The 114,343-nt window shown below is 68.4% G+C and carries 106 protein-coding genes, 3 tRNA genes and 1 other RNA gene (2 of these 110 only partly in view); 70 read left to right on the top strand and 40 right to left on the bottom strand.

The features are described from left to right. Positions 1–429 carry the 3' portion of a nucleoside/nucleotide kinase family protein gene (locus tag E3O44_RS04170; protein ID WP_134532739.1) on the top strand. It extends 237 nt beyond the left edge of the window, so the window shows 429 of its 666 coding nt (coding positions 238–666); its start codon lies off the left edge, out of view; the stop codon is at positions 427–429. Positions 430–562: 133 nt separating this feature from the next. Here E3O44_RS04170 and E3O44_RS04165 read toward each other — a convergent pair whose 3' ends face one another. Beyond that, a complete protein-coding gene (locus E3O44_RS04165) occupies positions 563–1,570 on the bottom strand; it encodes a ketopantoate reductase family protein (protein ID WP_134532737.1) in 1,008 nt (335 codons plus the stop codon). 94 nt (positions 1,571–1,664) lie between these two features. Then, on the bottom strand, positions 1,665–3,089 hold the full coding sequence (locus E3O44_RS04160; protein ID WP_241976009.1) for an MFS transporter: 1,425 nt from the start codon (positions 3,087–3,089) through the stop codon (positions 1,665–1,667). A gap of 94 nt (positions 3,090–3,183) precedes the next feature. Between E3O44_RS04160 and E3O44_RS04155 the strand changes: the two genes are divergently transcribed. Genes E3O44_RS04155 through E3O44_RS04135 form a run of 5 tightly spaced genes read left to right on the top strand, consistent with a single transcriptional unit; the run spans position 3,184 to position 6,664 of the window. Next, positions 3,184–3,834 (top strand): TetR/AcrR family transcriptional regulator, encoded by a 651-nt coding sequence (locus E3O44_RS04155; RefSeq protein WP_241976007.1) that lies wholly within the window; start codon positions 3,184–3,186, stop codon positions 3,832–3,834. Further along, positions 3,831–4,835 (top strand): tRNA pseudouridine(55) synthase TruB, encoded by a 1,005-nt coding sequence (truB, locus tag E3O44_RS04150; protein WP_134532734.1) that lies wholly within the window; start codon positions 3,831–3,833, stop codon positions 4,833–4,835. Before E3O44_RS04155 ends, truB begins: the two co-directional genes overlap by 4 nt. Beyond that, positions 4,832–5,200 (top strand): hypothetical protein, encoded by a 369-nt coding sequence (locus E3O44_RS04145; protein WP_134532732.1) that lies wholly within the window; start codon positions 4,832–4,834, stop codon positions 5,198–5,200. The genes truB and E3O44_RS04145 overlap by 4 nt, the downstream gene beginning before the upstream one ends. 37 nt (positions 5,201–5,237) lie before the next feature. Beyond that, positions 5,238–5,690: a hypothetical protein gene (locus E3O44_RS04140; RefSeq protein ID WP_134532730.1), complete on the top strand. Its 453-nt coding sequence runs from the start codon at positions 5,238–5,240 to the stop codon at positions 5,688–5,690. After that, positions 5,687–6,664, top strand: coding sequence for a bifunctional riboflavin kinase/FAD synthetase (locus E3O44_RS04135; protein WP_134532728.1), 978 nt, complete (start codon positions 5,687–5,689; stop codon positions 6,662–6,664). The genes E3O44_RS04140 and E3O44_RS04135 overlap by 4 nt, the downstream gene beginning before the upstream one ends. Here the strand turns inward: E3O44_RS04135 and E3O44_RS04130 are convergent. Further along, positions 6,661–7,356, bottom strand: a complete 696-nt coding sequence (locus E3O44_RS04130; RefSeq protein WP_166792528.1) for a maleylpyruvate isomerase family mycothiol-dependent enzyme — start codon at positions 7,354–7,356, stop codon at positions 6,661–6,663. The genes E3O44_RS04135 and E3O44_RS04130 overlap by 4 nt on opposite strands. 40 nt (positions 7,357–7,396) lie before the next feature. Between E3O44_RS04130 and E3O44_RS04125 the strand changes: the two genes are divergently transcribed. The 5 genes from E3O44_RS04125 to E3O44_RS04105 all read left to right on the top strand — a co-directional run bounded on the left by E3O44_RS04125 (position 7,397) and on the right by E3O44_RS04105 (position 13,283). After that, positions 7,397–8,620, top strand: a complete 1,224-nt coding sequence (locus E3O44_RS04125; protein WP_134532725.1) for an MFS transporter — start codon at positions 7,397–7,399, stop codon at positions 8,618–8,620. A gap of 260 nt (positions 8,621–8,880) precedes the next feature. Next, complete coding sequence (locus E3O44_RS04120) at positions 8,881–9,831, top strand: sugar-binding transcriptional regulator (protein ID WP_134532723.1); 951 nt, start codon at positions 8,881–8,883, stop codon at positions 9,829–9,831. Between the two features lie 31 nt (positions 9,832–9,862). Then, a complete protein-coding gene (deoC, locus tag E3O44_RS04115) occupies positions 9,863–10,882 on the top strand; it encodes a deoxyribose-phosphate aldolase (protein ID WP_134532721.1) in 1,020 nt (339 codons plus the stop codon). A gap of 11 nt (positions 10,883–10,893) precedes the next feature. Next, complete coding sequence (locus E3O44_RS04110; protein ID WP_134532719.1) at positions 10,894–12,423, top strand: aldehyde dehydrogenase family protein; 1,530 nt, start codon at positions 10,894–10,896, stop codon at positions 12,421–12,423. Beyond that, complete coding sequence (locus E3O44_RS04105; RefSeq protein ID WP_134532718.1) at positions 12,420–13,283, top strand: aldehyde dehydrogenase family protein; 864 nt, start codon at positions 12,420–12,422, stop codon at positions 13,281–13,283. Before E3O44_RS04110 ends, E3O44_RS04105 begins: the two co-directional genes overlap by 4 nt. Positions 13,284–13,295: 12 nt before the next feature. On the opposite strand, the gene E3O44_RS04100 is transcribed toward E3O44_RS04105, so the two are convergent. Further along, a complete protein-coding gene (locus E3O44_RS04100; protein ID WP_420897906.1) occupies positions 13,296–14,669 on the bottom strand; it encodes a zinc-dependent metalloprotease in 1,374 nt (457 codons plus the stop codon). A 129-nt stretch (positions 14,670–14,798) separates the two neighbouring features. Between E3O44_RS04100 and E3O44_RS04095 the strand changes: the two genes are divergently transcribed. The 8 genes from E3O44_RS04095 to E3O44_RS04060 all read left to right on the top strand — a co-directional run bounded on the left by E3O44_RS04095 (position 14,799) and on the right by E3O44_RS04060 (position 23,340). Further along, the gene (locus E3O44_RS04095; protein WP_134532716.1) at positions 14,799–15,932 is read left to right on the top strand and encodes a YlbL family protein; all 1,134 of its coding nucleotides are present in this window, start codon (positions 14,799–14,801) and stop codon (positions 15,930–15,932) included. A 125-nt stretch (positions 15,933–16,057) separates the two neighbouring features. After that, positions 16,058–18,958, top strand: coding sequence for a UPF0182 family membrane protein (locus tag E3O44_RS04090; RefSeq protein WP_174775021.1), 2,901 nt, complete (start codon positions 16,058–16,060; stop codon positions 18,956–18,958). A gap of 178 nt (positions 18,959–19,136) precedes the next feature. Continuing rightward, positions 19,137–19,210: transfer RNA gene (locus E3O44_RS04085), tRNA-Met, on the top strand. A gap of 252 nt (positions 19,211–19,462) precedes the next feature. After that, the gene (locus E3O44_RS04080; protein WP_338144722.1) at positions 19,463–20,119 is read left to right on the top strand and encodes a PadR family transcriptional regulator; all 657 of its coding nucleotides are present in this window, start codon (positions 19,463–19,465) and stop codon (positions 20,117–20,119) included. Then, entirely contained in the window at positions 20,116–20,844 is a 729-nt protein-coding gene (locus E3O44_RS04075; RefSeq protein ID WP_134532714.1) for an ABC transporter ATP-binding protein, read from the top strand. Before E3O44_RS04080 ends, E3O44_RS04075 begins: the two co-directional genes overlap by 4 nt. Positions 20,845–20,875: 31 nt before the next feature. Then, entirely contained in the window at positions 20,876–21,058 is a 183-nt protein-coding gene (locus E3O44_RS04070; RefSeq protein WP_134532712.1) for a hypothetical protein, read from the top strand. A gap of 362 nt (positions 21,059–21,420) precedes the next feature. Further along, entirely contained in the window at positions 21,421–22,734 is a 1,314-nt protein-coding gene (locus E3O44_RS04065; protein WP_134532710.1) for an LCP family protein, read from the top strand. An 87-nt stretch (positions 22,735–22,821) separates the two neighbouring features. Next, positions 22,822–23,340 (top strand): GNAT family N-acetyltransferase, encoded by a 519-nt coding sequence (locus E3O44_RS04060; protein ID WP_134532708.1) that lies wholly within the window; start codon positions 22,822–22,824, stop codon positions 23,338–23,340. A gap of 420 nt (positions 23,341–23,760) precedes the next feature. Here the strand turns inward: E3O44_RS04060 and E3O44_RS04055 are convergent, their stop codons facing one another. Continuing rightward, a complete protein-coding gene (locus E3O44_RS04055; RefSeq protein ID WP_134532706.1) occupies positions 23,761–24,594 on the bottom strand; it encodes a hypothetical protein in 834 nt (277 codons plus the stop codon). 399 nt (positions 24,595–24,993) lie between these two features. Beyond that, positions 24,994–25,617, bottom strand: coding sequence for a LysE family transporter (locus tag E3O44_RS04050; protein WP_134532704.1), 624 nt, complete (start codon positions 25,615–25,617; stop codon positions 24,994–24,996). Between the two features lie 97 nt (positions 25,618–25,714). Between E3O44_RS04050 and E3O44_RS04045 the strand changes: the two genes are divergently transcribed. Together E3O44_RS04045 and E3O44_RS04040 are read left to right on the top strand one after the other, a co-directional pair. After that, positions 25,715–27,214 (top strand): CoA-acylating methylmalonate-semialdehyde dehydrogenase, encoded by a 1,500-nt coding sequence (locus E3O44_RS04045; RefSeq protein WP_241976005.1) that lies wholly within the window; start codon positions 25,715–25,717, stop codon positions 27,212–27,214. Between the two features lie 111 nt (positions 27,215–27,325). Continuing rightward, positions 27,326–27,739, top strand: coding sequence for a tautomerase family protein (locus tag E3O44_RS04040; RefSeq protein ID WP_134532700.1), 414 nt, complete (start codon positions 27,326–27,328; stop codon positions 27,737–27,739). Positions 27,740–27,858: 119 nt separating this feature from the next. Here E3O44_RS04040 and adhE read toward each other — a convergent pair whose 3' ends face one another. The 10 genes from adhE to E3O44_RS03990 all read right to left on the bottom strand — a co-directional run bounded on the left by adhE (position 27,859) and on the right by E3O44_RS03990 (position 41,348). After that, positions 27,859–30,588, bottom strand: coding sequence for a bifunctional acetaldehyde-CoA/alcohol dehydrogenase (gene adhE / locus E3O44_RS04035; protein ID WP_134532698.1), 2,730 nt, complete (start codon positions 30,586–30,588; stop codon positions 27,859–27,861). Between the two features lie 216 nt (positions 30,589–30,804). Beyond that, complete coding sequence (locus E3O44_RS04030) at positions 30,805–31,950, bottom strand: cysteine desulfurase family protein (RefSeq protein WP_134532696.1); 1,146 nt, start codon at positions 31,948–31,950, stop codon at positions 30,805–30,807. Between the two features lie 35 nt (positions 31,951–31,985). Further along, entirely contained in the window at positions 31,986–32,870 is an 885-nt protein-coding gene (gene nadC, locus E3O44_RS04025; protein WP_134532695.1) for a carboxylating nicotinate-nucleotide diphosphorylase, read from the bottom strand. Further along, positions 32,864–34,573: an L-aspartate oxidase gene (nadB, locus tag E3O44_RS04020; protein ID WP_134532694.1), complete on the bottom strand. Its 1,710-nt coding sequence runs from the start codon at positions 34,571–34,573 to the stop codon at positions 32,864–32,866. The genes nadC and nadB overlap by 7 nt, the downstream gene beginning before the upstream one ends. Then, a complete protein-coding gene (nadA, locus tag E3O44_RS04015) occupies positions 34,570–35,922 on the bottom strand; it encodes a quinolinate synthase NadA (RefSeq protein WP_134532692.1) in 1,353 nt (450 codons plus the stop codon). Before nadA ends, nadB begins: the two co-directional genes overlap by 4 nt. A 44-nt stretch (positions 35,923–35,966) precedes the next feature. Beyond that, the gene (locus E3O44_RS04010; RefSeq protein ID WP_134532690.1) at positions 35,967–36,695 is read right to left on the bottom strand and encodes an NUDIX hydrolase; all 729 of its coding nucleotides are present in this window, start codon (positions 36,693–36,695) and stop codon (positions 35,967–35,969) included. A 208-nt stretch (positions 36,696–36,903) separates the two neighbouring features. Further along, positions 36,904–37,641 (bottom strand): polyprenol monophosphomannose synthase, encoded by a 738-nt coding sequence (locus tag E3O44_RS04005; protein WP_134532688.1) that lies wholly within the window; start codon positions 37,639–37,641, stop codon positions 36,904–36,906. Between the two features lie 5 nt (positions 37,642–37,646). Beyond that, positions 37,647–39,185, bottom strand: a complete 1,539-nt coding sequence (locus tag E3O44_RS04000) for a glycosyltransferase family 39 protein (protein ID WP_166792527.1) — start codon at positions 39,183–39,185, stop codon at positions 37,647–37,649. 83 nt (positions 39,186–39,268) lie between these two features. After that, the gene (locus E3O44_RS03995) at positions 39,269–40,657 is read right to left on the bottom strand and encodes a sensor histidine kinase (RefSeq protein WP_166792526.1); all 1,389 of its coding nucleotides are present in this window, start codon (positions 40,655–40,657) and stop codon (positions 39,269–39,271) included. A gap of 13 nt (positions 40,658–40,670) precedes the next feature. After that, positions 40,671–41,348 (bottom strand): response regulator transcription factor, encoded by a 678-nt coding sequence (locus tag E3O44_RS03990; protein ID WP_134445835.1) that lies wholly within the window; start codon positions 41,346–41,348, stop codon positions 40,671–40,673. A gap of 119 nt (positions 41,349–41,467) precedes the next feature. Here E3O44_RS03990 and E3O44_RS03985 point away from each other — a divergent pair, with 119 nt between their 5' ends. Continuing rightward, a complete protein-coding gene (locus tag E3O44_RS03985) occupies positions 41,468–42,325 on the top strand; it encodes a carbon-nitrogen hydrolase family protein (RefSeq protein WP_134532682.1) in 858 nt (285 codons plus the stop codon). A 90-nt stretch (positions 42,326–42,415) separates the two neighbouring features. Here E3O44_RS03985 and E3O44_RS03980 read toward each other — a convergent pair whose 3' ends face one another. Together E3O44_RS03980 and E3O44_RS03975 are read right to left on the bottom strand one after the other, a co-directional pair. Beyond that, positions 42,416–42,802, bottom strand: a complete 387-nt coding sequence (locus tag E3O44_RS03980; RefSeq protein WP_134532680.1) for a DUF7882 family protein — start codon at positions 42,800–42,802, stop codon at positions 42,416–42,418. A 116-nt stretch (positions 42,803–42,918) separates the two neighbouring features. After that, on the bottom strand, positions 42,919–43,641 hold the full coding sequence (locus E3O44_RS03975; protein ID WP_166792525.1) for a TetR/AcrR family transcriptional regulator: 723 nt from the start codon (positions 43,639–43,641) through the stop codon (positions 42,919–42,921). A 126-nt stretch (positions 43,642–43,767) separates the two neighbouring features. On the opposite strand from E3O44_RS03975, the gene E3O44_RS03970 reads away from it, so the two are divergent. After that, positions 43,768–44,529: a glucose 1-dehydrogenase gene (locus E3O44_RS03970; RefSeq protein ID WP_241976003.1), complete on the top strand. Its 762-nt coding sequence runs from the start codon at positions 43,768–43,770 to the stop codon at positions 44,527–44,529. Between the two features lie 52 nt (positions 44,530–44,581). On the opposite strand, the gene E3O44_RS03965 is transcribed toward E3O44_RS03970, so the two are convergent. Further along, positions 44,582–45,727 (bottom strand): alpha/beta fold hydrolase, encoded by a 1,146-nt coding sequence (locus E3O44_RS03965; protein WP_134532676.1) that lies wholly within the window; start codon positions 45,725–45,727, stop codon positions 44,582–44,584. Between the two features lie 243 nt (positions 45,728–45,970). On the opposite strand from E3O44_RS03965, the gene E3O44_RS03960 reads away from it, so the two are divergent. Beyond that, entirely contained in the window at positions 45,971–47,056 is a 1,086-nt protein-coding gene (locus E3O44_RS03960; RefSeq protein ID WP_134532674.1) for an alkene reductase, read from the top strand. Between the two features lie 137 nt (positions 47,057–47,193). Here the strand turns inward: E3O44_RS03960 and E3O44_RS03955 are convergent, their stop codons facing one another. Beyond that, entirely contained in the window at positions 47,194–48,429 is a 1,236-nt protein-coding gene (locus tag E3O44_RS03955; RefSeq protein WP_134532672.1) for an aminotransferase class I/II-fold pyridoxal phosphate-dependent enzyme, read from the bottom strand. A gap of 204 nt (positions 48,430–48,633) precedes the next feature. Between E3O44_RS03955 and E3O44_RS03950 the strand changes: the two genes are divergently transcribed. From E3O44_RS03950 to E3O44_RS03930, 5 genes are all read left to right on the top strand, one after another. Further along, positions 48,634–50,349, top strand: coding sequence for a S1C family serine protease (locus E3O44_RS03950; RefSeq protein WP_134532670.1), 1,716 nt, complete (start codon positions 48,634–48,636; stop codon positions 50,347–50,349). A 198-nt stretch (positions 50,350–50,547) separates the two neighbouring features. Next, complete coding sequence (locus tag E3O44_RS03945; protein ID WP_134532668.1) at positions 50,548–51,534, top strand: glycosyltransferase family 2 protein; 987 nt, start codon at positions 50,548–50,550, stop codon at positions 51,532–51,534. Next, positions 51,531–52,358, top strand: coding sequence for a CDP-alcohol phosphatidyltransferase family protein (locus tag E3O44_RS03940; RefSeq protein ID WP_134532666.1), 828 nt, complete (start codon positions 51,531–51,533; stop codon positions 52,356–52,358). The genes E3O44_RS03945 and E3O44_RS03940 overlap by 4 nt, the downstream gene beginning before the upstream one ends. Before the next feature lie 3 nt (positions 52,359–52,361). Beyond that, positions 52,362–53,240 carry a glycosyltransferase family 2 protein gene (locus E3O44_RS03935; protein WP_134532664.1) on the top strand — a complete coding sequence of 293 codons (879 nt, stop codon included), beginning with the start codon at positions 52,362–52,364 and terminating at the stop codon, positions 53,238–53,240. Between the two features lie 26 nt (positions 53,241–53,266). Further along, positions 53,267–54,493: a hypothetical protein gene (locus tag E3O44_RS03930; RefSeq protein ID WP_134532662.1), complete on the top strand. Its 1,227-nt coding sequence runs from the start codon at positions 53,267–53,269 to the stop codon at positions 54,491–54,493. An 8-nt stretch (positions 54,494–54,501) separates the two neighbouring features. Here E3O44_RS03930 and E3O44_RS19510 read toward each other — a convergent pair whose 3' ends face one another. Then, positions 54,502–55,566: a hypothetical protein gene (locus tag E3O44_RS19510; protein WP_241976001.1), complete on the bottom strand. Its 1,065-nt coding sequence runs from the start codon at positions 55,564–55,566 to the stop codon at positions 54,502–54,504. A 117-nt stretch (positions 55,567–55,683) separates the two neighbouring features. Between E3O44_RS19510 and E3O44_RS03920 the strand changes: the two genes are divergently transcribed. Next, positions 55,684–55,959 (top strand): helix-turn-helix domain-containing protein, encoded by a 276-nt coding sequence (locus E3O44_RS03920; protein WP_134532660.1) that lies wholly within the window; start codon positions 55,684–55,686, stop codon positions 55,957–55,959. A gap of 6 nt (positions 55,960–55,965) precedes the next feature. On the opposite strand, the gene E3O44_RS03915 is transcribed toward E3O44_RS03920, so the two are convergent. From E3O44_RS03915 to E3O44_RS03905, 3 genes are read right to left on the bottom strand one after another with little or no spacing between them, the layout of a single operon-like run. Continuing rightward, positions 55,966–56,748, bottom strand: a complete 783-nt coding sequence (locus E3O44_RS03915; protein WP_134532658.1) for an ABC transporter ATP-binding protein — start codon at positions 56,746–56,748, stop codon at positions 55,966–55,968. Further along, the gene (locus E3O44_RS03910; RefSeq protein ID WP_241976000.1) at positions 56,748–57,548 is read right to left on the bottom strand and encodes an ABC transporter permease; all 801 of its coding nucleotides are present in this window, start codon (positions 57,546–57,548) and stop codon (positions 56,748–56,750) included. Before E3O44_RS03910 ends, E3O44_RS03915 begins: the two co-directional genes overlap by 1 nt. A gap of 42 nt (positions 57,549–57,590) precedes the next feature. Beyond that, complete coding sequence (locus tag E3O44_RS03905; RefSeq protein WP_134532656.1) at positions 57,591–58,283, bottom strand: phosphocholine cytidylyltransferase family protein; 693 nt, start codon at positions 58,281–58,283, stop codon at positions 57,591–57,593. A 258-nt stretch (positions 58,284–58,541) separates the two neighbouring features. On the opposite strand from E3O44_RS03905, the gene E3O44_RS19505 reads away from it, so the two are divergent. From E3O44_RS19505 to E3O44_RS03885, 4 genes are read left to right on the top strand one after another with little or no spacing between them, the layout of a single operon-like run. Next, positions 58,542–60,719, top strand: coding sequence for an ABC transporter ATP-binding protein (locus E3O44_RS19505; RefSeq protein WP_241975999.1), 2,178 nt, complete (start codon positions 58,542–58,544; stop codon positions 60,717–60,719). Further along, the gene (locus E3O44_RS03895) at positions 60,695–62,272 is read left to right on the top strand and encodes a hypothetical protein (RefSeq protein ID WP_134532654.1); all 1,578 of its coding nucleotides are present in this window, start codon (positions 60,695–60,697) and stop codon (positions 62,270–62,272) included. The genes E3O44_RS19505 and E3O44_RS03895 overlap by 25 nt, the downstream gene beginning before the upstream one ends. 7 nt (positions 62,273–62,279) lie before the next feature. Continuing rightward, a complete protein-coding gene (locus E3O44_RS03890) occupies positions 62,280–62,762 on the top strand; it encodes a DNA alkylation repair protein (protein ID WP_134532652.1) in 483 nt (160 codons plus the stop codon). A 20-nt stretch (positions 62,763–62,782) separates the two neighbouring features. After that, on the top strand, positions 62,783–63,076 hold the full coding sequence (locus tag E3O44_RS03885) for a DUF3039 domain-containing protein (protein ID WP_134532650.1): 294 nt from the start codon (positions 62,783–62,785) through the stop codon (positions 63,074–63,076). Between the two features lie 34 nt (positions 63,077–63,110). Here E3O44_RS03885 and E3O44_RS03880 read toward each other — a convergent pair whose 3' ends face one another. After that, complete coding sequence (locus E3O44_RS03880) at positions 63,111–64,439, bottom strand: nicotinate phosphoribosyltransferase (protein ID WP_134532648.1); 1,329 nt, start codon at positions 64,437–64,439, stop codon at positions 63,111–63,113. A gap of 97 nt (positions 64,440–64,536) precedes the next feature. Continuing rightward, positions 64,537–65,769, bottom strand: a complete 1,233-nt coding sequence (locus E3O44_RS03875; protein ID WP_198415862.1) for a beta-ketoacyl-[acyl-carrier-protein] synthase family protein — start codon at positions 65,767–65,769, stop codon at positions 64,537–64,539. Positions 65,770–65,936: 167 nt separating this feature from the next. Here E3O44_RS03875 and murI point away from each other — a divergent pair, with 167 nt between their 5' ends. The 4 genes from murI (at position 65,937) to E3O44_RS03855 (ending at position 69,265) form a co-directional block, all read left to right on the top strand. Beyond that, complete coding sequence (gene murI / locus E3O44_RS03870) at positions 65,937–66,851, top strand: glutamate racemase (RefSeq protein ID WP_134532644.1); 915 nt, start codon at positions 65,937–65,939, stop codon at positions 66,849–66,851. After that, complete coding sequence (gene rph / locus E3O44_RS03865) at positions 66,848–67,582, top strand: ribonuclease PH (protein ID WP_134532641.1); 735 nt, start codon at positions 66,848–66,850, stop codon at positions 67,580–67,582. The genes murI and rph overlap by 4 nt, the downstream gene beginning before the upstream one ends. A gap of 3 nt (positions 67,583–67,585) precedes the next feature. Beyond that, the gene (rdgB, locus tag E3O44_RS03860) at positions 67,586–68,188 is read left to right on the top strand and encodes an RdgB/HAM1 family non-canonical purine NTP pyrophosphatase (protein ID WP_134532639.1); all 603 of its coding nucleotides are present in this window, start codon (positions 67,586–67,588) and stop codon (positions 68,186–68,188) included. A 153-nt stretch (positions 68,189–68,341) separates the two neighbouring features. Beyond that, positions 68,342–69,265: a cation diffusion facilitator family transporter gene (locus E3O44_RS03855; protein ID WP_134532637.1), complete on the top strand. Its 924-nt coding sequence runs from the start codon at positions 68,342–68,344 to the stop codon at positions 69,263–69,265. 76 nt (positions 69,266–69,341) lie between these two features. Here E3O44_RS03855 and E3O44_RS03850 read toward each other — a convergent pair whose 3' ends face one another. The 4 genes from E3O44_RS03850 to E3O44_RS03835 all read right to left on the bottom strand — a co-directional run bounded on the left by E3O44_RS03850 (position 69,342) and on the right by E3O44_RS03835 (position 71,940). Continuing rightward, positions 69,342–70,097, bottom strand: coding sequence for a DedA family protein (locus tag E3O44_RS03850; protein WP_166792524.1), 756 nt, complete (start codon positions 70,095–70,097; stop codon positions 69,342–69,344). A 99-nt stretch (positions 70,098–70,196) separates the two neighbouring features. Beyond that, positions 70,197–70,898, bottom strand: a complete 702-nt coding sequence (locus E3O44_RS03845) for a DedA family protein (RefSeq protein WP_134532634.1) — start codon at positions 70,896–70,898, stop codon at positions 70,197–70,199. Between the two features lies 1 nt (position 70,899). Further along, positions 70,900–70,981 (bottom strand) — tRNA-Leu (locus tag E3O44_RS03840). A gap of 32 nt (positions 70,982–71,013) precedes the next feature. Then, the gene (locus tag E3O44_RS03835; RefSeq protein ID WP_241975998.1) at positions 71,014–71,940 is read right to left on the bottom strand and encodes a LysR family transcriptional regulator; all 927 of its coding nucleotides are present in this window, start codon (positions 71,938–71,940) and stop codon (positions 71,014–71,016) included. Between the two features lie 140 nt (positions 71,941–72,080). Here E3O44_RS03835 and E3O44_RS03830 point away from each other — a divergent pair, with 140 nt between their 5' ends. From E3O44_RS03830 to E3O44_RS03760, 14 genes are all read left to right on the top strand, one after another. Beyond that, a complete protein-coding gene (locus E3O44_RS03830) occupies positions 72,081–73,484 on the top strand; it encodes an MFS transporter (RefSeq protein WP_134532629.1) in 1,404 nt (467 codons plus the stop codon). Between the two features lie 2 nt (positions 73,485–73,486). Further along, a complete protein-coding gene (locus tag E3O44_RS03825) occupies positions 73,487–74,251 on the top strand; it encodes a 3-hydroxybutyrate dehydrogenase (protein WP_134533026.1) in 765 nt (254 codons plus the stop codon). 124 nt (positions 74,252–74,375) lie between these two features. Continuing rightward, complete coding sequence (locus E3O44_RS19120; protein ID WP_166792523.1) at positions 74,376–78,806, top strand: pentapeptide repeat-containing protein; 4,431 nt, start codon at positions 74,376–74,378, stop codon at positions 78,804–78,806. Between the two features lie 41 nt (positions 78,807–78,847). Continuing rightward, positions 78,848–79,522: a hypothetical protein gene (locus E3O44_RS03810; protein WP_134532624.1), complete on the top strand. Its 675-nt coding sequence runs from the start codon at positions 78,848–78,850 to the stop codon at positions 79,520–79,522. Positions 79,523–79,597: 75 nt separating this feature from the next. Continuing rightward, complete coding sequence (locus E3O44_RS03805) at positions 79,598–80,827, top strand: TadA family conjugal transfer-associated ATPase (protein ID WP_134532622.1); 1,230 nt, start codon at positions 79,598–79,600, stop codon at positions 80,825–80,827. Then, complete coding sequence (locus E3O44_RS03800) at positions 80,824–81,732, top strand: type II secretion system F family protein (RefSeq protein WP_134532619.1); 909 nt, start codon at positions 80,824–80,826, stop codon at positions 81,730–81,732. The genes E3O44_RS03805 and E3O44_RS03800 overlap by 4 nt, the downstream gene beginning before the upstream one ends. Further along, positions 81,720–82,667 carry a type II secretion system F family protein gene (locus E3O44_RS03795; protein WP_241975997.1) on the top strand — a complete coding sequence of 316 codons (948 nt, stop codon included), beginning with the start codon at positions 81,720–81,722 and terminating at the stop codon, positions 82,665–82,667. The genes E3O44_RS03800 and E3O44_RS03795 overlap by 13 nt, the downstream gene beginning before the upstream one ends. Before the next feature lie 99 nt (positions 82,668–82,766). Continuing rightward, positions 82,767–82,952, top strand: a complete 186-nt coding sequence (locus E3O44_RS03790) for a hypothetical protein (RefSeq protein ID WP_134532616.1) — start codon at positions 82,767–82,769, stop codon at positions 82,950–82,952. Between the two features lie 122 nt (positions 82,953–83,074). Then, on the top strand, positions 83,075–83,464 hold the full coding sequence (locus E3O44_RS03785; RefSeq protein ID WP_134532614.1) for a TadE/TadG family type IV pilus assembly protein: 390 nt from the start codon (positions 83,075–83,077) through the stop codon (positions 83,462–83,464). 40 nt (positions 83,465–83,504) lie between these two features. Then, positions 83,505–84,017 (top strand): hypothetical protein, encoded by a 513-nt coding sequence (locus tag E3O44_RS03780; RefSeq protein ID WP_134532611.1) that lies wholly within the window; start codon positions 83,505–83,507, stop codon positions 84,015–84,017. Then, positions 84,014–84,508, top strand: coding sequence for a pilus assembly protein TadG-related protein (locus E3O44_RS03775; protein WP_134532608.1), 495 nt, complete (start codon positions 84,014–84,016; stop codon positions 84,506–84,508). The genes E3O44_RS03780 and E3O44_RS03775 overlap by 4 nt, the downstream gene beginning before the upstream one ends. A 43-nt stretch (positions 84,509–84,551) precedes the next feature. Continuing rightward, positions 84,552–85,196, top strand: coding sequence for a phosphoribosyltransferase (locus E3O44_RS03770; protein ID WP_134532606.1), 645 nt, complete (start codon positions 84,552–84,554; stop codon positions 85,194–85,196). Positions 85,197–85,275: 79 nt separating this feature from the next. Further along, positions 85,276–86,160: an EamA family transporter gene (locus E3O44_RS03765; protein WP_134532603.1), complete on the top strand. Its 885-nt coding sequence runs from the start codon at positions 85,276–85,278 to the stop codon at positions 86,158–86,160. Positions 86,161–86,219: 59 nt separating this feature from the next. Further along, positions 86,220–86,714, top strand: coding sequence for an ArsR/SmtB family transcription factor (locus E3O44_RS03760; protein WP_206751268.1), 495 nt, complete (start codon positions 86,220–86,222; stop codon positions 86,712–86,714). A gap of 138 nt (positions 86,715–86,852) precedes the next feature. Here E3O44_RS03760 and E3O44_RS03755 read toward each other — a convergent pair whose 3' ends face one another. The 3 genes from E3O44_RS03755 to E3O44_RS03745 form a co-directional block, all read right to left on the bottom strand. Next, entirely contained in the window at positions 86,853–87,515 is a 663-nt protein-coding gene (locus E3O44_RS03755; protein WP_134532600.1) for a pentapeptide repeat-containing protein, read from the bottom strand. A 2-nt stretch (positions 87,516–87,517) separates the two neighbouring features. Further along, the gene (locus E3O44_RS03750; protein WP_134532597.1) at positions 87,518–88,081 is read right to left on the bottom strand and encodes a nitroreductase family deazaflavin-dependent oxidoreductase; all 564 of its coding nucleotides are present in this window, start codon (positions 88,079–88,081) and stop codon (positions 87,518–87,520) included. Positions 88,082–88,145: 64 nt separating this feature from the next. Continuing rightward, positions 88,146–89,450, bottom strand: coding sequence for an MFS transporter (locus E3O44_RS03745; protein ID WP_134532595.1), 1,305 nt, complete (start codon positions 89,448–89,450; stop codon positions 88,146–88,148). Positions 89,451–89,535: 85 nt separating this feature from the next. Between E3O44_RS03745 and prfB the strand changes: the two genes are divergently transcribed. From prfB to E3O44_RS03705, 8 genes are all read left to right on the top strand, one after another. Beyond that, a complete protein-coding gene (gene prfB / locus E3O44_RS03740) occupies positions 89,536–90,648 on the top strand; it encodes a peptide chain release factor 2 (protein WP_134532592.1) in 1,113 nt (370 codons plus the stop codon). Between the two features lie 125 nt (positions 90,649–90,773). Further along, complete coding sequence (gene ftsE / locus E3O44_RS03735) at positions 90,774–92,099, top strand: cell division ATP-binding protein FtsE (protein ID WP_134532590.1); 1,326 nt, start codon at positions 90,774–90,776, stop codon at positions 92,097–92,099. Further along, a complete protein-coding gene (gene ftsX, locus E3O44_RS03730) occupies positions 92,096–93,010 on the top strand; it encodes a permease-like cell division protein FtsX (protein ID WP_134532587.1) in 915 nt (304 codons plus the stop codon). The genes ftsE and ftsX overlap by 4 nt, the downstream gene beginning before the upstream one ends. Positions 93,011–93,084: 74 nt before the next feature. Next, on the top strand, positions 93,085–93,561 hold the full coding sequence (gene smpB / locus E3O44_RS03725) for an SsrA-binding protein SmpB (RefSeq protein ID WP_134532585.1): 477 nt from the start codon (positions 93,085–93,087) through the stop codon (positions 93,559–93,561). A gap of 99 nt (positions 93,562–93,660) precedes the next feature. Further along, complete coding sequence (locus E3O44_RS03720; RefSeq protein ID WP_134532583.1) at positions 93,661–94,635, top strand: hypothetical protein; 975 nt, start codon at positions 93,661–93,663, stop codon at positions 94,633–94,635. Positions 94,636–94,753: 118 nt separating this feature from the next. Next, positions 94,754–95,140: a transfer-messenger RNA gene (gene ssrA, locus E3O44_RS03715) on the top strand. Positions 95,141–95,271: 131 nt separating this feature from the next. Beyond that, positions 95,272–95,931: a dihydrofolate reductase family protein gene (locus tag E3O44_RS03710; protein ID WP_134532580.1), complete on the top strand. Its 660-nt coding sequence runs from the start codon at positions 95,272–95,274 to the stop codon at positions 95,929–95,931. A gap of 46 nt (positions 95,932–95,977) precedes the next feature. Next, on the top strand, positions 95,978–97,702 hold the full coding sequence (locus E3O44_RS03705; RefSeq protein WP_134532578.1) for a SulP family inorganic anion transporter: 1,725 nt from the start codon (positions 95,978–95,980) through the stop codon (positions 97,700–97,702). 29 nt (positions 97,703–97,731) lie between these two features. Here E3O44_RS03705 and E3O44_RS03700 read toward each other — a convergent pair whose 3' ends face one another. Together E3O44_RS03700 and E3O44_RS03695 are read right to left on the bottom strand one after the other, a co-directional pair. Beyond that, positions 97,732–98,325, bottom strand: coding sequence for a septum formation family protein (locus tag E3O44_RS03700; protein WP_134532575.1), 594 nt, complete (start codon positions 98,323–98,325; stop codon positions 97,732–97,734). After that, complete coding sequence (locus tag E3O44_RS03695; protein WP_134533020.1) at positions 98,325–99,200, bottom strand: inositol monophosphatase family protein; 876 nt, start codon at positions 99,198–99,200, stop codon at positions 98,325–98,327. Before E3O44_RS03695 ends, E3O44_RS03700 begins: the two co-directional genes overlap by 1 nt. Before the next feature lie 132 nt (positions 99,201–99,332). On the opposite strand from E3O44_RS03695, the gene E3O44_RS03690 reads away from it, so the two are divergent. From E3O44_RS03690 to E3O44_RS03680, 3 genes are all read left to right on the top strand, one after another. After that, positions 99,333–99,408, top strand: a tRNA-Lys gene (locus E3O44_RS03690). A 316-nt stretch (positions 99,409–99,724) separates the two neighbouring features. Continuing rightward, positions 99,725–100,378: a hypothetical protein gene (locus E3O44_RS03685; protein WP_134532574.1), complete on the top strand. Its 654-nt coding sequence runs from the start codon at positions 99,725–99,727 to the stop codon at positions 100,376–100,378. Positions 100,379–100,495: 117 nt separating this feature from the next. Continuing rightward, positions 100,496–101,506: a hypothetical protein gene (locus E3O44_RS03680; RefSeq protein ID WP_134532571.1), complete on the top strand. Its 1,011-nt coding sequence runs from the start codon at positions 100,496–100,498 to the stop codon at positions 101,504–101,506. 165 nt (positions 101,507–101,671) lie between these two features. Here E3O44_RS03680 and E3O44_RS03675 read toward each other — a convergent pair whose 3' ends face one another. Further along, complete coding sequence (locus E3O44_RS03675; RefSeq protein ID WP_134532569.1) at positions 101,672–103,168, bottom strand: HNH endonuclease signature motif containing protein; 1,497 nt, start codon at positions 103,166–103,168, stop codon at positions 101,672–101,674. Positions 103,169–103,428: 260 nt separating this feature from the next. Between E3O44_RS03675 and E3O44_RS03670 the strand changes: the two genes are divergently transcribed. From E3O44_RS03670 to E3O44_RS03660, 3 genes are all read left to right on the top strand, one after another. Further along, the gene (locus tag E3O44_RS03670; RefSeq protein ID WP_166792522.1) at positions 103,429–103,782 is read left to right on the top strand and encodes a hypothetical protein; all 354 of its coding nucleotides are present in this window, start codon (positions 103,429–103,431) and stop codon (positions 103,780–103,782) included. A 476-nt stretch (positions 103,783–104,258) separates the two neighbouring features. Beyond that, on the top strand, positions 104,259–104,900 hold the full coding sequence (locus E3O44_RS03665) for a ScbR family autoregulator-binding transcription factor (protein WP_241975996.1): 642 nt from the start codon (positions 104,259–104,261) through the stop codon (positions 104,898–104,900). A 78-nt stretch (positions 104,901–104,978) separates the two neighbouring features. After that, a complete protein-coding gene (locus E3O44_RS03660; RefSeq protein WP_134532563.1) occupies positions 104,979–105,365 on the top strand; it encodes a DUF1622 domain-containing protein in 387 nt (128 codons plus the stop codon). Between the two features lie 74 nt (positions 105,366–105,439). Here E3O44_RS03660 and E3O44_RS03655 read toward each other — a convergent pair whose 3' ends face one another. Beyond that, on the bottom strand, positions 105,440–106,102 hold the full coding sequence (locus E3O44_RS03655; protein ID WP_134532560.1) for a GAP family protein: 663 nt from the start codon (positions 106,100–106,102) through the stop codon (positions 105,440–105,442). Positions 106,103–106,111: 9 nt separating this feature from the next. Continuing rightward, positions 106,112–107,284 (bottom strand): AI-2E family transporter, encoded by a 1,173-nt coding sequence (locus E3O44_RS03650; RefSeq protein WP_134532558.1) that lies wholly within the window; start codon positions 107,282–107,284, stop codon positions 106,112–106,114. Between the two features lie 163 nt (positions 107,285–107,447). Here E3O44_RS03650 and E3O44_RS03645 point away from each other — a divergent pair, with 163 nt between their 5' ends. Continuing rightward, positions 107,448–107,960: a mycothiol transferase gene (locus E3O44_RS03645; RefSeq protein ID WP_134532555.1), complete on the top strand. Its 513-nt coding sequence runs from the start codon at positions 107,448–107,450 to the stop codon at positions 107,958–107,960. After that, positions 107,932–109,026: a lysylphosphatidylglycerol synthase transmembrane domain-containing protein gene (locus E3O44_RS03640; protein WP_134532552.1), complete on the top strand. Its 1,095-nt coding sequence runs from the start codon at positions 107,932–107,934 to the stop codon at positions 109,024–109,026. Before E3O44_RS03645 ends, E3O44_RS03640 begins: the two co-directional genes overlap by 29 nt. Before the next feature lie 3 nt (positions 109,027–109,029). On the opposite strand, the gene E3O44_RS03635 is transcribed toward E3O44_RS03640, so the two are convergent. Beyond that, positions 109,030–109,752, bottom strand: coding sequence for a response regulator (locus tag E3O44_RS03635; protein WP_241975995.1), 723 nt, complete (start codon positions 109,750–109,752; stop codon positions 109,030–109,032). Then, a complete protein-coding gene (locus tag E3O44_RS03630; protein ID WP_134532550.1) occupies positions 109,736–111,406 on the bottom strand; it encodes a sensor histidine kinase in 1,671 nt (556 codons plus the stop codon). Before E3O44_RS03630 ends, E3O44_RS03635 begins: the two co-directional genes overlap by 17 nt. Positions 111,407–111,542: 136 nt before the next feature. On the opposite strand from E3O44_RS03630, the gene E3O44_RS03625 reads away from it, so the two are divergent. After that, a complete protein-coding gene (locus E3O44_RS03625; RefSeq protein WP_134532548.1) occupies positions 111,543–112,937 on the top strand; it encodes a cation:dicarboxylate symporter family transporter in 1,395 nt (464 codons plus the stop codon). 146 nt (positions 112,938–113,083) lie between these two features. Then, a protein-coding gene (gene mgtA / locus E3O44_RS03620) for a magnesium-translocating P-type ATPase (RefSeq protein WP_134532546.1) crosses the window boundary here: on the top strand, positions 113,084–114,343 show its start. It continues 1,452 nt past the right edge of the window; 1,260 of the gene's 2,712 nt are visible here — the first part of the coding sequence; it begins with the start codon at positions 113,084–113,086; the stop codon falls past the right edge of the window.

The raw sequence follows: 114,343 nt of genomic DNA, 5'->3' as shown, positions 1-114,343 counted from the left end.
TCGCCCGAGCGACTGTTTCGTCACGGGTACGACTATGAGTTGCTGCGCCGTGCGCTGCTCACCCCGTTCCGTCTGGCCGGCGCCACGACCGGACCGGAAGACGACACCCTCATCCTCGATGGGGAATTCCTCCTCAGGAAGGAAGTGCGCGACGGCTGGTCGTTCAGCGTCCTCACCGAGACCGAGGCGGATGCCGCAACGAGCGGGGCATTCATCGACCTCTCCGCCGAGCTGAAGCCCTCCGGGGAACTCGGTGATGCCGCGGACACCGGGACCGACCCTGCGCTCGGCGGCTCTCCGCTTCCCGATGACCAGGCCCTGGCCGACCGGCTCTACCGGGCCGAGGTCCGGCCCCGGTCGTGGGCGACCGCCGTCGTCGACCTCGCCAATCCGGCGGATCCCCGCCGCCTCTTCTTCGACAGCTGCTGAGCCGGAGCCGTCGGGTCGCCGCCTGGTCGACGTTCCCGCACGGCTGCCCACGCCGGGTCGATGTGCCCGCACGGTTGCGCACGTCGCCCCGTGCCGTCGGCACGGGGCCGTCCCGCGATTCCCGGGCGCGGACCTACCGCAGTCGGAGCGGGGCGAAGCGCACGAGCACCTCGGCCGGGGTGAGCGGGCGTCCGGTGGCCTCGACCTCGTGGACGAGGGCCGTGAGCAGTATGTTGACCGGCGCGGCGACCCCCGCCGCGGCGGCCTCCCGCACGACGACCCCGTTGAGGTGGTCGACCTCGGTGAGCTGGCCGCGACGCAGACTCTGCAGGGTGGACCCGAGATTCGGCACGTCGCCCATTCTGGCCCGCATCAGGCGGGGCAGCAGCTGGCCGATCGAGAGCGGCAGGCCGGCGAATCCGCGCAACCGGCGGTCGCCGAGCCGCTGGAGCGCCCCGAAACGCACGCCGCGGGCGGCCCCGACCCGGACGGTTTCGCGCATGCTCGCCGTCAGGATCCTGCGCAGCCCGTCGTCGTCGACGACCTGCTGCACGCTCAGGCCCGTCACGGCCGGGAGCGCGTTGAGCATGTTGACCACGAGCTTGGTCCACTGGGCCCCGACGAAGTTCCCGATCGCGATGGTCGGGAATGCCGCGTCGAGCACACCCTGCCAGGCGAGGGTTCCGGCATCGATGTCCCCGGAATCGTGCCCGAGGTATGTGGGCGCCGGCGTCGTCACCGTCACGAGTCCCGGCGCCGCATAGTTCGCGGCGATGATCGAGAGTGCTCCGAAGCAGTCGGAGTGCGGCAGGATCCGCCGGGCGGTCGTGACGCCGTCGAGCCCGTTCTGCACGACGATCACGGGTGACCCGTCGATCACCGCCGCGTTCGCGGTGATCGCGGCGGCGGCATCCTGCGCCTTGGTGCAGACGAGCGTGAGCTCGGGTGTCTCCGTGAGCAGCTCGACGGCCGTTGGCCGGGCCGTCACGTCGCCGAAGCCGCCGGTCAGGTGAATGCCCTCCGAGCGGATGACGTCGAGCGCCTTCCCGCGGGCCATCACCGTGACCGTGTGGCCGGCCTTCTCCAGCAGTGTGGCGAACGTTCCGCCGAGGGCACCCGCACCGATCACAGCAATTCGCATCCCTCCAGCCTAGATCCCCCGCGAGAGCGGACTTGTGGCCCCTAAAACGCGTTCTTAAGGGCCAAAAGTGTACTCTCGCGAGGTGTCGGGAGGGTCAGACGGAAAGGGCGACGGGTTCAGGGACGGGAGTCGCGGCCGGTGTGCGGCGGCCGTGCGGCAGGGCGAGCCCGATCACGGCGGCGAGTGCGAGCACGGATGCCCCGACGACGATGGCGGGGACGGCCGCGTCCACGTAGCCGGTCGGGGTCAGCTCTCCTCCGGCGCCCGTGAATACGGCCGTCAGCACGGCGACACCGAGCGCGACGCCGATCTCGCGCAGGGTCGAGTTGGTCCCGGTGGCCTTCGCGTGATCGTTCGGGACCATGTTCGCGAGCACCGCCGTCGAGCTCGGTGCGAACACGAGCCCCATTCCGACTCCGGCGAGGAGGAACGCGGGCACGAGGGTGATGTATGCAACCGTGGCGCTCATCTCGATTGCGAGCCAGCCCATCGCGATCGCGAGAAACGAGAGACCGAGCACGATCGGCAGCCGGGTGCCCGTTCGCGGGCTCAGCAGTCCGGTGAGAGGCGCGACCACCATCGGCGCGAGCGTCCACGGCATCGTCATCAGGCCGGCCTCGAGCGGGGTGTGCCCCTGCACGATCTGCAGGAACTGGATCAGGATGAAGATCGACCCGAAGATGCCGAAGCTGAAGGTGAGGCCGACAAGGTTGGCGACCGTGAAGCTGCGGTCCCGGAACAGGCGGAGCGGCAACAACGGGTCGGGAGTCCTGGCCTCCCAGGCGACGAACGCGGTGAGCAGGACGGCGCCGCCCGCGAGAGCGCCGAGGACCTCGAGGCTGGTCCAGCCCGCGTCGTTTCCGCGAACGATGCCGTAGACGAGACCGAAGACGCCGACTCCGGCGAGGACGAGCCCCACGACGTCCGCCCGGACCCTGGCGCCGAAGCTGTTGGGCAGGGCGACGAGCGCGAGCGGGATCGAGACCACGCCGAGCGGGACGTTCAGCCAGAAGATGGCCTGCCAGTTCCAGCCTTCGATGACGGCGCCGCCGATCAGGGGGCCGAGGGCGACGCCGAGCCCGGAGATGCCGCCCCAGATTCCGATCGCCGCCGGGCGGAGCCTGTCGCTGACCGAGCCGACGAGGAGGGTCAGCGACAACGGCATCAGGGCCGCGGCGCCGACGCCCTGGATCGCCCGGGCGGCGATGAGCTGCCAAGGCTCGACCGAGAGCGCCGACAGTGCGGAGGCGACCGTGAAGATCGCGATTCCGGTGAGGAAGACCGTGCGCCGGCCGAAGCGGTCACCGAGGGCGACGGCCATCAGCATGAACGTCGCGAAGCTCAGGGAGTACGCGTTGATCACCCACTGCAGCTCCTCGATGGATGCGCCGAGGTCGCGGTTGATCACGGGCAGCGCGCCGGTCACGACGAGGTTGTCGAGGGTGGCCATGAACATGGGGAGTGAGGACGCGACGATGGCGAGCCAGATCGGGACGCGACGCGTGAGCGGCAGGGACACGTGGTATCCAATCGAGGAGAGACAACGAACCGGAATGATGTAATCGAATGATTACAAAATGACACGATAGTTATTCGCGGATACCATGTCAAGAGTGAGTGAAGATTCCGGTACGGCAGCCAAAGAAACGACCACCGAACGAATCCCCGCGGCATTGCGCAGGGAACAGATCCTGGCCGCGGCGAGCCGTGTCTTCGGCGAGCGGGGCTACTCGGGTGCGACGACAGACCAGGTCGCGCAAGCCGCCGGAATCAGCCAGCCCTATGTCGTGCGGATGTTCGGCACCAAAGAGAACCTCTTCCTCGAGGTCGTCGCGCGCGCCCTCGACAAACTCATGACGACCTTCCGCGAGACCCTGGCCGAGCACCGGCCGGCCGACGACGGCGACGACGCCGATCCGCTCATCACCCGCCTCGGGGCCGCCTACGTCGACCTGATCGACGACCGCGGCATCCTGCTCTCGCTCATGCAGGCCTTCATCACCGGGCACGACCCGGTGATCGGCGCCAAGGCCAGGGAGGGCTTCCTGCAGATCTACCGGATGCTGCGCGACGAAGCCGGGTTCAGCCCAGAGACCATCCGCGATTTCCTCGCGAACGGCATGCTCTTCAACACCCTGCTCGCGATCCGGCTCCCGGATATCTTCGAGGACGACGAGGCCGCCGAGGAACTGATGCGGTGCGCTTTCCGGGGCAAGCTCGACGTCGTGCTCGACGCGTCGGGAGTAACGTGGACACGCTCATGAGTGCAGACATCGAGCGGGAGACCGAACCCAACGACGAGACCTCGTCCCGGAACAGCGCGCGGGTGCACTCCACCGCGAGCGGCCTCCTCCTCGTCGACAAGCCCCAGGGCTGGACGAGCCACGACGCCGTCGCCCGCACCCGGCGCCTCGCGGGAACCCGCAAAGTCGGCCACGCCGGCACCCTCGACCCGATGGCCACCGGCCTGCTGATCCTCGGCATCAACAGCTCGACCCGGCTGCTCACCTTCATCGTCGGCCTCGACAAGGAGTACCTGGCCACGATCCGGCTCGGCGCCGCGACGACCACGGACGACGCGGAAGGCGAGGAGCTCTCCCGCGCACCGGAGGCATCCGTCGCTCGCATCGAACCCGCGTCCATTGCGGCGGGAATCCGGCTCTTGACCGGTGCCATCAGCCAGCAGCCGAGCGCGGTGAGCGCGATCAAGGTCGACGGCAAGCGCGCGTACGCCCGCGTGCGCGACGGGGAGGACGTGCAGTTGCCCTCGCGCCCCGTCACGATCAGCGCGTTCGACCTGCTGTCGAGTACGGCCGTCGACGGCTTCCTCGACCTCGAGGTGCGCGTCGAGTGCTCCTCGGGCACCTACATCAGGGCCCTCGCCCGCGATCTCGGCGCCGGGCTCGGCGTCGGGGGGCACCTGACCGCGCTCCGTCGCACCCGCATCGGACCGTTCCGGATCGACAATGCCCAGCCCCTCGCGGAGCTCGACGTCGCAGCCGGTCTCATCAAGCCGGCGGATGCCGCAACGCGCGTGCTCGGGCGCCTCGACCTCACCGAACAACAGGCCATCGACCTCGGGCACGGCAAGCGCATCGAGGTGACGGCTGCGGTCGAGGACGACGGAACAGCGGGGGCCGCCGCCCCACTCGCCGCGATCGCCCCCGGCGGCCGGCTCGTCGGCCTCGTCGAGCTCCGGGGCACGCAGGCCCGGACCGTGATCAACTTCCCGCCGGACGAGGCCGCGGCGGGGGAGTCCTCATGATCGAGTGGTTCACCTGGCTCCAGGTCGGCGTCGCCGTGATCGCCGGCCTGCTCTGCCTCGTTCTCGGACTGCTCGGCCGGGTCCCGAACGACCTGACCCTGGGCGCGACGGCGCTCGTCGAACTGCTTTTGGTCGGACAGCTCGTCGTGTCGATCGCGGCGCCGTTCGCCGGGAACACCGCGAGCGGGAGCCTGCTCGAGTTCTACACCTATCTCGTGAGCGCACTCCTCGTTCCGGTCGCGGCCGCGGCCTGGGCACTCATCGAACGCAGCCGCTGGAGCACGGTGATCCTCGGCGGAGCATGCCTCGCGATCGCGGTCATGGTGTACCGCATGTTCCAGATTTGGACAGTTCAGGGCCTGTGAGAGTGACGTCCCAACTTGCTGCGATAATTGTCAGGCCATGACCGGACCGAAGAGCGCACCCGAGAACGTCGTCGATGGACCGCAGAAGCGCAGGGTCACCGGCGTCGGCCGCCTGCTGATCGCCGTCTACGGACTGCTCGCGCTCGCCGCGACCGGCCGCTCGTTCGTGCAGATCGCCTCCAAGTTCGACCAGGCACCGCTCGCGTACTCCCTCTCGGCGTTGTCCGCCGTCGTGTACATCGTCGCGACCATCGCGCTCGTACGGAGCAGCGGCCGCTGGTACCGCATCGCGTGGGCGACCATCTCCTTCGAACTGCTCGGCGTGCTCGTCGTCGGCACCCTGAGCATCGTCGACCCCGCGCTCTTCCCGCACGACTCGGTCTGGTCGGTCTTCGGCAGCGGCTATCTCTTCATCCCACTCGTGCTGCCGATCCTCGGGATGATGTGGCTCGCCCGCCATCGTCCGGCCGGACAGCAGGCCCGCCCGTGAAGGTCCTCTCCGGCATCGGCTCCCTCCCGCTGGAGGCCGGCACCCGCGGCTCCGCGGTCACGATCGGAAAGTTCGACGGCGTCCACGCCGGCCACCGTGCCGTCATCGGCCGTCTGAACGACATCGCCGAGGCGCAGGGGCTCACGGCCGTCATCGTGACCTTCGACCGGCATCCGCTCGCCCTGCTCGCCCCCGAGAAGTGCCCGCCCTTCCTGATCAGCGCAGAACAGAAGCTCCGGCTGCTCGCCGAGACCGGCGTCGACGCCACCCTCGTGCTCGAGTTCACCCAGGAGCTCGCGAGCCTTCCGCCCGAGGTGTTCGTCGAGACGGTGCTCGTGAACGGGCTGCACGCCCGCCACATTCTCGTCGGGGAGGACTTCCGCTTCGGCGCCAACGGGGCCGGGGACATCGCCCTGCTCACCGAACTCGGCACCCGCTTCGGCTTCGTCGTCGACCTCATCGAGGACGTCAAGCCCGACCGCGTACGCCGGGTTTCCTCGACCTGGATCAGGGAACTGCTCGCGAGCGGCGACGTGCGAGCGGCCGGTGAGCTGCTCGGCCACACCCCGACGGTGCGCGGAGAGGTCGTGCACGGAGCGGCCCGCGGCCGCGAACTCGGGTTCCCGACGGCCAACATCTCGGAGGAATCCGAGGGGCTGATCCCGGCGGACGGCGTCTACGCCGGCTGGCTCACAGACGGTGCGACCCGCTACCCGGCCGCGATCTCGGTCGGCAACAACCCGACCTTCCACGGGGTCGCGCAGAAGCAGGTCGAGGCGTACGTCCTCGACCGGGAAATCGACCTCTACGGTCACGTCGTCGAGGTGTCCTTCGTCGACCGGATCCGCGGCATGGTCGCCTTCACCGGCATCGATCCCCTCATCGTGCAGATGCGAGCCGACGTCGACCAGATCCGCACGCTGCTCGCCGACTCGACCATGCACTCGGGCCAGAGCGGGCCGCCGCGCGCCTAGGCTGCGGGGGAGCGCGGCCCGGTCGGCGTGAAGCCCTCCCGGCCGAAGAGGAAGAGCACGATGTTTACGGCCGTGCTGTCGATCACGGCCCCGCGGCCGACGCGCCAGCCGGCATCCGTCGCCACGAGCGTCCGGCGGCGTACGACCGCCTTCACCGAGGTCGGCGCGATCAGGGCCTTGCGCACCGCAACCGCGCCGAGCGCGACCGGCGAGACGTCGAGGGCCCTGCCGAGCGGATGCGCCAGATCGAGTCCGTGGACGACGACCTCCGTCAGCTCGGTGATCCCGTGGCGCCCTCGCCCGGTCACTCGCCCGGCAGCGTATTCCGCGGCAGTGGCGCGGAGCGACGCCACGAGCGCGTCCGGCTCCGCCTCGGCGGCCCGGCGGCTGAGCGAGTCGACGGCGTGGTTCACACTCGGGTTCGGAAACTGTTCCCGCACTGCCGTCCACCCGGTGCCGAGCAGCTCCCGCGTCGGGGTGCCGACCCGCCAGACCAGATGCCCGGCCGTGTCGCGCACCCGCCAGCCGGCGCAGAGGCTCGGCGTCTCCCATTCCTCCGGGGACAGCGTCTCGAGGATGTCTGCGATACCGGTCAGGGTCGCCGCGATCTCCGCACTCCAGTCGGCGGTCGTCCCGGTGTCGTCGAGCTGGGGCTTTCGGCTGAACGGCAGGTACTGCGAGATATCGGGCATGCCGTCCAGCCTAGACGCGCCCGGTGAATAGACTTGGCCGGTGAACCCAACCCCGATCCGCAGTCTCTGGGCCGGGCGAACCCTCGCACTTCTGGGCATCCTCCTCGTCGCGGCGAACCTGCGAACGGCCGTCGCCGCGCTGTCCCCGATCGTCCTGTCGATCAGCGTCGACGTGCCGCTCGGTGCGCTCGCCATCGGCGTGCTCGGCATGCTCCCACCGGTCTGCTTCGCGGCCTTCGGCATCTTCACGCCGGTCTTCACCCGCCGCATCGGGCTCGAACGGGTGGTCGTCGTCGCCCTGGTCGCAATCCTCGCCGGCCACCTCCTCCGCGGCGGCGCCGGTTCCCTGACCTGGCTCATCATCGGCAGCGTCGTGACCTTCGCCGGCCTCGGCGTCGGCAACGTGCTGCTGCCCCCGCTCGTCAAGAAGTACTTCCCCGACCGCGTCGGCCTCGTGACCTCCCTCTACGTCACGGTGCTGTCGCTGAGCACCCTCGTTCCGCCGCTCGTCGCGGTCCCGGTGGCGGATGCCGCAGGCTGGCGGGTCTCCCTCGGCATGTGGATGATCCCCGCCCTCCTCGCCCTCGTGCCTTGGGCCACCATGCTCGTGCGACACCGGATCTCGGAGACCGCCCCGCCCGCTGTCCCCGAGGCCGAACCGGTGCTGCTCGCCCGCATCGGCCGTTCCTCGATCGCCTGGGCGATCGCCGTCGTCTTCGGGACGTCGTCGCTCAACGCATACGCGCTCTTCGCGTGGCTTCCGCTGATGCTCACCCAGACCGCGGGGCTCAGCCCCGGCCAGGCCGGGACACTGCTGTCGCTCTACGCAGCCGTGGGCCTGCCGTGCGCGCTCGTCGTCCCGTGGCTCGCCGTGCGGATGAAGAACCTCAGCCTCCTGATCTACGTCGGCATGTTCGCCTTCATCGCCGGTGACGTGGGGCTCCTCCTCGCGCCGGGCACCCTGACAGTGCTCTGGGTGCTGCTCGCCGGTCTCGGTCCGCTCTACTTCCCGCTCGCACTCGTGCTGATCAACCTCCGTACCCGCACCCACGAGGGCTCGGTCGCGCTCAGCGGGTTCGTGCAGAGTGTCGGGTACACCCTCGGCGCGCTCGGCCCGCTTGTCGTCGGCGTGCTGCACCAGCTCACCGGAGGCTGGACCTGGCCGCTCTGGTTCCTGATCGCGACCGCCCTCGCCGTGGGCTTCGCCGCGCGCGTCATCGCCCGCCCGCACCTCCTCGAAGACGACCTCGACCGCGCCCACTGACCCTCCGCCGGCCGACGGATGCCCCCGCGCGCGCCTCGCGGCGTACCTTCCGTCTCGGGGCGCCCCGTCCGGCGCGCGCCGCGAGACGTACCGCGCGCCGCGAGACGTGCCGCGCGCCGCGAGACATACCGCGCGCCGCGAGACGTGCCGCGCGCCGCGAGACGCAATGATGCGTGTGCTCATGTGAGCAAGTTTTCCCACAACAGTTGAGGCCTGCGTCTGCGCGTCCTACGCTGGATGGGGAGCCAACGGAGGACCGCGTGATCGATACAGACGAACTGCTGTCCATTCGCGCCGCCGAGCTGTACTACGAAGAGAACAAGACCCAGGACGAGATCGGCGCCGTGCTCCGGCTCACCCGCTGGAAGGTCGGTCGGCTCCTCGCGCAGGCCAAGGCCAGCGGCTTCATCCGGATCGAGATCGTGCACCCGCGGGCCCGCCGCCTCATCGTCGAGCGCCGGCTGCGGGAACACACCGGGCTGAGCGATGCCGTCGTCGTCTCCGCCGCCGGAGTCTCGACCGACGAGGAACTGCAATCGAGGGCGGCCCAGGCCGCTGCCGACTACCTCACGGCGCTCCGCCCGGTGCCTTCGACCCTCGGCATCAGCTGGGGCCGCACCCTGCATGAGGTGGCCCAGGGTCTGAAGCCCGGCTGGGCGCGCGGAGTCAACGTCGTGCAGATCAACGGCGGTGTCAGCCTCAACCGGCGTACCGGCACGGCCGCCGCGACGGCGGTCACGATCGCGCAGAAGGCGCTCGGCTCGGCGACCCTGCTGCCGAGTCCCGCGATCCTCGAGCTCGTCGAAACCAAGCTCGCGATCGAGTCCGACCGCGCCGTCGCGACGGTCCTCGACCTGGGCAGCGCGGCATCCGCCTACCTGTTCAGCGCCGGCCAGGCCGACGAGAATTCGGCGCTCGTCGACAGCGGCTACCTCACCGCCGACCAGGTCGCCGAACTCGTGCGCAAGGGCGCCGTCGGCGACATCGTCGGCCGGTACATCAACGCGGACGGCCACATCGTCGACCTCGAACTCGACGAGCGGACCATCGGCATCCGGCTCGAGCAGCTGCGGAGGGCCCCGACCGCGATTGCCGTGATCGCCGGCAGCACCAAGCACGCCGTCGCCCGCGCCATCGTCTTCAGCGGCTTGTGCACCGTGCTCGTCACCGACGAGGACACCGCCCTGGCCGTCCTGGGCGAAGCACCCTGACTCCCACCACACCCCCCTGCGAGGAGATGTCATGACAAGCACCCCAGTGGTAGCGACCCAGGCCTCGACGAGGTCCCGCGCCCTCGCCCTCATCGGCGGCGAGGCCACGGACGCGAACCTCCGTCGCTACCTGCACGGGATCCCCGGGATCGACGCGGTCGGGCTCGAACAGCGCGCCGCCGCCCTCGGCACCCGTTCGATCAAGACGAGTTCGAAGAAACGGGCGATCGACACGATCATCGGCCTGATCGACCTCACGACCCTCGAGGGAGCCGACACGCCAGGCAAGGTCCGTTCCCTCGTCGGCAAGGCGCTCACGCCGGACCCCGTCGACCCGGGCTGTCCTCGCGTCGCCGCGGTCTGCGTCTACGGGGACATGGTCCCGTATGCCGTCGAGGCGCTCGGCTCCGCACACGCCGCCGGCCGCGACCAGGGTGTCTCCGTCGCCTCCGTTGCCACCGCGTTCCCGAGCGGCCGCGCCTCCCTCGCCGTGAAGCTCGCCGACGTGGCCGACGCGGTCGCGGCCGGCGCCGACGAGATCGACATGGTCATCGACCGCGGCGCATTCCTCTCCGGACGTTTCGGCCAGGTCTACGACGAGATCGTCGCCGTCAAGGACGCCTGCCGCCGCGCGGACGGCAGCGTCGCCCACCTCAAGGTGATCCTCGAGACCGGTGAGCTGGGCACCTACGACAACGTGCGCCGGGCCTCCTGGCTCGCCATCCTCGCCGGAGGCGACTTCATCAAGACCTCGACCGGGAAGATGCAGCCGGCGGCGACCCTGCCCGTGACGCTCTCGATGATCGAGGTCGTACGCGACTGGCACCGCCTCACCGGGGCGAAGGTCGGCGTGAAGCCTGCCGGCGGCATCCGCACCTCGAAGGACGCCATCAAGTACCTCGTCGCCGTCGCGGAGACCGTCGGCGACGAATGGCTGACGCCGGGCCTGTTCCGCTTCGGCGCCTCGAGCCTCCTCAACGACGTGCTGATGCAACGGCAGAAGATGCAGGGCGGGCACTACTCCGGCCCCGACTACGTGACGATCGACTGAAGGAAACCCCCATGAGCTTTCTCGACTACGCCCCCGCGCCGGAGTCCCAGGCGCTCCTGCACCTCCGCCCCGAATACGGACTCTTCATCGACGGCGAGTTCGTCGCCGGCCGTGGTGAGCCCTTCCCGACCATCAACCCCGCGACCGAGAAGCAGCTCGCGCTGATCGCACACGCGAACGCGGCGGATGTCGACACCGCGGTCACCGCCGCCCGTCGCGCCTACGAGCGCCGCTGGTCCACCCTCTCGGGCAGTGACCGCGGCAAGTACCTGTTCCGGATCGCGCGCCTCGTGCAGGAGCGCGCCCGCGAGCTCGCCGTCGCCGAGACGCTCGACAACGGCAAGCCGATCACCGAGAGCCGTGACGTCGACATCCCCCTCGTCGCCGCCTGGTTCTTCTACTACGCCGGCTGGGCCGACAAGCTCGACCACGCCGGACTCGGGGTCGACCCCGCGGCGCGCGGCGTCGCCGCCCAGGTCATCCCGTGGAACTTCCCGCTGCTGATGCTCGCGTGGAAGATCGCTCCCGCCCTCGCCTCAGGCAACACCGTTGTCCTCAAACCGGCCGAGACGACCTCGCTCACCGCGCTGCTCTTCGCGGAGATCCTGCAGCAGGCCGAACTGCCCGCCGGCGTGGTGAACATCGTCACGGGCGGCCGCGAGACCGGGCAGGCACTCGTCGGGCACGCCGACGTGGACCTCGTCGCCTTCACCGGTTCGACAGGGGCCGGGCGGGCCATCGCCCGCGCCGTCGCAGGGACCGACAAGAAGATCATCCTCGAGCTCGGCGGCAAGGCGGCGAACATCGTCTTCGACGACGCCCCGATCGACCAGGCCATCGAGGGCATCGTGAACGGGATCTTCTTCAACCAGGGCCACGTCTGCTGCGCGGGCAGCCGGCTGCTCGTCCAGGAGAGCATCCACGACGAGGTCGTCGACCGGCTCAAGCGCCGACTCTCGACGCTGCGCCTCGGCGATCCGCTCGACAAGAACACCGACATCGGCGCGATCAACAGCGCCGACCAGCTGAAACGCATCACCGAACTCTCCGCCATCGGCGAGGAGGAGGGCGCCGAACGCTGGAGCCCCGACTGCGAACTGCCGGAGAACGGGTTCTGGTTCCGCCCGACCATCTTCACCAACGTGTCGACGAGCCATCGCATTGCCCGCGACGAGGTCTTCGGCCCCGTGCTGTCCGTGCTGACGTTCCGCACCCCCGAGGAGGCGATCGCGAAGGCGAACAACACGCCGTACGGTCTCTCCGCCGGGATCTGGAGCGACAAGGGCAGCCGGGTGCTCGCCGTCGCCGACCGGCTCCGTGCCGGGGTGATCTGGGCCAACACCTTCAACCGGTTCGACCCCGCGAGTCCCTTCGGCGGCTACAAGGAGTCTGGTTATGGCCGCGAGGGCGGCCGTCACGGCCTCGCCGCCTACCTCCGGCCGGCGGGCAGCGCCGCAGTCGCCGCCGCCCGCCATGCCGTGACCGTGGAATCCGGTCATCCCGTGAAGTCGCCCGCCGCACGAAAGAAGGCCGCCAAGTGACCCGCCTCGCCGTCCCCAAGACCTACAAGCTCTACATCGGCGGCACGTTCCCGCGCAGCGAATCCGGTCGCGTCTATGCCGTGACGACGCCGGGTGGCGACTTCCTCGCGAACGCGGCGCAGGCATCCCGCAAGGATGCCCGGGATGCCGTCGTCGCCGCCCGCTCCGCCTTCGGGGGCTGGTCGCGCGCCACCCCGTACAACCGCGGCCAGGTGCTCTACCGCATCGCCGAGCTGCTCGAGGGCCGTCGTACCCAGTTCGCCCACGAGATCATGCAGTCGGAGGGTGTGCCCGCGCCGGCCGCGGGCAGGCAGGTCGACGAGGCCATCGACCGCTGGGTCTGGTACGCCGGCTGGGCGGACAAGTACCTGCAGGTCGCGGGCAACGCCAACCCGGTTTCCGGGCCCTACTTCAACCTCTCCGTGCCGGAGCCGACGGGTGTCGTCGCGATCATCGCGCCGCAGTCCGGCGGCTCGCTGCTCGGTCTCGTGAGCGCCGTCGCCCCAGCCCTCGTCTCGGGCAACACGGTCGTCGTCGTCGCCGACGAGACCAGGCCGCTGTCGGCGATCACCCTCGGCGAGGTACTCGCCACGAGCGACGTTCCCGGCGGCGTCGTCAATATCCTCACCGGGTCGCCCGCCGAGATGGCGCCGTGGCTCGCGAGCCACGCCGACGTCAACGCGATCGACCTCCTCGGCGCCGGCGACGTGGACTGGGTGCACCTCGAGATCGATGCCGCCGAGACCCTCACCCGGGTGCTCCAGCCGGAATCCGGGGCGGATGCCGCGGCGCCGTCCCTCGCCCGGATCCTCGCCTTCACGGAGACGAAGACCGTCTGGCACACCAAGGGCCTGCTCTAGCCCGGGAGGAGGCTACTCCTCGTGGGGGCGGTCTGGTCCGTCCTCGCGCAGCAGATCCTCGAGGGCCTGGTCGACCTCGTCGAGTTCGGGCTCCGTGCCGGCCGCGACGCTCGCGGCCGTGCTCGTCAGCCGGGCGACGAGCGCCTTCGGGTCGTCGAGGTCCGCTGACGTGGGCAGAAGGTCCGGGTGCGCCCACAGTGCGTCACGACCGTCATTGCCGACGGCATCCGTCACGGCCTGCCACATCGCGGCGGCCTCGCGCAACCGGCGCGGGCGCAGTTCGAGCCCGACGAGGGTCGAGAACGCGGACTCCGCCGGGCCGCCTGAGGCGCGACGGCGCTTGACCGTCTCGTTGATCGCGTCGGCGCGGGGGAGCCGGCTCGTGGCTTCGACGGTCACGACGTCGACCCAGCCCTCGACGAGGGCGAGCATCGTCTCGAGCCTCGCGAGGGCGGCGAGCTGCGTCTCCGACTTCGGCGGGATCAGCGAGCCGTTCAGGATCGCCTGCCGCAGTTCCTCGGGGTTGGACGGGTCGAACCCCTCGGCGAGTTCTTCGAGACGCCCGGAGTCGATGCTGATGTCGTGGGCGAAGTCGGTGATCGAACTGATTAGCCGCAGGCGCAGCCAGCGCGAGTGCCGGAACAGGCGGGCGTGGGCGAGTTCACGAACGGCGAGGTAGATCTGCACCTGGTCGATCGGCACGTCGAGGTCCTCGCCGAACGCGGCGACGTTCTGCGGCACGAGGGCGGCCTGCTGGTCGGTCAGGAGCGGGATGCCGACGTCGCCGCCGGAGACGACCTCGCTCGCGAGCTGGCCGACGACCTGGCCGAGCTGCATGGCGAACAGGGTGCCGCCGATGCTGCGCATCATCTTGCTCGCGCCGGCCATCATGCCCTTGAGCTCTTCGGGGGCCTGGTCGGTGAGCACCTTGGTCAGGGAGTCGGAGATGCTGTTCGCCACCGGCTCGGCCAACTGGGTCCAGACCGGCATGGATTCTGTGACCCATTCCTTGCGGGTGAGGAGGCGGGGCACGACCGTGAGCTCGGCGATGCCGGTCACCTCGTCGAGCCAGAGCGCCGCAATGTGGAACGCCTGGTCGAGGGCGGCGTGCTCGGCGGGAGTCACGGCGACCTGGGCCTCAGCGGCCTTGGTCTGACCCTGCGTGAGGGCCGCATCCCAGCTGATGCCGCCGTCACCGTTGCCCCGGAGGGCGCCCTGCAACTGCTGCATCAGAGCATTGATACTCGCCGGGTCTGCCGGCAGGCCGGCCGCTCCGGCGAGCTGGCTCGGATCGATGGAGGACTTGCCCGACAGGATGTCGCGCAACATTTCCCGGAATTCGTCTTCCGGGTTGGGACCCTCGTCGGGTCGGGAGTCGTCGGGCACTTCAGGCACCTCTCAGTCGCTTGCTTCTACGCTAGTCCGAGACGCCCGGCCCGAACTGGGAAATGACCTACGCTGAGAGGTCTGGTGTCCGCTTGCCGCGAACGCCCGGCACAACCTGGAAGGAGCCCGGTGGCCCTCTTCACCGACGACCCGACGCCACTCGACTCCGGTACCACCTGGGAGAAGCGCTCTCCCCGCTCCCGGCGCGCGGCCAAGGCCGGCTGGATCGTGCTCAGCATCGCCCTCGCCTGCGGCATCGTTCTCGGTGTCACCCCGGCGCCGTACGTGATCGAGAAGCCCGGCCCGGTGTACAACACCATCGGCTCCACCATCGCAGAGGACGGTGCGGACCGGCCGCTGATCACCATCGACGGAGCGGAGACCTTCCCGACCGACGGAACGCTCGACATGCTCACGGTGTCCCTCGTCGGCAACCCGGACAACCGTCCGAGCTGGCTCAAGGTCGCCGGCGCCTGGCTGGACTCCAGCGAGGCCGTCATCCCGATCGAGGCGGCGTTCCCCTCGAACACCACGACACAGCAGCGCGATGAGGAGAACACCGCGCAGATGGTCAACTCCCAGCAGGATGCGATCGCCGCCGCCCTGACCAACCTCGGCTACAGCTACCCGACGATCGTGTCCGTGGTCTCGCTGCCCGACGGTTCGCCGGCAACGGGCGTCCTCCAGGCGGACGACCAGATCGCCACCGTCAACGGCGCCGCCATCGCCGACATCACCTCCCTCCGCGCCGCGCTCACGGCGAACGGCGCGGGAGTCCCCGCAACCGTCGGCATCGTGCGCGGCGGCGTCGCGCAGGACCTCACAGTCACCCCCGTCGATTCGAACGGTTCCGCGATCATCGGGATCAACGTCAAGACCGAGTACCAGTTCCCGTTCACGGTCACCATCCAGCTCGACCGGGTCGGCGGTCCGAGCGCCGGCATGATGTTCGCACTCGGCATCATCGACAAGCTCACCCCCGGGCTTCTCCAGGGTGGCGAGAATGTCGCAGGCACCGGAACGATCGACCAGGCCGGGACGGTCGGCCCGATCGGCGGCATCCGCCAGAAGCTCGCCGGCGCCCGGAGCGCAGGAGCGGACTGGTTCCTCGCCCCCGCCGACGACTGCGACGAGGTGACCGGCCACGTCCCCGACGGTCTCACGGTCTTCTCGGTTACGACCCTCGACCAGGCGCTGACCGCACTGAATGCGATCAAAACAGGCGCGGACACGAGCGCACTCCCGCACTGTCCCGTGCAATAAGGGGGATACCCCAGCCGCCTTGCAGGGAACTCGGAGCCGGCTTGGGGTCTGCTGGCAGGCATGCTCCCAGAACCCCTGTCTAGAATGAGGCCTGACCGCCGATTTACAGACCAAGAGGCCCATTCGTGACGTCACAATCCACCGGAAACGCTCCTCGCAGGAGTCGTGCCCCCCTCGCCATTACGGCCGCCATCATCGCGGGGCTGGTGATTCTGTTCTTCGTGTTCGCCGGCCTCTACGCCGACGTGCTCTGGTTCAACCAGCTCGGCTTCCTGAGCGTGCTGACCACCCAGTGGGCGGCAGGAGCCGCCCTCTTCTTCGTCGGCTTCCTCGCCATGGCGATCCCGGTCTTCGTCAGCATCCAGATCGCCTACCGGATGCGTCCCGTCTACGCGAAGCTCAACTCGCAGCTCGATCGCTACCAGCAGGTCATCGAGCCGCTCCGTCGCCTCGCGATGTACGGCATCCCCGCGCTGCTCGGCCTCTTCGCCGGCGTCGCCGCCGCCACCCGCTGGCAGGTCGTGCTGATGTGGCTGAACCGCACCGACACCGGCACCACGGACCCGCAGTTCCACCTCGACGTGTCGTTCTACCTCTTCGACCTGCCCTTCTTCCAGGCGTTCCTGGGCTTCGCCTCCGCAGTCGTGCTCATCTCGGCGATCGTCGCGATCGCGACCACCTACCTCTACGGTTCGATTCGGGTCAGCGGCCGCGAGATCCTCGTGTCCAAGGCCGCACGCGTCCAGATCGCCGTCACCGCGAGCCTCTACCTGGTCCTGCAGGCCCTCAGCATCTGGCTCGATCAGTACTCGACGCTCACCACCACGAACGACCTCATCACGGGTGCCGGCTACACCGACACCCACGCCACTATCCCGGGCCGCGCCATCCTCGCCGGCATCGCTGCCGTGGTCGCGATCCTGTTCCTCGTCACGGCCATCATCGGCCGCTGGCGCCTGCCCGTGATCGGCACGGCGCTCCTCATCGTCACGAGCCTGCTGCTCGGCTCCCTCTACCCGTGGGTCGTACAGCGCTTCCAGGTCGACCCGAGCGCCAAGTCCCTCGAGGCCGAATACATCCAGCGCAACATCGACCTCACCCGGAACGCCTACGACCTCTCCAACGTCACGGAGGTGCCGTACAACGCAACCACTACGGCAGAGCCCGGGGCACTCCGAGCGGATGCGACGACGACCGCCAACATCCGGATCCTCGACCCTGCCCTCGTGAGCGATGCATTCTCGCAGCTGGAACAGTTCAAGCAGTACTACCAGTTCCCGAAGAACCTCGACGTTGACCGGTACACGATCGACGGCAAGTCCCAGGACACCGTCGTCTCCGTCCGTGACCTCAAGCTGTCCGGACTCAACGCCGGCAACACCTGGGTCAACTCCACGATCGTCTACACCCACGGGTACGGCGTCGTCGCGGCATACGGCAACCAGCGCTCGGCAGACGGCCAGCCCGTGTTCCTCGAGTCCGGCATCCCGACCAGCGGATCGCTCGGAACCTACGAGCCGCGAATCTATTTCGGCGAGAACTCGCCGCCCTACTCGATCGTCGGAGCAGCGGCAGACACCAAGCCCGTCGAGCTCGACTATCCGTCCGGCACCGACGGCGCCCAGCAGACGTACACGACGTTCACAGGCAACGGTGGCCCGAAGCTCGACAACGCCTTCAACAAGCTCATCTACGCGCTCAAGTTCCAGTCCGAGCAGATCTTCCTCGCCAACGACGTCAACGATCAGTCGCAGATACTCTACGACCGCGACCCCGTCACGCGCGTGCAGAAGGTCGCCCCGTACCTGACCCTCGACTCCTCCGCATACCCGTCCGTCGTCGACGGCCGGGTCAAGTGGATCGTCGACGGCTACACGACGAGCGCCGACTACCCGTACTCCACGCCCGTCGGCCTCAGCGATGCCATCACGGACACCGAGACACCGGCCCAGCCGTTCGCGCTCGACAAGATCAACTACATGCGCAACTCGGTCAAGGCAACGGTCGACGCCTACGACGGCACGGTCACCCTGTACGCCTGGGACACCACCGACCCGATCCTGAAGACCTGGCAGAAGATCTTCCCGACGACCGTCAAGCCGATGAGCGAGATGAGCGGGCAGCTGATGAGCCACGTCCGGTACCCGGCCGACCTGTTCAAGGTGCAGCGTCACATCCTCAGCCAATATCACGTGACCGAACCGGGCTCGTTCTACTCGCACGACGACGCCTGGACCACGCCGAACGACCCGGTGTCGCCGACGAACAACACGACCCTCCAGCCGCCGTACTACCTCACCATGCAGGTACCCGGCTCGGAGAAGCCGGCGTTCACGCTGTACTCGACATTCATCCCTGACGCGACGGGCACCACGAGCCGCAACGTGCTCACCGGGTATCTCGCCGTCGACTCGGATGCCGGCTCCACCGACGGAGTCAGATCGGCGGAGTACGGAAAGCTCCGCCTGCTCACCCTGCCCAAGGCCAATACCGTGCCCGGCCCCGGCCAGGTGCAGGCGAAGTTCAACGCCGACCCGACGGTCTCCACCCAGCTCAACCTGCTCAAGCAGGGCCAGTCCAAGGTGCTGAACGGCAACCTGCTCACGCTGCCCGTCGGCGGCGGTCTCCTCTACGTGCAGCCGGTGTACGTGCAGTCCACGGGTGAGACCAGCTACCCGCTGCTCCAGAAGGTCCTCGTGGCCTTCGGAGACCAGATCGCCTTCGAGGACACCCTGAACAAGGCGCTCGACGTGCTCTTCGGCGGCAGCTCGGGCGCGCAGGCCGGCGACACCGCGGTGCCGACGACCGGAACGACGACGCCGACAACCGGGGGCACCACGACGCCGTCCACGACGACGGGGAACCCGGCAACGGATGCCCAGCTGCAGGCGCTCCTGGCCGTCGCCAAGCAGGCCATCGCGGACAAGCAGGCGGCACTCACTGCTGGTGACTTCGCGGCATACGGTGTGGCGGACAAGAAGCTCTCCGACACCATCGCGAGCATGCTCGCCCTCCTGGGCCAGTAGCAGGCGGCAGCACCAACCGCGGGCACGCACCCGCTGCACAGACGGCCGACTCCCTTCCGGGAGCCGGCCGTCTGTGCGTGAGGCAGAACGCACCTGAGCCGGCACAGAACCCGCGCAGCATGCACGGCGCCGCGTGGTTCGACTGGGCCTCAAGGCTGTGATAAGCTACTTCTTGTAGCGCGGGGTGGAGCAGTTCGGTAGCTCGCTGGGCTCATAACCCAGAGGTCGTAGGTTCAAATCCTGCCCCCGCAACAGATGCCCCCGGAACCGTAAGGTTCCGGGGGCTTTTTTCTTGCCCGGGACCGATGATCGTGGGCCACGCCCAGCCCCACGGGAGCGGCGCCCTGAACTGTCCCAGGGCGATTCCTCGCTGGACCTGATCGCCCTCGTCCGGACTTGGAGCGCAGTCGCGGTCGCGGCTTGCGCTCTGTCGAGCCGTCGAAGGGCCCGATGCGCGCCATTATGATCGTGCATTGATGCATGCCGGGTGTGTATATACTCGACATGTATTATTCGGTCGAACATTGCGGGGTCTACGTGTCGGTACGTCAGAGCATTCTCGCCATTCTCGATCAGGGCTCGAGCTACGGGTATCGGCTGCGCGCCGAGTTCGAGCGACGCACCGGCGCGACCTGGCCGCTCAATGTCGGGCAGATCTACAACACGCTCGACCGGCTGGAGCGCGACGGCCTTGTCGTCAAGGGCGAGACCGACGCCGAAGGTCACGTGTTCTATTCGATATCGGCCTCCGGCCACGATGAGGTCGCCTCGTGGCTGCGCTCACCCGTTCTGCGTGCGGAGACCACTCGTGACGAACTCGCGATCAAGCTCGCGATCGCGGTGACCCTGCCCGGTGTCGACATCGATGAGATCGTTCGGCTGCAGCGGATGTCGACGATGTCGACCCTGCAGGACCTGACTCGGGCCAAGAACAGCGGCGGCGACCCAGGGTCAACGGATGAACTCGCCTGGCTTCTGGTCGTCGACTCGATGATCTTCCAGGCGGAGGCCGAGATCCGTTGGCTCGACCATTCACGCTCTCGCCTGACACGAGCGCGGGCCGAGGGGCTCTCGGCCACAGGGATACAGCCCGAGCTGCCGCGACGCGGGCGCCCGGCGCGAAGCGAGCCGACGTCGACGAACGAGTCGGTGGCCCGATGAGCCAGGAGCTGCTGCGCCTCACCGGTGTTTCCCGCCAGTATGGGCGAGGCGAGACCGCGGTGAGCGCGCTGGCCGGCATCGACTTGACCATTGCGGCCGGCGAGATGGTGGCTGTCATGGGCGCGTCGGGGTCAGGCAAGTCGACGCTGCTCACCGTCGCCGGTGGTCTGACCAAACCCACCTCAGGCGAGGTGGTCATCGACGGCCAGTGGATCAGCGAGCTGAGTGCGAAGCAGCTCGCGGTGGTCCGACGTCGCACCCTGGGCTTCGTGTTTCAGGATTTCAACCTGATTCCCGCGCTCACGGCACTCGAGAACGTGACACTTCCCCTCGAGCTAGACGGTTGGCGCGCCCGGGACTCCCGACGGGCGGGCATGGACGCACTCGCCTCGGTCGAATTGTCCGACCGGGCGCACCGCTTCCCTGACGATCTTTCCGGGGGCCAGCAGCAGCGCGTCGCGATTGCGCGAGCCGTCGTCGGCACACGCAGGTTGATTCTTGCGGATGAGCCGACCGGAGCCTTGGACAGCCAGACCGGAGAACTGGTGCTCCGGATCCTGCGGCGCCGGGTCGATGCGGGGGCGGGGGCGGGTGCGGTCCTGGTCACCCATGACGCCCGGCACGCGGCGTGGGCGGATCGAGTCGTCCACCTGCAGGATGGGCGGATTGTCGGCCAGACGTCGCAGGGAACCGCGGAAGAAGCACTGCTGGGCGCGGATCGCTGATGTCGCGCACGAGCTTCTTGACCCGGAGCGGATGGCGACGGTCGTCGCTGTGCTGGACGCCGCACAGCACTCTGACGTGACCTCGGTTGTCTTCGGCCGCCTCGGTACGTTCACCGGCGACACGAATCCGATCGCCGGTCGCGACGACTCCTATCCTTTCGGGCATCCGCTCGATTGGGCAGCAGTTCAGAAACTGAATGCTGTGGGGCGGTAGAGCTGTCCCGGTCGGTGTTGCTGACCTCCTGGCCCGATATGAACAGGCGCCTGCGAGCACGACAGGAACATCGGGGTGGGCGCAGCTGGCGATCCTGACCATCGGGCTACCCGTCGTCATAGCGAGCGCCGGCTGGTTGCTCGCTCGCCCGGCCCGCTTCGACGAGGGAATCCAGCGCACCATCACGTCGGGGGGCAATCGAGGAGCGTCTACGGAAGAAACCATATTTGACCGGGAATTCTGTGAGTTCCTTCTGTAGGACCGGTCGAATCCGGGAAATCCCAGCAGCCTCACTAGACTCACTCACGATGCACACTGCCTTCGATGGCGGTCATTCCAGGTGGGGGAACGGTAGGCACTGCATGACGAACAACGGATCGTTGCGGACGCGCGAGCGTGGCACCGGCGTACCGGTCCGGCATGGCCGCCTCGCCCACCGCGGCCCCGTGCGCTCCCTCGGGAAATTCCTTGCGATCTCGGTCGTGGTGCTGACGGTCAGCACAGGCGCGGTCGTGGCGTTTGCTGCCTGGGATGTCGCCCGCAGCGTGAAACCGGGAATCCATCTCGCCCACGACGCGGACACGCCGGGAAGCACAACGGCTCCCGCTGCGGATGTGGCCGCAATCACGGGCGGGGTCAGCCTGCTCCTGACCGGCACGGATACTCGAACGGGTCAGGGAGGCGTCTACGCCACGAGTGAGGAGCTGGAGGCAAGTTCCGGCGCCGGTAGCAATGACGTCACGATGCTGCTGCACATCGCCGAGGACCACCAGAGCGTGAGCGTGATCAGCTTCCCCAGAGACCTGATGGTCCCCGTTCCGGCGTGCCAGCAAGCGGACGGGTCGACGGTCGCCGCGTCGAGCCGGGTGATGATGAACACGACCCTCGCGCGCGGCGGGCTCTCGTGCGTTGTCTCGACGATCGAGAAGCTCACCGGGCTCCGGATTCCCTTCGCCGCGCAGATCAGCTTCACGGGCGTCACGGCGATGTCCAACGCCGTCGGCGGCGTCACGGTCTGCATCGCGTCGCCGATCACCGATCTCAACACCAACCCGCCCCTGCACCTGGCGGCCGGTCAACAAACCATTGTCGGCGACGAGGCCCTCTCATTCCTGCGGAGCCGGAAAGGGATCGGCGACGGCAGCGACCTGGGGCGGATCAGCAATCAGCAGGTGTTCATGGCCGCCCTGGCGCGCAAGGTCGAGAGCGGCGGGGTGCTGGGAAACCCGGTCACACTGTATTCCCTCGCGAAAGCAGCCACGAGCAACATGGTCCTGTCCGACACGCTCACGAATCCGACGACCCTCGTGCAGATCGCCCTTGCGCTCAAGGACACGGGCCTGGCGAACATGGTCTTCCTGCAGTACCCGACCATCCCGGACCCGCAGGACGAGAACCGAGTGATCACACAATCCGCCGAGGCCACGCTCGTGAATGCCGCGCTCGTCGCCGATCAGCCCATCGTCCTCAGCGGCCTGCCAGGTCGGGGGGCCGTCCTCGACGCATCCGCCACACCGGTACCTGCCCCAACGGCACCGGCGAGCCCCTCGCCCTCGGCGTCAGCCCCAGCAGCTTCTTCGGGACCCGCGCAAACACCGTCATCGACCGGTGCGGTGCTGCCCGCCGGAGTCACCGGGCAAACCGCTGCCGAGCAAACCTGCAGCAAGGGCAACTAGACGGTCGCCCCTGTCGAAGCGTGGGCGGCGGGCGCGAACTCGCGAAACTGACCAGAACGGAATGCCCGGGCCCGGTATTCTCGGTGGATGACCGACCCGAGGATCCCGCCCCTGTCCCGTGCCAGGCCGGAGAATGACTCTGCGTTCACCATCGAGCGAGACGATCCCGCACGACCCGATGTCCGCCGGCTGCTCGACGAACACCTGGCGGACATGTTTCTGACCTCGCCGGCCGAGAGCGTGCACGCCCTCGATCTGGAAGCCCTGTCGGCACCCGGGATCCGCTTCTGGACCGCTCGGGAGGGCAGCACACTCGTCGGCTGTGGTGCTGTGAAGGGACTGACCACCGACCATGCCGAGCTCAAGTCCATGCGCACAACGCAGGAGGCGCGCGGCCGCGGGGTGGCCGCGGCCATCCTTGGGCACATCCTCGACGACGCACGACACCGGGGCATCGGGCGCCTCAGCCTGGAGACGGGAACACAGGACTACTTCGCTCCGGCCCGTCGGCTCTACCTGCGCAGTGGTTTCATCGAATGCCCGCCATTCGCCGGGTACACCCTCGACCCCAACAGTGTGTTCCTGACCATCCGGCTCACCCGATAGTCAGCGCGACACCGGGGTCCGTTCTCACGCCCACGCCGGCCGGCGCAGTGCTCCCGCCGCGAATGTGCCAGGGCAAACCGCTGCCGAGTAGACCTGCAGCACAGGCAACTAGATGGTCGCTCAGAGGAGCGACGCGGGGTTCAATGGCGAGGATCTGTCCAAACGTCCCGCTGTGGAACCGTGCGCGAGTCGAATGCACGTCAAATTTCTCTCGAGAACGAAGCGGTTCTATTGAATCTGTCCCAAGCGACGACCCTGTGCACGGCCGAAGCGTGGCAGTACAAGGTCGTCGTTGGCCCGATGACGACGCAAGCAATACCGACCATGGTCTGTTGACCGGGGCTATGAATTCGGACTGCGACCTGCAGCGTGGTGTACGCCACCCGCGTAGATCTGAGAGCAAGTGGGCTAACCGAACGCCTAGCGTGCCTGGTCGATGATGGCCGTGGCGACCGCCTTCGAGTCGCTTGAGACCGAGGACACATAGATGGCTTCAGCGCCCAGCGTGAACCACAGATCGCACGCGGTCCGGTCGGAGGAACAGTTGGAGACGGATGTCTCGGTGCCCGTCTGGTTCGGGAGCTGAGTGGCGTGTTCCCCGCTGTCGGGTGCCAGGCCCGCAGCGATCCGATCGACGATGGCCGCGTTGTTGGTGAGGAGGACGAAGTCCGCTCGTGCGGAACCGTCTGTTCCCGCGGTGCAGCGCACAATTCCCGCGTGGCGGAGCGCCGTGCTCTCGAGCGAAACGATCTCGTTCGGCAGCGGAGCATCGCTCGCATAGGCGCCGATACTCGGCACGCCCAGGGCATGAGCGAGGGCGGGTGCCTTGAGGAAGCTGGAACAAGGCTCGACTTCGGGGCTGGGAGTGCGAGCGGGTGTTGCGGGCCAGTCGAGCTGCGCTGTCGTGGCCTTCTGCACGGTGGCGAACAGCGCGGAGGCTGCTGGAGCCAGCTTGGCAAAGACCTCGCCCTCGGTGGTTCCGGTCAGGGGGTCGCCAGTGTTCGACCCGGCCCAATGCATCATGATGCTCACCCAGGCAGAACCGATCGGTGCCGTTGCCTTGCATCCCGGGTCGCCGCAGGAATGCGCGCCGTCGAACCCAGCGAAAGCCATCGGTGCTGTCGTGCCGGGGCCATCGCCAAAGGTGTACGACGTCCAGTCGGATGCCGCGCCGGGCAGGACCTGGACGTCCAGCCAGGGCACTCCGGGCTGGCCGATGGCCTTCGAACCGGTTCCCCGTGAACCATCTGCCACCCACGCGCACCGAATCCCGCCCGCCATGGTCGACGCGAAATCGTATGGGCTCGGATATGACAGCAACGTCGAGTAGTCGGCCGGCGCTGATGGCGACGCGAGCGCCGTTTCCGCATCGATCAATGACACCAGATCGGAACACGTCAGGGGTGAATCCGCCAGGGAAGCGGGTGTGGGCGAGCTTACGGGCGTCGAGCTCGCGGCATGAGTCGGCGAGGGGGCGGGAACCGCAGACGAGCACCCCGACAAGGCGAGAACAGCAACCGCGGCAGTCAGAGCCGCCCCCCAAGACAGTTTCATAATGCGACGCTATCAGGAACTTAAGACGGCCGAGCTCGTTCAAGCGGAGGTAATTCCGGCTCACGCGACGGCGAGACCTGGCACGCCACAGGTCGTCGGTCAGTGGATCGTGGCGAGCAGAATGCCGACGCCGACGAAGAGAACACCGAAGATGCGGTTCAGTACCCGCTGGCCACGCGCATCCCTCGTGAAGCGCTGGAATGACCGGGCCGTTCCCGCGAAGAAGAGCCACATCACGAGCACGTCGATGACGATCACCGTGGCCGCGGCGATCAGGTACTGCGGAAGCACGGGACGATCGAGCCGGATGAACTGGGGAAGGAACGCCAGGAAGAAGACGATCGCCTTCGGATTCAGCAGGTTGACCCAGAGGCCGCGACGGAACATCGACCAGCGGGGCTCGTCGCGGAGCGCCTGGGCGCTCTCGGCGTCCAGGCTCGGCTTGGCGAGGAACTGCCGGATGCCGAGATACACGAGGTAGGCGGCGCCCGCGTACCGGATGATGTTGAAGGCGACGGGCGAATTGGCGACGAGCAGCCCCACGCCGAGGGCAACGATCGTGATGTGCACCACCAGTGCAGCCTGCTGGCCGAGGATGCCCCAGATCGAGCGGCGGAACCCGGAATTCAGCGCGTTGCTCATGGTGTTGATCGCGCCCGCACCGGGCGTGAAGCTGATCAGTGCTCCCGCACCGACGAGGGCCAGCCACAGGGAGAATTGCACCGCTCCAGCCTAGGGCCTGCCCGAACCCGTGGATTGCGGCGGGTTGTGTCAGAATCGACGCGTTCCCCGACGTCGTTGTCCGAGAGAGATGAGTGCCATGAGCGAAGTACCCGTTGTCCCGCACTGGATCGATGGCGCCGAGCGCGCCGGCGTGTCCGGCCGCACCGCTCCGGTCTTCGACCCGGCCCTCGGCTCCGTCACGAAAGACGTGCCCCTGGCTGACGCCGCCGAGATCGAGGCGGCCGTCGCATCCGCCAAGGCCGCGTTCCCGGCCTGGCGCGACCTGTCGATCGCCAAGCGGCAGTCGATCATCTTCACGTTCCGTGAACTGCTCAACGCCCGCAAGGGTGAGCTGGCCGAGATCCTCACGAGCGAGCACGGCAAGGTGCTCTCCGACGCCCTCGGCGAGATCACCCGGGGACTCGAGGTCGTCGAGTTCGCCTGCGGTATCCCGCACCTGCTCAAGGGCGAGTACTCGGAAAACGTCGCCACCGGCGTCGACGTCTACTCCACCAGGCAGGCCCTCGGCGTCGTCGGTGTGATCAGCCCGTTCAACTTCCCGGCGATGGTGCCCATGTGGTTCTTCCCGATCGCGATCGCGGCCGGCAACACGGTAATCCTCAAGCCGAGCGAGAAGGACCCGAGCGCGGCGATCTGGCTCGCCAGGCTCCTCAAGGAGTCCGGTCTCCCCGACGGGGTCTTCACGGTCCTGCACGGCGACAAGGTGGCCGTTGACGGCCTGCTCACGCACCCCGACGTCAAGGCGATCTCCTTCGTCGGCTCGACCCCGATCGCCCGGTACGTCTACGAGACCGGCACCCGGCACGGCAAGCGCGTGCAGGCCCTCGGCGGCGCCAAGAACCACATGCTCGTGCTTCCGGATGCCGACCTCGACCTCGTCGCGGACTCCGCGGTCAACGCGGGCTTCGGCAGCGCGGGGGAGCGGTGCATGGCCATCAGTGTCGTCGTCGCGGTCGAGCCGGTCGCCGACGACCTGGTCGGCAAGATCGTCTCCCGGATGACGGCCCTGACGGTCGGCGACGGGCGTCGTTCCTGCGACATGGGCCCGCTGATCACGGAGGTGCACCGCGACAAGGTCGCCAGCTACATTCAGATCGCAGCGGATGACGGGGCCACCGTTGTCGTCGACGGCCGCGGCATCGAGGTGGACGGAGACAAGAACGGTTTCTGGCTCGGCCCGACCCTGATCGACCACCTGCCCGTTACCTCGAAGGCCTACACCGAGGAGATCTTCGGCCCGGTGCTCGGTATCGTCCGGGTGGGGAGCTACGAAGAGGGCGTCGCCCTGATCAACGCGGGGGCGTTCGGCAACGGCACCGCGATCTTCACCAACGACGGTGGAGCGGCTCGCCGGTTCCAGAACGAAATCGAGGTCGGCATGATCGGCATCAACGTGCCGATCCCGGTCCCGGTCGCGTACTTCTCCTTCGGCGGCTGGAAGAACTCGCTCTTCGGCGACACCAAGGCGCACGGCGCAGAGGGCGTGCACTTCTTCACCCGCGGCAAGGCCATCACCAGCCGCTGGCTCGACCCGAGCCACGGCGGCATCAACCTGGGCTTCCCCCAGAACCGATAGGGGCCGGGTCCGCTTCGGGGAATGCGCTGGCAGAGAACCGGGCCGGATCCTGGAATGCCGGGCTGGGAGGATGGATGCGGGAACAATCCCGCATTTGTGCAAGGAGACAGCATGCCCCTGGTCCGCATCGACCTCAACCGAGGACGCACCGCTAGCGACGTCCGCGAGATTGCCGACGCCATCCACGAAGCGATCGTCGAAGCCTATGGAATTCCGCTCCGCGACCGCTTCCAGATCGTCACCCAGCACGACACCGGCTCCCTCATCGCGCAGGACGCGGGGCTGGGCTTCGAACGCAGCGAAGGGGTCGTGATGATCCAGATCTTCACCCAGCGCGGCCGCAGCGTCCAGACCAAGCAGGCGCTGTACGCCGGTATCAATGCACGCCTGGCCGCGGTCGGCGTCGCAGGCACGGATGTCTTCATCGGCTACGTGGAGAGCGGTCCGGAGGACTGGTCCTTCGGTTTCGGCGTGGCGCAGTACATCACGGGGGAGATCGCCGTTCCGGCGAGCGGAGCCGAGTAGTACCCGGCCCGGTGCCGCCAGTGGTGGGCGGTTTCCGGCGTTCAGTATGAAGAAACAGGTTGGGCCCCGCACCGAAGTGCGGGGCCCAACCTGTTTCAGTACTGATTCAGCGGGTGAACCTACTTGCCTGCCTTGCGGGCCGGCTTCTTGGCGTCCGTGTTGGACTCGACGGCAGCTGCTGCAGCCGAACGACCGGCACGAACCTCTTCGAACGAGGTGCCGTAATACGCGGCTTCCATGATGGTCTTCATGTCGGCGAGCATCGGCATCCGCGGGTTGGCCGGTGCGCACTGGTCGCCGTATGCACCCATGGCGAGCGAGTCGAGGCGACCGATGAAGTCTTCCTCCACGACACCCTGGGCCTGGAAGGACGGCTTGATGTGCACGGCGTCGCGCAGCTTTTCAACGGCGGTCGCGTACGACTCGATGCCCTCTTCAGGAGTCGAGGCCGGCAGCCCCAGGTGCTTCGCGATCTGCTGGAAGCGCTCGGGAGCGATGTAGGTCTCGTACTTGGGCCAGCTGGTGAGCTTGGTCGGGATCTTGCCGTTGTAGCGGATCACGTGCGGCAGGTAGGTTGCGTTCACTCGTCCGTGGATGAGGTGCATCTGCGCGCCGGTGACGTGAGCCATCGCGTGACAAATTCCGAGGAACGCGTTACCGAACGCCATGCCGGCGATCGAGGATGCGTTGTGCATCTTCTCGCGCGCCTTGATGACCTTGTCGTCGGTGCTGTTCTGCGTGCCGTTGACCGAGGTCTCGATGTTCTCGAAGATCAGCTTGATCGCGTGCAGACACATGCCGTCGGTGAAGTCGTTCGCGTAGACCGACACGTATGCCTCTGTCGCGTGCGTCAGAGCATCGAAGCCGGAGTCGGCGACAAGGAAGGACGGCATTGCGGCGGTGAGCGCGGGGTCGATGATCGCGACGTTCGGCAGGAGCGCGTAGTCAGCGAGCGGGTACTTGACTCCGGAGACCTCGTCGGTGATGACCGCGAACGGCGTCATTTCCGAACCGGTACCCGAGGTGGTCGGGATGCAGACGAGCTGGGCCAGTTCGCCGAGGTCGGGGAACTTGAACGCGCGCTTGCGCACGTCGAAGAACTTTTCCTTCATGTCGGCGAATTCGATTTCGGGGTGTTCGTACAGGAGCCACATGACCTTCGCGGCGTCCATGGGCGAACCGCCACCGAGGGCGATGATCGTGTCGGGCTTGAAGGCCCGCATTTCCTCTGCGCCCTTCTTGACTGCTGCGACGGTCGGCTCGGGGAGCACGTTGTCGATGATCTGCAGGGAGACGCGGTTCTCGCGACGGTTGAGCACGTCGAGGATCTTATCGACGAAGCCGAGCTTGGTCATGGTCGCGTCGGTCACGATGGTGACGCGCTCGACGTGGCGCATGTCCGCCAGGTAACGGATGGCGTTCGGCTCGAAGTACGTCTTGGCGGGGACCTTGAACCACTGCAAGTTGTTGTTCCTTCGACCGATCCGCTTGATGTTGATGAGGTTGATGGCCGACACGTTGTTCGAAACGGAGTTGTGTCCGTACGAGCCACAGCCGAGCGTCAGGGAGGGGATGAAGGCGTTGTAGATGTCACCGATGCCACCGAGCGAGCTCGGGGCGTTGGTGATGATCCGGACGGCCTTGACGCGGATACCGAATTCTTCGATGATCGCGGGGTTTTCGCTGTGGATCGAGCCAGAGTGGCCGAGTCCGTCGAATTCCACCATCTGCTCGGAGAGCGTGATGCCCTCTTCGGCGTCCTTGGCGTGCAGGACGGCGAGCACCGGGGCGAGCTTTTCGCGCGTCATCGGTTCCTGCGGTCCAACGCTGCCGACCTCGACCATTATGATCGAGGTGTCTTCGGGAACGGTGAAGCCGGCCTGCTGTGCGATCCACACCGGCGACTTGCCGACGACGGAGGCGTTCAGCTTGGCGCCGCCACAGTTCTCCGAGTGGGCCTGAACTCCGAAGATGAATTCTTCGAGGAGCGTCTTCTCCGCCGGCGTCACGATGTACGCGTGCAGCTTCTTGAATTCGACGAGGGCCTCTGCATACAGCGGCTCTTCGATGATGACGGCCTGCTCAGATGCGCAGATCATGCCGTAGTCGAAGGACTTCGAGAGCACGACGTCGTTGACGGCGCGCTTGAGCTTGGCGCTCTTCTCGATGAATGCCGGCACGTTTCCCGCACCGACGCCGAGGGCCGGCTTGCCGCAGGAATATGCGGCGCGGACCATGGCGTTGCCACCGGTCGCGAGGATGGTCGCAACACCGGGGTGGTTCATCAGGAGCGTGCTCGCCTCGAGGGAGGGAACTTCGATCCACTGCACGCAGTTCTTGGGGGCGCCGGCGGCGATTGCCGCGTCGCGCACAATGCGGGCAGCTGCGACAGAGGACTGCTGGGCTCCCGGGTGGAAGCCGAAGATGATCGGGTTGCGGGTTTTAATGGCGATAAGGGATTTGAAGATTGCAGTCGAGGTGGGGTTGGTCACCGGGGTGATACCTGCGATAACACCGACCGGCTCGGCGATTTCTGTGATTCCGGTAATGGCGTCGCGGCTGATAATGCCGACGGTCTTAAGATTCTGCATCGAGTTCGTGACGTGCTCGCACGCGAACAGGTTCTTCACGGCCTTGTCCTCGAATACGCCACGACCGGTTTCGGCTACTGCGTGGACGGCGAGTTCAGCATGTTTGCTGAGGGCTGCGACGGAGGCCTTCTTGACGATGTGGTCGATCTGCTCCTGAGTGAAGTCAGCGTATTCGGTGAGCGCCTGCTGGGCTCCCTGAACGAGTGAGTCGATTTGGCTAGCAAGTGACTCAGTGACTGGTTTGTCCGTAATGGTCATGGTGCCCCTCTTCGGCGGCCCAACTTGGGCTGTTCGCCTCTTTAGGCAAGCTTACGACCCCGCGCCAAGCGACGCATCTTTAAGGCTGGGCAGGGTGTCGGGATTGCCACGTTCCAATTGAGCATTTTGGCTGATTGTCCCGTAGTTTTTCATTCGACGTGATCAGCCCGCGAATTTCTACGATTCGTAGAAATTCCGCAGAATCCACGGCCCGATTCAGCGTCGGCCGAGGCCTCGAATTGTCGCGACGGCGAGACCGACGGCGCGGGCCGTTTCCGAGAGTTCCGCGCCGGTCGTCGACGAGGAGAGCGTGAACCGGACTGCGGTCTGGGCGACCTCCGCGGGAAGCCCCATTGCGGTGAGGGTGGGGGAGGGCTCGTCGCTGCCCGCAGCACATGCCGAGCCGCTCGAGCAAACGATGCCGTGCCCCTCCAGTTCGAGCAGCACGGCCTCTCCGCTCGTGCCGGGGAACACGAAGGAGGCCGTTCCGGGCAGGCGCTGCAGCGGATGCCCGGTGAGGCGTGCGCCAGGGGCTGCGGCGAGAACCGCCGCAATGAAGGCGTCGCGCAGGTCCGCGACCCGGGGAAGGTTCGATTCGCGTTCGGTCTCGGCGAGTCGCAGCGCCGTCGCGAGGGCGACCGCTCCGGCGAGGTTCTCGGTGCCGCTCCGGTTGCCGCGCTCCTGGCCGCCGCCGTGCTGTACGGGTTCGATCGGCACCCGGCGGCGCAGGAAGAGCGCCCCCGTTCCCTGGGGAGCGCCGAGCTTGTGGCCCGAGATGCTGAGCGCGTCCACCCCGAGCCCGGCGACGGAGAGCGGCAGCCAGCCGGCGGCCTGGACGGCGTCGGTGTGGAACGGCACGCCCTGGGCGCCGGTGAGCGCCGACAGGTCCCTGATCGGCTGCACGGTGCCGACCTCGTTGTTCGCGTACTGCACGGAGACGAGGGTCGTCGCGGGGGTGAGCGCACGGGCGAGCTCCGCGGGATCGACGAGACCCAGGGCATCCACCGGCAGCAGGGTGACCGCGAAGCCGTGGAACCGACGCAGGTAGTCGCAGGACTCGAGAACCGCTTCGTGTTCGATCGCCGAGACGATCAGGTGCCTGCCCCGGGGTGCGGCGAGGGCGATGCCCTTGACCGCGAGGTTGTCTGACTCGGTGCCGCCGCTCGTGAACAGCACCTCGGCGGGGCGGCAGCCGAGGACGGCGGCGACGGTCGCGCGCGCGTCCGCGAGGGCGGCCGCCGCGGCCTCGCCGACCTGGTGGTGGCTCGAGGGATTGCCGAAGCCGGTCGTGAGCACCGGCCAGATCGCCTCGAGGACTTCGCGGCGCACGGGGGTCGTCGCTGCATTGTCGAGGTAGATCACTCCGGGCTCCTTCGGTGGCTGCTGGCGGTTGCGGGTCAGTTCCGGACGGTGCCGTCGAGTTCCGTGCCGGCGACCACGACGACGTCGAGGCCGAGGTCGAGGGAGCGCACGCTGTGGGTGAGCGCACCGACGGAGATGACGTCGACGCCGGACGCCGCGATGGCCCGGACCGTGTCGAGGTTCACTCCGCCGCTCGCCTCCACGATGGCGCGGCCGGCGACCAGCCGCACGCCGTCCGCGAGCTGTTCGGGGCCGAAGTTGTCGAGCATGATCGTGTCCACGCGGGCCGCGAGCACGGCTTCGATCTGGTCGATCCGGTCGACCTCGACCTCGAGGTGCGTGGTGTGCGAGATCCGGTCGCGCACGAGCAGGAGCGCCTCGGTCAGGCCGAGTCCACCGGACTGCAGGATGGCGAGGTGGTTGTCCTTGGCCATCACCGCGTCGGACAGGCTGAAGCGGTGGTTGTGGCCGCCGCCGTCGCGGACGGCGGCGCGCTCGAAGGCCCGCAGCCCCGGGGTGGTCTTGCGGGTGTCGACGATGCGGGCACGGGTGCCTGCGGTCTCAGCGACGTACCGGGCGGTGAGCGTCGCGATGCCGCTCATCCGCTGCACGAAGTTCAGCCCGATGCGTTCGGCCTGGAGGATGCCCCTGGCGGAGCCGGTGACCTCGGCCAGCACGTCGCCGGTCGCGAAGGGGGCGCCGTCGCTCGTGAAGAGGGTGACGGTGATGGTGGGGTCGGTCAGGCGGAAGGCGGATCCGAACACGGCGCCGCCACTGAAGACGCCGGGCTCGCGGGCGACGAGCCGCGCGGTCGCCCTGGCGTCTGCGGGGATGAGCACCTCGGAGGTCAGGTCGCCCCAGGGGGCGTCCTCGTCGAGTGCTGCGCGCACCACGGTGTCGATGGCGGTGGTGCTCAGCATGCGATGGCCTCCTCGGCCTCTCTGGTGCGATCGGGGGATTCGAGCACGAGGAACGGATCGTCGGAATCGACCGGTCGCACCCAGGCCTGGCTGCTGGCGAGCTCCGGCCGGCTCTCGGGGAAGTCGGCGCGGTAGTGCGCGCCCCGGGATTCCTCGCGGGCGAGCGCGGAGGCCACGGTGACCCTCGCGAGGTCGAGCAGATTGGCGTCTTCGACGGCGCGCACCCGGTCGGCCGGGGTCGCGTCCGGCCCTGAGGCTGCCGGGTGCTTCCAGCCGGCGAGGTCAGCGGATGCCGCGGCGAGCCCGTCGCCGTCGCGCAAGACCCCTGCGGCGTCCCACATCAGGCGCTGGAGCACGGTGCGGTCGACGTGTGCGCCGGGACCGTCGACGGACGCCGCGGGAACCGTCGCATCGCCGGTGCTGCTGAAGGCCGGCATCGACGGGACGCGCAGGCGGTCGGCGTCGGCCGGGGCCGTGCCGAGGGCGCGCACGGCGCGGTCGGCGAAGACCGCGGCCTCCAGCAGGGAGTTCGAGGCGAGGCGGTTGGCGCCGTGGGTTCCGGTCCTCGCGGTCTCGCCGACGGCGTAGAGGCCGGGCAGTGAGGTGCGGCCCCACAGGTCGGTGCTGACGCCGCCCATCCAATAGTGCGCGGCGGGTGCGACGGGGATGGGCTCGACGGCCCAGTCGATCCCGGCGGCGAGGCACGCGGCCGTGATCGTGGGAAAGCGGGTTTCGAGCAGCTCCCTGCCGAGGCCGGTCGCGTCGAGGAGCACGGGCGCTCCGCCCTGGGCGGACATCTCCCTGGCGATGCTCCGGGCGACGATGTCGCGGGGGGCGAGTTCGGCGCCGGGATGGATCGCGAGCATGAAGCGCTCGCCGCGAGCGTTCAGGAGCACGGCGCCCTCGCCGCGGACCGCCTCGGAGACGAGCGGGGTTCCCGGCACCGCGAGGGCGGTCGGGTGGAACTGGTAAAACTCGAGGTCGGCGATCAGGGCGCCGGCGCGCCAGGCGGCGGCGACGCCGTCGCCGGTCGCGAGCGCGGGATTGGTGGTGTGCGGGAAGAGCGAGCCGGCGCCCCCGGTGGCGAGGATCACCGCGTCGGCGTCGACCCGGTGCACGAGACCGTCTGGACCGAGCAGGGAGGCGCCGGTCACCCGGTCGCCCGCGACCAGGAGGTCGACGAGCATGGTGTGCTCGCGGATCCGGACGCGTGGGATCCCCGGGGTCTGCTCCGAGCGGGCGGCCCGTTCACGGACGGTCGCAACCAGCGCCGCTTCGATCGCGGCGCCGGTCGCGTCCCCGCCGGCGTGCAGTACCCGGGAGCGGGAGTGGGCGGCCTCGAGGCCGCGGGTAACGCCGGAGTCATCCCTGTCGAAATCGACGCCGAAACGGATCAGGTCGCGGACCCTGGCCGGTCCTTCGCTGCAGAGCACCTCGACGGCTGCCGGGTCGCAGAGACCGGCCCCCGCGCGGAGGGTGTCGAGGATGTGCAGGTCAACGGAGTCGTCGGGGAACATGGCTGCGGCGATGCCGCCCTGGGCATAGCGGGTGTTGCTGTCCGGGAGCCCCTGCTTGGTGACCAGGGTGACGGAGTGACCCGCGTCGGTCGCGCGCACCGCAGCGATGAGTCCGGCGAGGCCGCTGCCGATGACGAGGACACGGAGGGACGCCGCGCCGGGTGCGAGAGGTGCTGCGGGCGTCACGCGCGGGTTCCGCTCTCCGGTGCGCCGGCCGGTGCCGCGCTCGTCGGCGCCCCGGCGGGGGGACGCGCGGCGAGCATCCGCTCGAGGGCGACCCGGGCGTTCGTCGCGTCTGTCGCGGGGACCTCGATGCGGTTGAGCACGGCGGGCGGCTGCCCGTCGTCGCCGACGAGGGCTTCGAGCACCCAGGCGAGATAGCCGGAGTGGATGCGGTACATCGTCGAGCACGGGCACACGACGGGGTCGAGGCAGAAAATGGTGTGCTCGGGGTGCTCCGCCGCGAGGCGCTGTACGAGGTTGATCTCGGTGCCGATCGCGAACGTCGACCCGGCGGGGGCGGCTTCGATGGCCTTCTTGATGTAGTCGGTGGAGCCGTATTCGTCCGCGGCATCGACGACCGCCATCGGGCACTCCGGGTGCACGATGACGCGCACCCCGGGGTGCTCTGCGCGTGCGGTGGTGATCTGGTCGACGGTGAAGCGCTTGTGCACACTGCAGAATCCGTGCCAAAGGATGACCTGGGCGGCGTCGAGTTCGGTCTCGGTACTGCCGCCGAGGGGCTTGCGCGGGTTCCACATCGGCATCCGCTCGAGCGGGACCCCCATCGCCTTCGCGGTGTTCCGGCCGAGGTGCTGGTCGGGGAAGAACAACACCCGCTGGCCGCGCTCGAAGGCCCACTTCAACACCGTCTCGGCGTTGGAGGAGGTGCAGACGATACCGCCGTTGGCGCCGCAGAACGCTTTGAGGGCCGCCGAGGAGTTCATGTAGGTGACCGGGATCACCGGGACCCGGCCGGAGGCATCCGCTTCGGTGCCGTAGAGCTCTTCGAGCTGTTCCCAGCAGTCGGTGACCGAGTCGATGTCGGCCATGTCTGCCATCGAACAGCCGGCGGCGAGGTTGGGCAGGATGACCGCCTGGTCCGGCCCGGAGAGGAGGTCAGCGGTCTCGGCCATGAAGTGCACGCCGCAGAACACGATCGCCTCGGCGTCGGGGCGGCTCTTCGTCGCCTGCGCGAGCTGGAAGGAGTCACCGACGAAGTCGGCGTGCTCGAGGACCTCCGAGCGCTGGTAGAAGTGACCGAGGATCACGACCCGGTCGCCGAGGGTGGCCTTGGCCGAGCGGATGCGCGCATCGAGTTCGTCTGCGGAGGCGGTCCGGTAGCGCTCCGGCAGGGCGCCCTGACGGGGGGACCCGGTCGGGAGGACGTCGCCCATCGACGAGCCGGGACCGTAGCCGGGGGTGCCGGAGTCGAATTCCCAGGGTCCGGCGGCCAGCTGCGGGCTGCAGGTGGTTCCGGGCGCGGTGCCCGTGCTGATCAGGCGAATGGTGCGGTCGACCGATGCGATGGTCATGCTGTAACTCCTCGATTTTCACAAAAAGCGTTGTACACGGTGGTTCAGTTCGTGGAAGGGACGGCTGCGGCTGCGGCGGTGGTCCCGGGCTCAGGGCCGAAGGGATCCGGTTCGCCCCGGCCTCCGGAGTCGTTGTACCGGTAGAGCCGGGGCGGACGGTGCCGGGTGCCTGCGACGCGTTCTCCGGTGTCGACGATCGAACCGGATGCCTCGATCGTGCGGCGGAAATTGGCGGGGTCGAGGGACTTCTGCAGCACGGCTTCGTGCACATCGCGCAGCTGGGAGAGCGTGAAGGTCTCACCGAGGAAGGCGTGGGCGATCCGGGAATACTCGACCTTGGTCCGCAGCCGCCAGAGGGCGTACTCGACGATCCGGTTGTGGTCGAAGGCGAGCCGCGGCAGGCGGTCTGCGGGGAACCAGCGTACGTTCTCGCCGACGACGGCGAGGTCGGCCTCGCCGGATTCGACAAGGGCCCAGTAGACGACGGACACCACGCGGCCCCCGGCCGAGCGGCCCGGATCGCCGAAGGTGTAGAGCTGCTCGAGGTACTTCGGCGCGAGGCCGGTCGTCTCGCGCAGGGTGCGGGCCGCGGCCGCCGCGAGTTCTTCGGTGCCGGGCAGCCCGCCGCCCGGCAACGCCCACTGGTCGAGGTAGGGCTCCCTGGTGCGGCGGACCAGGGGGAGCCACAACGTCTTGAAGTCGGATTCCGCGTCGGAGCGCAGGGCGAAGATCACGGTCGACACGGCGAGTGCGACGGCGGCTTGAGCGCTCATGGGGGCATCCACTAGGTAAAGGTCAGTATGACTCTAACTGGGTGAACCCATCATATAGTCATTTTGACCCGAAGTCGCCCCCGGGAGGGCCGGCTCCCAGGAACCCGGCCCCACGCGTCCCGAATTCAGGAACCGAGCCGGACTAAACCGGTTTTCCGGCCCGAAATCGGCCTGCAGAAGCCTCGACGCCTGAATTCGGAACGGCGACTCAGTTCTTGGCGGCGGCGATGGCGCGACGGGCGCCCTTGCCCGTGAGACCCCAGACCGTGACGCGGATCATGGCCTCGACGACGATGTTGCCGCTCATCTTGGACGAGCCGAGCACGCGTTCGACGAAGGTGATCGGCACCTCGACGACGGTCAGGCCGGCCCGAACGCTCGTGAGCAGCATGTCGATTTGGAAGCAATAGCCCAGGCTCTCGACGCTCGCGAGGTCCATGCGTTCGAGGGCATGCGCCGTGTAGACGCGGTAGCCGCCCGTGACGTCGTGCTGGCGCAGGCGCAGCACGAGGCGTGAGTATGTCGATCCACCGCGGGACAGCGCGCGACGGTGCCACGGCCAGTTCTGCACGGCTCCGCCCGGAACCCAGCGCGATCCCATCACGACGTCGGCGGTCTTCGCCGCCGCGAGCAGGTCGGGGAGCTGCTCCGGCTGGTGCGACCCGTCGGAGTCGAGCTGCACGAGCTCGTCGTAGCCGCGGGACAGGCCCCAGCCGAATGCCTCGAGGTAGGCGGCGCCGAGGCCGTTCTTCTTCGTGCGGTGCAGGACGTGCACCTGGGAATCCGCGGCGGCGATCGCGTCGGCGAGCTGGCCGGTGCCGTCGGGAGACGCGTCGTCGACGACGAGGATGTCCGCGGTCGGGACGCTCGCGCGCACGCGGGCAACGATCGGATCGATGTTCTCGCGTTCGTTGTAGGTCGGGATGATGACCAGTGTCTGTGCCATGAAAACTACCTTGTCAGTTCGGTGATTGTTGTGTGTACGACCGTGGCCGTTGAGGCGACGGAAAATCCGAGGTCTTGCAGCGTGCGCAGGTCGGTGCCTGCTTTTTCTTCGCTGCTGCCTGAATACTGCACCAGCCATACCGTATCGGTGCCCGCGAGGGAATCGAGGACGCTCGTGAGCGGCCGGGTTGTGTCCCAGAGCGATCCGGTGTCCCCATATGCCGTGTCGAGGGTCACGTCCCGCAGCCCGGTGAAGGATGCCGGGTACAGGTGCAGAGCGAGCCGCGGTTTCCGCGAGGGCCGCACGCTCTCGTCGAACACGATCGCGTCGCCGGGGTGCGCACCGGCCTGGACGATCGCAGCGGCCTGGCGCCAGTCGCTCCCGGCGTTCTTGGCGTACGGGCCGCGCTGGTCGACGTAGCTCGGCACCACGGCGGCGACGAGTAGCACGAGTGCCGTGATCCTGGCCCAGCGGGGCCTGACCCAGGCCAGGGCGATCCCGAGCGCGATCGCCGCGGCCGGCGTGCAGATGGAGAGGTAGCGCAGCGAGTACATCGGCGTGACGACATGGGTGCCGATCAGCAGCGCAGCGCTCGGTATGAGCATCCAGGCGAGGACCACGCCGAACGCGGCCCGGTTCCGTTCGAGGGCGGGCACCCGTCCGCGGCCGAACCATGCGAGCGCGACAGCGAGCAGGATCAGCGCCCAGGCGATGAGCGCAGCGGGCACGTTCCCGAACCACTGGTTGACAGCCGCGTCGAGCACGCTCGTCTGGGCGCGTCGCCCGATGAATGAGAGCTGGTCCTTCTGGCTGACTCCCGCGAGCAGAACCGGTGCGGCACTGGCGAGGCCGACGACGGTCGCGACAGCCCAGGCGATCACCTGCTCGCGTCGCCTGGCCCGATCGGGCGCGAGCAGGAACACCGCGAGCCCGAGCACGGGGACGAGGAGTGCGATGTAGAGGAAGACATAGATTCCGAGGGCGAAGAGGGCGGTGAAACCGATCCAGAGCCAGATGCGCGCCGACCGGGGCGCCGCTCCGGCCCGGAGCAGGTGCACGAGCAGCACGACGAGCCACACGGCGATCGCCGCTGCGAGCGCCGTCGACCGGGCCTCTGCACCCATGTACGTCACCCGGGGGAGCACCGCGAAGACGAGGGCGGCGATCCAGGCGACCCGGGTGTCGGTCAGCATCCGCGCGAGCGTGAACGTTCCCGCCGTTGCGATTCCGATCGCAATCGCGCTCGGGAGCCTGGTGGAGAACTCGGACGCCCCGAAGAGGTCGATCCAGAAATGCAGCATCAGGTAGTAGGTGCCGTGTACGGCATCGATCGTGCCGAGCATCCGGAACAGGGACGGCAATGACCGCTCGGCGGACATCACACTCGCCGCTTCATCGCCCCAATAGGACGGGTTCCAGGACCCCGCGAGCGAGATCAGCAGGCCGAGAACACCGAAGTACAGCGGGGCCAGCTGCCGATGGGTGGGCCAGGATCGCCGCTGCGGGCGCAGCTCTGGATCATGTGTCACGGGCAGATAAGTCACGCCTTTACGTTATGCCACCCGGTCGGGGGTTTCCCGACAGCCCCGCACCGGGCGCCTGCGAAGGCTCTCAGTTTGCCGCCGGGTCAGGCCCGAGGGCCCGGGCCGGTGCGGGTGCGGGTGCTGCGCGGCAGGCGGATGTCGATGGCCAGACCCGTCCCCGTGTTGCGCAGGCTGATGGCCCCCTTCGCCCGGGTCACGATCGCGTGCACGATGGCCAGGCCGAGTCCCGACCCGATGGATCCGCTCGCCCGGGACTGCTCCGGCCGGGAGAACCGGGCGAAGGCCACCGGGATGAACGATTCCGGCATGCCGGGACCCGTGTCCACGACGCTCAGCAGGGCGCCCTCCGGAAGGCTGCGGAGCGTGACGGTCACAGTGCCGCGCCCGCCCATGGCGTTGATGGCGTTCGAGATGAGGTTGTCGACGAGCTGCCCGGCATTGGTCACCGAGATCGCATAGCGACCGGTCGGGTCCTCTCCCTCGATCTCGTAGTCGACATCGAGGTCCTCCCCGTTCCGCACGACCCGCGCACGGTCCACGGAAGCGGAGATCTCGGCGATCAGGTTGTCCCAGCCGCACTCCGGCGGGTCCTGCTGGCTTTCCAGTTTCGACAGTTCCAGCAGGTTGGTGGCGAGTCGGGAGAGGCGGTCGACGGTGCGCGAGGCATCGTCGATGTCCGCCTCGAGGGCGGGGGCGTCGCCGGAATTGAGATGGGCGAGTTCGAGCTGAGCCTTGAGCACGGCGAGGGGAGTGCGCAACTCGTGGCTCGCATCCGAGACCACCTGTTTCTCCCTGTCGATGCTGCGGCGGAGCCGGGAAATGAAGTCGTTGAGGGTCACCGCGAGCCGGCTGACCTCGTCCCTGCCCGCAGGGACGAGCAACTGGGCGGAGGATCCGGTCGTGCTCAGGCTCTCCGCCTCCTTGCGCAGCCGGTTGACCGGGCGGAGAGCCGCCCCGGTGAGGAGCCACGAGGCGAGGCCGAAGCCCACGGTCAGGAGCACGGTGCCCATGATGAGCACCCGGCCCAGTTCGTCGAGCAGCAGGCCGAGTGCCTCCTCGTTCCGCGCCGTGATGACGACCCAGTTGCCCTGATTGGTCACGGCCGTCGTCGTGGCGACCAGGTACCTGGCGTTGCCCGCATCGATCGTCTGCGGCGTCTCGCCGATCTTCACGAGCTCGTCGACGCGTTTCCGCAGCGCGACCGGCAACGAGGACTTGGAGATCTCGCCGTCCGGCCCGACGATGGCGATGAGCTGGCCTTCGCTCGGGCCGTCGTTCGGCTCGGTCGGATTGCGGATCAGGTCGGTCACGATCGGGGCCGCATCGCTGTGCAGCAGCGTCGTCGTCGTCTCGATCAGGATCGCCTCGACCTCGGCGCGGAAGAACACGGCGGCCCCGCTGAACAGTACGGCGGCGATCACGAGACTGCCGACGGTGATGCGGGCCCGGATCGACAGGCCGGGCAACCTCATGGACGTGCTCCGCTCACTCGACGAGTTCCACGGCATACCCGGACCCGCGCACGGTCACGATCCGCATCCCGGCCGCCGCGGAGTCGATCTTGCGCCGCAGGTAACTGATGTACTGGTCGACGATGTTCGGGTCGATATGTTCCGTGCCGTTCCAGATCTCTTCGAGGATGGTCGTGCGGTCGACGGTCGTGCCGGCCCGGCTGCAGAGCAGGCGGAGCAGCGCGACCTCCTTGGGGCTCATCGACACGGACCGGCCGGCCACGGTGACCTTGAGGTCCCGGGAATCGATGGCGAGGTTGCCGAGTTCGAGGCTCAGGGGGGTCGCCATCGACTGGCGCCTGAGCAGGGCCCGTACCCGGGCGGTGAGCTCGAGGAAGGCGAAGGGTTTGGTGAGATAGTCGTCGGCGCCGCTGTCGAGGCCGAAGACCCGGTCGTCGACGGTGTCCCTGGCGGTCAGGAGCAGCACCGGCATGGTGTTGCCGGAGTCGCGGATGCGCCGGCAGATCTCGAAACCGGTCATCTGCGGAAGCATCACGTCGATGGCGGCGAGGTCGAATTCGTTGTTATTGATCGCGATCAGGGCATCCATCCCGTTCCCGACCCTGACGATCTCGTAGCCTTCCGCCTCGAGTCCGCGTTCGATCAGCGCACCCATTTGTTCGTCGTCTTCCACGACCAGGATCTTTGTCATGCCCGCCCCTTTTGCTCGTGCGCCGGTACCTCTTCATGCTGGCACGTTCCCGGTGCGGAACGTGACCAAGTCTGTCGGTTCCGCTCCAATCGGTCGTTCCTCGTGGCTAGGCTGACGCCATGGTCGAAACCCCTCATGACGTGCCGGTGCCCGCCCGGGCGGTGTCGGTAGATCCCGCCGCCGTCGGTGTCGCCGTCGCCCAGTTCGTTCCCGGTGCCGACCGGGAGGCGAACCTCGCCGAGGTCGCCCGCCTCGCCGGCATTGCGGCCGCTCGCGGGGCACAGCTCGTCGTCTTCCCGGAATATTCCGCGTTCTTCGAGCCCTCTCTCGGGCCCGCGTTCATCGCGGCCGCGGAGCCCCTCGACGGTCCGTTCGTGACGGGGCTCGCTGCGCTCGCCGAAGGGCTCGGCCTCGTCATCGTCGCGGGCATGCTCGAGGAAGCCACGGTCGCCGGACGGTTCTCCAACACCCTCGTGGCGGTCGGGCCGACGGGCGAGGTCCTGGCTCGCTACCGCAAGCTGCACCTCTACGACGCCTTCGGCGAGCGCGAATCCGACTGGGTGCTGCCCGGCGCGATCGAGCCGCCGCAGACCTTCTCCGTTGGAGGGCTGACCGTCGGACTGCAGACCTGTTACGACATCCGCTTTCCCGAGGTCACCCGGCGGCTCGTCGACGCGGGCGCCGAGCTCGTGCTCGTGCCCGCAGAGTGGGTGCGTGGCCCGCTCAAGGAGCAGCAGTGGCGCACGCTGCTCACCGCGCGCGCGATCGAGAACACGGTCTACGTCGCCGCCGCAGACCACGCGCCGCCGATCGGCGTCGGCACGAGCATGATCGTCGACCCGATGGGGGTCGAACTGGTCACGATCGGCGAGACGACGGATGTCGGCGTCGCCTGGCTCACCACGGCGCGCCTCGACCAAGTGCGTGCGGTCAACCCCGCACTCCGGCTCCGGCGTTTCGGGATCGTCGGGGCCTAGCCGCCGAAGACCAGTCGCCGAGGTCCAGTCGCCGAGGTCCAGTCGCCGAGGTCCAGCCGCCGAGGTCCAGCCGCCGAGGGAACGGGAGGCTCAGCCTTCGCTGGCGATGGTGTCCTGCGAGGCCGCGGCGGCGCGGGAGCGGAAGCCGGGTTCCGGACGCATCACGTGGTCCTGCTCGGCCATCGCCCGTTCCTCACCCGTTGCGACGAGTCCCTGGGAGCTGTTCGCCGAGCGGGTGAGCTGGGCGAGCCACAGCGGATTGATGGTCGGCGGCTGGCCGCCGGAAAACTTGAAGTAGAGCGGGATGGCCGGGTGCAGCCAGGCGGAACTGCGACCGTCGCCAGCCTCTGCGGCATTCCGCCAGGACAAGAGGAAGCTCTCGCCGCGGCGCAGCTTCTGAACGATCACGATTTGCAGATGCGCGAGGATCCGGTCGTCGAACTCGACGGTGACCCGGTCATACGTCAACGAACCCATGGGGTGCCGCTTTCAGTCGGTGAATCCTCGCGCGAACAGCCGACCGCCCTCGTGAGGCATCCGCTAGGTTCGCTCATTAAGTGTGGTCGTAATTCCCGGTCAATACAAGGGAATCGTCAGGGGCCGACGGGACGCGCGGGCACCGGTTCGACGATGCCGTGCAGCACGAGGTCGATCTCCGCGCGGAGGGAGTCCGGCAGGCTCTCCATCGGCTCGCGCCCGAGTCCGCACCGGATCAGGGCGAGGTGCAGCAGCGAGAAGATGCTGCGTGCCGCAAGCGGGGCGTCCACCCCGGGCCGGAGCCGTTCCGATCCTCCGGGAGTCTCCGTCCCGTATCCGCTCAGCAGGGTCGCAATGGATGCCTCGAGGCCGTCGACGAGTTCGAGGGCCTCGACGCGGTAGGCTCCGGTGGGCTCGCCCCACAGGATCTCGCGCTGGTAGTAGGCGGTGTTCTCCGGGTTGAGGGCGGCCGAGGTCAGCAGGGGACGCAGCAAGGCCATGATCGCGTCCGTCGGGGCGAGCCGTGCGGCCGAAGCCGGGGCATCGTGCCGGGTGGCGCTCAGAGCCCGGCGCCACTCGGCGTTGAAGACCATCAGGAGCAGTTCGGGTTTCGAGGCCGCGTAGCGGAAGAGCGTCCCTGCTGCGACATCCGCACGGTCGGCGATGTCCTGGGTCGTGACGAACGCGTAGCCGCGCTCGGCGAAGAGGTCTTCGGCGGCCGCGAGGATGCGGCCCTGCTTGTCGCGCTTGTTGCGTTCGCGGCGGCCGGGAGCGGGGGCGTCGGGAGCATCGATGGCGGCGCCGGCGACCGATGTCCGGTCTTCGTCGGGTGCACGCACGGGAGTCCTCATTCTGGGTCGGCTTCATTCCGGGCGGATGCCGCCCCGGGCTCTTTCAATCGTAGGTTCAATCAGCTGATCCCAATATAACGGAGTACGCTCATTTTTGAGTAGATTACAGATTCTATGAACACGAAGAGAAAGGTGGTCATCATGGGCCGCGTTCAAGGCAAAGTGGCACTCATCAGTGGCGGTGCCCGCGGAATGGGGTCGTCACACGCGCGTCGGCTGATCGCAGAGGGTGCCCAGGTGGTCATCGGAGACCTCCTCGACACCGAGGGCGAAGCCATGGCGGCAGAGCTCGGCCCGGCAGCGCGCTACGTGCACCTCAACGTCACCGACGCCGACGACTGGTCGGCCGCCGTGCTGTTCGCCGTGGAGACCTTCGGCGGGCTCGATATCCTCGTCAACAACGCCGGAATCGCGAGCGCAGCGCCGATCGAGAGTTTCCCGATCGACGTCTGGACGCGCACGATCGAGATCAACCTGACCGGTACCTTCCTCGGCATGCGGGCGGCCATCCCGGCGCTCTCACGCCGCGGCGGCGGTTCGATCATCAATGTCTCGTCCGTCGAGGGCCTTCTCGGCAGCGCGGGCCTGCATGCCTACGTCGCGTCGAAGTTCGGCGTGCGTGGCATCACGAAGTCCGTCGCCCTCGATGTGGCGCCCCTCGGCATCCGCGTGAACTCGATTCACCCCGGTTTCATCGAGACCGCGATGACGAAGTCCCTCGACGTCGACATGGTCGAGATCCCGTTGCGCCGCGGTGCCAAGCCCGAGGAAGTCTCGAACCTCGTGCTGTACCTGGCGAGCGACGAGTCGAGCTACTCCACCGGCGCCGAGTTCGTCATCGACGGCGGCCTCACGATCGGCATCCCGCACAACTGATCGCTCGACCCAGCGATGCCCCGCCCTCCCCGCGAGAGCACGATTTCGGCCCTTAAGCCCTCCGCGGCTTAAGGGCCGAACGTGTACTCTCGCGGGGGGTGAGGAGCGCCTCGAGGGCGGCGAAGGGCTTCTCGATGTGGGCGAAGTGGCCGGTGCCCGTGATCGTCTGCGAGACGAAGCCGGGAATGACGGCGCCCAGCCGGGCGCTGTCCGAATCGGCCACGAAGACGTCGGCGTCACCCTGGATCGCCCGCACCGGGCAGGCGATGCGCGACCAGGATCGCGCCGGGTCATGGGCTCCGGCGAGGGCGGATGCCGCGGCGAACGCCCGCGGGCGGACCTCCGTCGCGAGGGCGGAGATCACGCTCTCGGGCACATCGTCGACCCGGCTGAACAGGGGCGCGGTGAGACCGCGGAGCAGACCCACCCGGCCGAGCCATCGCACGAGGCCGCGCCCGGCGGGCTCGACGACCGCGAGGGCGCGCATGACGGCGAGCAGGGCGGTGTAGCCGGGCAGCAGTGCGAAGCGGGTGAGCGGATGCCGCACGCTGTCGACCACCGAAAACGTCGTCGCCGACACGAGAGCGACCGACACGGTCGCCGCGGGTTCGAGTGCGGCAAGTTCGAGGGCGAGGAAGCCGCCGAGCGAATGTCCGACGACGTGCCAGCGCTCGTAGCCGAGGGCGCGGGCCGTTTCGGCGATCGAAGCCGCGACGGTGGCGATGCCGGGGGCGGGCCGGGCGGAGTGCCGAATCGAGGCATCCGCCGCACGGCGGCGTGTACTCGGGGCGCGGCTGCCGGGCTCTTCGTTCAGTGCTTCGCTGTCGCCCCAGCCGGGCAGGTCGGGAATGATCAGGTCGGACAGGGCGAGCGCTCCGGGCGCGACGCATCCCGCAGGGCCGCGGGTCGCCGCCGCCGAGAGGAGCGGGGTCCAGGTCGTCCAGGAACCGGCGGCCCCGTGCAGCAGGATCGTCGCCGTGTCGCTGCCGGTGCGGCGGCCGTGCCGCACGACCAGCGTGCCCGCGCCGAGGCGCATCGAGCTCGTGGTGAGACCGAAGCCGCGAGCGTCTGTCGAGAGCGGGAACGGGCAATATTCCTCCCGCCGAGGTCCGGTCCCGGCCGTCCCTGCCGGCACGGGAGGCATCGGCGCGGCCGGCACGGCCGTGCGGCCGGGAGTGCGGGTCATCAGGGTGGTCATGTCTGGTATTCGTCGCCGGCGCTCGATCGGTTTGGCCGCGTCGGCGATGTGGCCGCGTGGGAACGGGCCGCGACCAGTCCAACGTCGCTCGAGCCGGCTCCGGCGCCGATCGGCTGACCACAAACGGAACGCATCTGGAATAGGACGGGGTCCCTGCCCGTTGTCGGAAGCGCAACCCGTGTTCCCCTGCGCCGGCCGGTCCGACCGGTCAGGCGGAATTTCCGTACTACGAAAAGAGCGACTGTGAACTTGTTTTCCCCGCTGACCCTCGGCGACCTGCACCTGCCGAACCGCCTCGTGATGGCACCGCTGACCCGCACCCGGGCCGGCCTCGACGGCATCCCCGGACCGATGGTCATCGAGCACTATCGCCAGCGCGCGTCCCTCGGCCTGATCGTCTCGGAGGGCGTCTACCCGAGCCACGCCGGACAGGGCTACACGGGCCAGCCGGGACTCGTCACCGCTGAGCAGGTCGACGGCTGGCGTTCCGTCGCGTCCGCCGTGCACGAGGCCGGCGGCCTCATCGTCGCCCAGGTCATGCACGCCGGACGGGTCTCGCACGACCTCGTCAACGGTGGCCACGACATCGTCGCCCCGAGCGCGATTGCCATCGCCGGCGACACGCACACTCCGGAGGGCAAGAAGCCGTACCCCGTCCCGCACGCGCTGACCGAGGCCGAACTCCCCGGAATCGTCGCCGAATTCGTGCGCGCATCGCAGAACGCCATCGCGGCCGGCCTCGACGGCGTCGAGATCCACAGCGCAAACGGCTATCTCCTGCACGAGTTCCTGTCACCGGCCTCGAACCAGCGCACGGATGCCCACGGCGGCTCGCCCGCGAACCGCGCCCGCTTCGTGATCGAGGTCGCGACCGCCGTTGCCGCCGCGATCGGCGCCGGCCGGGTCGGGATCCGCATCTCTCCGGCGCACAACATCCAGGACGTGCTCGAGACGGATGCCGCGGAGACGCTCGCGACCTACACCGCCCTCGTCGACGGACTCGCACCGCTCGGCCTCGCCTACCTCAGCGTTCTGCACCAGGACCCCACCGGCGACCTGATCCAGGGGCTGCGCGCCCGCTTCGGCGGACCTCTCCTGATCAACACGGGCTTCGGCACCGTCACGACCCGCGCAGAGGCCATGGCGATCCTGGCAGACGACGTCGCCGACGCCGTCGTCGTGGGACGCGCCGTCATCGCCAACCCGGACCTCGTGCACCGCTGGCGCGACGACCTGCCGCTCAATGCCCTCGACGCGCAGACCCTCTACGGCAACACCGCCGCCGGCTACACCGACTACCCGGCGCTCGCCACCGCGACCGCCGAGTAGCCAACGCCCCGAACCGATTCGACGGACATTTCGCCGGGAAGGCGCTCAGATCGCGCTCCCACGTTGTGAAACCCACACTCTCCGTCGAATGGGTTCGGGCGGTCGCCCGGACCGGGTCTGCGCAGGCCGGTCGCGCGCTACCGCGAGGCCGGGCGTAGGGCGGCGAGCTGGGTCGCGGCCCGTTCGAGCAGGTCCACCTTCTTGCAGAAGGCGAAACGCACGAGCGAGGCATACTGCGGCCGGTGCTCCGGGCTGCAGAAGGCACCGATCGGTACGGCGACGACGCCCGCGAGGGCGGGAAGTTCGCGGCAGAAGTCCGCACCATCCGGGTAGCCGAGCGGTGCGGCATCCGCCACGATGAAATACGAGCCGTGCGGTCGCGACACCGCGAAGCCCGCGGCGACCAGGCCGCGCTCGAGGACGTCACGCTTCCCCTGCAGCGCGGCCGCGATTCCGGTGAAGTACGAATCCGGGAGATCGAGTCCCCTGGCGATCGCCGGCTGGAACGGCGCACCGTTCACGTAGGTCAGGAACTGCTTGACCGCCAGGATCGCCGTCACGAGTGCGGCGGGTGCGGTCAGCCAGCCGATCTTCCACCCGGTCGTGTTGAACGTCTTCCCCCCTGAGGAGATCGTCACGGTGCGCTCGAACGCGCCGGGAAGCGTCGCAATGGGCAGGTGCAGCACGCCGAAGGTGAGGTGTTCGTAGACCTCGTCCGTGACGATGACCGCGTTGTGCCGTTCCGCGAGCCGCACGATGAGCTCGAGCGTCTCCCGGGAGAACACGGTGCCCGTCGGGTTGTGCGGGTTGTTCACGAGAATGAGCCGCGTGCGATCGGTGATCGCCGCACCGAGCTCGTCGAGGTCCGGCTGGAAGTCGGGCGCGCGCAGGCGCACGGTGCGGTGCACACCGTTGGCGAGTGCGATCAGGCCGCCGTACGCGTCGTAGAACGGTTCGAACGTCACGACCTCGTCGCCCGGCTCGATCAGGGCGAGGATCGTCGCGGCGAGTGCCTCGGTCGCCCCCGCTGTCACGAGCACCTCGGTGCCCGGGTCGACGCCGAGGCCGTAGAAGCGCTGCTGGTGGCGTGCGATCGCCTCGAGAAGCACCGGAGAACCACGGCCTGGCGGGTATTGGTTCACCCCGTCCGTGATGGCCTGGCGGGCGGCGTCGAGTACCTCCATGGGGCCGTCCTCATCCGGGAATCCCTGCCCGAGATTGATCGCACCGGTGCGGGCGGCGAGCGCGCTCATCTCGGCGAAGATGGTGGCGGCGATCGTGCCGTCCTCGCCCAGGAGGCCGGCGCCGCGGGCCGTGCGCCGCCAGGCCCCCGGAATGTTCGCGGTCGGTACGATCTCGGGGGAGCCAGGCATGAATCCAAACTACGACATCCCCGGTGCGGAGGACTGGAGCGACCCTGCCCGTCGGCGAGGATCGCCCCTCCCGTCCGACCGGCCCGAGCTGCCACCCACCCACCCCAAGCAACATCACGGCTTCGTCATTGAATGCTCTCAGCTTGAGCGGAGGATTCGTTCAGGTTCGGGCGCAAAGCTGGCATCGCTTGGAAGGAGCACCTCATGACCGAATACCCGCAGGACCCAGACATTAATCGCGATCGTCCCGCTGCCGACGTTCCCTCCGACGCCGGTCGGACCGCCGCGTCCGGACAGTCGGCAACCGACGCCACCGACGCCACCGATGCCGATACCGGTACCGCCGAGACGACCGAGTACCCGGCCCCCGCGGCGAACGCGGACAACACGACAGAGGTCGTCGGCTTCCCGCCGGCCGCTCAGGCGACTCCCGCGCAGCCGCAGGGCGTCGCCGCGCAGACACCCGCCGCCCCGGCGCAGGCACCCCAGGCATCGCAGCCTGTCGCGCACGCAGCGAACCAGGTCGCCCAGCCGACGCTTCCCTACGCGACGGATGCCTTCGGCCGGCCCATCGGGGGAGCAGACGGCTCCGTCCCGCCGCACTTCGCGGCAACGAATGCACCCTTCTCCTACGCTCCTCAGGGCGGCGGCCCGAACGGACCCACCGGTCCGTCCTCTGCCCCCCGCCCCAAGGACCCGGCCCGCCGCCGTGCCGGACTCAGCCTCGTCGCTGCTCTCGCGATCGGCGCCCTCATCGGCGGCGCATCCGGTGCCGGCGTGACGGCGCTTCTCACGGGCGGCCAGGGCACCGGCACCCCCGTCAGCCAGGCCCAAGGGTCGAGCACCGTTGTCGTCAACAACACCGAGAGCGTCAACCAGATCACGGCGGCCACCGCCAAGGCCATGCCGAGCGTCGTCACTATCAACGCGACGAGCGGCACCTCCGGCGGCACCGGTTCCGGTGTCGTTCTCACCGCAGACGGCTACGTCCTGACCAACACCCACGTCGTGACCCTCGACGGCGCGAGCGCAGACGCGACCCTCGAAGTCACTGCCAGCGACGGAAAGGTCTACAAGGCGACGATCGTCGGCACCGACCCGATCTCCGACCTCGCGGTGGTCAAACTGACCGACGCGAGCGGCCTCACCCCGATCAACTGGGCGGACTCGAGCAAGCTCAACGTCGGAGACACCACGATCGCCATCGGAGCTCCGCTCGGCCTCTCCGGAACCGTCACCGACGGCATCGTCAGCGCACTCAACCGGAGCATCTCGATCGCCTCCTCCGCGGCGCCCAAGGCGGATACGCCCGACACGACGGCCCCGAGCACCGACAACCCCTACTTCTGGAACTTCGACCTCCCGAACAAGGACGGCAGCGCGCAGTCGACCACACCGAGCACGACGAGCAGCATCTCGCTCTCCGTGATCCAGACGGATGCCGCGATCAACCCCGGCAACTCCGGCGGCGCCCTGCTCAACTCCAAGGGCGAACTGATCGGCATCAACGTCGCGATCGCCAACGCGGGCGGATCCTCGTCTTCCGGGACGGCCGCCGGAAGCATCGGCGTCGGCTTCTCGATCCCGGCGAACCTCGCCAAGCGCGTCTCCGACGAACTCATCGCCAGTGGGAAGGCCACCCACGGCCTGCTCGGCGCGAGCATCACGACCGCGACGAGTGACACGAGCAGCACGGTCGGCGCCCTCGTCAGCGAGGTCAGCTCGGGTGGCGCCGCCGAGAAGGCAGGCCTGAAGAAGGGCGACGTCGTCACGAAGTTCAACGGAGTGCCGATCACCGACGCGAAGGACCTCACCGCCCAGGTGCGGGTGCTCGCCGCCGGCGCGACGGCCGACCTCGTCTACGTGCGCGACGGTAAGTCATACACCGTGACCGTCACGGTCGGGGAGCTCGCCAGCTAGCACCGTCCGACCCTCCTTCCACACCCTGCGCCGCCGGTCTTCGACCGGCGGCGCAGTCGTGTTTCCCGGCCCGTTCCGCAGCAACAGGGGCCCCCAAAGGGGTGGACTGGTAGTCTGGAAAGTCCGCGACGAAATGGATACCCGATCGAACAGGCAGCACACACCGGCGACGCGACCCTGATCGGCGTCTCCTATGTGATGCCCGTCCTCAACGATGTGCTGCACGTCCGGGCCGCGGTCACGAGCCTTCTGAGCCAGGACTACGCCGGCCCGTTCGACGTCACCCTGGCCCTCGCGCCGAGCATCGACGGCACCGAGGAACTCGTCGCGGAACTCGCGGAACTCGACCCGCGCATCCGTGTCGTGCCCAACGAGATCGGATCGACGCCGGCCGGGCTCAACGTCGCGATCCGCGCATCCGCCTACCCGGTCGTGATCCGGGTCGACGCCCACTCCGTCCTGCCGCGCGACTATGCGCGCGTCGCCGTCGAGACCCTCGAACGCACCGGGGCCGACAACGTCGGCGGGGTCATGGACGCCCAGGGCACCGCTCCGTTCCAGCGTGCGGTCGCCCGCGCGTACGGCACCCGGATCGGCCTCGGCGGAACGCCGCTCCATGTCGGTGGGCCTGAGGGCGCCGCGGAGACGGTCTACCTCGGCTGCTTCCGCCGGGACAGCCTCCTGCGCGCCGGGCTCTTCGACGAGACCATCAAGCGCGGGCAGGACTGGGAACTCAACCGGCGCCTCCGCGAGCAGGGCGGCACGGTCTGGTTCACACCGAGGCTGCGCGTCGTCTACCGGCCGCGGCCGAGCCTGTCCCGTCTCGCCCGCCAGATGCTGTCCACCGGAATGTGGCGCGGGGAACTCGCGCGGCGCTTCCCCGCCGACAACGGCATCCGCTATTTCGTGCCGCCGGCCATGGTGCTCCTCGTCTTCGGCGGCGTGGTCGTCGGCCTCGCCGGTTTCGTCGCGCCGTGGCTGCTGCTGGGCTGGATCGCCCCGGTCGGATACCTGCTCGTCGTCGTCCTGGCCGCCGTCGTCGTGACTCGCCCCGACGGCTGGCGCCCCGGCGTCTGGTTCCTTCTAGTCTTGCCCTGTATCCACTTCTGCTGGGGTTTCGGCTTCCTGCTCGGATACCTCAAACTCACCAGCAATATCGCGGCACGGACCGGGAGACACCAATGACATCCCACTCACACTCCACCGGCCGGGTGCGCCAGTCCCCGCCGACGTCGATCGCAGAGTTGCGCGCCGTCGCGCAGCCGCCCGAAGTGCGGCTCCGTGCGAACGCCGAGCACTGGACCGCCTCGCTCTACCTGCGCGACGTGTCGCCGTATCTCACCTGGCTGCTGCTCAAGACGAGCGTGACCGCGAACGGCGTCACGGCGCTGATGATCCTCGTCGGCTGGTCGACCGCTGCGGCGCTCCTCATCCCCGGCGTCTGGGGAGCCCTGCTCGCGCTGGTCCTCGGGCAGCTGCAGATGCTCGTCGACTGCTGCGACGGTGAAGTCGCGCGCTGGCGCGGGGAATCCTCGCCCGCCGGCGTCTTCCTCGACAAGGTCGGCCACTACTCGACCGAGGCGCTCATCCCGATCGCGTTCGGCATCCGGGCGGCGGCGTACCCGTTCGAGTCGCCGGACGATTTCCTCTGGACGACTCTCGCCCTGGTGCTCGCCCTGGTCATCGTGCTGAACAAGGCGCTCAACGACATGGTGCATGTCGCGAGGGCGAACGCGGGGCTCACCAAGCTCGCGGACACCCGCGGCGAGCAGGCGCCCGCACCCGGCCGGATATACCAGCTGCGCAGGCTCGCCCGGTTCGTGCCGTTCCATCGCCTCTACCACTCCGTCGAACTGACGATCCTGATCTTCGCCTCCGCGGTGATCGGTCGTTTCATCGGCGAACCGCTCATGGACCGCATCGTGCTCATCGCCCTCGTGCCGCTCTCACTCCTGGCGCTCGTGGGCCATTTCGTCGCGATCATGGCGTCGCGCCGCGTCCGGTCCTGAGCCGTGACCGACACCGTGCCGCCGAGGGTCGGTGTCGTCGTGCTCACCCAGGGCACCCGCCCGGATGATCTCGCCCGCGGCATCCGCTCGGTGCTCGCCCAGCAGGACGTCGAACTCGACGTGGTCTGCGTGGGCAACGGCTGGGTGCCGACCGGGTTACCGGATGCCGTCCGGGCGCTGGCCCTGCCGGAGAACCTGGGCATCCCCGCCGGTCGCAATCGCGGGGTTCCGCTCGTGACGGGCGAATACCTGTTCTTCCTCGACGACGATGCGAGCATCCCGGACCCCCGGTTCCTCAGCCGTGCGATCGCACTGCTCCGCGCGGACCCGTCGATCGGACTGCTGCAACCCCGGGTGACCGATCCGACGGGCGCCGCGGCTCCGACCCGCTGGATCCCGCGCATCCGGAAGGGGGCCGCGACCGAATCCGGCGCGGTCTTCTCGGTCTGGGAAGGCGCCGTGCTGATGCCCCGCGCTGTCTTCACGCCCACCGGAGGCTGGGCCGAACCGTTCTTCTACGCGCACGAGGGCATCGAGCTGGCCTGGCGGGTCTGGGACCAGGGCCTGCGCACCTGGTATGCAGGGAACCTAGAGGCGAACCACCCCGTCATCCAGCCCACCCGCCACGCCGACTACTACCGGCTGAACGCGCGCAACCGGGTCTGGCTCGCCCGGCGCAACCTGCCTGCCGTGCTGGTCCCGGTCTACGCCGGTTCGTGGCTCGCGATCCAGCTCGTGCGATTCCGCAGCGACCGGACGGCACTGCGGGCCTGGCTCGCCGGATTCAGGGAGGGCTGGCGCAGCGACCCGGGGGAGCGTCGCCCGATCAGCGCCCGCACGGTCTGGCGGATGTCCCTGGCCGGCCGTCCCCCGATCGTCTGACCCGGGGCCCTCGGTACTCTGGAGTGATGACCATTCGAAAAGACATCGGCCTGGCCGTCAAACTGGTCAAGGATGTCGCGGCGTCGCGCCGGGCACAGAAACGGCTCGCCGGCCGGCTCCTCGGGGACGGTCCGCTTCCGCTCGGCCGCTTCAAGATCGCCGTCTACTTCGCCGACGGCGCCGTCAACCTGTACCAGATGCGGCAGTGGTACCGGCCGCTCGCCGTGCTCGCCGAGACCTGGCCCGTCATCGTGCTGAGCCGCACCGGGACCGGTGCGCTGCCGATGTCCGAGGAATGCCCGGTGCCGGTGACCTACGTCCGCAAAGTCGCCGACCTCGAGCGGGTAGTCGACGAGCAGGACATCCGCATCGTGTTCTACGTCAACCAGAACGCCCGGAACTTCCAGATGATGCGCTACCCGCGGTGCTGGCACGTGTTCATCAACCATGGCGAGAGCGACAAGATGTACATGGTCACGAACCAGATCAAGGCGTACGACTACGCCTTCGTCGCCGGTGACGCCGCCCTGGCCCGCCTCGACCGGGTGCTCTGGGACTACGACTTCGAGAAGCGGGCGATCACGATCGGCCGTCCGCAGGCCGACCACTACAGCGGCCTTGTGCCGTACGTTCCCGACGAACGGCAGGTCGTGCTCTACGCGCCGACCTGGGAAGGCGACCGGCCCACCGCGGCATACGGCTCGATCGCGACGCACGGCGTCGCACTCGCGACCGCGCTCCTCGCTTCGCCCCGGCACCGGCTGATCTACCGGCCGCACCCGCGCAGCGGGGTCATCGACGACGCCTACGGCGCCGCGAACCGCAGGATCGTCGGCCTGATCAAGGCAGCGAACGCCCGCGATCCCGCCGCCCACCACATCTACGACACCGGTGCGGAACTCGGGTGGCAGCTCGCGGCAGCGGACGTTGCCATCGTCGACATCTCCGCCATGGTCTACGACCGACTTGCCGCAGGCAAGGCCCTGCTCGTCACCCGCCCCGCGGAACCCGCGGCCGAGATCGACACCGGCGGGTACCTCGCGGCGTGCGACTGGCTCGAGGCGTCGGCAGCCTCTTCGATCGTGGGCACGCTGGATGCGCTCGCGCACGATCCGGAGGCCGAGGCCCGGTTGGCCGTGTGGGTCGAACGCTACTTCGGCGACGCGACACCGGGGGCGGCCACCGCTCGCTTCCACGCCGCCGTGCAGCACCTGATGGAGGAGTGGGAGCGCTTCGACGCCGTCCGGCCCTGAGCGGCCTGCTACGGCCGCGGAGACGACGCGGGTTCGCGGGGCGGCAGGTCGCGCGCGGCGGCCGGGGGCCCGGATGTCGGGGGCGCAGGCGCCGGGGGACCCGAATCCGGGGGAACCGGCGTGGGCGTCCCCGACGCACCTGACTCCACCGACGCACCTGACTCCACCGACCGGCCGCGGCGCAGCATCCGTGGAACCATGCGGGGGAGCACCGTGAGGGTGCCGTGCCCGAGTTGTCCGAGCTGCGTGATGCGGTGACCGGCGACGGACCTCAGCGCGCCGGCGCGGCCGACGCCCTCGAGGCCGCCACCCTCGCGCACGATCGCCTCGCGGATACGGGGGTCGAGTTCGGGGCGGAAGCCGGCAGGCGGCCGCCCGAAGGCGAGACGGGACGAGGTCAGCACGCGCTTGCCCAGGATGTGATTGCCGGCGCCGCCGACGACGGCGCCGACGCCGAAGGGGAGCGCCTTGCCGATGAAACTCGCGGATCCGCGCGTCGCGAACTGGCGGATGAAGGAGCTCTTCAGGCGATCGGTGAGCGGACCCATCACGGCGCGCGGGATGTTCGCGGTGACCAGTTCGCCCCAGTATTTCGTTCGCACCGTTCCCGTTCCGCTGACCTGGCCGGCGAGCTGGCGGACGAGGTCGGAGCCTTCACGGCCGAGCATCATCGTCATGACGAGGGCGCGGGCGCGCTCCGGGTCGTCGACGGCAATGCCGTGCACCTCGCTGACCGATTGGGCGAACAAGGCGGTCGCCTCGAGGAACCCTGCGGTCTCGACGCCGGAGAGGGCGAGGGTCACCCCGGTGCCGACGCCGGGGATGACGGCCGTCGCCCCGACGGCCGCGCCGCCGGTCGTGACCATGGCGAGATAGCGGCGTTCGAGGATGGCGATGATCTGGGCGGGATCCGCGTTCGGCGATCGACGGCGGATTCCACGGATGTGGGCGAGCACGACCGGGCGGTGGATGGCCATGACCCGGTCGAACCCCCGGATGATGCCGGTGGGAAGCTGGCCGCCCTGGGGCAGACCCCCGGTCGTCGAGATGATGGGTTTCACTTTTCGTGCCATGTCGATGCCGTCCTTCCGATTCCCGTCGAGTTTACGTTGCTGGTGCGACAGGGGGAGATATCCACATTTTTTCCCCGGCCACTGGCGTTTTTCCCGCTACGCGCCTATAGATGGAGGATGCCGGAGCATGAGTCGGAAGCGAGCCGCCTGCTCGGCGTGCGCCTGCGGCATCGCCGGAGGGAACTCGAGCTCAACCAGGAGTCGGTCGCCCACCGGGCCGGACTCAACGTGTCCAACTACGCCAGGATCGACCGCGGCAACGGAAACCCCACATTCCACACCCTCATCCGGCTCGCGGACGTACTCAGCCTCGAGGTCGCAGACCTCGTCACCGGCCTGACCAAGGAGCAGCTGCCGCCCGATCGCGACAGTCTCGGCCTCGTCGATCCCTGAAGAGGGTCAGGCTGGCTTCACGCCGTAGTCGGCGTCGTACCGGGCGAGGACCTCGTCTAGTGGACCGTCGAGGACCAGCGCGCCCTTGTCGAGGTACAGGCCCCTGGCGCAGAAGCGACGCAGGTCGCGTTCGTTGTGCGAGACGAAGAACAGGGTGCGGCCCCCGGCGAGCAGTTCTTCGATGCGGCGGTAGCACTTCTCCCGGAAGGCCTTGTCGCCGACCGCGAGCACCTCGTCGACGAGGATGATCGGCTCCTCGAGCCGGGAGATGACCGCGAAGGCGATCCGCACCTTCATGCCACTCGAGAGGTGCTTATAGGGGGTGTCGACGAAGTCGCCGATCTCGGCGAAGTCGAGTATCTCGTCGAAACGCTCGCCGATCTGTTTCTTCGTCATGCCGTGCAGGCCCGCCGTGAGGTAGACGTTGTCGCGCACGGTCAGGTCGTCGACGAAGCCGCCGGTGATCTCGATCAGCGGTGCGACGCCCTCCGTCACCCGCACGGTGCCCTCGTCGGGCAGGACGACCCCGGTCACGAGTTTGAGCAGGGTCGACTTTCCCTGGCCGTTGCGGCCGACGACGCCGATGGCCTCGCCGCGCTGCACCGTGAACGACACCGCGCGCAGTGCCCAGAATTCGCCGGGGCGGGTGCGCCGGGCTCCGCTCGCGAACAGGTCCTTGAAGCTGCGCCGACCGCGGCGATTGCGGCGAAAGCGGATGCCCACCCCGGCCAGGGCGATCACGGGAGCCCCGATCGCGGCCGTTCCCGGTGTCCGGACGGTTTCGGTCATCACAGCTCCTTCAGGACCGCGCGCTCGGTGCGCGTGAAGACCAGCAGCCCGAGGCCGAGGAAGGCAACGGACATGGCCGCGCTGACGCCGACGGTGAACCAGTCGAGGTTGCCGGGGAAGAAGGCCGCCCGGTACAGGCTGAAGATGCCGCTGAGTGGGTTGAACGCCGCCCAGAAATGCAACTGGTGCGGCAGGTCCTGGGTGCTGTAAATGATCGGGGACGCATAGAACAGGAAGCGCAGGATGAGCTTCACTGCGCGTTCCAGGTCGCGGAAGAACACGACGAGCGGCGCGACGATGAGGCCGACCCCGGCCGTGAGGATCGCCTGGATCACGATGGCGAGCGGGAAGAACACGATCTCGCCGCTCGGCCGGGCGCCCGCGAAGACCGCGAACAGCACGAGGACGGGAATCGAAGCGAGGAATTCGATGCCCTTGGAGAGCACGAGCCGGTTCACCCAGATGGTGCGGGGGATCCGGGTCGACCGGATCAGCTTCGCCTCGCGCAGGAACGCACGGGTGCAGTCGGAAATGGTCCCGTTGAACCACATCCAGGGCAGTAGTGCGCTGAGCAGGAAGATGATGTACGGCTCGTGCCCGACACCCCGGTGGAACACCTGAGTGAACACGAACCAGTAGATGCCGGCCATCACGAGCGGGTCGAGGATCGACCAGAAATAGCCGAGGAACGAGGTGGAGTAGCGGACCCGCAGGTCGCGCTGGGTCAGGAGCCAGAGCGCGTGCCGGTAGCGGGAGAAAGCCGTGAGCTGTTCTGGGCGCACTTCCGCGTAGCTACTCACAGGTTCCACTCTAGATGTTCACAGAATCAGGGTGAAAGCGAATCAGACGAACAGGTTCGCACGCTCGAGGTCTTCGGCGAAGTCGACTTCGACAGCGTAGAAGTCGGAGATGTCGAGGGGTTCGACCAGCAGGCCGTTTTTCTCGATCGCGAGTTCGATGCCGCGCTCGAAGTAGTCCTGGTCGTTCACCCTGGCGAGGTGACGCACCAGGATCGCCTTGTGCGCACTGGAAATGAAGTTGATGCCGACCGCTTCTCCGAGTCCGCCAGTCACCGTCTTGGAGAGCTCCCTGATGTAGCCCTCTTCGTCGGTCGTGTACTTGACCTCTTCGTCGGACACCTGTGAGGTGTTGACCGTCACGAAGGACTGGTCGCGTTCGACCATGGCGTGTGCCCGGTCGAGGACGGCGGGATCGAAGACGACGTCGCCGTTCATCCACAGCACGCCGCCCGTGCCGGAGGCCTGCAAGGCGCGCAGCAGGCTCTTGGACGTGTTGGTCTGGTCGTATTCCTCGTTGTAGACGAAGGATGCCTGGGGGAAGGCTTCGATGATGTGCTCGAGCTTGTAACCGACGACGACGGTGACGTGGGCCTCGGTGCCGAATGCGTGCTCGATGTTGTCGAATTGCTGACGCATGATCGACCGGCCGTCGCTGAGTTCCGTGAGCGGCTTGGGCAGTGAACGACCCAGTCTGCTGCCCATTCCCGCGGCCAAAATGACTACCTGGGTGGCCATATTCGTCTCCTTAACAGTCTCGGGCGCCGTGCGCCCGCTTCAAAAAATGTCGAGCCAGTTTGCCTGTAGTTCACCTCTTTGTTTCTGTTCAGACACACCAACATGAAAGGGTCAGTCTACCCGAAGTGCCCCTTTTGGGTGCCGTGGTGCGGAAATAGCAGCCGTGACCGCGCGCGGATGAGGGCGTTTTCGGCGGGATTCGGGCCCGCCATCCCGTCTTGTCGGAGGGTCGTTGGTAGGGTTGGCGAGGTGACTCACGTGCCTCCCAACTCCGAGCCCAACGAGCCGACCACAACCGTGCCCGCGTCCGATTCGACCCCGTCGAACGATGCAGCCACCCCGGCGCGTCCGGCCAAGACGACGCCAGAACGCGCAACCTCGGCGCGCACCGCTTCACCCCGCACCCCGGCGGCCCGCACTCCTGTCGCCCGAACCCAGAAGCCCCGCGCCAGCCCGGTCCGCAAGGTCGCCGCGGCCCCGCAGCCGCCCGCCGACCCGGCGCAGGCGTCCCCGACGCATGTCACTCCCGCGGCCGGATCAGCCGCCAAGACACGCACGACCGCAGAGAAGGCCGAGACCGCCGCTCGTCAACGCGCAGCGAGGGCGAGTGCGGCCAAGTCGCGGGCAGCGAAGGCTGCCGTCGTCCGTGCGGAGGCACTTGCCGCCGCTGAAGCCCTCGCCCAGGCGGAGGCCGAGGCTGAGGCGGAGACCCGTGCCCTCGCCGAGGCCACGGAGTACGCCGCAGCTCAGGCCCGCGAGTACGCGGCGGCCGAAGCGCGCGCCCAGGCGGATGCCGCCACTCGAGCCAAGGCCCAGGCCGACGCCCTGGCCGTGGCCGCGAGCAAGCCGCGTCCGGACCCTGAGCAGCTCGCCCGCGCCCAGGCGCAGGCCCGCACGGAGGCACTCGCCCGACGTTCACTCGGACCCATGCCTCCGGACGCGCCGGCAGGCGTGTCGCCCGTCGTCCAGGCGCCGTCCCCCGTCCCCAAACCCCCGCGCACTCGCTCGGGAGTCGGCACCTCCCGGGACTGGGTCGCCACGGCCGTTCTCGGCCTGCATTTGCCGCCCGCCGAGACCAAGCCAGCCCCCGTCACGATCACGCCGGCGGACACGCAGTCGACGGACGCCGAGGTGTCGACGGTCCGTCCGGACCCCACGCCCCCCGCGACTAAAATCATGCCGGTGCCGGTCGTCGAGCCTTCAGCACCTGGTCAGATTCCGGGGGCCGTCGCCGACCCGAGCCCTGAGCCGGTAGCCGTCGAGAAGGCCGTGGCGGTTGCCGCCCCGATACCCGAACCCGTGATCGCCGCGGTACCCGTACCGATCGCCGCCGTCGTCGCGGAGCCCACAGTGTTCGCCGAGCCGTCGATGGGCATCGAGCTGGAGACCGAGCCCCAGACCGAGCCGGAGACAGAACCCGAGGCCGAACCCGAGGCCGAGGCCGAACCGGAGACCGAGCCCGAGGCCGCGCTCGAGACCGAGCCCGCTACCGAGCCCGCTACCGAGCCCGAGGCTGCGCCCTCGGCGGCGGAGCCGGATGTCCTCCCTGTCCTCGTGCCCGAACTCCGACCGGTTCCGGTTCCGGAGACCGAGCCGGAGACCGAGCCTGCCGCTGTGGCCGCCGCGAGCCCCGCCCCCGCCCCGGCCCCCGCTCCCGTCGCGCCCGGCGTCCTCGCGCCGGTCGTCCTCTCCGTCACCGGCTTGCGCAAGTCCTTCGGCAGCACCCTCGCCGTCTCCGGAATCAACCTCGAGGTCCGCACGGGCTCGTTCTACGGGATCGTCGGCCCGAACGGCGCCGGCAAGACCACGACCCTCTCCATGGTGACCGGTCTCCTCCGGCCGGACGACGGTTCGATCGAGGTCCACGGCATCGACGTGTGGAGCGACCCGGTCGCCGCCAAGCGTGTGATCGGAGTGCTCCCGGACAGGCTGCGCCTCTTCGACCGTCTGACCGGGGCCCAGCTGCTCTACTACGCCGGTGTGCTCCGCGGGCTCGACGGCGCCACCGTGCGGAAACGATCCGCTGACCTCGTGGTCGCGTTCGGACTCGAGGACGCCCTCAACCGGCTGGTCGCCGACTACTCGGCGGGCATGACCAAGAAGATCGCCCTCGCCTGCGCGATGATCCACTCGCCGCGCCTGCTCGTTCTCGATGAACCGTTCGAATCCGTCGACCCGGTCTCGGCGGTCAACGTGACCGAGATTCTGCAGAAGTACGTCGCAAGCGGCGGCACCGTCGTCCTCTCGAGCCACAGCATGGACCTGATCCAGAGGGTCTGCGATCACGTCGCGATCATCGTCAACGGCAAGGTCCTCGCGGCCGGAACCGTCGACGAGGTGCGCGGCGGGCAGACCCTCGAAGAACGATTCGTCGAACTCGCCGGAGGGCGCAAAGTTGCGGAGGGGATGGAATGGTTGCACAGTTTCTCGGACTGAAACTCCGGCTCTTCGGTAATCTCTTCCGCCGGAGCCCCTGGCAGGTCGTCGGCATCGTGATCGGACTGTTCTACGGGCTTGCCGTCGCCGTCGGGATCTTCGCCCTGCTGGTCAGCCTGCGGTTCGTCGACAGCGACCTCGGCTCGATCCGTGACGGCCTCGTGGTCGCCGGCTCGCTCGTCGTGCTCGGCTTCCTGCTGATTCCGCTCGTGATGGGCATCGACGACAGCATGGATCCCCGCAAGTTCGCGGTCATGGGCATCCCCAACCGGCAACTGTCGCTGGGACTCGCCCTCTCCGCACTGATCGGCGTCCCCGCCATCGTGCTCACGATCGTGCTGTTCGGCACCATCGTGACCTGGTCACGCGGACCTGGTGAGACCGTGTTCGCGATCCTGTCCGCGGCGGTCATCCTCGCCACCTGCCTGCTCGGGTCCCGGGTCACGACGTCCATCGCCGCGTTCCTGCTGGCCACTCGCCGCGCGCGGGAGATCACCGGAATCGTCGCCGTCCTTCTGCTCGTCATGTTCGCTCCCGTCACCGTGCTCGTGGTCAACCTGGACTGGAGCCTCTCCGGCATGGGCTTCATCGGCGGCCTCAGCAGCATCCTCGGCTGGACTCCGCTCGGGGCCGCGTGGGCGGCGCCCGGCGACGCTGCCAACGGGGACTGGGGCGTTGCGATCCTTAAACTTCTCGAGGCCGCGGCCTTCCTGTTCATCCTCTGGGTGTCCTGGCAAGCCCTCGTGAGCCGGATGCTCGTCTCTCCCGGCAGGGAAGCCGTCGCCAAGGAGTACGGCGGCCTCGGCTGGTTCGACCGCCTCCCGAACAATGCTGCAGGCGCCATCGCCGCGCGAAGCCTGACCTACTGGCGCAGGGACCCTCGCTACGGCATGTCCCTCGTGATGATCCCGGTGATCCCGGTGCTCGTCGTCCTCCCGCTCGCGTTCGCGGGGGTTCCGATCCAGGCCCTCGCGCTCCTGCCGGTGCCGCTGATGTGCATCTTCCTCGGCTGGGCGCTTCACAACGACGTCGCATTCGACCACACCGCGATCTGGCTGCACGTGGTGTCGGGCACCCGGGGCATGGCCGACCGGATCGGTCGGCTCGTTCCCGCGTTCTTCGTGGGAATCCCGCTGATCGGCATCGGCTCGTGCATCAGCGTCTCCGTGTACGGCGATTGGGGCGCGTTCCCGGCGGTGCTCGGAGTGAGCACCTGCATCCTGCTGACCGGACTCGGGTTTTCAAGCTACAGCTCGGCCCGCTTCCCGTATCCGGCGTCCAAGCCGGGGGACAGCCCGTTCACGCAGCCGCAGGCCTCCGACACCGCAGCGGCCCTGATCCAGTCCCTGACCCTGCTCGGATCGGTCATCCTCTCGCTTCCGGCGATCGGGTTCGCGGTCCTCGGACTCTTCGTCGATCCGGTCTGGCTCCTGCCTGCCCTCGCGAGCGGCGTCATCGTCGGTATGCTCACCCTCTGGGGCGGGATCTGGCTCGGGGGCCGCACGTTCAACGCCCGCGGACCCGAGATGCTCGCCTCGGCGCTGCGCGCCTGACCCACCGGTGAGCGCCGCCGGCGAGTTCGTCGATACCACCCTGCGCAATGAGGGAGACGAGTATCGAGCGCACGCTGAGAAGGCCAGGCTCGGAAGCGACCTCGCCTTCTACGGGGCGACGGTCGGGGCCGTCCGCGGCACGATCCGGGACGCCGCCCGGCGGTATCCGGGGCTGACGCACGACGAGGTGACGGCGCTCAGTTCCGAGCTCTGGGCCGTTCCCGTCTTCGAACGCCGGCTCGCCGCCGTCGTGCTGCTGCAGTCGAACGTCGGACTGCTGACCAACACCGATCTCACCCGCATCGAAGGCTTCGTCCGCGACGCTGGGCTGGCCGCGCTCGCGGACCCACTCGCACGCGATGTCATCCGCCCCTGCGTGCGGCGACTCACCGGCGTGCTTCGAACCAGGGCGGATGCCGCGATCGAGCGTTGGGCGCGTGACCCGGACCCCTTGCTCCGCCGCGCCGCCGCCCTCGTGAGGGAGGCCTGACGCTGCTTAGAATGGAACTCATGATCAGAATCTTTCGCGCCAGCATCGCCGAACCTGGCAACCCCGGCCAGCCGGGCGGCGGTACGTCCACGCTCGACCGCGAGCTCGAGGAACTGCTCAACACCGAGCAGATCGAACCCGGCGACCACGAGCGGTTCTCCCACTACGTGCCCAAGGACAAGATCCTCGAGAGTGCCATCTCCGGCAAGCCGGTCAAGGCGCTGTGCGGCAAGATGTGGATCCCCGGGAGGGACCCGGAGAAGTTCCCGATCTGCCCGACCTGCAAAGAGATCTACGACACGATGAAGAAGTAGCGGGCAGACCGAACAGGTCTCCCGAGGCCCGCGCCTACCGGTGCTCGTAGAGCGTCGGGATGACGGGCTCCCCGCGGCCGAGCCGGAAGGCCTCGATCGGCAGCTCCCGCATCACGGAGGCGTGGTGCAGCCGGGCGCGCTCCGTGCCGGCCGCCCCGAGGTACCGTTCGTCGATCACGCCGTCCGTGACGAGGGGGACGAGCAGCACCCGGTCCCGCCCGGTTTCCTCCGCGGGCTCCGTCGTGTCTGCGGGATCGCCGCCGACCAGGACGACCTCGGCGCGGGCCGTGCCACTCGCGTCGAGGCGTCGGACGGCCCGCTTGAGGCCTCCGACCGAGATCTTGGCTGCCGAGGTCTTCGCGACGGATACCCACTCGCCGGTGTCGTCGCGGTGTGCGACGAGTTTGTAGACCATCCCGGCCGCCGGTGCACCCGAGCCCGTGACGAGGGAGGTGCCGACGCCGAAGGCATCGACGGGCGACGCCGACAGCGCGGCGATCGAATACTCGTCGAGGTCGCTCGTCACCGTGATGTGGGTGTTGACTGCGCCGAGCGAGTCGAGTTGGGCGCGCGCACCGGCGACGACGGTCGGGAGATCCCCGGAGTCGATCCGGATCGACCCGAGCCCGGTGCCGGCGACCGCGACGGCCGTGTCGATTCCTGACCGGATGTCATAGGTGTCGACGAGCAGCGTCGTCGAGGAGCCGAAGGCCGCGACCTGGGCTTCGAAGGCATCCGTTTCGCTGTCGTGCAGGAGCGTGAAGGAATGGGCTGCGGTGCCCATCGTGGGAATGCCCCAGCTGCGCCCGGCCTCGAGGTTGCTCGTGGAGGCGAACCCGGCGATGTACGCCGCGCGGGCGGCGGCGACGGCGGCGTATTCGCTCGTGCGGCGGGAACCCATTTCGGCGATCGGCCGGCCGAGGCTCACCGAGACCATGCGCGCGGCCGCGCTCGCGACGGCACTGTCGTAGTTGAGCACGCTCAGCACGACGGTTTCGAGCACGACGGCGTCGGCGAAGCTGCCTTCGACGGAGAACAGGGGAGAGCCGGGGAAGTAGGCCTCGCCCTCCTGATAACCCCAGATGTTGCCCCGGAAGGAGTAGTCGGCGAGCCAGTCGAGGGTGGGGGTGCGCACGACGTGGTTGTCGCGCAGCCAGGTGAGCTCAGCATCCGTGAACCGGAAGTCCCGGATGAGCTCGAGCAGGCGCCCCGTGCCCGCGACGATGCCGTACCGGCGCCCGTCCGGCAGTCGCCGGGCGAACGCCTCGAAGAGGCACTCCCGGTCGGCGGTGCCGCTCTGGATGGCGGCGTCCACCATGGTGAGCTCGTAACGGTCGGTGCGGAACGCGGAGGATTCAGTCACCCGGCCAGCCTATTCCTCCCGCGAGGCTGCCCCGGCGGAGCGGCACCGGCTCCCGCACCCGGGCCTGCTCCGTCCCGCACCGGGGTCCTGGTGTCGCTTACAGCGCGCCGAACGCGACGATGCAGTTCTGGCCGCCGAAGCCGAAGGCGTTCGCGAGGGCGTAGCGCACGGGCCGTTCACGGGCGACGAGCGGCACGTAGTCGAGGGTGCAGTCGGGATCCGGCGTCGTGTAGTTGATCGTCGGGGGGATGATGCCCGTCTTGATGCTCAGCGCACAGAGCAGCCCGGACAGCGCCCCTGCCGCCCCGATCATGTGGCCGGTCATCGACTTGGGCGCCGTGACGGCGATGCGGTCGGCCGCGTGCCCGAGCGCCCGCCGGATCGCGGAGGTTTCCGCGCGGTCGTTCGCCTGCGTCGAGGTGCCGTGCGCGCAGATCACGTCGATGTCGCTCGGGTTGAGCTTCGCCTTCGTGAGCGCCTTCGTCATCGCGGCACTCGCGTACTGCCCGGTGGGGTCGGGGGCGACGATGCTGAAGCCGTCGCTCGTGAGCGCCCCGCCGAGGACCTCGGCGTAGACCTTCGCTCCGCGTGCCCTGGCGTGGGAGAGGAGTTCCATCACGAAGATCACGGCGCCCTCGCCGAAGACGAGCCCGCTCCGGTCGGCGTCGAAGGGGCGGCTCGCCTCTGCGGGCGAGTCGTTGTGAGTGGATGCCGCGTGCATGGCATTGAGGCCGGCGAACATCACCGGGGTGATCGCCGCTTCCACGCCGCCGGCGATGACGACGTCCGCGTCGCCCATCATGAGCATCGTGCGCGCTTCGAGGAGGGCGTATGCGCCGCTCGCACAGGCGAGCGCGCTCGCATTGACCGGCCCGTGTACGCCGAGGTCGATCGCGACCTCGCAGGCGGCCATGTTGAGCAGGGAGGAGGGCACGAAGCGCGGGGGGATCCGGCGTGAGCCGCCCGAGTTGACGAGTTCCGTCGCCTCCTGGATCTCGGCATATCCCGAGACGGCGCTGTTGACGACGACGGCGGCGTCGATGCCTTCCATGGATTCGCCGAATCCGGCGTCCTGGATGGCCTCGCGTGCCGCGGCAATGGCGAGTTGGGATGCACGGGTGGCGCGCTTGGCCTGCTTGAACGGCATCCGCTCTGAGGCGATGAAGTTCTTGACCTCGCCCGCGATGCGGGTGGGGAGTCCCGAGGGGTCGAACTGGGTGATGCGTGCGACGCCGCTGCGACCGTTCGTGAGGCCGGACCAGGTCTCCCGCCAGGTATTGCCCAGGGGCGTGAGAGCGCCCAACCCGGTGATTACGACTCGGTCATTCATGACGATCATCTCCTCGACGACGAATCTGACGCCGTCTTGCGCGGCGACCGTCGGTTGGCGGGAACCCTCTTTCGAGTGTAGTTACGGCCATATTCCCGGCGTGGTACACGCGGGCGCCCGCAGCGGCTCGGGGGCCCGGTCAGCCGGGCCGACTAAGCTCGACTGTCGTGACGGATGCACCCATAGGAATTTTCGATTCTGGCGTCGGCGGTTTGACCGTCGCGCGGGCGATCAAGGACCAGCTGCCCAACGAGTCGATCCTGTACATCGGCGACACGGCGAATTCGCCGTACGGACCGAAGAAGATCGCCGACGTGCGCGGCTTCGCGCTCAAGGTTCTCGACGACCTCGTGGCCCAGGACGTGAAGATGCTGGTAATTGCCTGCAATACCGCGTCGGCCGCTGTGCTCCGCGATGCGCGGGAACGCTATAGCGTCCCGGTGGTCGAGGTCATCCAGCCCGCCGTCCGACGCGCCGTCGGCACGACCCGCAACCACAGGGTCGGCGTGATCGGCACGATCGGCACCGTGAATTCGCGGGCGTACGAAGACGCCTTCGCTGCCGCGACCAACATCAGGCTCTTCACCCAGGCCTGCCCCCGGTTCGTCGAATTCGTCGAAGCAGGCGTCACGACCGGCGACGAGGTGCTCGCCGTCGCCGAGGAATACCTTGCCCCCCTCCGCGCGGCGGACATCGACACCCTCGTGCTCGGCTGCACGCACTATCCGTTCCTCCGCGGCGCGATCTCCTACGTGATGGGCGACGGCGTTTCGATCGTCTCGAGCGACACCGAGACCGCGAACGACGTCTACCGGATCCTCGTCGGGCAGGGCCTCGCCCGCACCGAGAAGGCACCGCCGAGCTACCGGTACGAGGCGACGGGCAACAGCGCCGAGGACTTCCTCGACCTCGCACACCGCCTGGCCGGTCCGGAGGTCTCCACGGTCGACCTCGTCGAGACCGGCGTGTTCAGCCTCAGCGAGCTCGTCGAATTCGCCGCAACCCATCCCAATTCCGACCACCACCACGCAGCGTCCCTCCTCCACCCGAGGGATTCCCGGCACACCAAGGAGACCTCATGACCGACATCGTGCGCGCAGACGGACGAGCCATCGACGAGCTACGGCCGGTCACGATCGAGCGCGGCTGGAGCGACCAGGCCGAAGGGTCGGCGCTCATCTCCTGCGGGCGCACGAAGGTGCTCTGCACCGCGTCCTTCACCAACGGGGTTCCCCGCTGGATGAGCGGTAAGGGCAAGGGCTGGGTCACCGCGGAATACGCGATGCTCCCGCGTTCCACGAACGAGCGGATGGCTCGCGAGGCTGTCAAGGGCAAGATCGGCGGCCGGACGCACGAGATCAGCCGTCTCGTCGGCCGCAGCCTCCGTGCGGTCGTCGACATGAAGGCTCTCGGCGAGAACACCATCGTGATCGACTGCGACGTGCTCCAGGCGGATGGCGGTACCCGTACCGCCGCGATCACCGGGGCCTACGTGGCACTGTTCGACGCGCTCGAGTGGGGCCGCGAACAGAAGTTCATCGGCCAGAAGGCGCAGCCGCTCACCGACAGCGTCGCCGCGATCTCCGTCGGCATCGTCAAGGGCGTGCCCATGCTCGACCTCGCATATACCGAGGACTCCAGTGCCCAGACCGACATGAACGTCGTCGTCACCGGCCGTGGTTCCTTCGTCGAGGTGCAGGGCACGGCAGAGGGTGCCCCCTTCGACCGTGCGGAACTGAACTCACTGCTCGACCTCGCCCTCGCGGGCACCGTCAGCCTGACCGAACTGCAGAACGCCGCCCTCGGGCGCTGACCGATGCGTGCTGACACCATGCGGGTCGTCCTGGCCACCCACAACGCGCACAAGGTCGATGAGCTGCGCCGCATTCTCGCGCCCCAGCTGCCCGGGGTGGACGTACTCGCGTACGACGGCCCGGAGCCCGTCGAAGACGGCACGACCTTCGCCGAGAACGCGCTGATCAAGGCGAGGGCGGCCGCGGCACACACCGGCCTGCCCGCCATCGCGGACGACTCCGGAATCTGCGTGGACATCCTCGGCGGCTCTCCCGGCATCTTCTCCGCACGCTGGTCCGGCCCGGCCAGGGACTCCGGCGAGAACCTGCGGCTGCTGCTCTGGCAGCTCGCGGACGTGCCAGCCGAGCACCGCGCGGCGCACTTCACCTGTGTCGCCGCCCTGGCGCTTCCCGACGGCACCGAACGGTTCGTCACGGGGGAGTGGCCCGGCCGGATCCTGACGGAGGCCGCGGGTGCCGGTGGCTTCGGCTACGACCCGATCTTCCTTCCGGACGGCTACGCGATCTCGGCGGCCGAGCTGACGGCATCCGTCAAGAACCGCGACAGCCACCGGGCGCGCGCCTTCGACGGGCTCGTGCCGGTGCTGAGGGAACTGCTCGGCTGACCGGCCGACGGGCTGCTCGGCTGACCGGCGGCGCGCGGGGGCGCTCCCTTTCTCTGAGCAGTCTTCCCGGGCCGCCGCGCCACTGATAACGGCACTCATTCCCAACTGGCCGCTGAACTGGCGACGCACCCCGGCACGGCCTAGCGTTGAGGCATGGGCCACGATCACGCGCACGGACACGGAACGGCATCCGCCGCCAATCGCACGCGTTTGACGTTCGCGATCGGGATCGTCGCCGTTGTGCTCCTCGTCGAGGTCGCCGGAGCCTGGCTGACCGGCTCCCTCTCCCTGCTCGCCGATGCCGGCCACATGTTCTCCGACCTCGCCGGCCTGATCATCGCCCTCCTCGCCACCATCGTCGCGGCCCGGCCGGCGACCGACCGGCAGACGTTCGGCTACCAGCGCGCCGAGGTGTTCGGCGCCCTCATCAACGGGCTGATCCTGCTCGGCGTCGCCGTGTCGGTCGTGATCGGCGCGGTTTCGCGGCTGCTCGGGCCCGGCGAGGGCCAGGTGCAGGCCGGACCGATGCTCTGGGTCGCCGTGATCGGACTCATTGCGAACCTGGGGGCGCTGTTCCTGCTGCGTCCGGCCTCCGGCTCGTCGATCAACATGCGCGGCGCCTACCTCGAGGTGCTCGGTGACACCCTCGGATCCGTCGCGGTGATCGTGGCGGCCGGGGTCATTCTCACCACCGGGTTCGAGCAGGCGGACTCGATCGCGTCCCTGGTGATCGCGGCCATGATTGTGCCGCGCTGCTTCACCCTGCTCAGGGACGTCGTCCGGGTGCTGAGCGAATCGGTGCCCGTCGACACGGACGTCGCCGAGATCCGCAGGCACCTGCTCGACACGCCGGGGGTCGCCGCAGTGCACGACGTGCACGTCTGGGCGATCACGTCCGGTGCGCACGTGTTCAGCGCGCACGTCGTGGTCGAACCCGCCGTGCTGCAGTCCGGTGGTGCGGGGGCGCTGCTCGACACTCTCTCGGAGTGCCTCAGCACCCACTTCGACGTCGAACATTCGACGTTCCAGCTCGAGCCGGCCGAGCACGCCGACCACGAGGACTCCCCGCACCGCTGAGCCCGGCTCCGGTTCCGGCACACGCCGACCACAGCACGCCGTGGTCAGGGAACGACGGGGACGGACGGAGGGAGCGTCAGTTGTCGTGCTTGGGGTGGCCGGTGAAGGCATCCGCGTCGAGGACGAGGCTGCCGGTTTCGGTCGTCGCCGGTGCGGCGGCGGCGAGCGCCTTGGCCTTCTTCGCCTTGCGCGAGGACTGCACGTAGTGGAACGCGGTGGGGATGAGCGTGCCGAGCACGGCCGCGATCAGGATGAGGTCGATGTAGTGCGTGACGAAGTCGGCGACCGGGGGGATGTAGCCCAGGAAGTACCCGGCGAAGGTGAGGCCGGCGCCCCAGATCATGGCGCCGACGAGGTTGTACAGCGAGTACTTGCGGTAGTTCATGTGGCCGACGCCTGCGGCGACCGGAGCGAAGGTGCGCACGATCGGCACGAACCGGGCAACGATGACGGCGAAGCCGCCGAAGCGTTCGAAGAAGCCGTTGGTGCGCTGCACGTTCTCGACGCTGAAGAGACCGGATTCCTTGCGTTCGAAGACGCGCGGGCCGAGCTTGTGGCCGATCAGGTAGCCGCACTCGCCGCCGAGGAACGCGGCGAAGCCGATGGCGAGGGCGACCCACCAGATGTTGATGTGGATGACACCCGCGAAGGTGAGCAGGCCGGTGATGACGAGGAGGGTGTCGCCGGGCAACAGGAAGCCGACCAGCAGGCCGGTCTCGGCGAAGATGATCGCGCACACACCGAGAAGGGCCCACGGACCGAACCCGTCGATGAGGTTTACCGGGTCAAGCCACGGGATGAGTCCGGCGTGGTTGAGAGCAGTGTTGAGCACGAAGATGACTCCAGTCGGTGGTGGCCATGTCGACCGCACGGTGATGAGCAGGGATGGTCTGTAACAGGCTAGCGCTAAACGGAGGGCGAAAACCGTGAGTTACCCGGCCGCGGGGCCGTCGGCCGGGGTATCGGCGGGGCCGTCCGGTCGGTCGTCGCCGTCCGCGTCGCGACGGTTCTCGGCGCGGTCGGCGAGCCAGGTGCGCCCGCCGAAGAAGATGGATGCCGCGATGAAGACGCCGGCGATGACATACGCGGCGCTCTTCACACCGGGCAGGCTCGCCGCGAAGTATCCGGTCAGGGTGAGCCCGACGCCCCAGGCGAGTGCGCCGACGAGGTTGCTCGAGAGGAACCGGTAGTAGTTCATCCGGCCGACCCCCGCGATGACGGGCACGAAGACGCGCGCCCAGGGCATGAAGCGGGCGATCACGACGGACCACCAGCCGTATTTCCGGTAGAAGGTCTCGGTCTTCACGATGGCCGCGCGGGTGCGGCGGCCGCCGCGGCGGTCGAGGTAACCGCGGCCGAAGTGCCGTCCGAGCAGGAATCCCACCTGGTCGCCGAGGAACGCGGCCAGGCCGGTGCCGATCATCAGCACGACGATGTCCACGTTCGCCGCCGATGCCGCGACGAGCCCCGACCCGAAGAGGAGGGAATCCCCGGTGATGAACGGGATGAAGACTCCGAGGAACACCGCGGTCCCTGCGAAGACGAGGGCCCAGACGAGCAGGTAGAACACGATGGCGCCGGTGTTCGCGAGCAGATCGGTCAGTTGGCCGTCGAGGGCCGAGGTGCTCATCATGTGCGGGAGAGGGGACTTGAACCCCCACGCTCGAAAGCACAGGAACCTAAATCCTGCGTGTCTGCCAATTTCACCACTCCCGCTTGTGCCGTTCCAGTGTAGCCAGATCGCGTGGTCAGCCTGCCCGGCCGCGGCCCTGCAGGGCTTCGGTGAACGCGGAGGTCCGGGCGCGGAGGGCGTCGACGACGGCGGCGACAGCGGGCTGGTGCAGGGATTCGGGGCGGAGCACCATCCAGTACGGCAGTTCCTCCTTGAACTTGTCCGGCAGGAGGCGAACGAGGTCCGGGTGCTGGTCGGCCATGAAGCAGGGCAGGAAACCGATCCCCGCGCCGGCCCTGGTCGCTTCGACGTGCACGAAAACGTTGGTCGAACTCAGCGAGGGGCGCATCGACGGCACCTGCCGCCGCGGGGCGTCGAGGTCGTCGACGAGCAGCATCGAATCCACGAAGTAGACGAGCGGATGCTCGGTGAGCTCGGCAACGCTCGCGGGTGTGCCCTTCTCGGCGAGGTAGTCCCGAGACGCGTACATGCCGAGGACATAGTGCCCGAGCAGGATCGCGTCCGCCCGGTGCACCTGCGGCTCACCGACGACGACCTCGATGTCGAGCCCGGACCGGTGCTGGAGCGCGCGCCGCGTCACCGTGACGATCTCGACCCGCAGGCCGGGATGCCGGCGCTGCAGGGCGGCGACCGCCGGCGTCGCGATGTACGCGCTGAAGCCATCCGTCGCGGAGAGCCGGACGACGCCGGACAACTGCGTCGCCTGCCCAGGAGGCCCGCCGAGGAGGGAGACGGCGGCCTCGACGTTCTCCGCTGCGTTGACCGCGCGGGCGCCGAGCTCCGTCAGCTCCCAGCCGCCGACGGTGCGGGAGAGCACCCGGCCGTCGAGCGCCTTCTCGAGGGCCGCGATGCGGCGTGAGACCGTGGTGTGATTGAGGCCGAGGCTGTCCGCCGCGGTCACGAACCTGCCGCTGCGGGCGACGGCGAGCAGCACCAGGAGGTCGTCGGCGTTCGGCGGCAGGGCGGGTCGGGGTCCGGTCATGTCTGCAATTATGCACACACGGAGTTCGGAAGTGGTCATGGCCGCAGAGCCGACGGGCGGCAATACTCAGGGGAGCCGGGGCGGCAACCCGCCCCCGGCATCCACAGACAGTGTCAGCGACGACACCGAAGGAGACAGACATGAGCGTCAACGAACGCATCACTGCCGACAGCCCCGGAGGCGCGGGATCGCGCGAGAACCGGGAAGAGACCTCCGGCCTCAGGAAGATCGTGGCCGCCTCGATGGTGGGGACGGTCGTCGAATGGTACGAATTCTTCCTCTACGCGACCGCGGCGAGCCTCGTCTTCGGTAAGTTCTTCTTCCCGAACGCGGGCAGCGACCTCGACGGGATCATCGCCGCGTTCCTCACCTACGCGGTGGGCTTCATCGCCCGGCCGCTCGGCGGCATCGTCTTCGGCCAGATCGGCGATCGCCTCGGCCGCAAGCACACCCTGCAGGTCACGATCATCCTCGTCGGGGCGGCGACCTTCCTGATGGGCTGCCTCCCCGGCTACAACACGATCGGCTACTGGGCGCCCGCCCTCCTCGTGGCGCTGCGCTTCATCCAGGGCTTCGCCGTCGGCGGGGAGTGGGGCGGCGCCGTGCTGCTCGTCGCCGAGCACAGCCCGGACAAGTCGCGCGGCTTCTGGTCGAGCTGGCCGCAGGCCGCCGTGCCGGTCGGCAACCTGCTCGCGACCCTCGTGCTGCTCACCATGTCGTGGATCCTGCCCGCCGAGCAGTTCCTCGGCTGGGGTTGGCGGGTCGCGTTCTGGCTGTCCGCGATCATCGTCGTGATCGGCTACTACATCCGCACCCACGTCAGCGAGGCGCCGATCTTCCTCGAGGCCCGCGCCCAGGTCGAGGCTGAGAAGGCCATCAGCTACGGCGTGATGGAGGTCGTCCGCAAGTACCCGCGCGGAATCCTCGGCGCGATGGGACTGCGGTTCGCCGAGAACATCCTCTATTACACGATCGTGAGCTTCTCGATCGTCTACCTCGTCACCGTGCACAAGTACAACACCAGCCAGCTGCTCCTGGCCCTGCTGATCGCCCACGTGGTGCACTTCCTCGTGATCCCGCAGGTCGGCCGGCTCTCCGACCGTTTCGGTCGCAAGCCGATCTACCTCACCGGTGCGATTCTCGGTGCGAGCTGGGCGTTCTTCGCCTTCCCGATGTTCGACACCCTCAACCCGGTCGTCATCGTCGCCGCGATCACGATCGGGCTGTGCTTCCACGCCTTCATGTATGCCGGGCAGCCGGCGATCATGGCCGAGATGTTCCCGACCCGGATGCGCTACTCCGGCGTCTCCCTCGGCTACCAGGTCACGTCGATCCTCGCCGGCTCGCTCGCGCCGATCATCGCGACCGCGCTGCTGAAGCAGTACCAGTCCTGGCTGCCGGTCGCGTTCTACCTCGTGATCGCCTGTGCGATCACCGTCGTGGCCGTCGTGACGCTCAAGGAGACCAACGGTATCTCGCTCCGCGACGTCGACGCAGCGGATGCCGCCAGGCACGGCCTCGAACCGGCCCCGGCGCTGCGGTGACCGTGGAACAGTCCCTCGCGGGGCGGCGCGCCCTCGTCACCGGGGGAGCGAGCGGCATCGGCGAGGCCGTCGTGCGCTCCCTGGCCGCTCGCGGAGCGCACGTCACGGTCGCGGACATCGACGCGGCGAGCGCTTCTGCGCTCGCCGCGGAGGTGGGCGGCTCGAGCTGGACCGTGGACCTCGCCGACACGCTCGCCCTCACCGACGGGCTGCTCGCCGGGGTGCTCGGCGACGTGGACATCCTGGTGAACAACGCGGGGATCCAGCGCATCAACCCGATCCCCGACTTCGACCCCGCCGACTTCCGGCTCATCCTCGCGCTCATGCTCGAGGCGCCTTTCCTGCTGATCCGGGCGGCGCTTCCCGGGATGTACAAGCGCGGCTTCGGACGGGTGATCAATGTCACCTCGGTGCACGGCATCCGCGCCTCGCCGTTCAAGGCCGCGTACGTCTCGGCGAAGCACGGTCTCGAGGGCCTCTCCAAGGTCACGGCCCTCGAGGGCGGTGACCACGGGGTCACGAGCAACTGTGTGAGCCCCGGCTATGTGCGCACACCGATGGTCGAGAAGCAGATCGCCGACCAGGCTCTCGTGCATGGCATCCCGGAGGAGGAGGTGCTCAGCCGGATCATGCTCACCGAGAGCGCCGTCAAGCGTCTCGTCGAGCCGGCGGAGGTCGGTTCGCTCGTAGCCTGGCTCGCGTCCGCGGACGCGGCGATGGTCACCGGGTCGAGTTACGGAATGGACGGCGGCTGGTCGGCCCGCTGACGCCCGCGAAACTCGTCTCACCGAATGGTGTACCCCGAACGGGGGTAGCCGCTACGCTCATGATCAGGCAATACGTCACACGATCGTCGGGCCTCGCGCGAACAGCGCCATACGGGGGACGACGATGCCAGACAACGACTCTGCACACGACGCTACTGACGACGCTCGCCCGGCAGGCGGCGACGGCAGCGTTCCGGCATCGGCATCGGCACGGGAGCGCGGCGGGCGACGCGGGCGACGCGGTCTCGGCCGCCCGGTCGCGGTCGTCGTCGCCGGGCTTGCCCTTGCCGCCGTGACGGCGCTGGGCGCCTGGGCCGTGCTGAACGCGAGCGGCGCGCAGCCCACCGCCGCGCCCTCCGGCACCTCGGCACCCGGTGTGTCGACCGCAGCCTCTGACGCCCTGGCCGCGTCCACCCGCGTCGAAGATCCCGCAGAGGCCGTCTCCCTGCTTTACTCCCTGAGTGCGACCGCAGGCACCCTGACCCGGATTGCCGGCTCGGACGATGAATACGCCCTCGTGCTTTCGGACACGGACAAGCAGGTGCTCTGGTTCGCCGACCAGCCTTCCCGCAAGGCAGGCGTGATGCCGACCGGTGGGTTTGCAAGCGAGTGGGCGGGCTTCGGGTTCGCCGCAGACCCGCCCAACGTCGCCGTCGTGCTGCACGATGTCGGTCCGGAGGCGGACACCGTCGTCGCGGAGATGCAGGCCCCCACGTTCGATGCTGCCAGTGGCACGTTCACGGCGACCGTGCGCATCCTGGAGGAGACCGAACAGGACGGGCTCTCCGGCAAGCTGTCCCAACATGCCACGAACGCGGATGCCGCCCTGCCGGAAGCCTTCGACGGGGTGTCGCTTTTCATCGACGACGTCGCGGGCACGGTCGTGAACGGCTGCCTGATCCAGCCGTACACGGTCTGCGAGGGAGCGGACCTCGCCGGAGCCAAGCTCTCCGGAGTGAACCTCACCGGCGCAGATCTCACCGGCGCGGATCTCAGCGGCGCGGATCTCAGCGGAGCGAATCTCGCCGGTGCCGACTTCACCGGCGCCAATCTCACCGGGGCGAACCTGCTCGGTGCCACCCTCACGGGCACCATCTTCACCGGGGCGACGATGACAGGGGCGCAGCTGTCGGCAGCGCCGCCCACGGTTCCATCGATCAACTACCCGTTCTGCTCGGGGGCGAGCACCGGCTCCCTCGTGCTTGCCGACGGTGTCGTGGCGACGAGTTTCAGCGCCCCGAACAACGGCGGACGCGGCACCGTCACCCTCGTCGGGCCGGACGGACTCAGCCTGGATGCCACGTACCTGTGCACGAACCGGACGGCGGCCGCCAATACGGCCGCCCGGTCCGGCAGCTGGTCCCTCACGGTCACCGGGAGCCACGGTGCCTTCAGCTCGCCCGTTGCGGGGCTGACCGTCCAGAACGGTAGCGTGACCGGAACCATCGTCCGGAACAACTCGGTCCTGACCTGGTCCGTGGCTGCGGTGGCGACGCTCGCGGTGAATGGCGTGTCGGCCACCGGCCAACTGGCCATCACCGGCCCGCACACCTGGTCTGTCTCCGTCATCGGAGCCGGCGGTCAATTCACCGACCCGGACAGCGGCACCCTGCGCGCCTCCTCGGCTTCGGGGACGATCGCCGACGCGTCGGGAGCCGTGTCCGGAACCGTGCACCTGGGACTGGCAGGCCAGCACAAGTTCGTGCAGGCGCTTCCGGCCGCCTGGGCGAAATCCGCCGCTGTCGACCTGAGCTTCGCGAAGAAGGCAGGTTCCTCGGCACCGATGACCAGGTCCGTGGTCCTCTCCGTCGGTGCCAGTTCGGGAGCCGACTCCCTGTCCCTCTCCGGACCGTGGACCCCGGACGGGTATTCCCTCACCGGAATCGGTACCCTCCAGCTGAACGGCACCACCGTCTCGGTGTCCGGCTCCTACGGCTCCACCGGCTCCCAGGACGCGTCGGGAACGACCCTGACCAGTCCCCAGTGGAATGTGAAGGGCCAGTTCAGCGGAGTATCGCTCGGTGGCGGCGCCACGATCACCTCCGGATCGATCGGCGTCTCGAGCGACACGCCCGGCATCGTCGGATCCGTGGCCGTCCGGCCGCAGGCCGGTAATGCTTTCACACTCTTCGCCGGCCTCGACTACAGCGGTCCAGCGGCCTGGACCCTGACGTTCAGCGGATCCGGATCCGCCACGGCCTGGTCACCGCCCGGCCTCTCCGGCATCGACATCACCGCCGGGCAGGTTTCCGGCACCATCACGAGCTCACCGGGGAGCAGCCTCGCCTGGGGGCTGTCGGTAGCCGATGTCTCCGGCACGCTCGCCACCGGGATCACCCTCAGCACCACCCTGAGCATCTCGAACAGCTGCCCGCTCACTCCGGTCAGCACCTGTGGTGCGGCAACCGGGGTCTTCTTCGGCTTCACGAATGGGCAGTTGTCCCTGCCGGTACCGGCACCGACGGTCACCGCCCAGGGGGCCATCCTGGTCGACGGAACCTGGGGACTCATTCAGGCCAAGGCCGGCACCGTCACGTTCTCCGGCCCGGCCGGAACCCCCCTGGCACTCAGCGGAGCGAGCCTGACTATGTGGAAGGGCCCCGCGGTCCCGGAGCCGGTCCCCGGCCTCGGAATGCCCGACTTGAGCGCCCAGAACAACGGGTTCGGCGTCGAATTCTGTGGGGACTTCAACGCGAACCTGCCATACATCGGGTCCTCCGTGAGCACCGGCGGTTGTGTCGAATGGACCCCGGCGGGCATCGTGATCGCCCAGGTCGGCCTCACGGGCAGCACGCCAGGCGGCACGGCGACGGCCAGTACCACGGGCGGCAACGTCAACGGCGTCACCGTCGGCGGCACCACGTTCACCGGGTGGGCCTGGACCCACCTGAACTCCACCCCTCACACCAGCCTGAACGGCGTGCCCGTCACCCTCACAAAGGGATGGAGCACCCTTTCCGGCAGCATGCAACTGCCGGGCGCCCTCCTGACCTCCATCGGGAAGCCGGGCATCGACCCGGTCGCGCCGGCGATCGCGACGTTCTCGGACCAGAGCTTCGTGGCGGCGGACGCGAGCTTCACGCTCGACGCCCGGCTCGCCGTTGGCACCTCCGGCCAGGGCTTCTCGCTCGACGCGATCACCATCCACCTCAGCAGGACGCCGACCAGCACGAGCATCTCGCTCGGCGTCGATGCCTCGTACTCGACCGACGGCGCGATCTTCCCCGTCGTGCTCTCCGTCGCTGCGGCCAATGGGAGCGGCCTGACTATCTCCCTGACCGCAACCGGCGCCCGCACCACGGCGCGCGCCTGCAACCCGGCCTGCGACGGCGTGATCGTGCCGCTCCGGACACCCAGCAGCGGGTACAAGTACCTCAGCGACGCCTTCGGCGGCATCCCGGGGGCGCACCTCTGGAGCGTGACCGGTCAGCTCGAGGTCGTGAAGGGCGAACCCGGCTTCGGCGTCGGGGCGACGGTGTACTTCAACCCTAAGAGCATCCCCAGCCTCTTCCACGGCTCGACCTGGATGAAGGGCGACTTCTATGTCAACGTCTCCGACCTGAATCCCTGCTTCAACTTCGATTTCGCCAGCACCGACCCGAACACCTACCTTCAAATCAAGGGCGGCGTGCTCGAGACATCCACCTTCCGGCTGGCGATCGCCCCGCGCGGCTGTTCAATCGGTGCCGAGTCGCTCCCCGTCGGGTCGACCTTCATCTTCCACACCAGCCTCGGCAACGACTCCTCGATCGACATCGACCTCGCGATCGGGCGGGACGCGAACGGACTTCCGACGTTCACGTCGGACACCACGGTCAGTCAACTCGTGCTCGGCGGCATCGACTTCGTCGACATGGAGCTCGCGATCTCGATCACGGCCGCCGCGCAGAGCGTGCGCTTCACCGGGGACATGACCCTCAGCGTCGGCCAGATGAATTCGAGCCTCGATCTGAGCGTCGCCGCCGAGGGCGGTATCCACATGGACGGCGACGTGACGCTGGCCGACTGGTCGCTCAGCGGCGGATCCAGTGGATTCGACGTGAGCGCCTTCAACTTCCACATGAGCATGGACACGTCGTCGACCTCGTGCGGCAGCTTCAGCGCGGGCACCTCGGGAACCATGTCGATGGGCAAGAAGACGAACCTGTCCTTCAGCGGAACGATCGCGGAGAGCTGCGGGGTGCTCCAGGAACTCACGATCGATTTTGCATACAGTCACAGGAACATCACCTATGACTTCGACCTGGCATACTCGGCCAGCACCGGAATCCTCGCTGGCGGCCTGGACTTCAGCTTCAGCCACACCAGCTCGCACCGGTTCACCTCGGGCGGCTACAACTACGAACGCGGATCGACGGTCGCCATCTACCTGAACTTCTCGCTCGACACCAAGAACCCGAGCTCGGCCACCCTCGATCTCGGCGGAACCCTAAGCGGCGGGAGCATCAGCGGCGGCGTCGCGTGCGAATTCAGTAGCGGGGACGATTCCTGCTCGGCGAGCATCCATGTGGAAATCCACGGCCTCGGATCCTTCAACGACTCAGCGACGTGGTGACCGGCGATGCACCAGACACCCTTCGCGGCAGGAGAGCGCGCATGACACCCACGACACTGAGATCGACACTTCGGGCGGGCACCCGTCTCGCGGGGACCCTGATCGCTGTGGGAGTGCTCGCGGCGAGCCTTGCCGCCTGCAGCATGGCGGAAGTTCCCACCGAGGCGGCAGCATCTGCAGCAGCGGATGCCGTGGCGGTCGCTGAGACCGCGGCGCCGACACCGACCGAAGAGGCGATCTCCGTCCTCTACTCGCTCTCGGCGGACGCCGGCACCCTGACGCCGGTCGCAGGATCGACCACCGAGTTCGCCCTCACCCTCGCCACCGCGGATCGGCACACCGTCTGGTTCTCCGACCGACCGGCCCGGCTGTCCGGCACCCTCACCACGGCCGACCTGGTGCGGGACTGGGCCGGATTCGGCTTCGTGGCCGACCCGCCGACGGTCGCCATCGTGCTGCACGACGCGGGAAATGAGGCAGACACGCTCATCGCAGAGCTGAGCGCGCCCGCCTACGACGCTGCCACCGACGGCTTCACCGCCACCGTCCGGGTGCTCGACGAGCAGACCCAGCAGGGTGTCGGCGGCTTCGAACACTTCGCCGGTGCTGCCGATGCCGCTCTGCCCGAAAGCTTCACCGGCGTCAGCATCTTCATCAACGACGAGTCCGGCGTCGTGGTCGACGGCTGCCTCGTCGCTCCGTATCCCACCTGCTGAACCGCGTTCGGTGCTGGCCGTACTGGCCTGTGGATAACTTCCACGGGAATCCGGCCGTCCGGGCACACTGTGCGCATGAGCGAGGCCGTCCGCATCATCATCGAGCAGGTGCGCTCCCGGGTGCGCCGTGACGGCGTCGACCTCGCCTCCGACGAGCACCTCGCCGAGCAGTACGTGCGCGCCGAGCTTCAGCGTTACAGCGAGCGGGCGCTCGGTGGGGCGCATCCGCTCATCGCCGACGAACACCAGGCGGCGCGTGAGGTCGTCGCCTCGCTCACCGGGTTCGGGGCGCTCCAGACGCTCCTCGACGATCCCGAGATCGAGGAGATCTGGATCAACGGGCCGTCCCGGGTGTTCGTCGCACGGGACGGTGTTCCCGAGCTCACCGACATGGTGCTCAGCGCCCGCGAGGTGCGCGACCTCGTCGAGCGGATGCTGCAGGCCTCCGGCCGCCGGGTCGACCTCAGTTCACCGTTCGTCGACGCCTCCCTGCCGGACGGGTCCCGGCTTCACGTCGTGATTCCCGACATCACCCGGGAGTGGTCGGTCAACATCCGGAAGTTCACCCGGCGCATCCGCGACCTGAACCAGCTCGTCGGCCTCGGCTCGCTCACCCAGCAGGCCTCGGAGTTCCTGCGGATGTGTGTGCTCGCGGGGCAGAACATCCTCGTGTCCGGTTCCACCCAGACCGGGAAGACCACGATGCTGAACGCGCTGCTGTCGGCGACCCGGCGCACCGAGCGTATCGTGACCGTCGAGGAGACCTTCGAACTCGACCTGTCCGCGAGGGACGTGGTGGCGATGCAGTGCCGGCAGCCGAGCCTCGAGGGACGCGGCGAGATCACTCTGAGGCGCCTGATCAAGGAGTCGTTGCGGATGCGCCCCGACCGGCTGGTCGTCGGAGAGGTGCGGGAGGCCGAGAGCCTCGATCTCCTGATCGCCCTCAACAGCGGTCTCCCGGGGATGTGCTCGATCCACGCGAACAGCGCGAGGGACGCCCTCGCCAAACTCTGCACTTTGCCGTTGCTCGCGGGGCGCAACATCGATTCCGCGTTCGTGCTGCCGACCGTCGCCGGGTGCATCGACATCGTCGTGCACTGCGAGATCGACCGCCACGGGCGCCGGCGGGTGACCGAGATCCTCGCAGTCAGTGGGCGGCTCGCCGGCACCGTGATCGAGGCAAGCCCGATCTTCCTCGCCGACCGGAGCGGTCTCTCGCCGACGGGCGGCCACCCCGGCAAGCTCGCCAAGTTCCGGGCGGTCGGGCTTGACCCCGCGATCGTGCTGCGGGCAGACCTCGCATGAGGCTCGTGCTGGGCTGCCTCCTCGGCGCTGGCCTGCTGCTGATGGCCGCGCCGTTCCTCTGGCCCCGCCGCAGGGCTGAGGCGGGCACTCCGGCTTCAGGCCACCACCCGGTCGACGGCGAGACCGGCCGACCCCGTCAAAGTGGTCTCGTGGCGCTGCGCGGAGCCCTCGCCCAGGCCGGCCTCGGCTCCCTGCCGCTCCCGGCGTTCGCCGCGATTTCGCTCCTGCTCGGTCTGGCCGGCGCAGCCCTCGCCCAGGCGCTCACCGGAGTGCGGGCCCTCGGCGTCGTCGCGGGGGTGGTCGGCGTCGTGGTTCCGATGGTGATCGTGTTCTGGCGGGCCCGCGAACGGCGCCGATCGAACCGTACGGTCTGGCCGGACGTCGTCGACCATCTGGTGTCGGCCGTGCGTTCCGGCCTCGCCCTGCCCGACAGCGTCAGCACGCTCGCCGAGTCAGGTCCGGCACCGACCCGCGCGGCCTTCGCCGACTTCTCCCGCGACTACCGAGCGACCGGGAGCTTCGGCTATGCCGTCGACAGGCTCAAGGCGGGCCTCGCCGATCCGGTGGCCGATCGCATCCTGGAGACCCTCCGGATGGCCAGGGAGGTGGGCGGCAGTGATCTCACCCTCGTGCTCCGCGACCTCGCCGCCTGGTTGCGCCAGGACGCGGCGATTCGGGCAGAGGTGGAAGCCCGGCAATCCTGGGTCGTCAACGCCGCCAGGCTCGGCGTCGCCGCGCCCTGGATCGTGCTCCTGCTGCTGTCCTCCCGGCCGGAGGGCGCGGTCGCGTACAACACCGGCAGCGGGGTCGTCGTCATCGTCTCCGGGCTTGCTGTGTCGGTGATCGCGTACCGCCTGATGGTCGTCATCGGCCGCCTGCCCGAGGAACGCCGGTGGTTCCGGTGAGCGTCCCGCTCGCCTGGGGCGTGTTCCTTGGTGTGGTGCTCGGCATCGGGCTGTGGTCGCTCGTGAGCGTCTTCCCCCGGCTCAGCCGGCCCCGGCTGGCCGACCGGCTCGCCCCCTACATCCTGGACGTGTCGCCGGAGGCCCGCGCATTCGTCGGCCGGACCACCGTCGATCCGATCCCCGTGCTCGGCACCCTGTTCCTGCCGCTCTTCGGCCGGCTACGACGCGGGCTCGCGGCCCTGCTCGGCGGGTCGGAAACCGTCGAACGGCGGCTCCGGCAATCCGGGTCCCGGCGTAGCCTCGACGAGTTCCGGTCCCAGCAGCTCGTGTGCGCGCTGCTCTGCACGGCCGCCGGCCTCGTCGCCGTGGTATTCGTCCCTGCCCTGCACGCCCTCCCGCTGCTCGCGGCCGCCGCGATACCCGTGCTCGCCGGGCTCGGCGGCGCCCTGCTCTGGGACGGACTCCTCCGCCGCGCCGCACTCGGCCGCCTCACGCGGATGCGCGGCGAACTGCCGACCATCCTCGAGTTCCTCACCCTGTCCCTGTCGGCCGGGGAAGGCATCCTCGATGCCCTCGCCCGGGTGTCCCGCACGAGCGCGGGGGAGCTGTCCCGGGAATTCGGCGGCGTCGTGGCCGAGGTGCACTCCGGGATCTCCCTCGGGGAGGCCCTGCACTCACTGGCCAGGTCGCTCCAGCTGGCCGCGCTCACCCGATTCGTCGATCAGGTCGTTGGTGCACTCGACCGCGGCACCCCGCTCGCGGAGGTGCTGCGCGCCCAGGCGCAAGACGCCCGTGAGGAAGCCAAGCGCGAGCTCCTCGAGGTGGCTGGAAAGAAGGAGGTCGCCATGCTCGTGCCGCTCGTGTTCTTGATCCTCCCGATGACCATCCTCTTCGCGATCTTTCCCGGCCTCTTCATCCTGCAGGCCGGTTTCTGACCGTGCCAGCCGAGACTCCACCCGGAGGCCACTCTCTGGCACCATCGGCACCCGCACGACGACCACCAGCACGACCACCATCGAGTAAAGGAGACGAATATGAACACCCTGACGCGGCGCATCCGCAGCCAGTGGAACGCGTGGCACGACGACACCGGGGACGTGCCCGGCTGGGTCCTGATCACGCTGATGACCGCCGGGCTGGTCATCGTGATCTGGGGCCTCGCCGGGCCGGCGCTCAGCGGCATCTTCCAACAGGCGATCACCCGGGTGAGCGGACTCTGACCGGCCCGCCGGACTGGATCGAGGGGGGTGAGCGGGGCGGATGGGCCGAGCGGGGCGGATGGGCCGAGCGGGGCGAACGGGCCGAGCGCACCGGAGCGCCGCCGTGCGGTCGGCGGCGGAAGCTGCTCCGCGCGGCCGGCGCAGACCACGGTTCATCGCCGGCCGAGTTCGTGCTCGTCGCGGCACTGCTGACGGTGCTGACCCTCACTGTGCTCCAACTCGCCCTTGCGCTGCATGTGCGCAACACCGTCCTCGATGCCGCCGCCGAGGGCGCCCGCTACGGCTCGCTCGCCGACACCGGACTCGATGCCGGCGCCGCCAGAACCCGGGACCTGCTCGTGGCGGCGCTCGGCCCCGCTTTCGCGACTGACGTGACCGCGACCTACGCGAGCGACGATGGCTACCCGACCGTGCGGATGCGGGTGGTCACCCCGCTCCCGCTGCTGGGCCTGCTCGGCCCCGACCGGAGCCTGGAGGTGATCGGGCGTGCCGTCGTCGAAGGCTCCGGGTGACAGCACACGAGGCAGCGGTCGCGGTCTGCGCGTCGCAGGCGTGGCAAGGACCCTCTGCGCCCGGGGTCTCAGCAACCGGTGTCTCAGCAACCGGACTCTCGTCCACCGCCTCCGCTCCGACCGAGGGTCCGCGTCCCTCGAGTTCATCACCACCGGCCTGATCCTGCTCGTACCGCTCGTCTACCTCGTTCTCGCCATGTCCGTGCTGCAGGGTGGCGCACTCGCCGTGGAGGGCGCCGCCCGGCAGGCGGCCCGCGTCTATGTGCGCGCGCCGAGCGCGGCCGTCGCAGCGGAACGGGCGCAACGCGCGGTGGACTTCGCCCTCGCCGACTACGGCCTCCCGGCCGGGGACGCGCAGGTGACGATTGACTGCGCGGCCGCGCCAAGCGGATGCCTGACCCGTCGCGCCGTCGTGACGGTCACCGTGCGCCTGCGGGTGTCCCTGCCCCTCGTGCCCGACGTGCTGGGTCTCACCGGGACGGCGAGCGTGCCCCTGCAATCAAGCTCCACCCAGACCGTGTCCCGTTTCTGGCAGGCGGGAGCCGCACCATGACCGTGCGGCGGGGCACGGCACCCGACGCGAGGGCCCCTGGCGTGGCGGCTGACCGGCCGGACGACGCCGGATCCACCCTCCTGCTCACGATCTTCTACGGCTTCCTCGCGCTCGTCGTGATCCTCCTGGTCGTCGCCGCGTCGTCCCTCTACCTCGAGCGGAAGCGCCTGCTCACCCTCGCGGATGGTGCCGCGCTCGCCGCGGCGGAGGCCTACGCCCTCGACACGGTCACGGTCGCCCCGGACGGATCGGCGGCCCCGCTGCGCACCGAACTCGATTCCACAGCGGTACGCGCGGCGGCGGATGCCCACCTCGCGGCGGCCCCGCACGCCACCCTCGAGGACCTGGTCGTGACCCGGGCGGCATCCGAGGATGGCCAGAGCGCGACCGTGTCACTCAGCGCATACTGGCGCCCGCCGGTCCTCACCCTCGTGCTGCCGGCGGGTGTACGCCTGGAGGTCACGGCCGTGGCCCGCTCGGTCTTCCGGTGAGTGCGCACACGGGGATACTCTCCAGAGCGAACCGGGAGGCACCATGTTCACCGATCGCCGCGATGCCGGCCGACTGCTCGCCGAGCTCGTCGCCGACCTGAACCTCGCCGACCCCGTCGTCTATACCCTTCCCCGCGGGGGAGTGCCGGTCGCGCTCGAGGTCGCCCGGCGCCTGCACGCGCCCCTCGACCTGATCCTCGTGCGCAAGCTCGGTGCGCCTGGATTCCCCGAGGTCGCGATGGGCGCCGTCGTCGACGGCGAGAACGCCCAGATGATCGTCAACGAGGACGTCTTCGCCGAGACCGGTGCCGATGCCGCGGGACTCGGCCGGGCCCGGCGTCGCGAGCTCGCCGAGATCGAACGTCGGCGGACGGTCTATCTCGGGGAGCGCGCCCGCGTGAGCCCGGCCGGTCGGGTCGTTGTGATCGTCGACGACGGGCTGGCAACGGGGGCGACGGCCAAGGCCGCCCTGGCCGCGGTGAAGCGCCAGGGTGCCGCGCGCACGGTCCTCGCGGTGCCGGTCGCCCCTGACGACGTCGTCGACGAGATGCGGAGGCTCGCCGACGACGTGGTCGTGGTGCAGATCCCGGAGCAATTCTGGGCGATCGGCCAGTTCTACGTCGACTTCCACCAGCTCTCCGATGACGAAACGGTCACACTCCTGAAGGAGGCGTGGGCCGGGCCGTGAACCGTTCCGCCACCCGCTAGCCTCGAAGACGAGCGCGATTCGCGCGGCACACAACGCGTACGAGACAGGGGCACCCCGCGTGACGGCGAAATCCGAACGGCTCGCCGGGGCCGGCGCCCAGCTCGTCACCGAGGTCAGCATCAACTACGGTTCCTCGCTCGCCGGACTCGCCATTCCGATCGTCGGTTCCCCCGTCGTCGTCGCGGTCAGGCAGATCGTGATGGCCTGCGCGGTGCTGCCGTTCTACCGACCGAAGCTCGCCAACCTGACCTGGCGGCTGCTCTGGCCCGCGCTCCTCCTCGGCCTCGACCTCGCCGTGATGAACCTCGCCTTCTACGAGGCAGTGCACCTGCTCGGCCTCGGCATCGCCGCGACGATCGAATTCCTCGGCCCGTTCTCGCTCGCCCTCGTCAGCTCGCGGCGACCGCTCGACTTCCTCTGCGCGACGACAGCAGCCGGGGGAGTCTTCCTGCTGACCTGGTCCTCCGGAGAGATCAACCCGCTCGGACTGTTCTACGCCCTCGTCGCGGCGGCGGCCTGGGCCGGGTACATCCTGCTCACCCGCCGGGTGGCCGTGACGTTCCCCGGACTCGAAGGCATCTCGGTCGCGAGTGTCGTCAGCCTCACCCTGCTGGTGCCGTTCGCGCTCCTCACCGTCGACTTTTCCCGCCTCAACTGGGGTGTGCTCGGGCTGCTGCTCGCGATCGGGGTGCTCTCCTCTGCCTTCCCCTACGTGCTCGACACCTACATCCTGCGCCGGATCACCCCGCGCCTCTACGCGATCATCACGAGCTTCGGCCCGGTGATCGCGGCGATCTTCGGAGTGCTCGTGCTCGGCGAGACCCTGCTGCTCCAGCAACAGATCGCGATCATCATCGTGTGCGTGGCCGCGGGCGCCGCGATCGCGACCCAGCGCGACCGCCCGATCTCCGACCTGGAGGCGACCGCGGGCGCCATTCCCTAACCGAGAAGCGTCTCTTATATGCGTTTGACGCTTATATAAGCCGAGTACATACTGAATGCATGCACAACTCGGACATGCAAACGGCCTTCGATGTCCTCGTCGACGGGAACCGCCGGGCGATTCTCGCCGAATTGCGACTCGGCGACCGCAGCACCGGTCAACTCGCGGCGCACCTGGGCCTCAGCCAGCCCGGAACCTCCCGGCACCTGCGCGCGCTGCGCGAGGCGGGCTTTGTCACGGTGCAGCCTCGCGCCCAGCAACGCATCTACTCGCTCGCGGCCACGGCGTTCGACAACCTCGATGCCTGGCTGCAGGGGTACCGCCCGGCAGCGGCAGGGGCGAGCGATCCGCTGGGCGATTCGGTGCCGGCGGCACGTGCAGCGGATGCCGGCTCGAGCGACGCACAGACTGTCTCCCGCCCCTCTGCGGTCCCGTCCGCTGCGCTACAGCCGGCGAAGTCCCCGAAGCCCTCGAAGTCCCACAAGAAGTCCGCGAAGTCCAAGGCGGGGAAGTCTCGGAAGCCGGCAAAGTCGGGCGGTTCACGGAAATCCTGAGCCCGCACCGGGCCGGCGAGACGTCCCGCGCCAATTCCGCCGTTCCGCTCCAGGCGTGCCTGGCGCGGAACGGCGCAATTGGCGCGCGGGGCAGGAACGCGCCGCGACGCCGCTACTCGACGCCGCTACTCGACGCCGCTACTCGACGATGATTCCGAGGTGAGCGGCCATGATCGGGGCGAGGAGGCTCAGCTGGGCGTCGTCGATCGTGGCGCCACGGAGGCCCTCGAGGCCGCGGATCACGCTAAAGTCGCTTCCGCGCAGGTCGACGTTCTTGAGCGTGGCGCGCGTCACGTCGAGCGTGCCGATCCGGCAGTTCTGCAACTCGAGTCGCTGCACGGTCGCGCTGCCGAGGTCGAGCTCCTCGATGATGCAGTTGCTCAGGAGCACATCGTGCAGCTGAGCGTTCCGCAGATTGACGAAGTCGAGCTTGCTGCCGTCGAACTGCACCGAACGGAGGCTCGACTCGTAGAGCTCGACCGAGCCGAGGCGGGAGTGCTCGATGCGCACGTCACGCCAGGCGGAGCGGGGTGCGCTGAAGATGGCCGCGTGCAGTTCGCCGGCGACGCACTCCGACAGGGTCGCGCCGCGCAGTTTCGCGTCGTTCAGGGAGACCGTGTGGAATTCGCACTCGCGGAAGGCGACCCCGGTGAGGTCGCGCCCCTCGAAGTCGCAGTCGGTGAAACGACGCGCCTCGACGTCGGCGCCCGAGAAGAGCTCGGACCCGTCGGCATCCGTGAGGTCGTCGAGGCGGATCGGGTCGAGCAGGGGAGGCTTGGTGCCGGAGCGGGCGCGCGCCACGCTCAGTCCTGCGCCGGGGCCGCGGCCGGGCTCGGCTCGGCGGCGCTCTGGCCGGCGGCGCTCTGACCGGCGGCGCTCTGACCAGCAGCGCCCTGACCAGCAGCGCCCTGACCAGCAGAGACGGGCTCAGTGGAGACGGGCTCGAGCACGAAGACGGGGATGATGCGTTCGGTCTTGACCTGGTAGTCGGCATAGTCGGGGTAGGCCGCGACGGCGCGTTCCCACCACGCGGCGCGTTCGTCGCCGGTGACCTCGCGGGCGACCATGTCCCATTTCCGGGTGCCGTCCTGCAGTTCGACCTCGGGGTGGGCGACGACATTGGCGTACCAGACCGGGTTGCGCGGTGCACCGCCGAGGGAGGCGATCGCGGCATAGCTGCCGTTGTGCTCGACGCGCATCAGCGGGGCCTTGCGGATCTTGCCTGACTTCGCGCCGAGCGTGGTCAGCACGATGACGGGCATGCCGCGCATCGTGGTGCCCTCCCGGCCGCCGGAACTCTCGTAGAGGGCGACCTGGTCGCGGACCCACTGCTCTGGGCTGGGTTCATATTCTCCGATGAGGGGCATGACACCATTAAACGTCACGTGGCCGGGGAACATTCCGCGTCGATTGTTCTCGGCCCGGCGGAGTTCAGGGGGTCCCGGATCCCGGGGCCGGCTTCGTTGCCGGTTTCGTTGCGGGCCGGGGGCGACGCGGAACGTAACGCGGAATGTAGCGGCCGAGGAGCACGGCGCCGATCAGTCCGAAGGCGCCCATCACGCCGCTCGCGAGCGAGATCGACACGATCGTGAGCCCGGCGACGGCGACGGGGGCGACGGCGCTGCCGAAGTCCCCGGTGAACCGCCACGCCCCGAGGAAGGGCGCCGGGTTGTCCTTGGGGGCCAGGTCGGCGCCGAGGGTCATCAGGATTCCGCTGCCGATCCCGTTCGCGACCGACAGGAACATGGCGACCCCGATGAGCCACTGCACGTTGGCGGACAGGTCGTGGGTGAATGCGAGCACGAGGAGACCGAGGCCGAGGCCGATCATCGACGGAAGCGCACTCCACATCCGGCCGAAGCGGTCCATGATCTGGCCGCTCGCGTAGAACAGGGCGAAGTCGATGCCGCCGGCGATGCCGATGATCAGGGCAATGTCCGGCTCGCTGATGCCGATGCTGACGGCCCAGAGCGGGATGAGGACGGCGCGCGCCGACCGCATCGCGCCGACGAGGCCCGCGCCGGTGCCGAGCCGGAGGAGGACTCCGCGAAAGCTCCAGATGGTCTGGAACAGGCCCTGGCTCTCCTCTTCCGCGAGTTCCTGGCCGGCGGGCCGCACGGTTCCGTCGGGGGCCGTCGCGAGTTCGGGAGTGCCGAAGGTGCTCGCCGGGTCGGGCAACAGCAGGAGAACGAGGGCGGCGCCCAGGCAGGCGACGACAAACACCCAGAACACGGCCTGGGTGCCCCCGGTGAAGCGGATGACCGCGGTCGCGATGAACGGGCCGACGAACCAGCCGCCGCGGAAGATCCCGCCGAGGGTCGACAGTGCCCGGGCCCGGTAGGCGACCGGCACATAGCTCGTCATGAAGGCGTGCCTGGCGAGGGAGAAGATCGCCGTCGCGAGGCCGACGATGAAGATGCCGATGCCGAGGACGAGCGGGTTCGGGGCGACCAGGCAGACGAGGACGGCGATGATCGCGAGGAACGAGGCCCAGATCATCGCGTTGCGCTCGCCGATCCGGGAGACGACCCAGCCGCTCGGGATGTCGCCGATGAGTTCGCCGACCATGATCATCGCGGCGATGAACCCGGCCATCGCGAGCGAAGCCCCGAGGTTGTTGGCCACGATCGGGATCAGCGGGATGATCGCGCCCTCGCCGACGGAGAAGAGGAACGTCGGCAGAAAGGCGGCAAGGGCCACCGAACGCAGGCTGAAGGGGCGTTCGGCGCTTGTCATGACTCCTCGATGCTACCCGTGTGCGCCACTGCGGCCGGGTCGGCACAAGCCCGCGGCCCGTGACGCCGGGTAGGCTGGGCATCAAATGATTGAGCTGGACATTTCGGAGCAGATCGCCGCATTGCGGGCCACCTTCGGCGACATCCGGGCCGTGATCGATATCGATCAACTGCGCACCGACATCGCCGACCTGAACGACCAGGCCGGGGCCCCCGACCTGTGGGACGACTCCGAGCACGCGCAGAAGGTCACGAGCGACCTCAGCCACCGTCAGTCGGAGCTCGCGCGCATCGAGAACATCGAGCAGCGTCTTGACGACCTCGAGGTCCTCGTGGAGATGGCCAACGACGGCGAGGGCGACGAGGAATCCGCGGAGGAGGCCACCGCGGAACTCGCGAGCCTGCAGAAGGTGCTCGGCGAACTCGAGGTGCACACCCTGCTCAACGGTGAATTCGACGAACGACCCGCCGTGATGACCATTCGCTCGGGTGCCGGTGGCGTCGACGCCGCCGACTTCGCCGAGATGCTGATGCGGATGTACCTGCGCTGGGCCGAACAGCACGACTACCCGGTCACGGTGCTGGACGTCGGCTATGCGGAAGAGGCGGGGATCAAGTCCGCGACCCTGCAGATCGATTCGCCGTATGCCTTCGGCACGCTCAGCGTCGAAGCGGGCACCCACCGGCTCGTGCGGATGAGCCCCTTCAACTCCGCGGGCAAGCGCCAGACCTCCTTCGCCGCCGTCGAGGTCGTGCCGCTCATCGAGCAGACCGAGTCGATCGAGATCCCCGACACCGACATCCGGGTGGACGTGTTCCGGTCGAGCGGGCCGGGCGGTCAGTCCGTGAACACGACGGACTCCGCCGTGCGGATCACCCACCTCCCGACCGGCACCGTGGTGAGCTGCCAGAACGAGAAGAGCCAGATCCAGAACCGCGCGGCCGCCATGCGGGTGCTGCAGTCCCGGCTCCTGTTGATCCAGCGCGAGCAGGAAGCCGCGACCAAGAAGGAATTCGCCGGCGTCATCACGGCGAGCTGGGGCGACCAGATGCGCAGCTACGTGCTCGCTCCGTACCAGATGGTCAAGGACCTCCGCACGAACTACGAGGTCAACAACCCCACCCAGGTCTTCGACGGCGACCTCGACGGATTCATCTCCGCCGGCATCCGCTGGCGCAAGCAGGCACCGCAGGACTGAACCCACTCGCAGGACTGAACCCACTCGCAGGACGGGGCCCATTTCGGGGGTTCCTGCCTGGGAAGCTGGCCCGCCGGTATGTCGCAGTGGCAAAATACAGGATGCCTGCCTAGGCTCAAGGGGCCATGATCCGTTTTGACAGCATCACTAAGAAATATCCGGGAACGACCCGACCGGCCCTCGACGACATCAACGTCGAGGTTCTGCGCGGCGAGTTCGTCTTCCTCGTCGGTGCATCCGGTTCGGGTAAATCAACCTGCCTGCGGCTGATCCTCAAGGAGGACAAGCCGACGAGCGGACGCATCCACGTGCTCGGCCAGGACTTGCGGTCGATCTCGAACCGCAAGGTTCCCTACTTCCGGCGCAACCTCGGGGTCGTCTTCCAAGACTTCCGGCTGCTGCCGAACAAGAGCGTCTTCGAGAACGTCGCCTTCAGCCTCCAGGTGATCGGAAAGTCGCGCGGCTTCATCCAGGAGGCCGTTCCCGACACGCTCAAGATGGTCGGACTCGCCGAGAAGGCGCTCCGGCTGCCCCACGAACTCTCCGGCGGCGAGCAGCAGCGGGTCGCGATCGCACGCGCCATCGTCAACAAGCCCCAGGTCCTCCTCGCCGACGAGCCGACCGGAAACCTCGACCCCACCACGAGCGCGGGCATCATGGCCCTCCTCGAGCGCATCAACGCGGGTGGCACGACGGTCGTCATGGCCACGCACGAGGCCGGCATCGTCGACAAGATGCAGCGCCGCGTCATCGAGCTTTCCGGCGGCAAGATCGTGCGCGACGAACGCCAGGGCGGTTACGCGACTGCGGGCATCCCGATCATTCCGCTCGGGGCCGGCCTGCACCGGAAGCCGGCCGTCGATCCGCAGCGCACCGTGTCCGCGCTCGCTCCGAGCGTCCTGCCCTCGGTCTTCGCCCCGGCGAACCCCGCAAACCAGGCGAACCCGATGGCCCCGGCGACTCCCGCCCTCACCCACCCGTCCGCACCCGTGCCCGCACCGCTTGCGCCCGCCGCCGTTGTCGTTCCTGCGGCACCCATCACGCCCGTCGTCATCGTCCCCGACGCCCCGGCGCGTGCCGTCTCCCTCGCCGAGACGGGAGCAGTCGCTGCGGCCCCGGTCACGCCGCCCGCTTCCGTTCCGCAACCGTTCGGTGAGCAGGCCATGGCGATCGCCGCGGATTCCGGCATGCCCCTCCCGCTGACCTCGGCGGTCTTCGTTCCCGGCCGCGAGCCGCAGGCGGATGCCCACGAGACGACCCCGGGGACGGGTGCCGACGATTCCCCGACCGCGGCCGGTGCGGCCGAGCAGCCGACGTACATGACGCGACCGATGGCGCCCACCCAGGACGACGTTCTCGACCAGCTCACCCTGGCCGAGAGACTGGGGCTGCGTGCTCCCGGCGAGAAACCAGACCAGACCGGCGAACAGAATGTGGGACCCACCCGATGAGACTCGGACTGGTGCTCTCCGAAGCCGCCAACGGCCTGCGTCGCAATGCCTCGATGGTTGTCTCCGTCGTGCTCGTGACCTTCATCTCGCTGACCTTCGTCGGCGCCGCGATCCTGATGCAGATGCAGATAGGCCAGATGAAGAACTTCTGGTACGACCGTGCGCAGGTCGGAATCTACATGTGTACCGCCATCTCGCCGGGGGAGACCTGCACCGGCGGAGAGGCCAGCCAGGACCAGATCGACTCTGTCAAGGCGCAGCTCGAGTCTGCGACGCTGTCCCCGTTCGTGGACAAGTACTATTTCGAGACGCACGAGCAGGCCTTCGAGAACTTCAAGAAGCAGTTCGCCGGCAACCCCGTCGCCGACTACGTGACGCCCGACCAGCTGAACCAGACCTTCTGGGTGAACCTCAAGGACCCGTCCCAATCGGACGTGCTCGTCGAGAGCCTGTCCGGCGTCGCCGGGGTCGAGAACGTCGCGGACCAGCGCAAATACCTCGACCAGATCTTCTCCGTGCTCAACGCGGCGAGTTACACGGCGATCGGTATCGCCGCGCTCATGCTCGTGGCGGCGGCGCTGCTGATCGCCACCACCATCCGGCTGTCGGCGTTCTCGAGGCGGCGAGAACTCGGCATCATGAGACTCGTCGGCGCGTCGAACCGGTTCATCCAGACACCGTTCATCCTCGAGGGCGTCTTTGCCGCGCTCCTCGGATCGCTCCTGGCGGGTGGTGCGATCCTTGCCCTGGTGCAATGGTTCGTGCAGGGCTTCCTCGGTTCCCGACTCACGGGCTTCTCGCTCGTGGGGATGCAGGATGCGCTCCTTGTCGTGCCGATTCTGCTGGTGGTCGGCGCGGTACTCGCGGCGTTCTCCGCCAACTTCGCCATCACCCGCTATCTGAAGGTCTAGCCTCCCGCCGAGCGCTAGACTGGTGGGCTGGCCGGTCCTCGGCCTGCCCACCCAACGACGTTGAGGAGTAACCCGTGCCCAGGGAAATCGGCGAAAAGGTCGTCTCGACCAATCGCAAGGCACGCCACGACTACCTCATCGAGGAGACGTACGAGGCCGGAATGGTCTTGACCGGAACCGAGGTGAAGTCGCTTCGCGCGGGACGCGCCTCGCTCGTCGACGGCTATGCCTTCATCGAGGGCGGCGAAGCCTGGCTCGACGCCGTGCACATCCAGGAATACATGGCCGGCACCTGGACGAACCACCCGCCGCGGCGCAAGCGCAAACTGCTGCTGCACAAGCAGGAGATCGTCAAGATCAGCCACAAGACCAAAGAGGGCGGCTACACGCTCGTCCCGCTGCGGATCTATTTCAGCAACGGCAAGGCCAAGGTCGAGATCGCCGTCGCAAAGGGCAAGAAGGAATACGACAAGCGCCAGACCCTGCGCGAACGTCAGGACAAGCGCGAGTCCGACCGCGCGATGTCCGCGCGCAAGCACCTCGGCGACTGACCGCCCGAAGCAGCGGATGACCCGGCGGCCCGCTCGGGGGGTGGCCGGGCGCGCCCAAGTGCATCAATACGACAAATGCCGGGCGTTACGATAAAGACAATGAGTACAGCCGACGCGGAATACAACGCCTTCGGCCCCTGGGTGGACGCGGTGCGGACGCTTGATGAGGTCCCGCGGCTCTTTCGTGACTTCGGCTGCGATCCCACGTCGGAACGGCTCGTGCTCAAGGTGCCGCGGAACATCCCCCGCAGGGACGCTGACCCCACCATGGATCTCTACGACCACCTGATCATCGCGGGGGACGTGGACCTCACCGTGTTGAGCAGGACCGGCTCCGAATACGCCGGCTCGACCCTGCCCTACGACGCCGTCGTCGCCATCGAGGACAGCGTCGACCTGACCGACGGTCGCCTGCGGGTGCACTCCCGGGACGGCAGCGTGCTCCAGATCGGCTACAACGGCTCCTCGCGCGAGGTCGTCAGCGGATTCGTCGACCTCCTCCGCGACATGTCGCTCGGTTCGGCCGTGACAGTCGGCTCACCCGAAGCCGCAACGCTCGCAGCGTCGATGCTCACTTTCCCGGTCGGCCCCGCCGTCGACCGCCGGCCCAATGCCGTCCTCAACTCCGCCGCATTCCGGGCGACCGACGCGGACCTGATGGCGGACTGGACCAATCTTCGGGATCGCGAGCCCGAACTCCACCTCTACGCCGCGCATCCGCGGCAGCGGGTCCGGGTGGACGGCGGCTTCCTGGCCGGCGTGCTGAACCTGTTGCGTCCGACCGTGCTGCACGGCGCCATCGTCTGCGGGACCGACGCGGAGGTGCAGATCCTGTCCCGCCGTGACTGGTTCGGACTCGCCGACCGATCCGAATTGTCGAGCTCCCGCCTGATCGTGTTCCTGGCGCGGCTGGACTTTGTCACTGTGCACCGGCATCCGCGTTACGCGGAGGCGAGTGTCGTCACGGTCCGGTCGGGTGCCGCATCCCTAGACGTGATCGTTCCCAGTGACTCAGAAGCTGAGCGCGTCCTCCTGGCCGTCGCCCCACATCCCGGCACAAGTGTTGTAGACTGAAGGGCTGCACGAGCAGTTCGAAAGAACGTGTGCAGTCTTGACAACTCAACAGCGTGTGACAGGACCCACTCATTCCACCGCAAGCCGGTGGCGCCGAACCAGGGCGACGAGTGCGCATGGGGATGATCGGTTTCGACATTGCCTGCGCAATTGTGAGAAGCGGGTCGAGGATGCAGGGTTAACTCGTTAACGCTCCCTGCAAAACAATAAGTGCCAAAACAAACCGCACTGACTCTGCTTCTGCTTACGCCCTCGCGGCCTAAGTAAAGCAACTAGAGAGTCCGTCAGGCCGGGAATGCTCTCTACCCGGACCCTGACGTCATTTAGAGAGATTGCTCCTACTCTGAGCCGCGGGGTGTAGGGGGACTTAAACGAGGGCTGGGCTCGTCGGATTAGCTGACAGTGGCAAATTCCGGAGCCGAGTAGAACGACTTCACTGGATACACCCGTAGAAGGCATATGACCACAGCAGTGGACGGGGGTTCAATTCCCCCCATCTCCACCATCGGTTCCTGTCACACGTTGTTGAGTCGTTGGATCTCCGTCCGACCGGCGGTCGTGAGTCGTTGCGTCCTTGAATACGCGGGCCGAATCGCCATAGTGTGATTCCCACAGGCCACGACTCCAGGAGATGACATGTCCCTCGTCCGCGTGCACAACTTCTCGGTCTCCCTCGACGGCTTCGGCGCCGGTGAGGGCCAGCAGCTCGACACTCCCTTCGGCCACGCCGGCTCCCGGCTCATGGAGTGGGCGATCGCGACGCGCACGTTCCGTGCGATGGGCCTCCACGGGGAGTCGTCGGCATCCTTCGGCGTCGACGATGCGTTCGCGAGCGCCTGGGGTCCCGGGATCGGCGTCGAGATCATGGGGCGCAACAAGTTCGGCCCGGCGCGCGGTCCCTGGGAAGACGACGAGTGGAAGGGATGGTGGGGCGACAACCCGGTGTTCCACACCCCCGTCGTCGTCCTGACCCACCATCCTCGGCCGGTACTCGCGATGGACGGCGGAACGACCTTCCATTTCGTCGACGCCGACCCCGCCTCGGCCCTCGAGCAGGCTCGCGCCCTGGCCGGGGACCTCGACGTGCGGATTGGCGGCGGCGTCAGCACGGTCCGACAGTTCCTCGAGGCCGATCTGATCGACCACATGCACATCGTCCTCGCACCGATCGTCGTGGGCCGGGGCGAACGGCTCTGGGACGGGCTCGAAGGACTCGAACAGCGCTTCGACATCGAGGCCACCCCGTCTCCGTCCGGAGTCGTGCATCTGGTCTTCACCCGTCGCACGGCCCGGTAGTCCGCCCGGCGCTTTCGCGGCATGATGACTTCGGACGAGGAGCCGGATGGCCGTCAACGGACTGCGCAGATGGGTGCCGGGTGTCGCCACGGCGCTGAGCTACCGGCGCTCGTGGCTGCTGAAGGATCTGCGCGCGGGGGCGATCCTGACCGCCCTGCTCATCCCGATCGGCATCGGTTATGCCGAGGTCGCTGGCCTTCCGCCCGAGACCGGCCTCTTCGCCACGATCGTCCCCCTCATCGCCTACGCCATCTTCGGGCCCTCCCGGATCCTGGTGCTCGCCCCGGACTCGGCGCTGGCGCCGATCATCGCCGCGGCCATCCTGCCGCTCGCCGCGGGGGACAGCGGCCGGGCCGTTGCCCTCGCCGGACTCCTGGGCGTCATGGTCGGTGCAGTACTCATCCTGGGCGGACTACTGCGCCTGGGGTTCGTGACCGACCTGCTCTCCAAGCCGATCCGGGTCGGCTACCTCAATGCGCTCGCGGTGATCGTCATCCTGTCGCAGATCCCACCGATCCTCGGCTTCTCCATCTCCTCGGAGTCACCCCTGGGAGATGCGATCGCCATCGTCACCGGCATCGCGCGCGGCCGGGTGAACCCGACCGCGATGCTGTTCGGAATCGGTTCACTCGCCGTCATTCTGGTCCTGGTCTGGACGAAGAGCCGCATCCCCGGGATCCTCGTCGCGGTCGTGACCTCGATGGTGCTGACGGGAGTCCTCAGGCTCCACGGCGACATCCCCGTCGTCGGCGCTCTTCCCGCCGGGCTCCCGGCACCCGCCCTCGCCGGCCTGCAGGGGGCGGATGTCGTCGGCCTGGCCCTTCCCGCGCTCGGGATGGCGCTCATCGCCTTCGCTGACACCGCGGTGCTCTCCCGCACCTTCGCCGCCCGCCGCGGGGACAACGTCGACGGCAGCCAGGAGATGGTGGCGGTCGGCGCCTCGAACCTGTTCGCCGGCCTGCTGGGCGGGTTCCCCATCTCGGCGTCGTCGTCGCGTACGGCCGCCGCTGAGAATGCCGGGGCGCGCTCGCAACTTGCGGGAGTGGCCGGGGCGGTGCTTCTCGTCCTGTTCATGCTGCTCGCACCCGGGGTCACGGACTATCTGCCCTCCGCCACGATCGCGGCCGTCGTCATGGTCGCGGCGGCGGGGCTCGTCGACATCACGGGATTCGTCGCCCTCGTGCGGATGAGCAGGACCGATGCCTTCCTGTCCGTCGCCGCCTTCCTCGGCGTGCTCGTCGTCGGAGTGATCGAGGGGATCATCGTCGCGGTCGTCCTGTCGCTCGGCGAGTTCGTCGGTCACGCCTGGCGGCCGTATCGGGCGGAGTTAGGCCGTATCCGCGGTCTCCGGGGCTACCACGACCTGTCGCGGCATCCGGACGGCGAGCGCCTGCCCGGCATCGTCATCGTGCGTTTCGACGCGCCGCTCTTCTTCGCCAATGGCGGGATCTTCGACGACTATGTCCGGGCGACGGTCAGCGCGGCCGGTCCCGACGTTCGCACCGTCATCCTGGCCGCGGAGCCCATCACCGATATCGACACCACGGCCGTCGACGAGCTGCTCGAGCTCGACGAATTCCTGACATCGCGCGGGGCCACCCTCATCTTCGCGGAGATGAAAGGGCCGGTGAAAGACGTGCTGCGTCGCTATGGGCTGGGCACACGGTTCCCTCCGGAGCGCTTCGCCGACACCGTCGGCGCCGCCGTCGACAGGGCGACGGGCACGCTGCGTGGGGACCTCGACGGCACCCAGTGGGACAGCGAAGCCTGACCCGTCGAACCGGAGGGGCAGCCCTCGCGTCAGCGGCGGGCCTGGGCGAGGGTTCCGGTCACGGGCCCCGCAGGGTCGTCGATGAGGCACGAGACCAGATGGCTGCCGGAGATCGTCCAGTCGTCCTCCGGCGGAATGAAGTAGTTGTAGTCGAGCTGGGAACCGTCGTATGCGCTTCCGGTGAAGGCTTCGAACCGGGTGCCGCAGCCGTCTTCGGCCGCGGCGACGACCGCGTCCTCGCCGGGATACGTCCCGATCGGCAGGTCGAAGCCGGCGTAGACCTCGAAGGCATGCGGCTCGGTGCACGGCACCAGGGTGACGGTCGAAGTGGATGCGAGGTCGGCGTCCCCGAGGCCGTCCAAGCAGTCCCCGACGAGGACGTCCGCCACCTCGATCGGCGCCGCCGTTGCTGACGCGGCAACCGAGCCGTTCCCGGCACCCGCCGAGGGAGAGAGACTGGCGACCGCAGCGCATCCGCTCGCTGCGAGCGACAGGCCGAGGGCGAGCGCTGCGGCGGCGACGGAGCGCGTCACGACGGAGCGCGTGACGACGGAGCGCGTGACGAGTGCGCGCCGGGCAGAGAGCTTGGCGCTCCGCCCCGCCCCGGGGAGCGAGGGCGGCATCAGCCGTGACGGGCCGTGCGGGCGGCGCCGCCCGCCGCCGTGCGGAGGACCTCGAGGGTTGCGGCGTGCAGGGGCCCGTTGGTGGCGAGCGAGCTGCCGTGCCAGGGGCCCTCGAGCCCGTCGGCCGAGGTGAACGTGCCGCCGGCCTCCTGAACGATCGGGATGAGTGCAGCCAGGTCGTACGGCTTGAGGTCGAATTCGGCCACGATATCGAGCACGCCCTCGGCGAGGAGCATGTACGACCACATGTCGCCATATGCCCGGGTGCGCCAGACCGATCGCGACAGGGCGACAAGTTCGTCGAGATGGCCGGTCTGATCCCACTGCTGAATGCTGTTGTAGCTGAGAGAGGCGTCGGGGAGGGTCGCGACGCCGGAGACCTGGAGTTGGCGCGGCGCGGCGCCGGGGGTGCGCTCGTCGCTCGACCAGGCTCCGGTGCCCGTGCGTGCCCACCAGCGCTTGCCGAGGGCGGGGGAGCTCACCACGCCGACGACGGGCACTCCGTCGACCGCGAGCGAGATCAGGGTGCCCCAGATCTGAACGCCGCGGAGGAAACCTGCTGTGCCGTCGATCGGGTCGATGATCCACTGTCGCACGGTCGAGCCGGCGGTTCCGTATTCCTCGCCGAGAATGCCGTCGTTCGGACGACGTTCGGACAGGAGGGTCCGGATGGCCCGTTCGACGGCCTGGTCGGCGTCGGTCACCGGGGTGCGGTCCGGCTTGGTCGTGACGACGAGGTCCATCGCGGTGAAGCGGTCGCGTGAGATGGCGTCCGCGGCATCGGCGAGCTCGATGGCGAGGGCCAGATCCTCGTCGAGGCTGTAGACGGTGTCAGAGGTCGAGGGCTCGTCTGAGGCGTTGTTTCGGGCAGGAATTGTCGCGTCGGTCACACTCCCAAGGATAGTAATTTCCGCGCGACTCACCGGTGCGCGGCCTCGATTGGCGCCGGAGACGTTTCCGGTGTTATTCTCTAGAGTCGCTTCGGGTCGTCCCGGAGTAACAAATACGCACCTCTAGCTCAATTGGCAGAGCAACTGACTCTTAATCAGTGGGTTCCGGGTTCAAGTCCCGGGGGGTGCACCACAAAGCAAGATCAGCAAAGGGTTCCGTTCACATGAACGGGGCCCTTTTTTGTTGTAGTCATGATTTAGCCATGACTGCGACATGTGAGACGAAGACCGACGAGATTCAGGTCCGCGAGATGGCGTCCGCAGACACGGCTGGCAACCAATGAGCGTCCTCGAAGCTGCAAGAGGCGGCGCCACGCTCGGGACCCGCTTGCGAATTGAGATGCCGGCGAGAGGCGTGGAGAGCGCGAGCGAGTTCATCCCATCCGGGGTGGGCAGGCCCCCTTTGGGGGTGGGTCACTCTCTGCTGATGACGAGTACAGTGCGGCAACATGGCTACTTCTCAGAATCCTGCTCCTGTGGCACCCGGCCGGGCCTGGACCGTCGGGGGTGTCCTGCTGCTGGTCAGCGTGGTCTTCGGAGTGGCCGCGCAGGCCGTGACCACACTGATCGGCGCGGGTGGCGTCATCCGTGTGGCGGTGTATGCGGCGGCCCTGCTCGTGTTCGCCTTCGGACTGCGGGGATCGGGGAGTGTCACGGCACGGCGGCCACTGGGTACTGCCGCGTTGACCGTGCTGGCTGTCTGGCTGGTCCTGGGACAAGTCTTCTCGTCCGTTCTGATCGCGGCCTTCCCGCACGATTCGCCGCCGGGGTCGTTGCTTCAGTTCGGGTATATCGATCCCTTCGTCCAGTTCGCGGCCGCTCTCGTTGCCGTCATTCAGATCGCTCGGGCCGGTGTCGTTCCGGCGCCGTGGAATTGGGCGCCCGCCTGGGCTCTGGTTGCAGTGTCCGTGCCGTGGCTGTTGACGCAGGTCATCGCAGCCGGGGACACTCAACAATCTGCGCTGACGCCGATCATCCTGATCGGTGCCCTCGATGGACTGATCCGAGTCGGCAGCGCTATGTTCCTCGGCGTGCTGGCCATCGTCTGCGGCGATCGATTGAGTCGGTCACGGAGCCGCTCGACGCCGTCGATGGCGGACTAACGAATCACAGCGACCCAGGCCATGGATCTGACTCCCGCTGAATTGCTCGCCGGCCCCCGCGGAAGGCGCCTGTGCCTGGACGCGGCGCTACGAGGGGGGAACCACGAGAGCGCTGCAGTGGATGCGCTCACAGCGGCCGTGACCCAGGCGGCTTACGATCTGGATCCTGGGCGCGGAACATCGCGGGTCCTCGCCGGGGCGGGCGGCGGCGAGTATTCACATCTGCACACCTCGCCTGAAGACGTCGCGCGTCTCCTGAACAGCCTGCCCCTCGCCGAACCTCACGACGGCGCAGTGCTGTCGTCGCTGCGCTCTGCCGTCGACAACGCGCGGTATTGGCAGGAGCCCGACGGCGAGGACGTCCTCGTCAGCGTGCCGGAGGTTCGAGAGGCGCTCGGCCGCATGGCGACTGCGCTGATTGCCTCGGCCTGCGCCGTCGGCTGGAAGGACCCGGTAGACACGACCGGGCAGTGGGCCGTTTCGTTTCCCGGCACCACGGGCTCCGCGCGATCGACCCCGGTGAACGCCGGAGAGGTGCTCGAGCAGTGGCACGCGCACCAGCTCGACGAGGAGGCCGTCGCCGACCGCGAGCGGCCTCCCGATCCCGAAGCCAGGTTCAGCGGGACCTGGTGGTCGCGGCCACCGTACTTGTTGACGCGCACCACTCGATGGCTGGCAGGGAGGGGCCCCGTCGGTCTGTGGCTCGTGGAGGACGGGCTCGGCTGGGCTGCGGCCGCCGCCCGAAGAATCCGTGTTCCCGGAGACGTCCGGATCTACGAGATCGATGGCCCCGATGCGTGGGCGGAGCTGTGCCGGCGATACCCGCTCGACGTCACCGCATCCCGTCGGCAGGACTGGTACCGCACCACAGGCCGACGGGGGAGTTGGGTCATCCCGGACTGGCAGGACGTCCAGCGGGACGTCGACGCAGTTCACGTGTCGGTCGCCGGGTACCTGACCACCGCCGGGAGGGCGATCGTGGTCGATGATGATCGGGCGAGCGTCCTCGCGGGGTGGGACCCGGACCAGACCTACTGGTTCCGAGACGTCGCCACTGAGACGGCAACAGATCAGGAGTGGACGTATGACCGGGGACCTGATGTCTGGACCATGGCGTCAAGCCGGTAGTGGTCAGAGCCAGCATCCCGAACCGGGCTCCCTGATGACCAGATGGGGATCGCTTCGAGTCTGGCTGCGCAAGGATCTCGAGCCGGACCTGGCACGCACGGTTGATGCTCCGCCTCCCTCCACCGAAGGGGCTCACGCGGTCGAGGAGACGCCGCCGTACAGCGTCTAGAACGGGCTGGGGTCGTCGGGGTTGTCGGGGTCGTCGGGTTCGGGGTCGAGGTTCCAGACGTCGACGACCGGGGCCGGTGGTTTCGGTGCGGGTTTGCGTTGTTTGGGTGGTCGCATGTCGGCGGAGGGTTCGACGATGTAGCGGTACCCGGCCGGGGACGTCCACTCGATACGGCCGTCACCCAGGTGCCGCGGTGTCCACCGCGTGTAGCTCTTCACCGCGTGGTGATACGGACACAGGTGGGCGAGATTCATCGCGTCGGTTTCGCCGCCGTGTTGCCACTCGACGCTGTGGTCCACGTCGGAGCGTTTCGCGGAGCGGCGGCAGCCGGGGAAGGTGCAGGTTTCATCCCGCACCTCCAGCCACTTCTTGAGCGCGGCTGGGACCTTGTAGGTGTCGCGTCCCATGGAGAGCACGACCCCGGTCTCGGGGTGGGTGAGTAGCCGGGTGAAGCTCGGCGCCCCGGCCGCCAGGCGCCTCGCGGTGTCGGGGTCGATCGGCCCGTACCCGGCCAGATACCCGGGTTCCTCACTCTTCCCCAACAGGGTCAGCACGGGGACGGTGACGTTCACCTGCGCGGCCACCCCTGTGCCCACTCCGTCCGGGGTGACCCCGCCGATCAGGACGTCGGTGAGTACGTCCGCGGCGAGTTGGGTGAGCGTGCGTTCCTCGTCCGGGCCCTGCAGGGTCAGGGCGGTGTCGAGGGTGCGGTGGTAGGCGGCCTGGATCTTCTCGGCGTCGCCGGTCACGTAGAGGGACGCCATGCTGTCGTTGAGGGCCTGGAACACTACGTGTCGGTCCTCGACGCTTTTCTGGTGTCGGGCGGTGATGGTTTCCGGGTGGGTGCGTTCCCGGACCCTCCGGGCCCGGTCGGCGAGCTTCGCGACGGTCAGGAACTCCGCATCGGGCACGAGGACGTCTTCGAACACGGCCCGCGCCCGGGCGGCCGAAACCGGGTCATCCCCCATACGGATGCCCCACGCCTGATCCATGATCACCTGCGCGTGCCGGTAACTGATCGCCCCGGACGACAACGCTTCCCGGGTTGCGGGGAGTTCCTCGGCGAGGGTGCGGCTGGCTTCGATCAGGGTTTCCGTCGTGCGCCGCGGGAGCCGGAGCAGGGCGGCGACCTCGCAGGTGAACTCTTCCTTCGTGGCCTCCTCCGGCGACCACGGCGGGCGCCGCCCGCCGGCCTGCACGGCGGCCTCCGCTCGGGCCCGGCCGACGTCGGCCAGTACCCGCTGCGCGGTATAGATCGCATCAGCCCGGCGAGCAGCGGCCCGGTTCATTTCCCGGTCCGCCTCCATGATCGCGTCATACACCTCGGCGAGAGATGGCTCCACCAGGCCGAGGTGCTGGGCGTTGAGGTAAGTGTCGGGAGGGACGTCAGGAGGGACGTCGGGAGGGATGTTGGCAGGGGCCCTGGGAGGGGTCTCGGGCGGTGGTTCCGCCGTGCTGTCCAGGTGAGATTCTGAGGGTTCTTCAACTGTCATGGGGGCACTCTACGGACCACCACCGACATTCCACCGGCATCCGCACGCCCACAAATCACCTGTGGAAAAGCCGGTCAAACGTACTATGTTGAGGACGGGCGCTAAGTCGGACAGCGTTCCTGTGCCGGGTGCGATCATGGTTCCGCACGTCCCGGATGATGGTGCGCGCACGACACGGGTTCTAGGGGGAGTTCATGCCAATTCGAATCACAAGCACGTCAACGAAGATCGCGTACGTTGTGGCGAGCTGCGTAGTCTTCATGCTCGGCGCGGCATTGGCGATCGGCCTCCCGTCGTCGGCCATTCCCGTCGTTGCCGGGGTGTTGGCACTGATCGTGGTCGGATTTGCCGTGCGCACCTTTCGTGGCGAGGGCGAACCGGTCGAGCAGAGGCGGCCCTGGTGGAAGATGACGGCGCGTCCGACGTCGGGTTTCGTTTTCGCGCTGTTGTTCGGGTCGCAGGCGATTTACGTGCTGCTCACCTTCCGAGGCGGTTCGGACTCCGCCTCCTCGATAATTCCGATTGTCGTTGATGGCTTGATCGCGACGATGTTCGCTCTCTCGTCGCTGCGGCTGGGGGCACTGGACCGCACGACGGCTTCGGAGAAGCAGTAAGACCTCGACGCGAGCGAGAAGTTCGACCAGGATTTTCTTGTGCTGAACCGACCTGTCGCAGCGCAGATGGCGTACACTCAGCGAGGGGAACCAAACAAACGGGGAAATCGGTTTTTTATTGGATTGACGGGGGCGTTCGCTGACTGGCGCAGTGCCGACGTCGACGATGCCGGGGGCGGTGAGCACGGTGCTGAACTCACGTTCGGCCGGTGCCGAGCTCTCCGAACAAACATCTGGGGGGAAGTTTGAAACAAACAACGCGAGCGCAGCTGGCAGACATTTCAACAGCACTCGTCATCGCCGGTCTCGTATTCATGCCGCTCTTTTGGCTCGGATACGCGGTGGGACCGGTCCTGGGCATCTCCGTGGTGATGGCAGCCGGAGTCCTGATGATTCGGGTGGCGCTGAGGCAGGCACCGAAGGTCGAGTCACTCCGTGAACCGGAGTGACGATGTGCGAACACCCGAAGGATCACGATGACCGTCATGCAGGAGCGAGCGATGCTGACTCGCGAGAAGGTCATCGCGGGGGCCGCTGACGTCTTCTATCGCCTGGGCTTCGGCGGCGCGACACTCGCGGACATCATCGCCGCCGCCGGCGTCACGAAAGGTGCCCTGTACTTTCACTTCCCGTCCAAGGACGACGTTGCCTTCGCGGTGATCGACGCGGAGCACGAGATCGCGACCGCTGCCGCGACACGGATACTCGAATCATCGAGCGGGCCACTCGAGTCAATGCTCCGGCTCTGTGCGGATCTCGCTGAACGCCTGACCACCGATCCCATCGTTCGTGCCGGCATCCGCCTCACGACGGAGACATCAACGTTCGATCGGTCGGTGACGCGTCCCTACGAAGACTGGCTCGCAACCTTCGAGACTCTGGCCCGGGCCGCCACTGTGGCGGGCGAGCTCCGCGCCGACACGGATGCCGAGAAGCTGGCGCACTTCATCATTCCCGCATTCACGGGGGTCCAGATGGTCTCCGACGTCTTCACTGAGCGCGCCGACCTGCGGCAGCGAGTCCGGGAAATGTGGGAGATCCTCCTGCCCGCCCTGGTGCCTCCCGGCAGCCACGGTTCCAGCGAGCGGATGCTGGCAGCGGCTTTCCCTGCTCGGTGATGCCGGCTGTAGAGGGGCATGCCTCGGCCGGGAGGTGAAGACGGGGTAGCGTCTGAGCACCCGAAGGGAAGGATGGCTATGGACTTCGAGCAGGTCATTTCGGCCGGCGTGCAGGTGGTCGAGGCCGCCGGCGCGATCATCATGGTGCTCGGCGGGGCCCTGGCCTTTGCTGTCGCCCTGCCGCGGGTGCTGCGAACCGCCACCCGCACCCAGGCGTACGTCGGCCTTCGTCGTGACCTGGGCCGGGCCATCCTGCTCGGTCTCGAGGTCCTGATCGTGGCGGATATCATCCGGACCATCCTCGTCGAACCGACCGTGGCGAGTGTCCTCGTCCTGGCCGTGATCGTTGTGATCCGGGTCGTGTTGAGCTTCTCGCTCGAGGTCGAAATGGACGGGGTCTGGCCGTGGTCACGCTGGCGCGTCGATCCTGTTGCCTCCGTGAGCGCGGATCCGCCCGCTCACTGATCGCGGGGCGAGAACCTCCGATTCGTGCAGGCACGGCCGGCGTTCTGGCCACATCAACCCCCGGGGTCGAGGGGTCAGATCCGGGTCATTCCGTCGCCGAGGATGAGGGCTCCGAGCATGAGGGCCACGACGACGGTGACGGTCTGGGACGGGTTGATGATGCGCTTCTTGAGCGCCTCGAGTGGCTTGACCATGGTCTGCGGTGACGCCAGGGTCATGATGACGGGAACCGCGACGCTCGAGACTCCGATGACGGTGTAGACGAGGATGCAGATCACCAACTCTGCCAGGGGGAGCGCGCGCGCACTCAGGGCGAGCCCGGCGGCCGTGCCGAGGACGAGCGCCTTGGGCCGGATGTTGAGCACGAGTCCGACCCCGGCGCAGGACACCGGGCCCAGCGTCGCGATGCGGTTGAGCCAGGCGGGTTCCGCCAACCGGGGCGGGGACGGATGCAGGAGCTTCCACACGCCGGATGCGAGGAGAGCGGCGCCGAGGGCGATCTCGACCCAGCCGAGGGCGGGTTGGACGACGGACATGTCGGCCGGGGGAAGCCAGGTCAACGTCGCCGTGAACAGGGCCGTGACGATGATCAGCCCGACGGTCCAGCCCACGAGGAAGGCCGGGGCCGACCAGCGCTGCTTCGGAGACAGCAACAGCAGTACCGTCACCAGGAGGGGCGTGGTGCTGAGCGCGACGGCGAGCGCCAGCGGGAGCAGTCGTCCGATTGTGGGCAGCATGGGAGCGCCTCACGCCGTGCGCCGGGGCTCCGGCGGGTTCGCGGGCGTCGGGTCTGGCGGCTTGGGAGCCTTCGATTTCCGCGCATTCTTGTCTGCGACATCCGCCGCCTTCAGGAGGCGACGCGTCTCGGTGGTCGGTCCGAATGCCGGTCTGACCCACGCGATGTCTGGATCGGAGTCGACGAGGAACGTTCGGGCCAGCAGCGTGAGGGGGATCGCGAGGATGGCGCCGATCGGTCCGATCACGACGGCCCAGAACAGCACAGAGAAGAAGGTGATGGTCTGGTTGAGGGAGACCGCGCTGCCGACGGCCTTGGGCTGGATGATCGACTGCACGCCGCCGTTGATCACACCGTAGACGATGATCACGGCGATCACGGTCGGCCAGCCGCCGACAAGATAGCCGAACACGATGGGCGGGGTGATGGCGAAGAAATAGCCGATGTTGGGGATGAAGCTGCAGAGGAAGGCCAGGAGTCCCCAGAGCAGCGCGGCGGGCACCTGGAGGATCCACAGCGCGATGGTGTTGAGAAGCCCCTGCGCCAATCCGAGCACGGTCGTCACGACCATGTAGCGGCGAACATTCGCGGCGAAGGTCTTGAGGGCATCGACGAGGCCGGGCCTGCGCTGACTCAACTGCCCGAGGATGGTGTGCGCATAGGACGCGTCCGAGGACATCAGGATCAGCATGGTCAGGACGATGACCAGGAAGCCGACGATGCCGAAGAAGCTGCCGAGGAAACCGGTGAGGTAGGGGACGAACCGGCTGGGCGTGAAACCCTCTGTCATCGCCTGGATCTGCGCGTCGCCAATGCCGATCGTGTTGAGGAACTCGCTCAGGGAGAGGCCGAGGTCGTGGATCTCCGCGGCATAGTTGGGCAGCATCGAGACGAACTGGGAGATGGCCACGATGACGACGTAGAAGAAGCCGGACAGCAGAGCAAAGACGACGAGGATCACCGATCCGGTCGCGAGGCCGTGCGGTACTCCACGCTTCTCCAGGCGCACCCGCACCGGATGCGCGCAGATGGAGAGCACGAGAGTGAGCAGGACCGGCGCCAGAATGCCGCGGATGCTGCTCATCCCGATCGCCGTGACCGTTGCGGCGGCGAGGCCGACGAGGAGCAGCGTCCCGCGCGGATACCGGGGCAGGGGAGTGGGATCGGGTCCGACGATGCTCATACTTGTCCCGCCATCCTCTTGATGGGTTGTCCATCGAGTGGCTCCGCCAACGATTCACTGGGAAACGTAGTCCCATTTTGTGCCCGCAGCGTCGTTTCGGCGTTACTCCGCACGGGCGCCTCGAAGCTAGTCTGAGAGAAACGAACCAGAGCGGGGGAGACGGATGCTGTCAGGCGAGCTGTTGAGTGAGGCCTACGGCCGGGTCGGCGGCGTGGTGCGTTCGGTGCTGCGGCAGGCCGGACCGGCCCTGCTCGAATACCGGGCGGACCCGGAGGCGAATTCGATCGCGTGGCTGGTCTGGCACCTGACCCGGGTGCAGGACGGGCACGTGTCCGAGCTTCTGGGCGAGGACGAGCTCTGGACCACGGACGGCTGGGCCGCGAAATTCGGCCTGCCCTTCCCCGACACGGAGACCGGATACGGCCAGACCACGGAGCAGGTCGGCGGCGTCCGGGCGAGTGCCGAACTGCTCGGCGGCTACTTCGACGCCGTACACGCCCGCACCCTGGCCTACCTGCCGACGCTGACCCCCGACGACCTCGACCGCATCGTCGACACCTCGTGGAACCCACCCGTGACCCTCGGCGCCCGGTTGGTGAGCGTGCTGGCCGACGACCTGCAGCACGCAGGCCAGGCCGCCTTCGTGCGTGGCCTGGCGGTCCGCTCCGGGGTCTGACCCCGCCGTGCGCCAGAGCGCCGTTCCGCCCGTTGCCGCCGCAACACCTGCCGGCACCCGGCCGCGCGTGCCGCTGTGGCTCAAAGTTCTACTGTCGACGGCCCTGCTCGCCATCATCGTCTGGTTCGTTGTTGTGCCGCAGTTCGCCGGCGTGGAGGCAGCCCTCGCGTCGCTCGAGAGCGTCTCGCTGCCCTTGGTGCTCCTGGCCGCGGCCCTCCAGCTGTCCTCCCTCCTCTCCTTCAGCGCGCTGACCGCCGCGGTGCTCGGACCCGTCCGACCGGGCTACTTCACCCTGCTCCGGATCGACCTCGCCGACCTCGGGGTCAACCACGTCGTGCCCGGCGGGGGTGCGACGGCGGCAGCCGTGCGCTTCCGGTTGCTCGTCCGGGCAGGAGTGCGCTCCGACGCCGCGATCACGGCCGCGACCATCGAGACCACCGGTTCGAACCTCGTGCTCGGGGTCGTGTTCGCCGGCGGGATCCTGCTGTCGCTGACGACACTCGTCGTCACAGGGACCTACATCGTGGCGGGGACGGTGGTGCTGATCCTGCTCGCGGGCTCCGGCGCCGGCGTCTGGCTCCTCACCCGCCGGACCGAGTTCGTCGTGCGGGGCGCGCGCCGGGTGGCGGCCCGCGTGCCGCTGATCTCCGAACAACGCGTTGAGGCCTTCGTTCGCTCTGTGGCGGCGCAGGTCATCGAACTGGTCACGGACCGGCGGCGGATGTCTGCGGCACTCGGCCTCGCCGGCGGGAACTGGCTGCTCGACGCGGCGTCGCTCGGGGTCCTGCTCGCCGCGTTCGGACATCCGCTCGCCGTCGGCCCTCTGCTGGCCGTCTACGGACTCGGTGGGCTCCTCGCGCTCCTGCCGCTGACCCCGGGGGGCCTCGGCATCGTCGAGGGTGTGCTCGTGCCTGCCCTGGTCGCGGTCGGCACTCCGCACGCGACGGCGCTGCTCGCCGTCGTGGGCTGGCGGGTGCTCGAGTTCTGGCTGCCGATCCCGCTCGGTCTCGCGGCGTACGTGTCGCTGCGTCTCGGCGTGCTGCGGCGGCGGCCGGACCTTCCCTGAGCGTCAGGGACGCGGTATGCGCTTCCAGGCATATTCGTTCTCCGGGCGGCCCGGCGTGCCATAGCGCGGAGAGCGCAGAACGGTTCCGGTGTCCGCGAGGTACTCGAGGTACCGGCGCGCCGTCACCCGGGAGATACCGAGTTCGTCGGTGACCTCGCTCGAGGAGACGGGAGACTCGTGCTCCTTGAGGAAGTCGACGACGGCAGAGAGGGTGCCTTCCGCGAGTCCCTTCGGCCGGGGAAGCTCCGCGGGCGCGCGCAGGCTCGCGAACGCCAGGTCGACGTCCGACTGGCTGGTGACCCGGGACTCCGTGCCGAGCTGGAGCCGGAAGTCCCGGTACTGGCCGAGCTTCTGCGCGAAGGTCGCGTAGGTGAACGGCTTGATCAGGTATTGGACGATGCCCGCCGCCACGGCGCCGCGCACGATCGTCAGGTCTCGCACCGCCGTGATCGCGATGATGTCCGTCATCAGCCCGGCCGCACGCATCCGGCGGCTGACGTCGAGGCCGTGGAGGTCGGGAAGGGTCATGTCCATCAGGACCAGGTCGATCGAGCGGCCGGCCGATTCCGCTTCCGCCAGCGATCGTAGGGCGGAATGTCCGTCCCGCGCGGTTCCGGCGTGCACGAAGCCGGCCAGACGACCGAGGTAGGCCGCGTGGGCTTCCGCCGCGATGGCCTCGTCCTCGACGACGAGCACGCGGATGTCCGGGTCAGGCATCGTGCGCATCCGTCGCTCCGGCGGGGCTCGCGCCGGCGACCTCCGGGTGGAGTGGCCGGCAGGGCAGCGTGACCGTGAAGACCGCGCCCGTCCTGCGGCCGATGGAGAGGGTGCCGCCGAGCCGGTTCACGGTCTGCTTGACCAGGGCGAGGCCGAGCCCGCGCCCGAATTCTCCGGGTTCCTTGGTGCTGAAGCCGCGGCGAAGCACGTCGTCGACCGTTTCGGGATCGACGCCGCGGCCGCTGTCTGCGACTTCGACGACGACAGCGCGTGCGCCGCTGTGCACGGAGAAGTGGACCTCCCGGGGCGCCGCGGCATCCATTGCGGCGTCGAGGGCGTTGTCGATCAGGTTGCCCACGATCGTGACGAGGTCCCTGGCCTGCAGCCCGGTGTCCGACAGGCTCCCGGTGGCCTCGACGGTGAGGCCGACGCCGAGCTCGCTGGCCTGTGCGAACTTGCCCATCAGCAGTGCGCTCAGCACGGGCTCGTCGACAGACGCCACCACCTCGTCCGTCAGCATCTGGCCGAGTTCGAGGTCCCTCGTCGCGAATTCCAGCGCGTCTCCGGTGCGGCCAAGCTCCATCAGCGAGACGATCGTGTGCAGCCGGTTGGCGTGCTCGTGGGTCTGGGCCCGCAAGGCGTCGGACAGGGTCTGCATGGACTGCAGTTCGCTGCCGAGAGACTGCAGGTCGGTGTGGTCGCGGATCGTGGCCACCCACCCCATCGGCGTCGGTTTCGCCCGGCCGCCGACGGGTGGCGCCAGTGCGGGCTGCTGGTTGACGACGAGCACCCGGGTGCTGGTGAGATGGATCTCGTCCTGGACGGGCCGGCCGCTGCGGAGCAGGTCTCCGAGCCCCGCAGGGAGGTCGAGTTCGCCCAGAGTCGGGGCGGCGGCCCCGCCCATCGGATTCGCCGGCCGGGACGGGATGCCGAGGAGCTCTGCGGCCTGGTCGTTGTAGAGCACGAGGTCGCCCTTCAGGTCGACGAGGACGAGGCCTTCCCGCACGGAATGCAGCACGGAGTCGTAGTACACGAACAGCTGGGCGAGCTGTTCCGGTCCCCAGCCCAGGGTGACCCTGCGCAGGTAGCGCCCGATCAGGGACGTGACCAGCGCGCCGGCGACGAGGAGGGCGAGGGCCAGGCCCAGGACCTCGGGCAGCCGGGCGGTCAGCGCGATGGACAGGTTGCTGGTCTTCACACCGGCGGCGACGAGCGCGCGCACGGCTCCCTGCGCGTCGACGACGGGCACGACCGCGCGGACGGACGGACCCAGGGTTCCCGTCGTGACCTCGGTGAACGGCGTTCCCGCCAGCGCGGGTGCGATGGCGCCGATGTACGGCCGCCCGATTTCCGACTCGGTCGGGTGAGTCCATCTGGTGCGGTCGGGCGCCATGATCGTGATGAAGTCGAGTCCGGCCTTCTGCGTGACGCTCAGGGCATAGGGCTGCAGGAGGGCGCTCGGATCCGCCGCCCCGCTGGCCTCCAGCACGAGCGGGTTCTCCGCGATGGCCGTCGCGACCGACAGCATCCGGCTCTCGGTCTCGGCGTAGCCGCGATCGCGGGCATCGATGAACAGGGCGGTACCGACGAAGGCGGTCAGCGCGACGATGAAGAGGGAATGGGCCAGGAAGAGCCGGCGCGCGATACTCCAGCCGCGGATCATGGCATGCCGCCCTTCTCACCTCGATGTGACTCAAAAACCGTGTGCACGTCGCGCGTGAACAATATGACCGCAACCGTGACGTCACGCACCGCGTCGACCATTCTGAAACGCACAACACCAGACAAAGGAGTCTCTCATGGCAGCACTGCGAGCCACACGCCCGGTTCGGCCGGCGAAACGGATCGATACGTCGCATTACCTGTACATCGCGGTCGTCGTGGCCGTCGTCCTCGGCATCACCGTCGGACTGCTCTTCGGCGGGAAGGACGGCTTCGCCGTCTCGCTCAAGCCTCTCGGCGACGTGTTCATCGCCCTGATCAAGATGATGATCTCGCCGATCATCTTCTGCACGATCGTGATCGGCATCGGCTCGATCGCCAAGGCCGCGACCGTCGGCCGGATCGGCGGACTGGCACTCGGCTACTTCCTGGTCATGTCCACGTTCGCACTCGGAATCGGGCTGCTCGTCGGGAACCTGATCCACCCCGGCGCAGGACTCGACCTGAAAGCGGCCGCGGCATACGTGCCGCCGGCGGCCGCGGACTCGCAGGGCTTCTTCCTGGGCATCATCCCGACGACGTTGTTCTCGTCGTTGACGAGCGGCAACATCCTGCAGACCCTCTTCGTCGCCCTGATCGCCGGGTTCGCCCTGCAGAAGATGGGCAGGGCCGGCAAGCCGATCCTCGAAGCGATCGCGAACGTGCAGGCCCTCGTCTTCCGGATCCTGATCATGGTGATGTGGCTCGCCCCGATCGGCGCGTTCGGCGCCATCGCGGCGGTCGTGGGCGCCACGGGTTTCCAGGCCGTGGTCAGCCTCTTCACCCTGATGGGCGCCTTCTACCTCACCTGCATCCTCTTCATCGTCGTCATCCTCGGCGGGCTGCTGAAGATTTCCACCGGCGTGAGCATCTTCAAGCTGATGCGTTACCTCGGCCGCGAATACCTGCTGATCTTCTCGACGTCCTCGTCGGAGGCGGCGCTCCCGCGGCTGATCGCCAAGATGGAACACCTCGGTGTCTCCAAGCCGGTCGTCGGCGTCACCGTGCCGACCGGGTACTCGTTCAACCTCGACGGCACCGCCATCTACCTCACCATGGCCTCCCTCTTCATCGCCACCGCGATGGGCCAGCCGCTCGCCCTCGGCGAGCAGATCGGCCTGCTCGTGTTCATGATCATCGCGTCGAAGGGAGCCGCCGGGGTGTCGGGGGCCGGCCTCGCCACCCTCGCGGCGGGGCTGCAGGCCCACGCCCCGCAACTGCTCGGCGGCGTCGGCTTCATCGTCGGCATCGACCGGTTCATGTCGGAGGCCCGCGCACTCACGAACTTCACCGGCAATGCCGTGGCCACGGTGCTGATCGGGTCCTGGACCCGCGAAATCGACCGGGCCCAGGTCGACCGCGTCCTCGATCGTCTCGAGCCGTTCGACGAAACCACGATGATGGCGCACGCCATCGACCCCACCCCCGCTGAGCGGTCGGCCGAGGCGGAACGGGCCGCGCAGTCTGCGGTGCTCGAAGACGCCCGGCGCTGACCCGGGATTCGCCGGCGGCGCCGGGCTCGCCTCCCTCGGGGGCGGGCTCGCCGCCGCGCATCCGTCGTCCCGCGGGGGGAGGGATAGTCTCGGAATCAGCGCCGTACGAGGCGCCTGACCGGGGGACCGAGAAGAAGATGACGGAGATGTCCGACCTCACGTCGAAGGCAACCGCAAGCCTGAGCCAGAATCCTCCCGGCGCGCCGCCGCTCGCGGACTTCGCCAGCAGCAGCGCCGAAGAGGTACTGAGCGCACTCGGGTCGACGGCCGCGGGCCTGAGCGGTGTCGAGGCAGCGCGCAGACTCGCCGAGACCGGCCCCAACGCGGTCCGCACGCACAAGGCGGGCCCTCTGTCCGTGTTCGGCAGGCAACTGCGCAGCCCGATCCTCATCCTCCTGATCGTGACGGCCGCCCTGTCGCTCCTCCTCGGGGACGTCACCAACTCCATCGTGATCGGCGTCATCCTCCTCGCGAGCGTCGGACTCGGTTTCAGCAACGAGTACCGGGCCGAACTCGCCGCCGAAGCCCTGCACTCGCGGGTGACGCACAAGGCCGTCGCCGTCAGGGACGGGGCCCTCGTCGAGATCGATGTCGTCGATGTCGTCCCCGGCGATATCCTGCACCTGTCCCTCGGCGCCGTCGTCCCCGCCGACATCCGCCTGCTCTCGTGTGAGGACCTGCTCTGTGACGAGAGCATCCTGACCGGGGAGTCACTTCCGGTGGACAAGTCGCCGGACCCCATCCCCGGCGGGGCTGCTCTCGGCGACCTGAGCTCCTGCGTGTTGATGGGCACGGTCGTGCAGTCCGGAAGCTGCGCCGGTGTCGTCGTCTACACGGGCGCCCATGCCGAATTCGGGCGGATCGCGCTCGGTCTCGGCACCCGGCAGCCGCAGACCGAGTTCGAGCTCGGCCTCCGGCGTTTCTCGATGCTCCTGCTCCAGGTCGCGATCGGGTTGACGACGCTCATCTTCGTCGCGAACCTGCTCCTCCAACGCCCCCTGCTCGAGTCCTTGCTGTTCTCGCTCGCGATCGCGGTCGGGATCACGCCCCAGCTCCTGCCCGCCGTCGTCTCCACGAGCCTCGCCACCGGAACCAGGGAGCTGGCGAAACGCAAGGTCCTGGTCAAGCGCCTGGTCTCGATCGAGGACCTCGGCGACATGGATGTGCTCGTCACGGACAAGACGGGCACCCTGACCGAGGGGAAGATCTCCTTCACGACGGCGATCCCGGCAGCCCCGCACGTGCAGGCGGGAGACGTCCTCCGGTTCGGCCTGCTCGCCACCGAGGTCGACTATTCGGCGGGCACGGTGTCCACGGTCGGGCAGAACCCCCTCGACATCGCCGTCTGGGCCTCGCCGGACGCCGCAGCGTCGCGGGTGTCCGAGTACACCCGCCTCGACGTGATC

The organism is Cryobacterium algoricola, assembly GCF_004402485.1.
GTDB classification, from domain to species: Bacteria; Actinomycetota; Actinomycetes; order Actinomycetales; family Microbacteriaceae; genus Cryobacterium; species Cryobacterium algoricola.
This window is presented reverse-complemented; position numbering and strand designations above follow the sequence as displayed.

Excerpts from the sequence above, each read along its gene's own strand:
- E3O44_RS04165 (WP_134532737.1), bottom strand. The coding sequence starts at position 1,570 with ATGCGAATTGCTGTGATCGGTGCGGGTGCCCTCGGCGGAACGTTCGCC.
- truB (WP_134532734.1), top strand. The coding sequence starts at position 3,831 with ATGAGTGCAGACATCGAGCGGGAGACCGAACCCAACGACGAGACCTCG.
- E3O44_RS04145 (WP_134532732.1), top strand. The coding sequence starts at position 4,832 with ATGATCGAGTGGTTCACCTGGCTCCAGGTCGGCGTCGCCGTGATCGCC.
- E3O44_RS04140 (WP_134532730.1), top strand. The coding sequence starts at position 5,238 with ATGACCGGACCGAAGAGCGCACCCGAGAACGTCGTCGATGGACCGCAG.
- E3O44_RS04130 (WP_166792528.1), bottom strand. The coding sequence starts at position 7,356 with ATGCCCGATATCTCGCAGTACCTGCCGTTCAGCCGAAAGCCCCAGCTC.
- deoC (WP_134532721.1), top strand. The coding sequence starts at position 9,863 with ATGACAAGCACCCCAGTGGTAGCGACCCAGGCCTCGACGAGGTCCCGC.
- E3O44_RS04110 (WP_134532719.1), top strand. The coding sequence starts at position 10,894 with ATGAGCTTTCTCGACTACGCCCCCGCGCCGGAGTCCCAGGCGCTCCTG.
- E3O44_RS04080 (WP_338144722.1), top strand. The coding sequence starts at position 19,463 with ATGTATTATTCGGTCGAACATTGCGGGGTCTACGTGTCGGTACGTCAG.
- E3O44_RS04075 (WP_134532714.1), top strand. The coding sequence starts at position 20,116 with ATGAGCCAGGAGCTGCTGCGCCTCACCGGTGTTTCCCGCCAGTATGGG.
- E3O44_RS04070 (WP_134532712.1), top strand. The coding sequence starts at position 20,876 with ATGGCGACGGTCGTCGCTGTGCTGGACGCCGCACAGCACTCTGACGTG.
- E3O44_RS04065 (WP_134532710.1), top strand. The coding sequence starts at position 21,421 with ATGACGAACAACGGATCGTTGCGGACGCGCGAGCGTGGCACCGGCGTA.
- E3O44_RS04060 (WP_134532708.1), top strand. The coding sequence starts at position 22,822 with ATGACCGACCCGAGGATCCCGCCCCTGTCCCGTGCCAGGCCGGAGAAT.
- E3O44_RS04045 (WP_241976005.1), top strand. The coding sequence starts at position 25,715 with ATGAGCGAAGTACCCGTTGTCCCGCACTGGATCGATGGCGCCGAGCGC.
- E3O44_RS04040 (WP_134532700.1), top strand. The coding sequence starts at position 27,326 with ATGCCCCTGGTCCGCATCGACCTCAACCGAGGACGCACCGCTAGCGAC.
- adhE (WP_134532698.1), bottom strand. The coding sequence starts at position 30,588 with ATGACCATTACGGACAAACCAGTCACTGAGTCACTTGCTAGCCAAATC.
- nadC (WP_134532695.1), bottom strand. The coding sequence starts at position 32,870 with ATGCTGAGCACCACCGCCATCGACACCGTGGTGCGCGCAGCACTCGAC.
- nadA (WP_134532692.1), bottom strand. The coding sequence starts at position 35,922 with ATGACCATCGCATCGGTCGACCGCACCATTCGCCTGATCAGCACGGGC.
- E3O44_RS04010 (WP_134532690.1), bottom strand. The coding sequence starts at position 36,695 with ATGAGCGCTCAAGCCGCCGTCGCACTCGCCGTGTCGACCGTGATCTTC.
- E3O44_RS04005 (WP_134532688.1), bottom strand. The coding sequence starts at position 37,641 with ATGGCACAGACACTGGTCATCATCCCGACCTACAACGAACGCGAGAAC.
- E3O44_RS03995 (WP_166792526.1), bottom strand. The coding sequence starts at position 40,657 with ATGAGGTTGCCCGGCCTGTCGATCCGGGCCCGCATCACCGTCGGCAGT.
- E3O44_RS03990 (WP_134445835.1), bottom strand. The coding sequence starts at position 41,348 with ATGACAAAGATCCTGGTCGTGGAAGACGACGAACAAATGGGTGCGCTG.
- E3O44_RS03985 (WP_134532682.1), top strand. The coding sequence starts at position 41,468 with ATGGTCGAAACCCCTCATGACGTGCCGGTGCCCGCCCGGGCGGTGTCG.
- E3O44_RS03980 (WP_134532680.1), bottom strand. The coding sequence starts at position 42,802 with ATGGGTTCGTTGACGTATGACCGGGTCACCGTCGAGTTCGACGACCGG.
- E3O44_RS03970 (WP_241976003.1), top strand. The coding sequence starts at position 43,768 with ATGAACACGAAGAGAAAGGTGGTCATCATGGGCCGCGTTCAAGGCAAA.
- E3O44_RS03965 (WP_134532676.1), bottom strand. The coding sequence starts at position 45,727 with ATGACCACCCTGATGACCCGCACTCCCGGCCGCACGGCCGTGCCGGCC.
- E3O44_RS03955 (WP_134532672.1), bottom strand. The coding sequence starts at position 48,429 with ATGCCTGGCTCCCCCGAGATCGTACCGACCGCGAACATTCCGGGGGCC.
- E3O44_RS03950 (WP_134532670.1), top strand. The coding sequence starts at position 48,634 with ATGACCGAATACCCGCAGGACCCAGACATTAATCGCGATCGTCCCGCT.
- E3O44_RS03945 (WP_134532668.1), top strand. The coding sequence starts at position 50,548 with ATGCCCGTCCTCAACGATGTGCTGCACGTCCGGGCCGCGGTCACGAGC.
- E3O44_RS03940 (WP_134532666.1), top strand. The coding sequence starts at position 51,531 with ATGACATCCCACTCACACTCCACCGGCCGGGTGCGCCAGTCCCCGCCG.
- E3O44_RS03930 (WP_134532662.1), top strand. The coding sequence starts at position 53,267 with ATGACCATTCGAAAAGACATCGGCCTGGCCGTCAAACTGGTCAAGGAT.
- E3O44_RS19510 (WP_241976001.1), bottom strand. The coding sequence starts at position 55,566 with ATGGCACGAAAAGTGAAACCCATCATCTCGACGACCGGGGGTCTGCCC.
- E3O44_RS03920 (WP_134532660.1), top strand. The coding sequence starts at position 55,684 with ATGCCGGAGCATGAGTCGGAAGCGAGCCGCCTGCTCGGCGTGCGCCTG.
- E3O44_RS03915 (WP_134532658.1), bottom strand. The coding sequence starts at position 56,748 with ATGACCGAAACCGTCCGGACACCGGGAACGGCCGCGATCGGGGCTCCC.
- E3O44_RS03905 (WP_134532656.1), bottom strand. The coding sequence starts at position 58,283 with ATGGCCACCCAGGTAGTCATTTTGGCCGCGGGAATGGGCAGCAGACTG.
- E3O44_RS03895 (WP_134532654.1), top strand. The coding sequence starts at position 60,695 with ATGGTTGCACAGTTTCTCGGACTGAAACTCCGGCTCTTCGGTAATCTC.
- E3O44_RS03885 (WP_134532650.1), top strand. The coding sequence starts at position 62,783 with ATGATCAGAATCTTTCGCGCCAGCATCGCCGAACCTGGCAACCCCGGC.
- E3O44_RS03875 (WP_198415862.1), bottom strand. The coding sequence starts at position 65,769 with ATGAATGACCGAGTCGTAATCACCGGGTTGGGCGCTCTCACGCCCCTG.
- rph (WP_134532641.1), top strand. The coding sequence starts at position 66,848 with ATGACCGACATCGTGCGCGCAGACGGACGAGCCATCGACGAGCTACGG.
- rdgB (WP_134532639.1), top strand. The coding sequence starts at position 67,586 with ATGCGTGCTGACACCATGCGGGTCGTCCTGGCCACCCACAACGCGCAC.
- E3O44_RS03855 (WP_134532637.1), top strand. The coding sequence starts at position 68,342 with ATGGGCCACGATCACGCGCACGGACACGGAACGGCATCCGCCGCCAAT.
- E3O44_RS03845 (WP_134532634.1), bottom strand. The coding sequence starts at position 70,898 with ATGATGAGCACCTCGGCCCTCGACGGCCAACTGACCGATCTGCTCGCG.
- E3O44_RS03835 (WP_241975998.1), bottom strand. The coding sequence starts at position 71,940 with ATGACCGGACCCCGACCCGCCCTGCCGCCGAACGCCGACGACCTCCTG.
- E3O44_RS03830 (WP_134532629.1), top strand. The coding sequence starts at position 72,081 with ATGAGCGTCAACGAACGCATCACTGCCGACAGCCCCGGAGGCGCGGGA.
- E3O44_RS19120 (WP_166792523.1), top strand. The coding sequence starts at position 74,376 with ATGCCAGACAACGACTCTGCACACGACGCTACTGACGACGCTCGCCCG.
- E3O44_RS03810 (WP_134532624.1), top strand. The coding sequence starts at position 78,848 with ATGACACCCACGACACTGAGATCGACACTTCGGGCGGGCACCCGTCTC.
- E3O44_RS03805 (WP_134532622.1), top strand. The coding sequence starts at position 79,598 with ATGAGCGAGGCCGTCCGCATCATCATCGAGCAGGTGCGCTCCCGGGTG.
- E3O44_RS03800 (WP_134532619.1), top strand. The coding sequence starts at position 80,824 with ATGAGGCTCGTGCTGGGCTGCCTCCTCGGCGCTGGCCTGCTGCTGATG.
- E3O44_RS03790 (WP_134532616.1), top strand. The coding sequence starts at position 82,767 with ATGAACACCCTGACGCGGCGCATCCGCAGCCAGTGGAACGCGTGGCAC.
- E3O44_RS03775 (WP_134532608.1), top strand. The coding sequence starts at position 84,014 with ATGACCGTGCGGCGGGGCACGGCACCCGACGCGAGGGCCCCTGGCGTG.
- E3O44_RS03770 (WP_134532606.1), top strand. The coding sequence starts at position 84,552 with ATGTTCACCGATCGCCGCGATGCCGGCCGACTGCTCGCCGAGCTCGTC.
- E3O44_RS03760 (WP_206751268.1), top strand. The coding sequence starts at position 86,220 with ATGCACAACTCGGACATGCAAACGGCCTTCGATGTCCTCGTCGACGGG.
- E3O44_RS03750 (WP_134532597.1), bottom strand. The coding sequence starts at position 88,081 with ATGCCCCTCATCGGAGAATATGAACCCAGCCCAGAGCAGTGGGTCCGC.
- E3O44_RS03745 (WP_134532595.1), bottom strand. The coding sequence starts at position 89,450 with ATGACAAGCGCCGAACGCCCCTTCAGCCTGCGTTCGGTGGCCCTTGCC.
- prfB (WP_134532592.1), top strand. The coding sequence starts at position 89,536 with ATGATTGAGCTGGACATTTCGGAGCAGATCGCCGCATTGCGGGCCACC.
- ftsE (WP_134532590.1), top strand. The coding sequence starts at position 90,774 with ATGATCCGTTTTGACAGCATCACTAAGAAATATCCGGGAACGACCCGA.
- ftsX (WP_134532587.1), top strand. The coding sequence starts at position 92,096 with ATGAGACTCGGACTGGTGCTCTCCGAAGCCGCCAACGGCCTGCGTCGC.
- E3O44_RS03720 (WP_134532583.1), top strand. The coding sequence starts at position 93,661 with ATGAGTACAGCCGACGCGGAATACAACGCCTTCGGCCCCTGGGTGGAC.
- E3O44_RS03710 (WP_134532580.1), top strand. The coding sequence starts at position 95,272 with ATGTCCCTCGTCCGCGTGCACAACTTCTCGGTCTCCCTCGACGGCTTC.
- E3O44_RS03705 (WP_134532578.1), top strand. The coding sequence starts at position 95,978 with ATGGCCGTCAACGGACTGCGCAGATGGGTGCCGGGTGTCGCCACGGCG.
- E3O44_RS03700 (WP_134532575.1), bottom strand. The coding sequence starts at position 98,325 with ATGCCGCCCTCGCTCCCCGGGGCGGGGCGGAGCGCCAAGCTCTCTGCC.
- E3O44_RS03685 (WP_134532574.1), top strand. The coding sequence starts at position 99,725 with ATGGCTACTTCTCAGAATCCTGCTCCTGTGGCACCCGGCCGGGCCTGG.
- E3O44_RS03675 (WP_134532569.1), bottom strand. The coding sequence starts at position 103,168 with ATGACAGTTGAAGAACCCTCAGAATCTCACCTGGACAGCACGGCGGAA.
- E3O44_RS03670 (WP_166792522.1), top strand. The coding sequence starts at position 103,429 with ATGCTCGGCGCGGCATTGGCGATCGGCCTCCCGTCGTCGGCCATTCCC.
- E3O44_RS03665 (WP_241975996.1), top strand. The coding sequence starts at position 104,259 with ATGACCGTCATGCAGGAGCGAGCGATGCTGACTCGCGAGAAGGTCATC.
- E3O44_RS03660 (WP_134532563.1), top strand. The coding sequence starts at position 104,979 with ATGGACTTCGAGCAGGTCATTTCGGCCGGCGTGCAGGTGGTCGAGGCC.
- E3O44_RS03655 (WP_134532560.1), bottom strand. The coding sequence starts at position 106,102 with ATGCTGCCCACAATCGGACGACTGCTCCCGCTGGCGCTCGCCGTCGCG.
- E3O44_RS03650 (WP_134532558.1), bottom strand. The coding sequence starts at position 107,284 with ATGAGCATCGTCGGACCCGATCCCACTCCCCTGCCCCGGTATCCGCGC.
- E3O44_RS03645 (WP_134532555.1), top strand. The coding sequence starts at position 107,448 with ATGCTGTCAGGCGAGCTGTTGAGTGAGGCCTACGGCCGGGTCGGCGGC.
- E3O44_RS03635 (WP_241975995.1), bottom strand. The coding sequence starts at position 109,752 with ATGCGCACGATGCCTGACCCGGACATCCGCGTGCTCGTCGTCGAGGAC.
- E3O44_RS03630 (WP_134532550.1), bottom strand. The coding sequence starts at position 111,406 with ATGATCCGCGGCTGGAGTATCGCGCGCCGGCTCTTCCTGGCCCATTCC.
- E3O44_RS03625 (WP_134532548.1), top strand. The coding sequence starts at position 111,543 with ATGGCAGCACTGCGAGCCACACGCCCGGTTCGGCCGGCGAAACGGATC.